Origin of the sequence: Saezia sanguinis (assembly GCF_963921665.1) — a bacterium.
Classification (GTDB): Bacteria; Pseudomonadota; Gammaproteobacteria; order Burkholderiales; family Burkholderiaceae_C; genus Saezia; species Saezia sanguinis.
Genome location: NZ_CAWUGC010000004.1, coordinates 1 through 115,343 on the forward strand (window position 1 = coordinate 1; position 115,343 = coordinate 115,343).

Annotated in this window: 106 protein-coding genes and 1 other RNA gene (1 of these 107 running past the window's edge); 60 read left to right on the plus strand and 47 right to left on the minus strand. The window is 54.6% G+C overall.

The genetic code is table 11. From position 1 onward, the window contains the following. Positions 1-277: 277 nt before the first annotated feature. Positions 278-1,108, minus strand: coding sequence for a posphoenolpyruvate synthetase regulatory kinase/phosphorylase PpsR (ppsR, locus tag AACY98_RS03395; RefSeq protein ID WP_126980966.1), 831 nt, complete (start codon positions 1,106-1,108; stop codon positions 278-280). Positions 1,109-1,312: 204 nt separating this feature from the next. On the opposite strand from ppsR, the gene ppsA reads away from it, so the two are divergent. The 4 genes from ppsA to AACY98_RS03415 all read left to right on the plus strand — a co-directional run bounded on the left by ppsA (position 1,313) and on the right by AACY98_RS03415 (position 7,531). Further along, entirely contained in the window at positions 1,313-3,706 is a 2,394-nt protein-coding gene (ppsA, locus tag AACY98_RS03400) for a phosphoenolpyruvate synthase (RefSeq protein WP_339801619.1), read from the plus strand. Between the two features lie 186 nt (positions 3,707-3,892). Further along, a complete protein-coding gene (locus AACY98_RS03405) occupies positions 3,893-5,242 on the plus strand; it encodes a vWA domain-containing protein (protein ID WP_339801621.1) in 1,350 nt (449 codons plus the stop codon). A gap of 15 nt (positions 5,243-5,257) precedes the next feature. Further along, positions 5,258-6,832 (plus strand): sensor histidine kinase, encoded by a 1,575-nt coding sequence (locus AACY98_RS03410; RefSeq protein WP_339801624.1) that lies wholly within the window; start codon positions 5,258-5,260, stop codon positions 6,830-6,832. Positions 6,833-6,841: 9 nt separating this feature from the next. Next, the gene (locus AACY98_RS03415) at positions 6,842-7,531 is read left to right on the plus strand and encodes a response regulator transcription factor (RefSeq protein WP_339801627.1); all 690 of its coding nucleotides are present in this window, start codon (positions 6,842-6,844) and stop codon (positions 7,529-7,531) included. A gap of 121 nt (positions 7,532-7,652) precedes the next feature. Here the strand turns inward: AACY98_RS03415 and bfr are convergent, their stop codons facing one another. Both bfr and mdtD read right to left on the minus strand, forming a co-directional pair. Then, the gene (gene bfr, locus AACY98_RS03420) at positions 7,653-8,135 is read right to left on the minus strand and encodes a bacterioferritin (RefSeq protein ID WP_339801630.1); all 483 of its coding nucleotides are present in this window, start codon (positions 8,133-8,135) and stop codon (positions 7,653-7,655) included. 202 nt (positions 8,136-8,337) lie between these two features. Beyond that, complete coding sequence (mdtD, locus tag AACY98_RS03425; RefSeq protein WP_339801633.1) at positions 8,338-9,756, minus strand: multidrug transporter subunit MdtD; 1,419 nt, start codon at positions 9,754-9,756, stop codon at positions 8,338-8,340. Positions 9,757-9,948: 192 nt separating this feature from the next. On the opposite strand from mdtD, the gene purN reads away from it, so the two are divergent. After that, positions 9,949-10,518: a phosphoribosylglycinamide formyltransferase gene (gene purN / locus AACY98_RS03430; RefSeq protein WP_339801635.1), complete on the plus strand. Its 570-nt coding sequence runs from the start codon at positions 9,949-9,951 to the stop codon at positions 10,516-10,518. A gap of 85 nt (positions 10,519-10,603) precedes the next feature. After that, positions 10,604-11,866: an RsmB/NOP family class I SAM-dependent RNA methyltransferase gene (locus tag AACY98_RS03435; protein ID WP_339801638.1), complete on the plus strand. Its 1,263-nt coding sequence runs from the start codon at positions 10,604-10,606 to the stop codon at positions 11,864-11,866. A gap of 142 nt (positions 11,867-12,008) precedes the next feature. Here the strand turns inward: AACY98_RS03435 and AACY98_RS03440 are convergent, their stop codons facing one another. Continuing rightward, the gene (locus AACY98_RS03440) at positions 12,009-12,542 is read right to left on the minus strand and encodes a hypothetical protein (protein ID WP_339801641.1); all 534 of its coding nucleotides are present in this window, start codon (positions 12,540-12,542) and stop codon (positions 12,009-12,011) included. A gap of 1,135 nt (positions 12,543-13,677) precedes the next feature. Between AACY98_RS03440 and AACY98_RS03445 the strand changes: the two genes are divergently transcribed. From AACY98_RS03445 to AACY98_RS03455, 3 genes are all read left to right on the plus strand, one after another. Further along, entirely contained in the window at positions 13,678-14,286 is a 609-nt protein-coding gene (locus tag AACY98_RS03445; RefSeq protein WP_339801643.1) for an HdeD family acid-resistance protein, read from the plus strand. A 53-nt stretch (positions 14,287-14,339) separates the two neighbouring features. Then, positions 14,340-15,074, plus strand: a complete 735-nt coding sequence (locus AACY98_RS03450) for a transaldolase family protein (protein WP_339801645.1) — start codon at positions 14,340-14,342, stop codon at positions 15,072-15,074. A gap of 68 nt (positions 15,075-15,142) precedes the next feature. Then, on the plus strand, positions 15,143-15,571 hold the full coding sequence (locus tag AACY98_RS03455; RefSeq protein ID WP_339801648.1) for an STY0301 family protein: 429 nt from the start codon (positions 15,143-15,145) through the stop codon (positions 15,569-15,571). Between the two features lie 80 nt (positions 15,572-15,651). Here AACY98_RS03455 and AACY98_RS03460 read toward each other — a convergent pair whose 3' ends face one another. Continuing rightward, positions 15,652-16,842 carry a M20 aminoacylase family protein gene (locus AACY98_RS03460; RefSeq protein ID WP_339801650.1) on the minus strand — a complete coding sequence of 397 codons (1,191 nt, stop codon included), beginning with the start codon at positions 16,840-16,842 and terminating at the stop codon, positions 15,652-15,654. Between the two features lie 254 nt (positions 16,843-17,096). On the opposite strand from AACY98_RS03460, the gene AACY98_RS03465 reads away from it, so the two are divergent. The 3 genes from AACY98_RS03465 (at position 17,097) to purU (ending at position 19,299) form a co-directional block, all read left to right on the plus strand. Next, on the plus strand, positions 17,097-18,023 hold the full coding sequence (locus AACY98_RS03465; RefSeq protein WP_339801653.1) for a branched-chain amino acid transaminase: 927 nt from the start codon (positions 17,097-17,099) through the stop codon (positions 18,021-18,023). Between the two features lie 14 nt (positions 18,024-18,037). Beyond that, the gene (locus AACY98_RS03470) at positions 18,038-18,250 is read left to right on the plus strand and encodes a zinc-finger domain-containing protein (protein WP_339801657.1); all 213 of its coding nucleotides are present in this window, start codon (positions 18,038-18,040) and stop codon (positions 18,248-18,250) included. A gap of 179 nt (positions 18,251-18,429) precedes the next feature. Beyond that, entirely contained in the window at positions 18,430-19,299 is an 870-nt protein-coding gene (gene purU, locus AACY98_RS03475; protein ID WP_126980951.1) for a formyltetrahydrofolate deformylase, read from the plus strand. A 98-nt stretch (positions 19,300-19,397) separates the two neighbouring features. Here purU and AACY98_RS03480 read toward each other — a convergent pair whose 3' ends face one another. The 5 genes from AACY98_RS03480 to tyrS form a co-directional block, all read right to left on the minus strand. Further along, entirely contained in the window at positions 19,398-19,928 is a 531-nt protein-coding gene (locus tag AACY98_RS03480; protein ID WP_339801661.1) for a hypothetical protein, read from the minus strand. Next, a complete protein-coding gene (locus AACY98_RS03485) occupies positions 19,925-20,620 on the minus strand; it encodes a histidine phosphatase family protein (protein WP_239442528.1) in 696 nt (231 codons plus the stop codon). The genes AACY98_RS03480 and AACY98_RS03485 overlap by 4 nt, the downstream gene beginning before the upstream one ends. 53 nt (positions 20,621-20,673) lie before the next feature. Beyond that, the gene (locus AACY98_RS03490; protein WP_339801665.1) at positions 20,674-21,312 is read right to left on the minus strand and encodes a YbhB/YbcL family Raf kinase inhibitor-like protein; all 639 of its coding nucleotides are present in this window, start codon (positions 21,310-21,312) and stop codon (positions 20,674-20,676) included. Between the two features lie 76 nt (positions 21,313-21,388). Continuing rightward, the gene (dtd, locus tag AACY98_RS03495; protein ID WP_339801667.1) at positions 21,389-21,853 is read right to left on the minus strand and encodes a D-aminoacyl-tRNA deacylase; all 465 of its coding nucleotides are present in this window, start codon (positions 21,851-21,853) and stop codon (positions 21,389-21,391) included. 159 nt (positions 21,854-22,012) lie between these two features. Next, on the minus strand, positions 22,013-23,236 hold the full coding sequence (gene tyrS, locus AACY98_RS03500; RefSeq protein WP_239442526.1) for a tyrosine--tRNA ligase: 1,224 nt from the start codon (positions 23,234-23,236) through the stop codon (positions 22,013-22,015). Positions 23,237-23,542: 306 nt separating this feature from the next. On the opposite strand from tyrS, the gene AACY98_RS03505 reads away from it, so the two are divergent. The 3 genes from AACY98_RS03505 (at position 23,543) to AACY98_RS03515 (ending at position 26,707) form a co-directional block, all read left to right on the plus strand. Further along, positions 23,543-24,934 carry a M23 family metallopeptidase gene (locus tag AACY98_RS03505; protein WP_339801670.1) on the plus strand — a complete coding sequence of 464 codons (1,392 nt, stop codon included), beginning with the start codon at positions 23,543-23,545 and terminating at the stop codon, positions 24,932-24,934. A 130-nt stretch (positions 24,935-25,064) separates the two neighbouring features. Further along, the gene (locus tag AACY98_RS03510; protein ID WP_339801673.1) at positions 25,065-26,189 is read left to right on the plus strand and encodes an anhydro-N-acetylmuramic acid kinase; all 1,125 of its coding nucleotides are present in this window, start codon (positions 25,065-25,067) and stop codon (positions 26,187-26,189) included. A gap of 5 nt (positions 26,190-26,194) precedes the next feature. Then, entirely contained in the window at positions 26,195-26,707 is a 513-nt protein-coding gene (locus tag AACY98_RS03515; protein WP_339801675.1) for an SMI1/KNR4 family protein, read from the plus strand. A gap of 84 nt (positions 26,708-26,791) precedes the next feature. Here the strand turns inward: AACY98_RS03515 and erpA are convergent, their stop codons facing one another. The 4 genes from erpA to rplM form a co-directional block, all read right to left on the minus strand. Further along, on the minus strand, positions 26,792-27,124 hold the full coding sequence (erpA, locus tag AACY98_RS03520; RefSeq protein WP_126980971.1) for an iron-sulfur cluster insertion protein ErpA: 333 nt from the start codon (positions 27,122-27,124) through the stop codon (positions 26,792-26,794). A gap of 195 nt (positions 27,125-27,319) precedes the next feature. Next, positions 27,320-28,354, minus strand: a complete 1,035-nt coding sequence (argC, locus tag AACY98_RS03525) for an N-acetyl-gamma-glutamyl-phosphate reductase (RefSeq protein ID WP_126980943.1) — start codon at positions 28,352-28,354, stop codon at positions 27,320-27,322. A gap of 163 nt (positions 28,355-28,517) precedes the next feature. Next, a complete protein-coding gene (gene rpsI / locus AACY98_RS03530) occupies positions 28,518-28,910 on the minus strand; it encodes a 30S ribosomal protein S9 (protein ID WP_126980942.1) in 393 nt (130 codons plus the stop codon). 12 nt (positions 28,911-28,922) lie between these two features. Next, positions 28,923-29,351 (minus strand): 50S ribosomal protein L13, encoded by a 429-nt coding sequence (gene rplM / locus AACY98_RS03535; protein ID WP_126980941.1) that lies wholly within the window; start codon positions 29,349-29,351, stop codon positions 28,923-28,925. 497 nt (positions 29,352-29,848) lie between these two features. Here rplM and AACY98_RS03540 point away from each other — a divergent pair, with 497 nt between their 5' ends. Then, positions 29,849-30,571, plus strand: coding sequence for a GNAT family N-acetyltransferase (locus AACY98_RS03540; RefSeq protein ID WP_339801679.1), 723 nt, complete (start codon positions 29,849-29,851; stop codon positions 30,569-30,571). Between the two features lie 93 nt (positions 30,572-30,664). Continuing rightward, positions 30,665-31,747 (plus strand): ADP-ribosylglycohydrolase family protein, encoded by a 1,083-nt coding sequence (locus AACY98_RS03545; RefSeq protein ID WP_339801681.1) that lies wholly within the window; start codon positions 30,665-30,667, stop codon positions 31,745-31,747. Between the two features lie 229 nt (positions 31,748-31,976). Here the strand turns inward: AACY98_RS03545 and AACY98_RS03550 are convergent, their stop codons facing one another. Together AACY98_RS03550 and AACY98_RS03555 are read right to left on the minus strand one after the other, a co-directional pair. After that, a complete protein-coding gene (locus AACY98_RS03550; RefSeq protein WP_339801684.1) occupies positions 31,977-33,521 on the minus strand; it encodes a DKNYY domain-containing protein in 1,545 nt (514 codons plus the stop codon). A 176-nt stretch (positions 33,522-33,697) separates the two neighbouring features. Beyond that, positions 33,698-35,014, minus strand: a complete 1,317-nt coding sequence (locus tag AACY98_RS03555; RefSeq protein WP_339801687.1) for an XAC2610-related protein — start codon at positions 35,012-35,014, stop codon at positions 33,698-33,700. Positions 35,015-35,119: 105 nt separating this feature from the next. Here AACY98_RS03555 and AACY98_RS03560 point away from each other — a divergent pair, with 105 nt between their 5' ends. The 10 genes from AACY98_RS03560 to AACY98_RS03605 all read left to right on the plus strand — a co-directional run bounded on the left by AACY98_RS03560 (position 35,120) and on the right by AACY98_RS03605 (position 43,524). Further along, positions 35,120-35,791 carry a dienelactone hydrolase family protein gene (locus AACY98_RS03560; protein ID WP_339801690.1) on the plus strand — a complete coding sequence of 224 codons (672 nt, stop codon included), beginning with the start codon at positions 35,120-35,122 and terminating at the stop codon, positions 35,789-35,791. A gap of 77 nt (positions 35,792-35,868) precedes the next feature. After that, positions 35,869-36,330, plus strand: coding sequence for a MerR family transcriptional regulator (locus AACY98_RS03565; RefSeq protein ID WP_239442517.1), 462 nt, complete (start codon positions 35,869-35,871; stop codon positions 36,328-36,330). A 166-nt stretch (positions 36,331-36,496) separates the two neighbouring features. Then, positions 36,497-37,402, plus strand: a complete 906-nt coding sequence (gene argB / locus AACY98_RS03570; RefSeq protein ID WP_339801694.1) for an acetylglutamate kinase — start codon at positions 36,497-36,499, stop codon at positions 37,400-37,402. A gap of 89 nt (positions 37,403-37,491) precedes the next feature. Continuing rightward, on the plus strand, positions 37,492-38,235 hold the full coding sequence (locus AACY98_RS03575; protein WP_339801697.1) for a pyrimidine 5'-nucleotidase: 744 nt from the start codon (positions 37,492-37,494) through the stop codon (positions 38,233-38,235). Between the two features lie 176 nt (positions 38,236-38,411). After that, on the plus strand, positions 38,412-39,008 hold the full coding sequence (locus tag AACY98_RS03580; protein ID WP_126980933.1) for a YqgE/AlgH family protein: 597 nt from the start codon (positions 38,412-38,414) through the stop codon (positions 39,006-39,008). A gap of 20 nt (positions 39,009-39,028) precedes the next feature. After that, positions 39,029-39,451 (plus strand): Holliday junction resolvase RuvX, encoded by a 423-nt coding sequence (gene ruvX / locus AACY98_RS03585; protein ID WP_126980932.1) that lies wholly within the window; start codon positions 39,029-39,031, stop codon positions 39,449-39,451. Next, a complete protein-coding gene (pyrR, locus tag AACY98_RS03590; RefSeq protein WP_339801703.1) occupies positions 39,448-39,972 on the plus strand; it encodes a bifunctional pyr operon transcriptional regulator/uracil phosphoribosyltransferase PyrR in 525 nt (174 codons plus the stop codon). The genes ruvX and pyrR overlap by 4 nt, the downstream gene beginning before the upstream one ends. After that, positions 39,972-40,931: an aspartate carbamoyltransferase catalytic subunit gene (locus tag AACY98_RS03595; RefSeq protein WP_404948044.1), complete on the plus strand. Its 960-nt coding sequence runs from the start codon at positions 39,972-39,974 to the stop codon at positions 40,929-40,931. Before pyrR ends, AACY98_RS03595 begins: the two co-directional genes overlap by 1 nt. After that, positions 40,928-42,223 carry a dihydroorotase gene (locus tag AACY98_RS03600; protein ID WP_339801706.1) on the plus strand — a complete coding sequence of 432 codons (1,296 nt, stop codon included), beginning with the start codon at positions 40,928-40,930 and terminating at the stop codon, positions 42,221-42,223. Before AACY98_RS03595 ends, AACY98_RS03600 begins: the two co-directional genes overlap by 4 nt. 80 nt (positions 42,224-42,303) lie before the next feature. Beyond that, positions 42,304-43,524, plus strand: coding sequence for a lysophospholipid acyltransferase family protein (locus AACY98_RS03605; RefSeq protein WP_339801709.1), 1,221 nt, complete (start codon positions 42,304-42,306; stop codon positions 43,522-43,524). A 21-nt stretch (positions 43,525-43,545) separates the two neighbouring features. Here AACY98_RS03605 and AACY98_RS03610 read toward each other — a convergent pair whose 3' ends face one another. Together AACY98_RS03610 and AACY98_RS03615 are read right to left on the minus strand one after the other, a co-directional pair. Then, positions 43,546-43,983, minus strand: a complete 438-nt coding sequence (locus tag AACY98_RS03610; RefSeq protein WP_339801712.1) for a hypothetical protein — start codon at positions 43,981-43,983, stop codon at positions 43,546-43,548. Between the two features lie 50 nt (positions 43,984-44,033). Continuing rightward, positions 44,034-44,339 carry a cyclic-phosphate processing receiver domain-containing protein gene (locus AACY98_RS03615; protein WP_339801714.1) on the minus strand — a complete coding sequence of 102 codons (306 nt, stop codon included), beginning with the start codon at positions 44,337-44,339 and terminating at the stop codon, positions 44,034-44,036. Positions 44,340-44,437: 98 nt separating this feature from the next. Between AACY98_RS03615 and AACY98_RS03620 the strand changes: the two genes are divergently transcribed. Next, on the plus strand, positions 44,438-44,866 hold the full coding sequence (locus tag AACY98_RS03620) for a hypothetical protein (protein ID WP_126980925.1): 429 nt from the start codon (positions 44,438-44,440) through the stop codon (positions 44,864-44,866). Positions 44,867-44,957: 91 nt separating this feature from the next. Here AACY98_RS03620 and AACY98_RS03625 read toward each other — a convergent pair whose 3' ends face one another. Next, positions 44,958-46,430: an NAD-dependent succinate-semialdehyde dehydrogenase gene (locus AACY98_RS03625; protein WP_339801718.1), complete on the minus strand. Its 1,473-nt coding sequence runs from the start codon at positions 46,428-46,430 to the stop codon at positions 44,958-44,960. Positions 46,431-46,777: 347 nt separating this feature from the next. Continuing rightward, positions 46,778-47,089: a zf-TFIIB domain-containing protein gene (locus AACY98_RS03630; RefSeq protein ID WP_339801720.1), complete on the minus strand. Its 312-nt coding sequence runs from the start codon at positions 47,087-47,089 to the stop codon at positions 46,778-46,780. A 343-nt stretch (positions 47,090-47,432) separates the two neighbouring features. Here AACY98_RS03630 and alaS point away from each other — a divergent pair, with 343 nt between their 5' ends. After that, positions 47,433-50,048, plus strand: coding sequence for an alanine--tRNA ligase (gene alaS / locus AACY98_RS03635; protein WP_339801723.1), 2,616 nt, complete (start codon positions 47,433-47,435; stop codon positions 50,046-50,048). Between the two features lie 82 nt (positions 50,049-50,130). Beyond that, positions 50,131-50,733 (plus strand): hypothetical protein, encoded by a 603-nt coding sequence (locus AACY98_RS03640; protein ID WP_339801725.1) that lies wholly within the window; start codon positions 50,131-50,133, stop codon positions 50,731-50,733. Between the two features lie 29 nt (positions 50,734-50,762). Here AACY98_RS03640 and AACY98_RS03645 read toward each other — a convergent pair whose 3' ends face one another. Next, entirely contained in the window at positions 50,763-51,188 is a 426-nt protein-coding gene (locus AACY98_RS03645; protein WP_339801728.1) for a hypothetical protein, read from the minus strand. Positions 51,189-51,478: 290 nt separating this feature from the next. On the opposite strand from AACY98_RS03645, the gene coaBC reads away from it, so the two are divergent. The 5 genes from coaBC (at position 51,479) to AACY98_RS03670 (ending at position 55,925) form a co-directional block, all read left to right on the plus strand. Next, on the plus strand, positions 51,479-52,693 hold the full coding sequence (coaBC, locus tag AACY98_RS03650; RefSeq protein WP_339801731.1) for a bifunctional phosphopantothenoylcysteine decarboxylase/phosphopantothenate--cysteine ligase CoaBC: 1,215 nt from the start codon (positions 51,479-51,481) through the stop codon (positions 52,691-52,693). 98 nt (positions 52,694-52,791) lie between these two features. Next, positions 52,792-53,256 (plus strand): dUTP diphosphatase, encoded by a 465-nt coding sequence (gene dut / locus AACY98_RS03655; RefSeq protein ID WP_339801734.1) that lies wholly within the window; start codon positions 52,792-52,794, stop codon positions 53,254-53,256. 8 nt (positions 53,257-53,264) lie between these two features. Further along, complete coding sequence (locus tag AACY98_RS03660) at positions 53,265-53,690, plus strand: hypothetical protein (RefSeq protein WP_339801736.1); 426 nt, start codon at positions 53,265-53,267, stop codon at positions 53,688-53,690. Positions 53,691-53,754: 64 nt separating this feature from the next. Next, positions 53,755-54,591, plus strand: a complete 837-nt coding sequence (locus tag AACY98_RS03665; RefSeq protein ID WP_339801739.1) for a hypothetical protein — start codon at positions 53,755-53,757, stop codon at positions 54,589-54,591. Between the two features lie 242 nt (positions 54,592-54,833). Beyond that, the gene (locus AACY98_RS03670) at positions 54,834-55,925 is read left to right on the plus strand and encodes a tetratricopeptide repeat protein (RefSeq protein WP_339801742.1); all 1,092 of its coding nucleotides are present in this window, start codon (positions 54,834-54,836) and stop codon (positions 55,923-55,925) included. A 194-nt stretch (positions 55,926-56,119) separates the two neighbouring features. Here AACY98_RS03670 and AACY98_RS03675 read toward each other — a convergent pair whose 3' ends face one another. Next, positions 56,120-56,563 carry a CBS domain-containing protein gene (locus AACY98_RS03675; RefSeq protein ID WP_339801745.1) on the minus strand — a complete coding sequence of 148 codons (444 nt, stop codon included), beginning with the start codon at positions 56,561-56,563 and terminating at the stop codon, positions 56,120-56,122. A gap of 230 nt (positions 56,564-56,793) precedes the next feature. On the opposite strand from AACY98_RS03675, the gene AACY98_RS03680 reads away from it, so the two are divergent. The 4 genes from AACY98_RS03680 (at position 56,794) to AACY98_RS03695 (ending at position 60,612) form a co-directional block, all read left to right on the plus strand. After that, a complete protein-coding gene (locus AACY98_RS03680) occupies positions 56,794-58,449 on the plus strand; it encodes a CTP synthase (protein WP_339801748.1) in 1,656 nt (551 codons plus the stop codon). A gap of 125 nt (positions 58,450-58,574) precedes the next feature. Then, entirely contained in the window at positions 58,575-58,901 is a 327-nt protein-coding gene (locus AACY98_RS03685; RefSeq protein WP_339801750.1) for a DUF1330 domain-containing protein, read from the plus strand. 90 nt (positions 58,902-58,991) lie between these two features. Beyond that, a complete protein-coding gene (eno, locus tag AACY98_RS03690) occupies positions 58,992-60,275 on the plus strand; it encodes a phosphopyruvate hydratase (RefSeq protein ID WP_339801753.1) in 1,284 nt (427 codons plus the stop codon). A gap of 64 nt (positions 60,276-60,339) precedes the next feature. Beyond that, positions 60,340-60,612: a septum formation initiator family protein gene (locus AACY98_RS03695; protein ID WP_339801756.1), complete on the plus strand. Its 273-nt coding sequence runs from the start codon at positions 60,340-60,342 to the stop codon at positions 60,610-60,612. 30 nt (positions 60,613-60,642) lie between these two features. Here the strand turns inward: AACY98_RS03695 and AACY98_RS03700 are convergent, their stop codons facing one another. Beyond that, complete coding sequence (locus AACY98_RS03700; protein WP_339801758.1) at positions 60,643-61,278, minus strand: FMN-dependent NADH-azoreductase; 636 nt, start codon at positions 61,276-61,278, stop codon at positions 60,643-60,645. A gap of 139 nt (positions 61,279-61,417) precedes the next feature. On the opposite strand from AACY98_RS03700, the gene AACY98_RS03705 reads away from it, so the two are divergent. Continuing rightward, positions 61,418-62,443, plus strand: coding sequence for a LysR substrate-binding domain-containing protein (locus AACY98_RS03705; RefSeq protein WP_339801760.1), 1,026 nt, complete (start codon positions 61,418-61,420; stop codon positions 62,441-62,443). A 33-nt stretch (positions 62,444-62,476) separates the two neighbouring features. On the opposite strand, the gene AACY98_RS03710 is transcribed toward AACY98_RS03705, so the two are convergent. The 4 genes from AACY98_RS03710 to AACY98_RS03725 form a co-directional block, all read right to left on the minus strand. After that, positions 62,477-62,782, minus strand: a complete 306-nt coding sequence (locus AACY98_RS03710; protein WP_339801763.1) for a hypothetical protein — start codon at positions 62,780-62,782, stop codon at positions 62,477-62,479. A gap of 148 nt (positions 62,783-62,930) precedes the next feature. After that, complete coding sequence (locus AACY98_RS03715) at positions 62,931-66,869, minus strand: DUF3683 domain-containing protein (RefSeq protein ID WP_339801766.1); 3,939 nt, start codon at positions 66,867-66,869, stop codon at positions 62,931-62,933. Between the two features lie 434 nt (positions 66,870-67,303). Then, an RNA gene (gene ffs / locus AACY98_RS03720) (signal recognition particle sRNA small type) lies at positions 67,304-67,399 on the minus strand. A gap of 148 nt (positions 67,400-67,547) precedes the next feature. Further along, positions 67,548-68,312 (minus strand): hypothetical protein, encoded by a 765-nt coding sequence (locus AACY98_RS03725; protein WP_339801768.1) that lies wholly within the window; start codon positions 68,310-68,312, stop codon positions 67,548-67,550. Between the two features lie 110 nt (positions 68,313-68,422). On the opposite strand from AACY98_RS03725, the gene dnaX reads away from it, so the two are divergent. The 5 genes from dnaX (at position 68,423) to AACY98_RS03750 (ending at position 73,320) form a co-directional block, all read left to right on the plus strand. Continuing rightward, positions 68,423-70,621 (plus strand): DNA polymerase III subunit gamma/tau, encoded by a 2,199-nt coding sequence (gene dnaX, locus AACY98_RS03730; protein WP_339801771.1) that lies wholly within the window; start codon positions 68,423-68,425, stop codon positions 70,619-70,621. Positions 70,622-70,776: 155 nt separating this feature from the next. Continuing rightward, positions 70,777-71,106: a YbaB/EbfC family nucleoid-associated protein gene (locus AACY98_RS03735; protein WP_126980902.1), complete on the plus strand. Its 330-nt coding sequence runs from the start codon at positions 70,777-70,779 to the stop codon at positions 71,104-71,106. A gap of 86 nt (positions 71,107-71,192) precedes the next feature. Next, on the plus strand, positions 71,193-71,789 hold the full coding sequence (recR, locus tag AACY98_RS03740; protein ID WP_339801774.1) for a recombination mediator RecR: 597 nt from the start codon (positions 71,193-71,195) through the stop codon (positions 71,787-71,789). 79 nt (positions 71,790-71,868) lie between these two features. After that, a complete protein-coding gene (locus AACY98_RS03745; RefSeq protein WP_339801777.1) occupies positions 71,869-72,750 on the plus strand; it encodes a lysophospholipid acyltransferase family protein in 882 nt (293 codons plus the stop codon). Positions 72,751-72,978: 228 nt separating this feature from the next. Then, positions 72,979-73,320 carry a hypothetical protein gene (locus AACY98_RS03750; protein WP_339801779.1) on the plus strand — a complete coding sequence of 114 codons (342 nt, stop codon included), beginning with the start codon at positions 72,979-72,981 and terminating at the stop codon, positions 73,318-73,320. 91 nt (positions 73,321-73,411) lie between these two features. Here the strand turns inward: AACY98_RS03750 and AACY98_RS03755 are convergent, their stop codons facing one another. From AACY98_RS03755 to AACY98_RS03775, 5 genes are all read right to left on the minus strand, one after another. Then, a complete protein-coding gene (locus AACY98_RS03755) occupies positions 73,412-73,741 on the minus strand; it encodes a DMT family transporter (RefSeq protein WP_339801891.1) in 330 nt (109 codons plus the stop codon). Between the two features lie 11 nt (positions 73,742-73,752). After that, the gene (locus AACY98_RS03760; protein WP_339801782.1) at positions 73,753-74,349 is read right to left on the minus strand and encodes a TetR/AcrR family transcriptional regulator; all 597 of its coding nucleotides are present in this window, start codon (positions 74,347-74,349) and stop codon (positions 73,753-73,755) included. Between the two features lie 144 nt (positions 74,350-74,493). Beyond that, positions 74,494-75,072, minus strand: coding sequence for a hypothetical protein (locus AACY98_RS03765; protein ID WP_339801785.1), 579 nt, complete (start codon positions 75,070-75,072; stop codon positions 74,494-74,496). A 359-nt stretch (positions 75,073-75,431) separates the two neighbouring features. Further along, on the minus strand, positions 75,432-75,644 hold the full coding sequence (locus AACY98_RS03770; protein ID WP_339801788.1) for a hypothetical protein: 213 nt from the start codon (positions 75,642-75,644) through the stop codon (positions 75,432-75,434). Positions 75,645-75,892: 248 nt separating this feature from the next. Continuing rightward, a complete protein-coding gene (locus tag AACY98_RS03775) occupies positions 75,893-79,960 on the minus strand; it encodes an autotransporter domain-containing protein (RefSeq protein WP_339801791.1) in 4,068 nt (1,355 codons plus the stop codon). Positions 79,961-80,574: 614 nt separating this feature from the next. On the opposite strand from AACY98_RS03775, the gene AACY98_RS03780 reads away from it, so the two are divergent. Next, positions 80,575-83,487, plus strand: coding sequence for an autotransporter outer membrane beta-barrel domain-containing protein (locus tag AACY98_RS03780; protein ID WP_339801793.1), 2,913 nt, complete (start codon positions 80,575-80,577; stop codon positions 83,485-83,487). Positions 83,488-83,541: 54 nt separating this feature from the next. On the opposite strand, the gene exaC is transcribed toward AACY98_RS03780, so the two are convergent. Continuing rightward, a complete protein-coding gene (gene exaC / locus AACY98_RS03785) occupies positions 83,542-85,062 on the minus strand; it encodes an acetaldehyde dehydrogenase ExaC (protein ID WP_126980895.1) in 1,521 nt (506 codons plus the stop codon). 312 nt (positions 85,063-85,374) lie between these two features. Between exaC and AACY98_RS03790 the strand changes: the two genes are divergently transcribed. After that, complete coding sequence (locus AACY98_RS03790; protein ID WP_339801797.1) at positions 85,375-85,998, plus strand: hypothetical protein; 624 nt, start codon at positions 85,375-85,377, stop codon at positions 85,996-85,998. 45 nt (positions 85,999-86,043) lie between these two features. Next, entirely contained in the window at positions 86,044-86,379 is a 336-nt protein-coding gene (locus AACY98_RS03795) for a hypothetical protein (RefSeq protein WP_339801800.1), read from the plus strand. 61 nt (positions 86,380-86,440) lie between these two features. On the opposite strand, the gene AACY98_RS03800 is transcribed toward AACY98_RS03795, so the two are convergent. The 7 genes from AACY98_RS03800 to AACY98_RS03830 all read right to left on the minus strand — a co-directional run bounded on the left by AACY98_RS03800 (position 86,441) and on the right by AACY98_RS03830 (position 98,908). Then, positions 86,441-86,764, minus strand: a complete 324-nt coding sequence (locus tag AACY98_RS03800; protein WP_126980893.1) for a hypothetical protein — start codon at positions 86,762-86,764, stop codon at positions 86,441-86,443. A gap of 278 nt (positions 86,765-87,042) precedes the next feature. Beyond that, entirely contained in the window at positions 87,043-89,007 is a 1,965-nt protein-coding gene (locus tag AACY98_RS03805; protein WP_339801803.1) for an acyltransferase family protein, read from the minus strand. Then, complete coding sequence (locus AACY98_RS03810) at positions 88,997-90,940, minus strand: acyltransferase family protein (RefSeq protein WP_339801806.1); 1,944 nt, start codon at positions 90,938-90,940, stop codon at positions 88,997-88,999. Before AACY98_RS03810 ends, AACY98_RS03805 begins: the two co-directional genes overlap by 11 nt. A 90-nt stretch (positions 90,941-91,030) precedes the next feature. Continuing rightward, positions 91,031-92,968: an acyltransferase family protein gene (locus AACY98_RS03815; RefSeq protein ID WP_339801809.1), complete on the minus strand. Its 1,938-nt coding sequence runs from the start codon at positions 92,966-92,968 to the stop codon at positions 91,031-91,033. Positions 92,969-93,117: 149 nt separating this feature from the next. Further along, positions 93,118-95,034, minus strand: a complete 1,917-nt coding sequence (locus AACY98_RS03820) for an acyltransferase family protein (RefSeq protein WP_339801812.1) — start codon at positions 95,032-95,034, stop codon at positions 93,118-93,120. Continuing rightward, positions 95,031-96,965: an acyltransferase family protein gene (locus tag AACY98_RS03825; protein ID WP_339801815.1), complete on the minus strand. Its 1,935-nt coding sequence runs from the start codon at positions 96,963-96,965 to the stop codon at positions 95,031-95,033. The genes AACY98_RS03820 and AACY98_RS03825 overlap by 4 nt, the downstream gene beginning before the upstream one ends. Further along, positions 96,962-98,908: an acyltransferase family protein gene (locus tag AACY98_RS03830; RefSeq protein WP_339801817.1), complete on the minus strand. Its 1,947-nt coding sequence runs from the start codon at positions 98,906-98,908 to the stop codon at positions 96,962-96,964. The genes AACY98_RS03825 and AACY98_RS03830 overlap by 4 nt, the downstream gene beginning before the upstream one ends. Before the next feature lie 223 nt (positions 98,909-99,131). Here AACY98_RS03830 and AACY98_RS03835 point away from each other — a divergent pair, with 223 nt between their 5' ends. Then, a complete protein-coding gene (locus AACY98_RS03835) occupies positions 99,132-100,070 on the plus strand; it encodes a hypothetical protein (RefSeq protein ID WP_339801820.1) in 939 nt (312 codons plus the stop codon). 113 nt (positions 100,071-100,183) lie between these two features. Here AACY98_RS03835 and AACY98_RS03840 read toward each other — a convergent pair whose 3' ends face one another. The 3 genes from AACY98_RS03840 to gpmA form a co-directional block, all read right to left on the minus strand. Beyond that, positions 100,184-100,960 carry a hypothetical protein gene (locus AACY98_RS03840; protein WP_339801822.1) on the minus strand — a complete coding sequence of 259 codons (777 nt, stop codon included), beginning with the start codon at positions 100,958-100,960 and terminating at the stop codon, positions 100,184-100,186. Positions 100,961-101,128: 168 nt separating this feature from the next. Continuing rightward, positions 101,129-102,724: a S41 family peptidase gene (locus tag AACY98_RS03845; RefSeq protein WP_126980884.1), complete on the minus strand. Its 1,596-nt coding sequence runs from the start codon at positions 102,722-102,724 to the stop codon at positions 101,129-101,131. Between the two features lie 323 nt (positions 102,725-103,047). Further along, complete coding sequence (gpmA, locus tag AACY98_RS03850) at positions 103,048-103,791, minus strand: 2,3-diphosphoglycerate-dependent phosphoglycerate mutase (protein WP_126980883.1); 744 nt, start codon at positions 103,789-103,791, stop codon at positions 103,048-103,050. 142 nt (positions 103,792-103,933) lie between these two features. On the opposite strand from gpmA, the gene AACY98_RS03855 reads away from it, so the two are divergent. The 5 genes from AACY98_RS03855 (at position 103,934) to AACY98_RS03875 (ending at position 107,251) form a co-directional block, all read left to right on the plus strand. Beyond that, entirely contained in the window at positions 103,934-104,371 is a 438-nt protein-coding gene (locus AACY98_RS03855; protein ID WP_339801826.1) for a rhodanese-like domain-containing protein, read from the plus strand. A gap of 94 nt (positions 104,372-104,465) precedes the next feature. Next, on the plus strand, positions 104,466-104,732 hold the full coding sequence (gene grxC, locus AACY98_RS03860; RefSeq protein WP_126980881.1) for a glutaredoxin 3: 267 nt from the start codon (positions 104,466-104,468) through the stop codon (positions 104,730-104,732). 182 nt (positions 104,733-104,914) lie between these two features. After that, a complete protein-coding gene (gene secB / locus AACY98_RS03865) occupies positions 104,915-105,445 on the plus strand; it encodes a protein-export chaperone SecB (RefSeq protein ID WP_126980880.1) in 531 nt (176 codons plus the stop codon). Positions 105,446-105,478: 33 nt separating this feature from the next. Then, positions 105,479-106,495: an NAD(P)H-dependent glycerol-3-phosphate dehydrogenase gene (locus AACY98_RS03870; RefSeq protein WP_339801830.1), complete on the plus strand. Its 1,017-nt coding sequence runs from the start codon at positions 105,479-105,481 to the stop codon at positions 106,493-106,495. Positions 106,496-106,738: 243 nt separating this feature from the next. Next, positions 106,739-107,251, plus strand: coding sequence for a nitroreductase family protein (locus tag AACY98_RS03875; protein ID WP_339801833.1), 513 nt, complete (start codon positions 106,739-106,741; stop codon positions 107,249-107,251). A gap of 60 nt (positions 107,252-107,311) precedes the next feature. Here AACY98_RS03875 and AACY98_RS03880 read toward each other — a convergent pair whose 3' ends face one another. Together AACY98_RS03880 and AACY98_RS03885 are read right to left on the minus strand one after the other, a co-directional pair. Then, positions 107,312-108,973 (minus strand): GDYXXLXY domain-containing protein, encoded by a 1,662-nt coding sequence (locus tag AACY98_RS03880; RefSeq protein WP_339801836.1) that lies wholly within the window; start codon positions 108,971-108,973, stop codon positions 107,312-107,314. Then, positions 108,970-109,971: a DUF2157 domain-containing protein gene (locus tag AACY98_RS03885; RefSeq protein ID WP_339801838.1), complete on the minus strand. Its 1,002-nt coding sequence runs from the start codon at positions 109,969-109,971 to the stop codon at positions 108,970-108,972. Before AACY98_RS03885 ends, AACY98_RS03880 begins: the two co-directional genes overlap by 4 nt. A 342-nt stretch (positions 109,972-110,313) precedes the next feature. Between AACY98_RS03885 and AACY98_RS03890 the strand changes: the two genes are divergently transcribed. Together AACY98_RS03890 and AACY98_RS03895 are read left to right on the plus strand one after the other, a co-directional pair. Further along, positions 110,314-110,700, plus strand: coding sequence for a hypothetical protein (locus AACY98_RS03890; protein ID WP_339801841.1), 387 nt, complete (start codon positions 110,314-110,316; stop codon positions 110,698-110,700). 264 nt (positions 110,701-110,964) lie between these two features. Further along, entirely contained in the window at positions 110,965-111,204 is a 240-nt protein-coding gene (locus AACY98_RS03895; RefSeq protein ID WP_339801844.1) for a hypothetical protein, read from the plus strand. Positions 111,205-111,435: 231 nt separating this feature from the next. On the opposite strand, the gene trmL is transcribed toward AACY98_RS03895, so the two are convergent. Together trmL and AACY98_RS03905 are read right to left on the minus strand one after the other, a co-directional pair. Further along, entirely contained in the window at positions 111,436-111,903 is a 468-nt protein-coding gene (gene trmL / locus AACY98_RS03900; protein ID WP_339801846.1) for a tRNA (uridine(34)/cytosine(34)/5-carboxymethylaminomethyluridine(34)-2'-O)-methyltransferase TrmL, read from the minus strand. 37 nt (positions 111,904-111,940) lie between these two features. Then, positions 111,941-112,519: a ComF family protein gene (locus AACY98_RS03905; protein WP_339801849.1), complete on the minus strand. Its 579-nt coding sequence runs from the start codon at positions 112,517-112,519 to the stop codon at positions 111,941-111,943. A 341-nt stretch (positions 112,520-112,860) separates the two neighbouring features. On the opposite strand from AACY98_RS03905, the gene AACY98_RS03910 reads away from it, so the two are divergent. The 4 genes in view from AACY98_RS03910 to AACY98_RS03925 are tightly spaced (at most 34 nt apart) and all read left to right on the plus strand, a layout consistent with a single transcriptional unit that may run on beyond the window. Beyond that, the gene (locus AACY98_RS03910) at positions 112,861-113,763 is read left to right on the plus strand and encodes a methyltransferase domain-containing protein (RefSeq protein WP_339801851.1); all 903 of its coding nucleotides are present in this window, start codon (positions 112,861-112,863) and stop codon (positions 113,761-113,763) included. Between the two features lie 34 nt (positions 113,764-113,797). After that, the gene (locus tag AACY98_RS03915) at positions 113,798-114,883 is read left to right on the plus strand and encodes a tartrate dehydrogenase (RefSeq protein ID WP_339801854.1); all 1,086 of its coding nucleotides are present in this window, start codon (positions 113,798-113,800) and stop codon (positions 114,881-114,883) included. After that, a complete protein-coding gene (locus tag AACY98_RS03920) occupies positions 114,870-115,190 on the plus strand; it encodes a hypothetical protein (protein WP_339801858.1) in 321 nt (106 codons plus the stop codon). Before AACY98_RS03915 ends, AACY98_RS03920 begins: the two co-directional genes overlap by 14 nt. Continuing rightward, a protein-coding gene (locus tag AACY98_RS03925) for an SAM-dependent methyltransferase (protein WP_339801860.1) crosses the window boundary here: on the plus strand, positions 115,168-115,343 show its beginning. The gene runs 571 nt beyond the window's last position; 176 of the gene's 747 nt are visible here — the first part of the coding sequence; the start codon lies at positions 115,168-115,170; its stop codon lies beyond the right edge, outside the window. The genes AACY98_RS03920 and AACY98_RS03925 overlap by 23 nt, the downstream gene beginning before the upstream one ends.

Consider the following 115,343-nt stretch of genomic DNA (forward strand, 5'->3'; position numbering starts at 1 on the left):
TCCGGGGCGTGGAAATGAACCGTGACAGTGCCATCATAGCGGCAGGGGCCACCTTTGAGCTGCAAGACAACATGCACCTGAGCGTGGGGTATGAGGGAGAGTTCGGCAACAGGAGCCGGGACAATGCGCTCAAGGTCCTTTGGAGGCTGAACTTCTGAGCTTTTAAAAATGGCCCTTGGCCACTTGAATAGAAAAGCCCGGCACTGCCGGGCTTTTTGTTGCGTTGTTTGTGTTGATTATGCTGAAAATTGAAAGGGTAGCTTAGCCCTCAGCATTTTCAGGCGCTTTCGGTACCGAGTCGGTCGGGTTTAAGCTCCTGCAAAATGGTGGTGGCAATTTCTTCAATGGATTTGGTCGTGGTTGACAGCCAGCGGATGCCTTCGCGGCGCATCATGGCTTCAGCGGCGGCGACTTCCTCGCGGCAGTTGAGCAGATCGGCATAACGCGAGCCGGGGCGGCGTTCATTGCGGATTTCTGACAGGCGTATCGGGTCGATCGACAGGCCGAACAGCTTGCTGCGGAATTCCTTGAGTGCCGGGGGCAGTGTGTGCCGTTCAAAGTCTTCGGGAATCAGCGGATAGTTGGCGGCCTTGATGCCGTACTGCATGGCCAGATAGATGGATGTTGGCGTTTTGCCGCTGCGGCTCACGCCAACCAGGATGACATCGGCAATTTCCAGGTTGCGGCTGCTCTGGCCGTCGTCATGCTCCAAAGAGTAGTTAATGGCCTCAATGCGCTGTTGGTACGATTTGCTTTGCGCGGTGTCTGAAAAACGGCCGACATAGTGGTTGCTTTCCATGCCGAGCTCTTTTTCCAGCGGGTCGACAATCATCTTGAGCATGTCAAAATGCAGTGCTTTGACATTGTCGTGCAGCACTTTGGCGACTTCGGGGGTGGCCATGGTCGAAAAAACAATGGGTTTGATGCCATCGGTCTCCATGGTCTGGTTGATTTGTTTGATGATCTGGTAAACCTTATCGACCGAGTCAACAAATGGTATCCTGACCTGCCGGATGGGAATTGCAAATTGCTTGAGCATGGCAGCACCAAAGGCTTCAACCGTAATACCAGTACCATCAGAAATGAAAAAAGCCGTACGAACAGACATGCTTAAAACCTTATCAGTCAGAAAATATTAAAATAGCGGCAATTTCGATATTATCCCCTAGGCACATGCCTTTGTGTATGTGTATGGAGCAGATTCCTCATTACTCATGTCCGGAACTCTCATCAGGCCACTACAGAATAAACAACGCACTGTGTGCGTTCCGGTCATGCCTGTCGGTTTTTTTACATCACTTTGGAGTTTTCTATGTCTTCAACACGTTTTGAAACCACCGAACTGGTCATTCCGTTCGAGAAACTGCGCATGTCAGATGTGGATGTTGTCGGTGGTAAAAATGCTTCCCTAGGGGAGATGATCAGCCAGTTGCCCGATGGTGTACGGGTGCCGACTGGTTTTGCGACCACTGCCCACGCGTTTCGCGAGTTTCTCAAGTATGAAGGGCTGGATCAGCGCATCAACGATATTTTGAGTAAGCTGGACGTTGAAAATGTGCGCGAACTGGCTGCCGCAGGTGCCAAAATCCGTGAAATGGTGGAACAACAGCCGTTCCCGGCAGACCTGGAAAAAGCCGTGCGCGAGGCTTTTGCCAAGCTCAGTGAAGGCAATGACAAGGCTTCGTTTGCGGTGCGTTCTTCTGCCACGGCAGAGGATTTGCCCGATGCCTCTTTTGCCGGCCAGCAGGAAACCTTCCTGAACGTGATCGGCATTGAAGAAGTTTTGCAGAAAATGCGTGAGGTATTTGCCTCGCTGTACAACGACCGCGCCATTTCCTACCGCGTGCACAAAGACTTTGAGCATTCCACCGTGGCCCTGTCCGCCGGTATTCAGCGTATGGTGCGCTCTGACCAGGGCGCTTCGGGTGTGATGTTCACCATTGATACCGAATCCGGTTTTGACCAGGTGGTGTTTATCACCGCCAGCTATGGCCTGGGCGAAACCGTGGTGCAGGGCGCAGTGAACCCGGACGAATTCTACGTGCACAAGCCGATGTTGAAGGCTGGCAAGAATGCGCTGATTCGCCGCAACCTGGGCTCCAAGCTGATTCGCATGGTGTTTTCCTCGCCGGAAGAGCGTGCCAAGAGCGGCAAGCTGGTGCATACCGAAGATTTGCCGGTGGAATTGCGCAACCGTTATGCGCTGACCGATGAGGACGTGCATGAACTGGCCAAATATGCGCTGGTGATTGAAGAACATTATGGCCGCCCGATGGATATTGAATGGGGCAAGGATGGCACTGATGGCAAAATCTACATTCTGCAGGCCCGCCCTGAAACGGTGAAGAGTCAGGCCGCCGGCAAGGTGGAGCAGCGTTTTACCCTGAAGGGCAGCTCCAAAGTGCTGGCCGAAGGGCGCGCCATTGGGCAGAAGATTGGCGCCGGGCCGGTGCGCATTGTGCACTCGGTGGCAGAAATTGACCAGGTCAAGGCCGGGGATGTGCTGGTGACCGACATGACCGACCCGAACTGGGAGCCGGTGATGAAGCGCGCAGCGGCGATTGTGACCAACCGCGGTGGGCGTACCTGCCACGCGGCCATTATTGCGCGCGAGCTGGGAATTCCGGCAGTGGTCGGGTGCGGCGATGCGACCGAAACATTGACTGAAGGCGCGCTGGTGACAGTCAGTTGTGCCGAAGGCGATACCGGCCATATCTATGACGGTTTGCTGGAAACGGAAGTGACCGAAGTGCAGCGTGGCGAAATGCCCAACATCAAGACCAAGATCATGATGAACGTGGGCAACCCGCAACTGGCGTTTGACTTTGCCCAGATTCCCAATGGTGGTGTCGGCCTGGCGCGCTTGGAATTCATCATCAACAACAACATCGGTGTGCATCCGCAGGCGATTCTGGACTACCCGAATGTGGATGCCGATCTGAAAAAAGCAGTGGAATCGGTGGCGCGCGGGCATTCATCACCCCGTGCCTTTTATGTGGACAAAATTGCCGAAGGCGTGGCCACCATTGCCGCGGCGTTTTATCCCAAGCCCGTGATTGTGCGCCTGTCGGACTTCAAGTCCAACGAATACCGCAAACTGATTGGCGGCTCACGCTATGAACCGGACGAAGAGAACCCGATGCTGGGCTTCCGTGGTGCAGCGCGCTACATCAGTAAAGAATTCCGCGAAGCTTTTGCCATGGAATGTGTGGCGCTCAAACGCGTGCGCGAAGACATGGGGCTGAGCAATGTGCAGGTGATGGTGCCGTTTGTGCGTACACTGGGCCAGGCCAAGAAAGTGACCGAACTGCTGGCAGAGCACGGGCTCAAGCGTGGCGAGAATGATCTGAAACTGATCATGATGTGCGAGATTCCGAGCAACGCGATTCTGGCCGACCAGTTCCTGGAGTACTTTGACGGCTTCTCCATCGGCTCCAACGACTTGACCCAGTTGACCCTGGGGCTGGACCGCGATTCCGGTATGGAACTGCTGGCGGCTGATTTTGACGAGCGCGACCCGGCCATCAAGGCATTGCTGGAAAAAGTGATTGCCACCTGCCGTGCGCAGAACAAATACATTGGTATTTGCGGCCAAGGGCCCAGCGACCATCCTGATTTTGCCAAATGGCTGATGGATCAGGGTATTTCGTCAATTTCGCTGAACCCCGATACCGTGGTAGCAACCTGGCAGGGGCTGGCGAAGTAACACTTTTTTGTGTGAAGTGATGTCATGAAACGGCTGGTAGCAATACCAGCCGTTTTTTGCTTTAATTGATTATGAAGCGCTGCCTGCCAGTTTTTACAAACTTTTTGCATTTGTATACACAGAACTGACAACTGGATCCTGTAAAAATTCCACAATGGCGTTATACAATTCAATGGGAGTATCGCCATGAGATCGAAACGTTTACTGACACTTTTTGCCGTATTTTGGGTATCGCTTTTAACAGGGGTAATGGCGCACGCGGCACCCCGGGTAACGATCAGGGCCGAATTGGCCTCGCCCATTGTGCTGGAAAACACTCAGGACGCCAATTATCTGAAAGTATCGCTGCAGGGCCTGCCGCTGGAAGCGGGCAAGCGCAGCCCGATCAATCTGGCGCTGGTGATTGACCGTTCGTCATCAATGTCCGGCGACAGAATCGCCAGAGCGCGTGATGCAGCGATCATGGCAGTGAATATGCTGCAAAGCGACGATATTCTGTCCATTGTGGCCTATGACAGTTCGGTTGAAGTGGTGGTGCCTGCGACCCGGGTGCAGGATAAGAGGCAGTTGATTGCACTGATCAACGAAAAAATCACGCCCCGGGGCATGACCGCGTTGTTTGCCGGCTTGAGCAAGGGCGTTGATGAGACCAGCCGGTTTCTGGATAAAGAGAGAATCAACCGTGTGATTCTGCTTTCAGACGGGCAGGCCAATGTCGGGCCGACCTCGATCCGCGAGCTTTCCGAGCTGGCGCGCATTGCTGCGGCCAAAGGCATTACCATTACCACCGTCGGTATTGGGGATGGGTATAACGAAGACCTGATGACGGCGATTGCGGGTTACAGCGACGGCAATCATTTCTTTGTGCAGCATGTGGCCCAGTTGGAAGGGGTGTTTGCCAAGGAGTTTCAGGATGTGATGTCGGTGGTGGCGCAGGATGTGGAGGTGACGATTCATATTGCGCACGGTGTGAAACCGGTGCGCCTGCTTGGGCGTGAAGGGCAGATTGACGGCAATACGGTGACGGTGAGGTTAAACCAGTTGTATGCCGATCAGGAAAAATATGTGCTGCTGGAAGTGCTGCCGGCCAAGGGTGCCGCCGATCAGAAGCTGGATCTTGCACAGGTCGATGTCAAATATAATGACCTGAGCGCCAGACGGTATGAGAACCAGCAGCAGAATGTGCGCATTGCTTACAGCAGTTCGGCCGCAGCGGTGAAGGCTGCGGTGGTGGAGGATGTGATGGTGGAAGCCGCAGTGCAGCAGTCCACCCTTGACAATGAACGAGCCATTCAGTTGATAGACCTGGGACGTGTGGATGAAGCCAAAGCCATTATGTTGATCAATGCAGACAAATTTGATGTCATGTCGCCTCAACTCAACTCTGAGCAGGCCAGAGAGCGGCTCAGATTAACTTATTTAAACAACAGCCGTATGCTGGATATGCTGAGGTCGGGCGATGATATTAACACGCGCAAGGCGCTCAGCGAATCGAACTACCAGCTCAGAAACCAGCAGGGCGGTATTTCCAAATAACTTTATTATGAATCCATGACACCCGGTAACCTGCCAACCAGACATTATGGGTTTTTCATACTGGCCATGCTGATCATGGTCGGGCTGGTGGGTTATCTGGGTTTTCGGGCTATTGAGCATGAGGCGCTGTTAAAGCGTTATCAGAGTGAAGAGCTGGCGCAGGAGCGTATTGGTCAGGCGCAAGAGGTTGTGACGCAGCTTCTGGAAAACAGGGCGTCACGCCTGCAAAGTGCCGCAACACATATGCAACTGGATGACGCCTGGCTGAAAGCCCTGATAGACAATGACGCCGATATTGACGGTATTTTTATCATCGACAGGCACGGGCTGCTGTACCCGGCAGTTTCATACCCTTCGGGCACTGGCACACTGAATGCGCAGGAGCAGCGCCTGGTTGACGATTTGGCCCCAGTGCTGCGTGACCCGTATCTTCTGATGTCACACAACATTGTCAATGAAGCCAGCCAGCCGCGTTCGGGCTGGTATTTCAGCAACACGGCAGATCTTCCCTTGCTGGTGTACTGGATCCGCAAGGACGAGCATCTGGTCATTGGATTCCGCCTTTCGTATGTCATGCTGCTTTCCGATGTGGTTAACCGCGCTGACCTTGCCTATGCTGAAGGTAGCGTACACATCATGGAGAATGACCGCCTGATTTATGCAAGCGCTACCGATCTGTTGCCGGATGATCTGGTCGTGATGGCCAGCCAGAGGCTGCCATACCCGCTGACGAACTGGCAGGTGGTGTATTATGGTCAGGCGGCTGATACGCTGGCTGTTTACCTGTGGGGCAGTGTGCTGGTGGTGTTGTTGCTGGCTGTGATTGCGCTGGTGGTGTATGGCATTTACCGTGAATATACGCGCAGTGCGCGTGAAGCGATGCAGCAGATCAATTTTGTCAGCCAGGTGTCGCATGAGCTTAAGACGCCGCTGACCAATATCACGCTGTATGCGGAGTTGCTCAAGGAGGAGCTGGAAGGGTATGACGATGAAACGAAGGAACATGCCGGCATCATCATTGATGAAAGCCAGCGCTTGTCGCGGCTGATTCAGAATATTCTGACATTCACACGCACGCCCCAGGTGGTTTTGAAACCGGTGCAGGTAAATGTGCTGGTGGAGCAGATTGCCCAGATGTTCATGCCGTCTTTTGCCGCCAAGGGGCTGGCGCTTAGCGTTGAGGTGGGGGCTGATGTGTGTGTGCATACCGATGAGGACCGCGTCAGCCAGATCATCTGCAACTTTTTAAGCAACGCCGAAAAGTATGCGGCCAGTGGCAAACGGGTTGACCTGTCGGTGCAGGTGCATGGCAAGCATGTGGATATCCGGGTGCGTGATTATGGCAGCGGCATTCCCATGAAAGATCACAAGCTGATTTTCAAGCCGTTTTACCGCATTCATTCCTCTATTACCGAAGGTGTTTCGGGCACTGGCATTGGGCTGACGATTGCGGCGCAACTGGCTTACAGCCTGGGCGCAGAGATCAGGGTGGAAAACAGCAACCCCGGAACCTGTTTTACGCTCCGCTTGCAACGGGGCGAGCAGGCCCAGCAGGGGCAGGGTGTGCAGGATATGCAGGCAAACAAGTGATAAAAAGTGATGAAAATACTGATTGCTGAAGATGATGTGAACATTCGCCAGGGGCTCGCCAAAGCGCTGGAGCGCGAAGGCTATACGCTGGTCAGTGCCGGGGACGGCAGGCAGGCGTTGCAGATGTACGCACAGGAAAAGCCTGATTTTGTGATTATGGACATCATGATGCCGGAACTGGATGGTTATTCCGTTTGCCGTGAAATCCGCAGGGTCGATGAACAGATACCGATCATTTTTTTATCGGCCAAGGATGAGGAGATTGACCGCGTGATCGGGCTGGAACTGGGCGCGGACGACTACATCAGCAAACCTTTTGGCGTGCATGAGATACGGGCCCGCATCAAAGCCGTGGCCAAGCGCTGCCTGCGCAGCCAGGCCGGGGATGTGGAGCAGAGTTTTCCGTTTGGTGATCTGCTTGTTTATCCTGAGCGGCTGTGTGCCATGCGGCAGGCGCAAAAGATTGAACTCAGCCTCAGAGACGTGCGCATACTGGAATGCCTGTACCGCCATAAAAACAAGGTGGTGTCGCGCGACATGCTGTTCAACATGGTCTGGGGCTATGAGCATATGCCTAACAGCCGCACGCTGGACCAGCACATTTCACAATTGCGCAAACGCGTTGAGCTCAATGCCAACAGGCCGCAACTGATCTGCACCGTGCATGGCGCCGGTTACCGCTACAGCGACGAGGTGTAGCAAGGCGATCCGAGAGGCTATTTTACAGGTTGAGCATGTGGGGCGTGCCCGCATTGACCATGAAAAAAGGCATGAAACCGGGTGCCGGTTTTCATGCCTTTTTTGAGGGAAGGCAGACGGTTTATGCTTCGTCCAACTTCGGCAGTTGGCTTTGGATGTAGTTCTGAATGCCGACTTTTTCGATCACGCTCAACTGGGTTTCGAGGTAATCGATATGGCCTTCGGTATCAATCAGCAGGTCTTTGAGCAGGTCGCGTGACACATAGTCGTGTACGCTGTCGCAGTAGTCCATGCCTGCTTTGCAGGCTGCCTGTGCAGCGTATTCCAGCTTCAGGTCACATTCCAGTGTTTCTTTGACGTTTTCGCCAATCATCAGCTTGTGCTGGTCTTGCAGGTTGGGCAGGCCGTCGAGCATGAAGATGCGCTTCATCAGCTTGTCCAGGTGCTGCATTTCCTCAATGGATTCTTCGCGTTCTTTTTTTGCCAGGCGGTCCAGCCCCCAGTGTTCATACATGCGGTAGTGTACAAAGTACTGGTTGACGGCGGTCAGTTCGCATTTGACCTGTGCGTTCAGGTGTTCAATGACTTTAGGATCGCTTTGCATTTTTATAGACTCCTGTATCTGTGGGATTATTCTTGCTTTGTCATCTGACAATCTTATTATTGTTGCGTTTTCCGATACTTTGGGCAAATGGGGGGCAAAAGTATCCCTTTGGATTTATCCTGATCACGAATGAGAATAAAGCGTATTCATGATGGGTGGATGGGGGTGGCGATGCAAACCCCGGCTGCCGGATGTGCGGTTTTCAGCCGAGTGATTCCACATGCGCTTTGGGTCGGCGGTCTGCCGGCAGATGCCAGAATATCAGTGAAGCAATGCAGCTCATGACGCCAATCAGCACAAACGACAAGTGAAATGCAGTGAGTGAAGCGTCCTTAACCAGTGAATGCGTGAGCATATCGTTGAATGCCTGCAAAATGGTGGAGGCAATGGAAACCCCCAGGCTCATGGAAAGCATCTGCGTCATGGAGAGCATGGTGTTGCCGCTGCTGGCGGTGGTGCCGTCCAGGTCTTTCAGGGTGACGGTGTTCATTGCCGTGAATTGCAGCGAGTTGGCCGCGCCAAAACATGCCAGCAGCAACAGGCTCAGTATCAGCGGCTGTTCGCGCGACATCAGTGCAAAGCTGGCAATCATGGCGCCCAGCAGCAGGGTATTGCCGGTGAGTACCCAGCGGTAACCGAAGTTTCCGATCAGCGAGGTGGCCATGCGCTTGGCAAATATGGCGGCAAAAGCAACGGGCAGCATCATCATGCCGGCTTGTGCCGGGCTGTAGTCGAGTTGCGTTTGCATGAACAGGGGCAGCATGAACGGCATGCTGCCGGTGCCGATGCGGGCAAAAATATTGCCCAGAATACCAACCTTGAAGCTGTTGACCTTAAACAGGGAACGATTAAACAGCGGGTGGGCCGCGCGTTGCGCGTGTAGCCAGTAGATTGCGCAGGCAGCAAGCCCCAGCACCAGCAGCAATACCACCAGCGCACGCTCCAGCCCCAAGGATGAAAAGCCGTCCAGCGACAGGGAAATGGCCACCATGGCCACAGCCAGGTACAGGTAACCGGTGATGTCGAACGGGTCTACCGCCGGGGCGCGTTTATCGGGCATGGCATGCCAGGTTGCCACAACACCGGCAATGCCGATGGGCAGGTTGATCAGGAATACCCAGTGCCATGACAGCATTTCTGCCAGCCAGCCGCCCAGCGTGGGGCCGATGACCTGGCCAATGAGCCCCGGAATGGTGACAAAACTCATGGCCTTGAGGAACCTGTCTTTCGGGAATGTGCGCAATACCGCAAGCCGTCCCACCGGCATCAGCATGGCGGCACCGCACCCCTGCACCACGCGCCCGCCAACCAGCACCGAAAGATTGGGCGAAAAAGCGCAGATTGCTGAACCGATGATGAACAGCACAATGGCAATTGAGAATATTTTGCGGGTGCCAAAGCGGTCGGCCAGCCAGCCCGAGGCCGGAATGATCATGGCATTGGTCAGCATGTAGGAAACCAGTACCCACTGCATGTGCAGCGGGCTTTCATTCAGGTCTTTGGCGATGCTGGGCAGTGCCGTATTGACAATGGTGCTGTCCAGCGTCTGCATGAAAAAGCCGATTGCGACCAGCCACAGCAGGGTTCTGGGGGATTGTTGGAATTGTGATGCTATTTTCATGAACGCTTAACAGAGGGCTTGCCCCGCAAGTCCAGGGTGCTGCATGAAGTGTGCTACTCAGAGCAGCGCCTTGAGGGTGAACGGTGGCCTAATATACCGAGCTAATACCGGTGAACCAATCCTGAATTTTCGCACGATCTTTTTGTGATGCGATTATCAGGGATAATGAATGCTTATTCCCTCCCTGATCTCATGAAAAATATTGTTGTTCTTATCAGTGGGCGTGGTTCCAATCTGCGCTCGATCGTACAGGCCAGCGTGGCACAGCAGTGGCCTGCACGTGTGGCAGCCGTTGTCAGCAACAATCCTCAGGCAGCAGGGTTGGAATGGGCAGGCCAGCAGGGCATTGCCACCCATGTGGTCAACCACAAGGCCTATGCAGACCGCCCGGCGTTTGACCAGGCGCTGGCCCGGGTGATTGACCCTTATCAGCCTGCACTGGTGGTGCTGGCCGGGTTCATGCGCATTCTGACGCCGGAGTTTGTCGCGCACTATGCAGGGCGTATGGTGAATATCCATCCGTCTTTGCTGCCTTATTTTCCGGGGTTGCACACGCACCGGCGGGCACTGGAGGCTGGGCACCGGGAAGCCGGTGCAACGGTTCACTGGGTAACCCCGGAGCTCGACCATGGCCCGACGCTGGCACAAGCGCGGGTGCCGGTTCTGCCGGGAGATACCGAGGAAACGCTGGCACAGCGTGTGCTGCAAGCTGAGCATGAGCTGTATCCGCGGGCGATTGGTGAACTGCTGGCCCAGTTGTAAAAAGTTATTTTTGTATCAACATCCCTTAAACAGGTGGGCTGTTCAGGGGCTGAATGTAGCGCTTAAAGAGTAAACCGGATTTTGTATGACGCCACAAGACTTATTGCAACATGCACAGCAGCTTGTCAAGCTGGTGCTGCGCTTTGAATATCCTGCCGATTCTGTTGTATCGCGCTATTTTCGGGAAAACCGCCAACTGGGCATGCGCGAGCGTGCAGCACTGGCGGAGACCGTTTACGTACTTATCCGGCAAAAACCGCTGTTGCAGCATCTGGCGCAGTCTGGTTCGGGCCCGATGGAGCGCCGGCTGGCAGTTCTGGCCTGGCAGGCAGACGCGCGTACGTTGTTGCCGATGTTGTCTGAGCAGGAGCGTGCTTGGCTTGACCGCATTCACCGGATTGACATGTATGCAATGCCTGAGCCTTTGCGGCATAACCTGCCTGAGTGGCTGGTGGAGCCGCTGAAGTCGCAGCTGAATGATGAGGAGTTCTGGGAGCTGGCCGAAGCGCTGGACCACAGTGCTCCGCTGGATTTGCGTGTTAATACCCTCAAAATCAAGCGCGAGCAGGCGCAGCAGCAACTGGCGCAATCGGGCATTCAGTCTTCTTTGACGCCTTATTCACCCTGGGGGCTGCGGGTGCAGGGTAAACCGGCATTGAATAAACACCCTCTGTTTCTGGACGGCAGCGTTGAGGTGCAGGATGAAGGCAGCCAGTTGCTGGCGCTGCTGGTGGCACCCAAGCGCGGCGATATGGTGGTGGATTTTTGTGCCGGCGCGGGCGGGAAAACGCTGGCGCTGGGTGCGGCAATGCGCAATACCGGGCGGCTGTACGCGTGGGATGTTTCTGCACACCGGCTGGATGCACTTAAACCCCGTATGGCCCGCAGCGGGTTGTCCAACGTGCATCCGGCAGCCATTGCGCATGAGCGCGATGCACGCGTTAAACGCCTGTACGGCAAGGTTGACCGGGTACTGGTGGATGCGCCGTGTTCGGGCTTGGGAACCTTGCGCCGCAATCCTGACCTGAAGTGGCGCCAGACACCCCAAAGCATACAGGAACTGGCAGAAAAGCAGCAGCACATTCTGGCCTCTGCCTGCCAGTTGCTCAAGCACGGTGGCTCTCTGGTGTATGCCACCTGCAGTTTGCTGCCGGCAGAAAATGAAGTCATTGCACAGCAGTTTGAGCAGGAGCACCCGCTGTTTGAACGGGTGAGTGTTGCGCAGTTGCTGGCTGCACAAGGGGTTGCCGACGCGGATCAACTGGTGCAGGGTGATTATCTGCGTTTGTGGACGCATCGGCATCGGACCGATGGCTTTTTTGCCGCAGTATGGCGGCGTAAAGCCTAAAGCGCAGAACATATAGCGTTGTGCATGATGCGGCACGGCATGTGGCGCGCTACGCTGGTGTTGGGGGATGGGCACACGGCTCTATCTCAGCGGCGTCAGGGGCGGGCCCTAGTGATTGGCTTTGGTGGCTGGCTTTAGGGCTTCAGCGGATGAGGGTCATATCCTGCATGGCCTGTTCATAGGCCGCTGCATCAAATGTAAAGGCAGTATTGGCAATCAGGTGTGGCGGCTCGTAGCCGTTTTCGTATGCAAAATCATTCCAGGTGTAATGGTTGCCGGTTTTTTCAACCCGCACGGTGTACGCGCCGCATCCCAGATCGCCGCATTCGGGGCAGATATAGAGCATGATGCGGCCGGACTCGGTATCCGGCTGGGCAGCCAGCAGCAGTTGATCGCGCTTTTGCTGGTTGTGTTCAGGATAGCCCACAACAAAACTGCCAATCAGGTCACTGGGTTGCCCGTCTTTACTGCCTGAGTTACTGCCTGAGAGTTTGTCCAGCATTTCAAGCAGGGAGTGACCATTCACCAAAAAATCACAGAAATATCTTTCTGTGCTGTTGGTGCTGCCACGCCTGTGCGTGATCTGATGGGTCAGTACCGAAAGTTTCATGACAGATGCCGTGTGTGCGGTAACCAGCAGCGTTTTGCTGGGCGATACTGAAATGATAACGCACATATATGTGTTCGTTCGCCTTTGTACCGTGCAACAGTTGAGGTGCATCAAAAGAGAGGCAAAATTCAGCATTTACCCAGACCAACCACTTTCTTTGCGGGCCATATGCCTGAGTTGTTCTTTGATTGCTGCAAACCTGTGTCGCAACATGCCTGCACCAGCGGAAAATGGCTGATACAGAATGTGTTTGTGTCATCTTTTGAAACATGGATTCGTTTTGCCCAGACACTATACGGCTGGACATGAATCACCAGACCGATATACCAGCAAGGCAGCAGTTATGCGATAAAAGAATAAATAACGGGTGGTGAAAAAAATGAAGCCTGCTTCCAGCATGTTCTGGTTTAAGCAGGCTCTGAATTGAGAGCTAGATCAGCAAAGTTATCGTATGTTTATTCTGACGTGATTACTGACCTTATCTTCTCCCTCTGGGTGCTTCCCCTTCACCCTTATTGTTGTATGACTGAATCATCGGATATTTTCCGTTTTAAGTCAATAGGTTATGTTGTATTTTGAAAAATTAACTTTAAGTATAAATATGTATAAAGCGTGAAATAAGTAGCAAAATTGAATTTGGACCCTTGCTGTGCTTTCCGGGGACAACTTGACCTGGGAAAATGCAGAAAGAATCTGTAAATTGTTGATTTTATGGAGAGAAGCGACTTTTATACAGCATGCGTCGATAGGAAAAATGATGTCGGATGGAAAAGTGCAATGCGATGGTAGAGCGGAGGTATGGGGTTGTTTGAGAAAAGTCCGGATGTCGCTACCACGCAACATCCGGCGGAACACACTTGAGGAAATATGGGAAATGACAATATGTACTTATGATAGTCGATAAATCGCAGTTTTGATCATTGCTGCGTCCATTTATTTGCCCCAGGTGCCACTTATTTCACGAAAACAGCATTTTCTAAAAACCTGTTTAGGATTTTGGCGGAATAAAGGGCTGAAAACGTGTTCCTCCATTTTGCAGACCAGCGGTTAAAGGCAAGCGTGCCATGCATTTTGACGGGTGCATCCGTGGATAAAGCCGGACGCAGTACAATGAACCGAAAGAAAGCCGCAAAGGACAGATCATGCCATATCGGCGCTGTTGATCTGAGCGGCCTTACAAAAACAGAACAAGGAGAACACCATGAGTGATCAGAATACTCAGCCACCATCACCCAAAGAGCAGTTTTTATCCAACAGCCCGATCGGACAGCATTTGCTCAGGTTACGTAAGAGCTGGGGCTGGTTTGTCGTTTTTGGTCTGCTGTTGACCATCTGCGGCGCGTTTGCTGCCGTATACATCATTATCAGTACCGTTGTGGCGATATTTGTGCTGGGGTCGCTGCTGTTTGCCACGGGCGTCATCAATATTATTTCCGCATTGCAGGTCAGAGGGATCAAAAGCCTGTTCTGGTTCTGGCTGCTCAGCGGCATTATCTTGATTCTGGCCGGGCTGGTTTCGTTTGCCGCACCGGTGGAAATGGCTGTGACGCTGACGGTGCTGTTTGCCATGGTGCTGTCTGTGGCGGGGGTGTTGCGTGTGGTGTCGGGGTTTCAGTCCAGAGGCATGGATGGCTGGGGCTGGCTGGTGGCTTCGGGCGTGCTGGCCGTGCTGGCGGCTTTTCTGATCGCCATGACACTGGGGCCTTCATCGCTGGTGCTGCCGGGCTTCTTCCTGGCGTGTGAGCTGCTGTTTGAAGGGCTGATGATGCTGATGTTCGGTTTTTCGCTGAGAAAAGCGCTGAACCGCTGAAAATACGCATAGAATAACCGACACCGATCAAACCACAACAGGAGAGGACCGTGATGGCGCAATTCAGACGCCCTGATATCAAAGTGTTTGTCGATGGTGCTGATTTTGAAACCATTCGTACCGGATTAAGCCTGCCGGTAACCCAGGGGTTTACCACCAACCCGTCGCTGGTGTCGCAGGCTGGGGTGGCTGACTACACCAGTTACGCCAAAGAGGTGTTGGCGCTGGTGCCGCAACTGCCGGTATCGTTTGAGGTGTTCAGCGATACGCCGCAGGGCATGGAGCGCGAGGCACACGTCATCCATGCATGGGGTAACAATGTGTATGTCAAGGTGCCGGTCATCACGCCTGCGGGGGAGTCCTTGGGGCTGCTGATCCGCAAGCTTTCAGCACAGGGCATTGCCTTGAATGTGACCTGTGTGTTTACGGTGGAGCAGGCACAGATTGTGGCCGATGCACTGGACCCGGCCACACCGGCGCTGGTCTCGGTGTTTGCCGGGCGTATTGCCGATGTGGGGGTGGACCCGGTTCCCATTGTCGAAGCCTGTCGCGATATATTAAAGGGGCACCCCAGAGCAGAGCTGCTGTGGGCCTCTACCCGCGAGGTGTATAACATCTGGCAGGCCGAGCAGGCCGGTTGCAGGGTGATTACAGCACCGCTCTCGATGGTGAAAAAATACAATGCCATTGTGAAAACCGGCGGCAAAGATCTGACCGAGCTTTCACGCGACGGTGTGCAGGCATTCATGAACGACATTGCCCAGGCCGGCGTGAAGTTTGGCGCTTAGCGCTTAGCGTCTATTGGCCTGTAAGTGCCTGTATCATGAATTCTGCCAATACAAGAGGAGTCCTGCCGATGACAAACATGTGTGTAACAAGGTTCGCTGCTTTGGCGATGGTGATGTTTTCCGGCCATGCGCTTGCCGAGCAGACCGTGGTGTGCCCGGAACGCGTGCTGCTTGAATCAGCGACCCTGTCTCAGAACAGTGTTCCCGCCGGTTTTGAGCAGATGGTACGCCAGTATCCGTTGCGGTTAAGAGGGGTTTCGATTTACGATGGACATCCGCAAGACAATGCGGATTTAAAGCCCGATGACGAAATGGCGCAACATCCCAGCTGGACGCTGGAGGGGAACTATCCTGAAGGCAAATGGCTGGCATGCAATTACGGTACCGGAGCGACCAAACTGATCATGCGGCTGGATGATGCATCTGCTTATTGCACAGCGGTTTCTGAAAAAGGGCCAATTCATGAGCAGATCAATGTCACGGTTACATGCCGCTGAGCCGCTCGCGCAGTGTTTTAGTCATGGCTGCGTCACAGTAGCAAATAGAAATAGAAATAGGATAGGGCGGCACGACCGCATCAGGCGTCAGACAGGTAGCGTTCTGCCAGCCGCACCCAGTAGGTTGCGCCCAGCGAAATGATGTCATCGTTGAAGTCGTAGCTCGGGTTGTGCAGTTCACATGCGCCCAGGCCGTGTCCGTGCAGGCGGTGTGAACCATTGCCGTTGGCGATAAACGCATAAGCGCCCGGTTTTTGCTGCAGCATATAACCAAAGTCCTCCGAGGCCAGCGACGGCTGCTGCGTCAGCACGTGTGGCTCGCCAAGAATATCGCTCATGACAGCGTGTGCCAGTTCAGCTTCCTGCGCATGGTTGACCGTAGGGACGTAGGTATGCACAAATTCAAACTGGCAACTGGCGCCATAAGCCGCACAGGTGTGCTCGGCCAGTTCGCGCATACGCTGCTCAATCAGCCGGGTGACCTGGTGATCAAATGTGCGCACGGTGCCGCTGAGGCTGCAGTTTTCCGGGATGACATTGCTGGCCTGCCCGGCATTGATGGTGGTGACCGAGAGTGCGGCCACATCAAACGGGTTGCGGTTGCGTGAGACGATGGTCTGCCAGCCCAGCACAACCTGGCAGGCAATGGGCAGCGGGTCAACGCTCAGGTGCGGCATGGCCGCATGGTTGCCTTTGCCCTGAATGTGCAGGTGAAAGTCGCTGCACGAAGCCATGACCGGCCCGGGTGAGACTGCCATGGTGCCTGCGGGCAGTTCCGGCCAGTTGTGCAGCCCGAATACGGCGTCCATCGGAAAGCGCTCAAACAGCCCGTCCTTGATCATCACGCGGCCGCCGGCGCCGTCTTCTTCGGCCGGCTGAAAGATCAGATAAACCGTACCGTCAAAGTGGCGATGGCGGGCCAGGTACTGGGCTGCTGCCAGCAACATGGCGACATGTCCGTCATGTCCGCAACCGTGCATTTTTCCGGGGTGCACGCTGGCGTGAGCAAAGGTGTTCTGCTCCTGAATGGGCAGGGCGTCCATGTCGGCTCTTAAACCTACGGCGCGGGCTGATGTGCCGTTGCGGATGACCCCGACCACGCCGGTGCCGGCCAAGCCGTAATGCACCTCAATGCCCCAGCTTTGCAGGGTCGCGACGATCAGGCTGGCGGTGTGGTGCTCTTCAAAACTCAGTTCCGGCCGCGCATGCAGGCGTTTTCTGAGTTCGGCGATGGCAGGGGCGGCGGCCTCAATGGCCTCAATGAGCTTCATAAATTAGGTTGTCGGGTCTGTCAATCTGTGTACGAAAGCATATAATTATCAGTTAATTTGGTTATAACTGTGCAAGACATAGGCAATGCGCTACAAGCCTGTTGCCAAGGCGTCATTTCAGCAGGGGCCTGGAGTACAACCGGCCTGGTGGTTGCAATATCCAATGTGCAGGTTTGATGGAGACGGCCTGCAAACAGTTTTTGAGCTGCATTTTGAATGCGGCGTTGTCCCGTTTATTAGGTGAGGTTTAAAAAATGACGTCAATGGATGATAGAGATGGCAAGATATGGATGGATGGCGGGCTGGTGGACTGGCGTGATGCCAAGGTCCATGTGCTCACGCATACGCTGCATTATGGCTGCGGTGTGTTCGAAGGCCTGCGCGCTTATGAAACACCGCAGGGCACGGCGATTTTCCGGCTGGAGGATCATACCCGCCGCCTGTTCAACAGTGCCAAGGTATTGCGCCTGAAAGTACCTTTTTCTCTGGAAGAAGTGATTCAGGCACATAAGGATGTGGTTCGCGCCAATAACCTGAAGAGCTGCTACATCCGGCCACTGGTCTGGGTGGGCTCCGAGAGCCTGGGCGTGTCGTCCAAGGGGCAGACCATCCATGTGATGGTGGCGCCATGGAGCTGGGGCACTTATCTGGGTGAAGAGGGGCTAGCCAAGGGCATCAGTGTGATGGTATCCAGCTTTACGCACCACCATGTGAATGCCACCATGACCAAAGCCAAATCGGTGTCAAACTATACCAATTCTATTCTGGCCAACCGCGAGGCCACCGACAATGGCTTTGATGAAGCCATCATGCTCGATCCGACCGGGTATGTGAGCGAAGGCTCCGGCGAAAACCTGTTTGTGGTGTCCAAGGGCGTGGTGTATACGCCTGACCTGTCATCCGGTGCGCTGGACGGCATTACGCGCAATACCGTCATTACGCTGTGTGGTGACCTGGGCCTGAAAGTGGTGGAAAAGCGCATGACACGCGATGAGCTGTATGTGGCTGATGAAGTGTTTTTCACCGGTACGGCCGCCGAAGTGACGCCGATCCGGGCTATTGACCGCATTGAGATCGGTGCGGGCAGCCGTGGCCCGATCACAGAAAAAATTCAGAAAGCATTTTTTGATGTGGTACATGGCCGCAATGCCAAATATGCACCCTGGTTAAGCCTGATTTAATAGGAGACGAAAGAATGAGTCAAGTAACAACCGTTGTGGAGCTGTCGGTAACCGATCTGACTGAACAGGGAGAAACATACTGCCCCAACCCCAAGGCGGGAATGCAGTTATGGAGTACACACCCCAGGGTATTTCTGGACGTGGGTAAAACCGGTTTGGCCAAATGCCCGTATTGCGGTCAGGTGTACCGCCTGAAAGCCGGAGAGGTTTTCCAGCACTCGCACTGATGCGCGTTGCTTGACGGTTTGTTCGGGCTGCACAAGGGGAGAATTCCTTCCGTATTTTGCAGCCGGACCATCCTGAATACGACAAAAGCTGTCATGATTTTTCATGGCGCAGGTGAATTCAGGTAAAGTCGGGAGCTTGCTCCCGATTTATTTTTTTACAGATTATTGTTGAGGTTTGCATGTCGGCCAGTACCGAATTTGTTTTGACGTTATCGTGTCAGGACCGCAAAGGCATTGTTTATGCGGTTTCCGGCCTGCTTTACCAGGCAGGTTGCAACATCATTGATTCGCACCAGTTTGGCGATGAGGATACCGGCCTTTTTTTCATGCGTGTGCATTTTCAGGCGCCCGGTCATCTGTGCGATGTGCCGATACTGGACAAACTGTTTGCCAACATCCGCAGCGAATTCGGCATGCAGGCGCACTTTCACTCGCTGGCACGCAAGCCGCGTGTGCTGATCATGGTCAGCAAGTTCGGCCACTGTCTGAATGACCTGCTGTTTCGCCGCCAGGCCGGGCAACTGGATATTGAAGTGCCGGTGGTGGTATCGAACCATCCTGATTTTGCCGAGCTGTGCGCAAGCTATGGCGTGCCGTTTAGGCACCTGTCATTGCCCACCGGCGCCAGTGCTGAAGCCAAGCGCGCGCAGGAGCAGCAGATTGAGCAGATTTGCAGTGAAGAACAGATTGACCTGGTGGTGCTGGCGCGTTATATGCAGATATTGTCACCGGAGTTCTGCGACTTTCTGCGTGGCTGTGCCATCAATATCCACCACAGTTTTCTGCCCAGTTTCAAGGGCGCCAAGCCTTACTACCAGGCGCATGCACGCGGCGTGAAGCTGATCGGCGCCACAGCGCATTATGTGACGCCTGATCTGGACGAGGGCCCGATCATTGAGCAGGATGTTTCGCGCGTGACGCATGAGATGAGTGCCGAAGACCTGACCGCCGTGGGCCGTGATGTGGAGTGTATTGTGCTGGCCCGCGCGGTGAAATGGCATTGTGAACACCGTGTGCTGCTCAATGGCTCGCGCACGGTTGTTTTTTGATGCGTGTGTGGGGCGTGTTGAAGGCGTCTTTATAAGACAAATTTAACGCCCAGGCCCTTGGCTTTTGCTTTGTAAAAATAAAAACGTTATATCTGCGATTACTTCAGCAGATTGACTTTGTTTTGCCCGGCTTTCCAATAGGTGCGGATCAGTGCAGAAGTTTCATCAAATTTTTGCTGGGAATGAAAGTTTTTGCGATCAATCGCAATCACCATGTTGGGAGCGACAAGTATGGAGACATACTTTTTGTTTTTGAACACCCAGCTCACCTTGCTCCAGTCATAACGCCGTTCACTATGGGGGGACGTTTCCCGGATAAATTCGGGCGTGATGGTGATGGTCTGCGCTCCTAAAATGCCTTTTTTAAAATAACTGTATGCACAGCAAAGTGACGTTGTGGTGGCAAACAGCACTACCAGCCAGGCCAGGCTGCTCAGGATGGACCAGGTTCCCGTCATGCTGTAAACCAGCACAATTATCAAGATAAAATAAAGGCCCGCAAAAAGCGGGGATGGCATACCAAGGGTATTGAAATAGACCACATCACGCATGGTGGTGTGTGTCTGTATGGTGATGGTTGTGCCTGGTTCGGCAGGGGGCATGTTGAGCGGGCCAGCAGCGTGACTCATGCGTTTTTTGCTCCCTGGTCGCAAGGCTCCACATCCGTGGGTTCGCCATGCGGTGCCAGTGAGTCATCGTCCAGATGGCTGGCGTCAGCCCAGCGCACCATGCTCAGCCCCTCGGGGCTCCACAGCAGGCGGCTGATGCTGGCGTTGCCCAGTTGCCATGTCCGGGGGGCCCGGATGTCCTGATGCGTGGCGTTGCGGTACAGCGTGTCCAGCACACCACCATGGGTGATGATGGCAATGGTCTGGCCCTCGTGTTTCTGGACAATATCAGACAGGGTTTGCAGGATGCGCGCCTGGAAAACATGCAGCGATTCGCCGCTTTCGCCCGGCACAAAATCCGGGTCACGCTGCTGCCAGCGCTGCGCGTCATCCGGCGCCATGGCCTGCACCTGCAAAAATGTTTTGCCCTGGTAATAGCCAAAATGGCGTTCACGCAGCCCGGCCAGCGTTTGTACCGGGCGTTGCAGTGCGTGTGCAATCGGCTGCGCGGTTTGCATGGCGCGCATCAGGTCGCTGCTGTAAATCGCGTCCAGCGGGTGGTCTTTCAGCGCGTTGGCAAGCTGTTGGGCCTGACGCAGGCCGCGTTCATTGAGTTCAATGTCCAACTGGCCCTGCAGGCGGCCATCAACGTTCCAGCGGGTTTCACCATGGCGTATGGCCAGAATATGGGTAATGTTTTGCAGCATGCTCATCAAAATACCGATGGTTTTCCGTTACGGGTGACTGTACTGTATACGGTGCCTGATCAGGGTTGCAGCCTGGGGTTGGTGGAGTAGGTGCCCCTGAATGACGACAATGCCAGCACGCTTCCCTGGGATTGCAGTTCGGCCAGTGCCACCATGAGCTGCGGGCCGTTAAACGGGTTGGCGGCCATATCGAGTTTGGGCACAGCCAGTGCGTACAGTGAAAAAATGTAGCGGTGCAGGATTGAATCGTTGCCCGGTGGGTAGGGGCCATCATAACCGAAGTATTTGCCCTCCATTTTGGCGTCTCCTGCAAACCAGTTGGTGTAATCGTTGAGTCCCTGGCGGCTGCCATGAGCGGCTTCAGGCCCGGCTTTGCCCTGAACGGTAAAGCCATTGCAGAACTCGCCTTCCTTGATCTGGCGCAGTGTGGCGGGCAGGTCGATGAGCAGCCAGTGATAGAAGTTGGCACGCGGCGTGGCGGCGGGCACTTCACGGTCGGGCTTGTTCACGTCTTCCATGGTGCTGGGGGCATCGGGATCATGGCAGATCAGCACAAATGACTGGACGCCTTCAGGGACCTCGCTCCATGCCAGCGGCGGGTTGAGGTTGGGCGCAAACCCTTTGAGGTTGGCTGCACCTGCCGCATATTTGGTCGGGATGTAGGCGCCGTCTTTGATTTCATCACTCCAGAATTTCATGTTCTGATCTCCTTTGTATTTGAAAGTAAGCAAGGCACAAAAAGTGCAACCTTGATGATAATCGTTTTAGCCCGCTTTATGAAGCCGGCTCAATTCTGATCGGAATGGTGACAGGGCCATTGTTGATCAGGTGAATCTGCATGTCTGCACCGAATTCGCCGGTGGCCACATGTGCCAGTGCGGTACACGCCTTGTCGACAAAAAAGCGGTACAACGCTTCTCCCCGGGCTACCGGTGCAGCGGCGGAAAAGCTGGGCCGGTTCCCTCCGGTAACATCTGCGGCCAGCGTGAACTGGCTCACGATCAGCATCTGGCCGGCCTGGCCGTTGCCATCCATGTTCAGCAGGCTGTGGTTCATTTTGCCGTTCTGGTCGGTAAAAATGCGCAGCTTGAGTATTTTGTCGAGCATTTTGCCGGCTTCGAGCTCGGTGTCGTTTTGCTCGGCACATAACAGCACCAGCAGGCCGGCTCCAATTTTGCCAATGGTTTGCCCGGCGACTTCCACATGGGCCTGGCTGACGCGTTGTACGATGCTGATCATGGGTGTTTATCTTAATGCGGATAAGCGTTTGTTGCAGTAAAAACTGGGGTATAGGCGCGGTTATGGCGCCATACATGGGAAAAGGGGTACCAGACAAAATCGGCCCCATGTATTTTCAACACAAGGGGCCGGTTATGTGCTGCAACTTGCGCCTGTGTGTTAGCTCAGGTGCACGCGGGCGAATTTGCGTTTGCCGACCTGGACCACATAAGTGCCTGCGGGTAGTTTCAGGTCGCGGTCAGTTACAACGGCGCTGTCAATGCGTACGCCACGCCCGTCAATCAGACGGCCTGCTTCGCCATTGGATGCAGCCAGCCCGGCCTGTTTGACCAGGTAAGTGATGCCCAGCGGTGCGCCCTGCAACTGCACTTCGGGGATGTCGTCGGGAATACCGCCTTTGGCCCGCAGGTTGAAGTCTTCTTCGGCGGCATCGGCTGCCTGGGCCGAGTGAAAACGGGCCACGATTTCTTTGGCCAACATGACTTTGGCCTCTTTCGGGTTGCGGCCTGCGTCAATTTCGGATTTGAGTTTGGCAATTTCGTCTTCCGAGCGAAAGCTCAGCAGGGTGAAATAAGGCCACATCAGATCATCAGAAATAGAGAGCAGCTTGCTGAACATGGTGTTGGCATCTTCGGTAATGCCAATGTAGTTGTTCTTGGATTTGCTCATTTTTTCCACACCATCAAGCCCCACAAGCAGCGGCATGGTCAGAATGCACTGCGCCTCCTGGCCGTATTCGGCCTGCAGGTGGCGGCCCATGAGCACATTGAATTTTTGGTCGGTGCCGCCCATTTCCAGGTCGGACTTGAGCGCCACCGAGTCATAGCCCTGCAGCAGCGGGTACATGAATTCGTGGATGGAAATCGGCGTGTTGGCGGCATAGCGTTTGGTAAAGTCGTCACGTTCCATCATACGCGCCACGGTGTATTTGGCAGCCAACTGGATCATGCCGCGCGCGCCCAGTTCGTCGCACCATTCGGAGTTGTAGCGGATTTCGGTGTGCTGCGGATCCAGAATCAGGCTGGCCTGGCGGTAGTAGGTGTGGGCGTTGACCTTGATCTGCTCGGCGGTGAGCGGCGGGCGTGTGCTGTTGCGCCCGGAAGGGTCGCCAATCAGGGTGGTGAAGTCGCCAATCAGGAAGATGATGGTGTGCCCCAGATCCTGCAACTGGCGCATCTTGTTGAGTACCACGGTATGCCCCAGGTGAATGTCGGGCGCGGTCGGGTCCAGCCCCAGTTTAATGCGCAGGGGTTTGCCGGTTGCCGCGCTGCGGGCCAGCTTGTTGAGCCATTCGTTTTCAGGCAGGAGTTCGTCAACGCCGCGCTTGGTGATCCGCAGCGCTTCTTGCACTTCGTCTGTAATTGGGTAAGTTGTTGAAGTCATTGAAGAAGTGTCAGTCATTGGAATTGAAATTTATACAGTAAATATGTGAAAAAATTACGGCGAAAAACAAATTATCTTGGTATACTTGGCGGGTATTACAATTTTCTATCACTGCGATAGCCGAAATTGTAGTCGAATTTAAACTGGATATGAGCCATTTGACAACACAGCCTTTGTATGTGCTTTCCATTGTGCATAAGTGGTGGTAAGAGGTTTTGTTGCCAAATGAATTTACGCAAGGAAATGTCTATTATGCCTGAGCGCGCTCATATTTTTCTATGGTCTGGTTTATCAGGATAAGACATAGTGGCTGATTGGTTGTCGCTGCCCAGGGCAGTAAAAAATCTGGTGTTAGACGGTGTGGTAGGGTCGTTTAAAAGACATCCACGGGTGACATTACTGGGGGCAAGTCTGTTGGTCTGCGGAAGCGCAATGGCTGCTTTGAGCGTGTCGCCGGCGACCGATGAGGCCGCTTCGGTTCATGTAACCGCCATTGAGCGGGTTCTGCCGGTAGAGTCCGAACTGGCCCAGCAGGCTGATTTGCTGGGAGAACACCAGTATTCCTTGTACCGTGACGGCTATACCCGCAGTTCAGATACCATTCAGGCATTGTTTGGCCGTTTGGGCATTGACGATGCGCAGGCGCTTGAATTCATGCGCAAAGACCCGCTGGCACGCCTGATCATGTCTTCCAACCGGGATGTGCGTGTGATGGCCGAGGTCGGCCAGCAGGGCGAACTGGTCCGCTTGCAGGCCGGGTTGCGTTCACAGACGGCCCGCCATTTCAACCGCATTACCATTCAGCGCAATGAAGAAGGCAACCTGACATCGGTTTCGGAAACCGTGCCGGTGGAAGTGCGTGAACGCGTTGCCATGGGTACCATCAAGTATTCGCTGTATGGCGCCACCGACGCCATTGGCCTGCCGGACAACATCGCAATTCAGATGGTGGATATTTTTGGCAGCCGGATCGACTTTACCCGCCATTTGCGGCGCGGCGATACGTTCCAGCTGGTATATGAGTCTTACGAGGCCGATGGCGTGCCGATGGGTACCGGGCGTATCCTGGGGGCACAGTTCATTAACGGCGGGCGTAATTACAATGCAGTGTGGTTCCAGCCGGACGAAAGCGTGCGTGGGACCTATTACACGTTTGACGGCAAGAGCCTGAGAACCACGTTCCTGGCGTATCCGCTGGAGTATACGCGGGTCAGCTCGGCATTTGGCCGCCGTTTGCACCCGATTCAAAATACCTGGCGTGACCATAAAGGCATTGACTATGCAGCCCCCACGGGTACAACCGTACGTACCGTAGGCGATGGCCGCATTGAATTTGCCGGCGTGCAGCGCGGTTATGGCAATGTGGTTATTGTCAGCCATGATAAAACACGCTCAACGCTTTACGCGCACATGAGCCGTATTGACGTGACCAAAGGCCAGTTGGTGCAGCAGGGTGACCCGATTGGGGCCGTGGGGCAGACCGGCTGGGCTACCGGACCGCATTTGCATTTTGAATTCAAGGAAAACGGCGTACAGCGTGACCCGGCAATTTTGGCCGCTCAGACTGAGGCACAGCCTATTCCTGAAAACCTGCAGGCTGAATTTGACCGTACCGCGCAGATCCACGCAGACCTGCTGGGTCGCGTCGCGGAGCTGATGGTTGTCAGATCAACAGATACAGAGGTTGCGAGCAGATAACGACTTGACTGATTACAGTCATGCATTGACAGGGGTGTGAAGGATTTCACATCCCTTTCTTTTTGGCTGTGTGGCATACTCTGACCATGCGGCAAACCTGCACCATATCAAAATCATTGCGAGAGTTCGGATGAAAGAAAAAAATCAGTTGTATATCGGCCTGATGTCGGGAACATCGCTGGATGGTGTGGATGCGGTGCTGGCGGATCTGCCATCGCCCCATGAGGTTGCGATCAAAGGCCATGTCCATCTGCCTATGCCTGCTGCGTTGCGGGCCGAACTGCTGACGCTGAATGCATCAGGAAAAGACGAGCTGCACCGGGCGGCGCTGGCGGCCAATCAACTGGCCACCTTGCTCTACGTGCCGGCAGTGCAGCAACTGTTGCAACAGTGCCAGGTAACGGCCAGCGATGTGCAGGCCATTGGCGCCCATGGGCAGACTGTACGGCACCAGCCGCAGGCCCATGACGGCACCGGTTACACCTGGCAACTCAATGCGCCGGCACTGCTGGCAGAACTGACCGGTATTTCTGTGGTGGCTGATTTTCGCAGCCGCGATATTGCGGCTGGCGGGCAAGGGGCACCGCTGGTGCCAGCATTTCATGCGGATATGTTTACCCAACCCGGAAAAACCGTGGTGGTATTGAATTTAGGCGGTATTGCCAACCTGACGGTACTGTATGCCGACGGGCATGTGCTGGGTTTTGACTGCGGGCCGGCCAATATTCTGATGGATGCCTGGTGCGAGCAGCAGACCGGCGCGCTGTTTGATGAAGATGGCCGCTGGGCTGAAAGCGGCCAGGTCATATCCGACCTGCTGGACAGGATGGTGCAGGAGCCTTATTTTAAGCAGCCGGCACCTAAAAGCACAGGGCGCGATCTGTTCAACATGGCTTGGTTGAAACGCCAGCTTGCCGGAATGAAGGGGCTGCGGCCACAGGATGTTCAGGCCACCTTGCTGAGGCTGACCGTCAGCATCTGCGTGCAGGCCGTGCACCAGTATGCACCTGGGGCTGCCGAAGTGGTGGTCTGTGGCGGGGGGGCTTTAAACGCCTGCCTGATGCGCCAGTTGCAGGTGTATCTGGCGGGTGCATCGGTGAAAAGCTCCGCAGAGCATGGCTTGCCTGCGCTGCAGGTGGAAGCGGCTGCATTTGCCTGGCTGGCCCGACAGTGTATAGAAAAAGTGCCGGCCAATCTGCCCGAAGTCACCGGGGCGCGCGGGCCGCGTATTCTGGGAGCGGTGTATCCGGCCTGATGAATATGGCGATCAGCTCAATTTGCTCAGCATTAAAAACACACCTGGAGGCCCAGGACAATCCGGTGGATATCGTCGGTAAGCCTTTGCGGGCATTGCCTGTGGCATCACCAGACGTGATTGACCAGTGCGAACACGCGCTCGGATTTGCCTTGCCGCCGCTTCTGAAAGCGATTTATCTGAATGTTGCCAATGGCGGCTTCGGGCCGGGTTATGGCATTGGCAGTGCGATGGGGCTGGTCGACTTGTACCGCTTTTGCATGGAGCCGGACCCGGCAGAACCACGTGACGAATGGTGCCCGACATGGCTGGCGTTTTGTGACTGGGGCTGCAATGTCCACTCGGTTATTGCATGCGCGCAGGCAGATTATCCGGTGTTTTTTTATGATCCGCTCTTGCTGCTGGATAATGAGGAAGCGTCACTGGCCTCCATTTATGAGTCAAGCCCAAAGCGTCCGCTTGCCCAGTGGTTTGAGGCGTGGATGGCAGGTACCGATTTCTGGCAGGTGGGTTATTGACCAGGCCGTAGCCGCTGGGCCCTTAACAAAAATGCCTGCCCTGCGTCAGCAGAACAGGCATTCGCTTGGTTGTTTATTCAGGGTTTAAACTGAAAAACTCGAGCCGCAGCCGCAGGTGGTGGTGGCGTTGGGGTTTTTGATGACAAACTGTGCGCCTTCCAGGCCTTCCTTGTAATCGATTTCAGCGCCGACCAAGTACTGAAAGCTCATCGCGTCAATCAGCAACTGGACACCGCCTTTGGTCAAAACGGTATCATCCTCGTTGGTGTCTTCGTCAAACGTAAAACCGTACTGAAAACCTGAGCAGCCGCCGCCTTGCACGAAAACGCGCAGCTTCAGGTTCGGGTTGCCTTCTTCGGCAATCAGTTCAGCCACTTTGGCGACTGCGCTGTCGGTAAATACCAGCGGGTCGGGCATTTGGCCAGCCGCAGGTGTCGGATCCAGTGTTTGTGCAGATGTATTCATTGAGTATTCCTTTCGTAGCCTGCAGGGGGTTACAGTACAACGCTACATGTACAGCAAGCTCTGCGGCAATGCCGCAGAATGCTTTAAAAGATGTAAATATATTACCAGTTATTAAGGTTAATTGCTTGATCGGCTGCCATTTACATATTACGGAAGAATGGGCACTTGCGTGAGCCCCATGGTTTCAGGCAGGCCGAACATCAGGTTCATACACTGAACCGCCTGGCCGGCAGCACCCTTGACCAGGTTGTCCTCTACCACCAGCACCACAACCGTGTCGGGCTGCGGCTTGTGCACGGCGATGCGTACAAAGTTGGAGGCACGCACCGAGCGTGTTTCAGGCGCTGAGCCGGCGGGCATCACGTCGACAAACGGTTCGTTGACATAGGCCGCTTCAAAAATGCTTTGCAGGTCGGCGGCTTGTCCGGCTTCGTTCAGGCGGGCATACAGCGTGGAGTGGATGCCGCGGATGGACGGAATCAGGTGCGGCAGGAACAGCACGTTGGCCTGCGGGTCAATACGGCGCAGTTGCTCATTGATCTCAGGGCCGTGGCGGTGCCCTTTGACGGCGTAGGCCTTGAAACTGTCGCTGACCTCGGAAAACAGGTTGCCGGTGCTGGCTTTTTTGCCCGCGCCCGAAACGCCTGAGGCACTGTTGGCAATCATATGCGCCGGGTCGATCAGCCTGCTGCGCAGCAGCGGGGCAAAACCCAGTTGTACCGACGTGGGGTAACAGCCGGGGTTGCCAATGACCCTGGCTTTGCGGACGTCTTCACGGTTCAGCTCGGGCAGGCCGTAAACGGCATCGGCCAGAATGTCCGGACAACTGTGGTCAATTTCGTACCATTTTTTGAATACATCAATGTCCTTGAGCCGGAAGTCTGCCGCCAGGTCAATCACCCGTACATCATTGGCGAGCAGCTCGCGCGCCTGCGCCATGGCCACGCCATGCGGGGTGGCAAAAAATACCACATCGCAGGCTTTCAGTGCCGGGCTGTCAGGCAGTTCAAACTTCAGATCCACATGCCCGCGCAGGTTGGGAAACATCTGCGCCACAGCCACACCCTGTTCGCTGCGCGACGTGATCACCTGCAACTTTGCCTGCGGGTGTTGGCTGAGCAGCCGCAAGAGTTCAACGCCGGTGTAACCGGTTCCACCTACGATACCAATGTTGACGGTCATGACTGTTACCTATGTTGCTTATTGTGACGTGCCCTATAAAGGGCAATCCATTTTTCATGGAGAGAAGTCTCCAATTGTCAGGCAATCAAAAAGCCACCGCAATGGGTGGCTTTTTTGTTGTGTATGCTGCAGCAGTATTTGTTGCAGTATACAAACAGCAGTATCAGCGTTTGCTGAACTGTTTGGCGCGACGTGCTTTGCGCAGACCGACCTTTTTACGCTCAACTTCACGGGCGTCACGGGTAACGTAACCGGCACGTGAGAGTTCAGACTTCAGGCCTGCATCATAGTCGATCAGGGCACGGGTAATGCCGTGGCGCACAGCGCCAGCCTGACCGGATTCGCCACCGCCGTTGACGTTGACCTGAATGTCAAACGCGCTTTCGTTGCCGGTAAGCACCAAAGGCTGTTTCACAATCATGATCGAGGTCTGGCGACCAAAATACTGTTCAATGGCTTTGCCGTTGACAACAATGTTGCCGCTGCCTTTTTTCAGGAACACGCGAGCGACACTGGATTTGCGACGGCCTGTGCCGTTATTCCATTCACCAATCATCTCTTAGGCTCCTTAAATTTCCAGCGGTTTGGGTTGCTGAGCGCTGTGGGGATGCTCTGCGCCAGCGTAGATCTTGAGTTTTTTGATCATCGCATAGCCAAGAGGACCCTTGGGCAGCATGCCTTTAACGGCTTTTTCCAAAGCGCGGCCAGGATGTTTGGCCTGCATGTCTTTGAACTTGGTGGCATAAATGCCGCCAGGATAGCCGGTATGGCGATAGTAAACCTTGTCTTCGGCTTTATTGCCGGTAACACGGAGTTTGGAGGCGTTCACAATGATGATGAAGTCACCGGTGTCAACGTGAGGCGTATAGATGGCCTTGTGCTTGCCGCGCAGTCGGTGTGCCACTTCGCTGGCGACACGTCCGAGTACTTTATCTGTTGCGTCAATCACAAACCAGTCATGTACCACCTCAGCGGGTTTAGCGCTGATAGTTTTCATGAATATCACTTTCAAAAGTGCGGTTTGGAAAAGCCCTTTTCCACGTTCGGTGTTCCTCTTAGTAAAGGCGGGAACCTCTTAGGTGGTGTTTCGCATCTAAACAAATTAAGCCGGCTTAAAACCGGGTCATTGCCTTGATGTTTATCCCCGCGGGACTTGGTTACGCTGGGAAAGCTTGGTATTTTAGCTGATTTTTGTAAATTTTGCCAGGCAAAAGAAACACCTGCTTTCACTGGCCGGGTCGCGGGGAAAGCCCGCCCGATTCGCCCGGCAAAAAGAAGGGGGCAAAACGGCCGGTTGGTCGTGACTGAGCTACCACAAAAAAGTATCAGGGAAAACCAGAGGATAGCTATTGGCGGTAGAATAAACCATTCCTGATTCGGGTAGGGCAACTAGGTAGTAAAGTGAAAGAAGTAAATTGGTACGGGGCCGATTGGTGGCGGCTTTTTGCAGGTGCGAAATGGACGGATGGTTTAACGCATTTTGAAAGGATGTTTATGACTGCCCCTGATGAAAAACATGATATGCCAGGGACGGCGGCGCAGGCGTTTGAGCCCAAACCCAGACAGGCGGCGACCATTCATGCGTTAACACCGTCGTATTTGGAAGACATTCGCAAGCATGTGCATGCACTCAATGAGCGCGACCGTTATATGCGCTTTGGTTTCCAGGCCACAGATGATCAGATTGACGATTATCTGGACAAAATCGACTTCAACCGGGATGATGTGTTTGGCGTGCTGGACAATGACCTGAATGTGGTCGGGGTGGCGCACCTGGCGTATGGTGCGGAAAACTCCTCTCCGCGCATGGCTGAGTTTGGTGTTTCGGTGAGTGCTGAAGCACGCGGGCAGGGCCTGGGCGGGCAGTTGTTTGCTTATGCTGCGCAGCGTGCACGACGCCGTGGCATTGATCAAATGTTTATTCACACACTGAGCAAAAACGTGGCGATGATCAAGATTGTCAAAAAAGCCGGGGCTGAAATTTTCCGTGATGGCGGTGAAATTGACGCATACCTGAACCTGCTCACAGAACCACAGGTGCATATGTGGATGGATATGCAGGCTGCGGCACAGGACCATGCCGCCCGGATGGACTACGGTATCAAGGTGGGATTGAAATTCCTCAAGGATATGTCTGCCATTGGTGGCAAAGACAAGGCGATAGCCATGTCCAAATCTAATCCCAATCCCGATGAGGGAAAGTCATCTGACCAGTAGATCCGTAACGGATGCTATTTTTAAAAACATCTGCGGCCTTGTTGTCTGATATGGATGCAAGGTCGTTTTTCATGGGGACGCATGAATTAACCGATGGATGCACAGGAGCGTTTTTTCGGCCTGCTGTCAGGCACCGCAGTTGCTGACAGCATAGGTTTACCCCGGGAAGGGCTGACCCCGCGCCGGGCCCAGCGGCTGTTGGGTGCTGCACCCTTGCGGCACAGTCTAATTGTTTTACCCGGACTGCGTATCGGCCTGTGCAGCGACGATACCGAGCACGCCTGGCTGACGGCTCAAGCTTTGGTCAGTTTGTCCGCCATGAATGAAAGCGAGTTTTCCGCAGGTTTGGCAAAGCGCCTCAAACGCTGGCTGCTCTCTTTACCGGCAGGGTGCGGCATGGCAACGTTAAAAGCCTGTTTACGGCTGTGTGTCGGGGTGGCGCCTGACAAGTCGGGGGTACGATCCGCTGGCAATGGTGCAGTTATGCGTGCACCGGTCATCGGTGCTTTTTTTGCTGATGACTGGGATATGCTGGCGTGTATGGTCAGATGTTCTACGGCAATGACCCATCGTGACGAACGCGCGCAAGAAGGCGCACTGGTAGTTGCACTGGCTGCAGCAATGGCTTATACGGCAAATGGCCTGCCTGTAACGGCGACGTCTTTTTTTGAGCGGGTACTGCCTTATGTGCAGGGAGCTGAACTGAAAGACAGGCTGCTGCAGGCGAAAGCCTATGTACAGGCACAACGTTCCTTATCTGATTTTGTCCAGTATCTGGGGTTGCAGAAAAAAGGCATTACCGGCTATGTCAACCATACGGTTCCGGCAGTGATTTTTACCTGGCTGCGGTATGGTGATGATTATGAGCAGGCCGTCACCCGGATTGTTGAGGCCGGTGGTGATACCGACAGCAATGCAGCGCTGGTGGGCGCGCTGATTGGCGTGAATCAGGGGGCTCAGTGTAGTATTCCGGCCTCCTGGCTGCAGGGCATGAAAGAGTGGCCTGCCGACACGGCTTTTTTACACCGCATGGCGCAGGCGCTGGCAACCAGACAGGCGTCTGCTGCATCCCGTGTCACTGTGCCCGAACTGCCCTGGCTGTTGTTGTGGCTGCGCAATCTGGTGTTTCTGGTTGTAGTGCTGGTACATGGTTTTCGGCGGTTGCTGCCTTTTTGAGTCTGCCAGCTTTGGCGGGGCCATAAGATGGCACTCATTCGCCAGGGCGTGTTAACACCGGTTCTAAAAATAGAGAATTGCTGCGAAGTAACTACATGTTTGTGAGCAAAAGCAAGAAAGGTTAGATGCTGGAACATCTAACCTTTTATCTGGTGGTTTTACCTGAACTTGATCGATGGTCTATTTTCGATAGGCATTAGATCCAATTGCGTTTTCATCATACAGACCCCTATGCAGCGACCCATCTCGTAAAAGCACCGTCTTCTGGCTTTTCTTCTATCAACAGTGGTTTACGCCAAACCTGTACTTTATTGAGCGATTCGCGTCGTTTTTCCTCCAAATCTGTGGCATTCAGCGCATAAGGTAATGCTTCCTTATACCCGCCGGAGTGCATGGGCTTACGTTCGCTCCGGTTATAAAAATAACTGCGGTCAAAACACATGCCTGCACTCTCAATCAATGAGGTGGGCAACACTGCATCTTCTGGAATGCATTGCAAACTTTCTGCATCCACCTGAACCTGTTCCACAGTGCCATCATCAAATACGTAATAAAGTGTATCTTCTGTCAGCAGGCATAAATGTTCTGTTTCTAAACATACCAGCCTTGCCTGGCCATTGACCACTTTACTCAAAGCAGGGCCAAAGTAACGACCAGGGAGGTAAAATCCTGTTTTATCGCGAAAAACAACCCTCCGATTTAATGCTGCATAGGTATCAAATGTTGGCGTATCGCCTCCGAACAGGGTCTCAAGGTTGCCGCTGCCTTGTGCAACATTTTTAAAGAAGTAGATGGAGTGGCCATCTTTATAAAATGACATTCTTCCACTTTGGGAGCGAACGTGTTCTTGATAGGCATAAGCCGTTGGCGAATTTGAATCAGTTGCCTCTGCATCATTGAGCCGCGTTAACTCCCCAGTGACATGCAATGCATAATTACCATGGCGGTCCATGACAAAACTTCCGGCGTAAGTCGTTGCCCCGCAACCGCTGATAGGAATACCATTAATATATTTCAATACCTGAAAAGTGTCTGCATCCAATGCCAACTGTTTGGCACGATAATAAATATGCCCGTTTGAAATAACAAAAACCCCTTGGATTACAAATGCGTCAGGCAGGGCATCTTGCAGGATTTCTCCCCGAAAATAAATATGCTTCGCATCGGAGTAATACCCATAGCCTATTTCATGAGCTGTTTTCGCATCCCCGGCTACTTTCTGTCCATACAGATAAATATGCTGGTCATCCCGTGCATAGTCATGATCGCTATGGCGAACACTCTGATAAAAAGGAAGCCATTCAAAATCCGCGCCGTTTGCGCCTTCCAGTAGTCGCCCATAGTAATAAACACGCTCTGCATCTTTCAAGTAGCCATCCCGTTTATTCATGTCCTCACGAGAAACATATTGATCGAGTCCATCAATCAAAGCAATCTGGCCAAAACGTTGATTCAGGAAGGCCGCCTGGGCCGGGTTTATGCCTGCCAGAACGCGCCCTTGATAATACACATGGTTTTTATCTAAAACATAGTCGCTAAAATACCACTTATTGGTAGAAGGAGGTTTTCCATCAAGGTGTGCTATTGATGCAGCGTCCGCACCTTCCACAAGTACAAAATCGCTTTGATCATGTGGTTTGCCAGCGGGCCTGTAAAAAACCTGTCCATCCCGGGCTTGATAACTTCCTTGAACGGGACCATCTTCTATACAAGAAGCCCATGCAGACACAAAGTACCCTAAAAAACAGCAAACAAATATCAGTATCTTTTTCATACTTTCCCGTTCCCCTACACACAAATGTTTGGCATATCTTCTTTCAATCCTGAATTTTCATTCTATTTGAAATTTCATGTTTAAATTTTTATCTATACAAAAAATTATGAGCAAGACAATACGATCAAGGCTATTTACTGACGTATCAATGCAGGAATGAAGCTGAGCTTTGGTTTTCACTCCCCGTCATGAGCTGCAAGCGGGTTGGCGTCCAGTTCAGCGGAGTGATCAATGTACCAGCCGATCCGGTGTGCATCTGTATCGTAATAGGGAATTTTGGGATACCAGTAGGATCTGCCATCACGCATTTCCTGCACCCATTCGTATGGGTAAGCTTTCTGGATTTGCCAGCCCTGGGGCGTCTGCTGCCAGATGACAATTTCAGGGGCGGGGGAGGAAATGAATTCGTCCTCACAGTCCTGCATGTCCTGTGGCTGGCCCGTGTATGTCAGGGTGCCGTCAGGGCGCTCAACGACCATGCGGGAAAATGCCAGCGTGCCTGTGTCGTGATCGTATTGTGGCGTGGTGTAACAGTAGCTGATCTGCCCATTACTGCGTACCGGCATAAAGTAGCTGCTTGCCTGATCAAACAGTTCAAGTTCAGGTTGGCCGTTGCGGGTCTGCCAGCGGTAAACATCAACACCATGTGATGTTGCACCGGCGCGCCAGAAAGAATAGATCTGCTGGTGCGTGCTGTCTATTCCGGGGCTGGTGACCATTTGCAGGCTCTGCGGCGCGTCTTCAAACAGGCCGGTCTGCGGGTTGTATAGCCAGTACTGGTAGGGAATGTTGGGACTGATGGGCAAGGAGGTTATGATCATCAGGTCGTCGTAGCCGTCAAAATTCAGGTCAGCCGTTTGTGGTGTATAGCCCGCGCAGGTGCCGTCTGATTCTGTTGCCAGTTCCTGTACAAACTCCTGCTCACGGTACAGGCGGATTGCGGTGATTGTGGGCGGATCATCATCGCATGCACGCGGGTCGGAGATACTGCCTGTCATCACGATGGCCATGCGGTAAGGCAGTCGGGGTGCGCCGGATGCAGGCTTTATCTCCTGAAAAAGCAGGGAGGAAGGCGTATTCGCTGCCTGCAATGAAATCAGGCGGCCGCCTTCTTGTGTTTGTGCGACAAGCCGCCATGTGGCAGACTGTATCTCGGTATCTTGCATGGTTTCAATGGTCAGGAGAATGTGGCCCGCAGAATCCCAGGTGCCCCTTACCAGGCCCAGGCCTTGCAAGAGGTTGACCGGTGCTGTCTGGGTTTCACATGACGTCTGGCGAGGCCAGAGCTGGCCCAGCACGTTCGGGCCAATCCGCTCCAGAAACAGGCATAATGGCTGCCCGTCTTTCTGCCCTTCAAACAGATGCCGACTGATGTTGTATTCAAAATCTCTTTGGTTGTTATCGCTTTCCTGGGCAGCGCTGTTGAAGGCGCTGGTCATGAGCAGTGCCACGCACACGAAAAGACACGGTAAAGAATGCAAATTGATTTTCATAGTATGCTTTCTCTTTTGACTTTAGCTTGATGGGTTTGATCATGCCGGCAATATGAGAAAATTCTGTGAAGTTTAGGTGAATTGTTAATGAAAAGGAATATTCATATGGGGGCTCAGATTCAGTTAACCGCAGCAGATGGTCATACATTTTCTGCCTATGTGGCCCAACCTCAGTCCGGCCAGGCAAAGGCCAGTGTGGTGGTGTTGCAGGAAATATTCGGGGTGAACAGCCATATCCGCTCGGTGGCAGACCGCTTTGCGGCAGCCGGCTATCAGGCCATTGCACCGGCGCTGTTTGACCGTATCCGGCCCGGCATTGAGCTGACTTATGAAGGCCCCGATCTGGAAAAAGGCCGTGCCTATAAAGCCGCCACCGATCCGGCAAAAGCGCTGCTTGATGTGGCTGCCGCGGTTGAGCAGGGGCGTGCGGTGGGCAAGGTTGGTGCCGTCGGTTTTTGCTGGGGCGGCCTGCTGGCCTGGATGGGTGCCAGCGAACTGGCTGGCCTGAGTGCTGCGGTGGTGTATTATGGCGGCGGTGTGCCCAATAATGCAGACTTGCAGCCCAAATGCCCGGTGCTGGCGCATTTTGGCGAACATGACAAACACATACCGGTAGATGCGGTAAAGCAGTTCGCACAGTTGCAGCCCGCGGTTGAGGTGCATATTTATGATGCCGACCACGGCTTTAATTGTGACCAGCGCGGTTCTTTTGATGCTGCTGCGTCGGCTTTGGCGTGGGAGCGTACGACAGCATTTTTGGCGGCACACCTGAAATAAAGGAATAGTTGTGTGGTTGACAGGCTCAGTTCACTCCATAGACGACGCGGGGTGCACTTGAGCAGGTAAGGAGCATCATGATGCGTATTAAGGAACTGGCACAGGCGGTTGGCACACCGGTGGAGACCATCCGTTATTACGAGCGCTCCGGCCTGTTGCCGCAGGCCCAGCGTTCGGAAAATAATTACCGCGTGTATTCCAAGGCAGACGAAGACCGCCTGCGTTTTATCCGTAACTGCCGTGCGCTGGATATGAATCTGGATGAGATCCGCGAGCTGATTACATTCATTGACCATGCCGAGCAGCATGGCGGAGAGCATGAAGACTGCAGCGGTATCAGGGCCATTGTGGCAGACCATCTCAACCACGTGCGTGAGCGCCTGCTTCATCTCAAAATGCTGAAGCGGCAGATGGAACATCTGTTGGCCGCATGTGACCAGCCGGAGCCAGCCGTGGCATGCAACATGGTGCGCCAGTTGTTTTCCGAGATGGGGGAGCTGACCCAGTCGGGGGCCGGGCACGGTGTGCATACCAGTTGAGCCATCCGGGCATGGCGTTTCGCAGATGTCACACTGGCAGCTTCGAATATAGACAACAACGTGCACAAGTGGGCAGTTTGTTCTTAAAATGTGAGCCATCATCGTTCGGGCCGCTGTATGGCTGACCTGTTGACGCCCCCTTAAGTTTTGTAAAGATGATACCCATATGACTGAAGAGCAATCTGTCGATCTTTCCGGCATTTCCCCACGGCACAAGGCTGAAATTCTGTCTGAGGCGCTGCCTTATATCCGCAAGTTTCATGGTAAAACCATTGTGGTGAAGTATGGCGGCAACGCCATGACCGATCCGGCGCTGCAGGCCGATTTTGCCGAAGACGTCGTGCTGCTCAAGCTGGTGGGCATGAACCCGATCGTGGTGCACGGTGGTGGCCCCCAGATTGAAGGTGCGCTGAACCGCGTGGGTAAAAAAGGCACATTTGTGCAGGGTATGCGGGTGACCGATGAAGAAACCATGGAAGTGGTTGAATGGGTGCTGGTCGGGCAGGTGCAGCAGGACATTGTCGGCCTGATCACCCATGCCGGGGGCAAGGCCATCGGGCTGACCGGGCGTGATGGCGGCCTGATCCGGGCCCGCAAGCTCAAGATGAAAGATCCCAGTGACGCCAATGCCGAGCTGGATATCGGGTTTGTCGGCGATATTGTTTCGATTGACCCGTCGCTGGTCAAGGCGCTGCAGGACGAAGCGTTCATTCCGGTGATCTCACCGATCGGTTTTGGCGAGCAGAACGAAAGCTATAACATCAACGCCGATGTGGTGGCGGGCAAGCTGGCCGAAGTGCTGCATGCCGAAAAGCTGATGCTGCTGACCAACACGCCCGGCGTGCTGGATAAGGACGGCAACCTGCTGACCGACCTGACCACCGGCAAGATTGATGAAATGTTTGCCGACGGCACGCTGTCCGGCGGTATGCTGCCCAAAATCAGTTCAGCGCTGGATGCCGCGCGCAATGGGGTGAAATCGGTGCACATCATTGACGGGCGTATCCCGCACGCGGTGTTGCTGGAGATTCTGACCGAACAGGCGTTCGGCACCATGATCCATTCTCGCTGATCTGGCGCAGGAACCGGCACCATCATTTCCATGCTGCTCTATACCGGATGCCTGGCGCTTGCCGTTTCTGTGGCGCGCGGAGCTGTGCAATGAGTGGCTGCTGCACCCGCTATCAGGCGGCAGCGTCCTGCAAAAATCAGCCGCCTGCGGCATTAAAGCGCAGGGTCTGGCTGTTTGACCTGGATGATACGCTGCACGATGCCAAGGATGCTGCCTTTGCCTACATCGACAAGGCGATGACGGCCTACATTGCGCAACATCTGAGTGTTTCCATACAACAGGCCGATGACCTGCGCCTGCGTTACTGGCAGCGCTATGGTGCCACGCTGACCGGGCTGGTGCGTCACCATGGTATTGACGGGGACCATTTCCTGTATGAAACCCACCTGCTGCCAGGGCTGGAGCAGCGTTTGCGCGTCGACCGGCGCCAGTTGGGGGTAATTCCCCGGCTGAAAGGGGAAAAATGGGTTTATACCAACGGCCCGCGTGCCTATGCGCTGCGTATCCTGAAGGCCGCAGGCATCAGCCACTGGTTTACCGGTGTCTGGGGCATGGAGCAGTCGCTATGGCTGGCACAATACCATCCCAAGCCCAGCCAGCAGGCGCTGCGCCGGTTTGTCGCGCATCTGAATATTTCCCCGGCACAATGTGTGCTGGTTGACGATTCTCCGGGCAATCTGGCGGCGGCCAGCCAAATCGGGTTAAAAACCGTGTGGATGTGCGGTTACCATGCCCCGGCTGAGCAAAGGGTGTTGCGGCGCAGGTTGAAAAACGTCAGTGCCGTCATCCGCGGGCTGGATGAGCTGCAAAAACAGGATTTCCACTGGCGTTAAATAGCTATTTCCGATGAGGAAAGTCGGATAGGTGGTATGCTGAGCCTGTTGTCAATCAACGCGCTGCGCCCATATTCCTGCCTGGTGGATTTTTTCCATGTACGCGAAGGCATCTGCTGTTAAAATTCCTCCCGTGGCATGCGCAAAAAGTGCCAGCGCTTTTTTGAGGAGTTCTCATGGGGGAATCCAGCCCTCTCGATCTGACCAACCATTTTCTGATTGCCATGCCCGGCATGCTGGACGATTCTTTTTCTCAAGGTATCATTTACCTGTGCGAGCACAATGCACAGGGCGCCCTGGGGCTGGTGATCAACAAGCCGGTGGATATTTCGCTGCAGCAACTGTTTGACAAGGTGGATCTGCCTTTGGCCGACATTTTGCTGCAGGACAACCCGGTGTATTACGGCGGCCCGGTGCAGACAGAACGCGGGTTTGTGCTGCACGACCCGATGATGCCGATCACCGACGACCGTACGCTGTCCTATTACAACGCCACCCTGCATGTGCCAGACGGTCTGGATATGACATCCTCCAAAGACGTGCTGGAAGACATTGCCACAGGCAAGGGGCCGCAGCGTTTTCTGGTGACGCTGGGTTATGCCGGCTGGGGTGCCGGCCAGCTGGAAGAAGAACTGGCGCGCAACAGCTGGCTGACGGTGCGTGCCAGCCCGGAAATTATTTTTGACACCCCGGCGCCAGACCGTTATGTGCGCACATTGGCTTTGCTGGGCATACAGCCTGAAGCACTGGTGGGGATTGCAGGACATGCCTGAAGCGTTAGGACCTGTATAAGATGGCGGAAAACCTTTTTTCAGCAACCCGTTTAACGCCACAGACCTTATTGGGATTTGACTATGGCGAAAAACGGGTTGGCGTTGCTGTGGGCAATACGCTGACGCAAAGCGCCAGGCCGCTGCAAACCATTGCCGCCACAGGAGACGCCCGCTGGCAGCAGATTGCCGGCGTTATCGCCGAGTGGCAGCCGCAACTGCTGGTGGTGGGGGTGCCGTTTCATCCTGACGGGGCCGAGCATGAAAATACGCTGCGTGCCCGCCGGTTTTCAAGGCAGTTGCATGGCCGCTTTCATTTACCTGTTTTCGAAGCCGACGAGCGCTACACCACGACCAGCGCCCATGAAATGGGCGCAACCGGGTTGCAGGCAGACGCGCAGGCGGCTGCACTTATCTTAGAACAATACTTAAGGAATCTGACATGAGCACATTGACGCTGGATGCGGAAGCACTCTATGCTGATTTGCTGCAGGCTGTGCGTGCACAGCTACAGCAAAAGCCGCAGACCTATCTGGTAGGCATTTATTCAGGCGGGGTCTGGCTGGCTGAGCGCCTATACCACGACCTGAATCTGAAAAATCCGCTCGGGGAGCTTTCCTCGGCGCTGCACCGCGATGACTTCAACCGCCGGGGGCTCGCTGCCATCAGCCACCCGACCACGTTGCCGTTTGAGGTGCAGGACGCGCACATCATCCTGATTGACGATGTGCTCTATACCGGCCGCACCATCCGTGCGGCATTGAACGAACTGTTTGACTATGGGCGGCCCCAGCAGGTATCGCTGGTGGTGCTGGTGGACCGGGGCGGACGCGAACTGCCGATTGAGGCCGAGTTCGCCGCTGCCAAAGTACGCCTGCCGGATGAGAAAACGCTGGCGCTGGCATGCAACGACGATGGGACCTTTGCCTTTGAAATTCAGAGTACCGCGCAAGGAGAAGCATCTTGATGAACAGAAGGGATATTCAATTCAATAAAAACGGGGAGCTGGTACACCTGCTGACCACAGATGGCCTGCCGCGTGAAACCATGACCCAGATTCTGGACACCGCAGCGGGGTTTGTCAGCGTGAATGACCGCGAAGTAAAAAAGCTGCCGCTGCTGCGCGGCAGAAGTGTGTTCAACATCTTTTTTGAAAACTCCACGCGCACGCGCACCACGTTTGAAATTGCCGCCAAACGGCTCTCGGCAGACGTGTTCAACCTGGATATTGCGCGCTCCTCCACCGCCAAGGGCGAAACGCTGCTCGATACGGTGGACAACCTGTGTGCGATGCATGCCGACATGTTTGTGGTGCGCCATTATGACAGCGGCGCACCCTGGCTGATTGCGCAGCATGTGGCGCCGCATGTGCATGTGGTCAACGCCGGTGACGGGCGCAACGCACACCCGACGCAGGGCTTGCTGGATATGTACACCATCCGGCACTACAAAAAAGACTTTACCAACCTGTCGGTCGCCATTGTGGGTGACGTGCTGCACTCGCGCGTGGCGCGCTCCGACATTCATGCGCTGCGCACGCTGGGCGTGCCCGATATCCGGCTGGTGGGACCCAAAACGCTGGTGCCGGCCGACATGGCGGCCATGGGTACGCGCATCTGCCATTCGCTGGAAGAGGGCATACGCGATGCCGATGTGGTGATTGCACTGCGGCTGCAAAACGAGCGCATGAGCGGCGCGCTGCTGCCATCCACCGGTGAATACTTCAAGACGTATGGACTGACGCCCGAACGCGTGGCGATGGCCAAACCGGACGCCATTGTGATGCACCCCGGGCCGATCAACCGCGGAGTGGAAATACACTCCAGCGTGGTCGATGGCCCGCAGGCGGTGATTTTGTCACAGGTAACGTTTGGTATTGCAGTACGTATGGCGGTGATGTCTATCATAGCGGGGAACGAGGCATGAATATCCTGATTCAAAATGGCCGGGTGGTGGATCCGGCGTCTGGCCTGGATGTGCAGCAGGATGTTGCAATTGCATCCGGAAGAATTATCCACATGGGGCGTGTATCGCCCGAGTTCAAGCCCAACCGGGTGATTGACGCCACCGGCCTGGTGGTGGCTCCCGGCCTGGTTGACCTGTGCGCCCGCCTGGGAGAGCCCGGTCATGAACACGAAGGCATGCTGGAAAGCGAGCTGAAAGCGGCTGCTGCCGGTGGCATCACCAGTGTGGTGTGCTCACCGGATACCGACCCGGTGCTCGATGAGCCGGGGCTGGTTGAAATGCTCAAGCGGCGCGCACGCAAACTGAGCTATTGCCGCCTGTTTGCGCAGGGTGCGCTGACCAAAGGCTTGCAGGGCGAGGCGCTCACAGAAATGTCGGAGCTGACTGACGCCGGCTGTATTGCATTTGGTCAGGCCGATACCCCGATTGTCAGCCTGGAGGTGCTGCTGCGTGCAATGCGTTACGCCGCCACTTTCAACTACACAGTCTGGCTGCAGCCCACACATGCCCAGCTTGGCGGCGGCGTGGCGGCCAGCGGTGCCCTGGCAACGCGGCTGGGGCTTTCCGGCGTGCCCTCAATTGCCGAGACCATTGCGCTGTACAGCATATTTGAGCTGGCCAAAGCCAGCGGCGTGCGGCTGCACATCAGCCGTGTATCCAGCGCGGCCGGGGTGGAACTGGTGCGGCAGGCCAAAGCGCAGGGGCTGCCGGTCACGGCCGATGTCAGCATCAACTCGCTGCATCTGACCGATGCCGATATCAAAGACTTTGATGCCGCCTACCGTGTTTATCCACCACTGCGTCAGGCGGCGGACCGCCAGGCTTTGCGTGATGCGCTGGCCGAAGGTGTGATTGACGTGCTGGTGAGCGACCATACGCCGGTGGATGCAGACCTGAAAGTGCTGCCTTTTGCCCAGGCCCAGCCTGGTGCGGTGGGGATGGAGCTGTTGCTGGGGCTGGCGCTGCGCTGGGCCAAAGAGGAAAAACTCAGCATGGCTGATGCGCTGGCACGCATCACCTGCATTCCGGTCAAGGTGCTTGGAAAATCGCTGGGCTCTCTGGCGGCTAGTGCCGGGCAACTGACGGAAGGGGGCGTGGCCGACCTGTGCCTGTTTGACCCGGACAAGGAATGGAAAGTGGACATGGCCGGCATGGCAACACAGGGCAAGAGCACGCCGTTTGCCGGGCAGACGCTTACCGGCCAGGTGCAGATGACCATTGTGGCCGGCCATATTGCCTATGAGCGCGGTTAACGGTGCATAAGGGGGTGGCATTTGCAATTATTCTTCCGTGCGCTTAATATGCAGCCTGTCGTTGAAAATGAGTGGACAGAGTGAATTATAAAAAGCGCCCGGTGCTAACCTCTTTGTGGAAAATCCTGCTGGTTCTGGGGTCGATGTTCAAAGTGGTCTGGAGGATCCTGTTTCATTTTGAAAAAATGGATATCCCGGCCCGCCAGGAGTACATGCGCCGCTGGGCGCTCAATATTCTGGGCATTCTGGGCGTGACGCTGGAGCGGCAGGGCGTACCGCTGGCAGATCAGCGTTGCCTGCGGGTTTCCAATCATGTGTCGTGGCTGGATATTCTGGTGTTGTATGCCTGTTCGCCGTGCCGTTTCATTGCCAAGTCGGAAGTGGAAGGGTACCCGCTGATCGGGCGCATGGCCAGAAATGCCGGCACCTTGTTCCTTAAAAGAAGCAGCATCAAAGATGCCATCCGCATGTCGCGGGAAATCAGCGAGGCATTGCTGCAAGGCGACTGCGTGGCTTTTTTCCCGGAAGGCACCACGGACAATGGTGCCGGGCTGCTGCCTTTGCATGCGAGCCTGTTTGAAGGCGCCATCGCGGCCCAGTGCCCGGTGCAGGCGGTGGCGCTGCGCTACCATACCTCGCAAAGCCTGCGGCCGTCGCGCGACGCCGTGTATGCCGGGCCCGACAGCATGCTGGGAACCTTGTGGCGCATTATCCGCAATGGTGACATCAAGGCGCTGGTGGTGGGGCTGGAGCCGATGCCGGTGACGCAGCAGGATGAGCGGCGCAGCCTGACCGCACGCGTGCAGCAGCAACTGGAAGGTGTGCTGTTTGAACTGACCTACCAGGCCCGACTGCCCGATTTTGCCGTGCCGGAACAGCCGGTCAAATTGTATGCGACGCAGGTGTTTACGCCTGTAGTAAGCGAGTCTGAGCAGCAACAGCGGTTCTGGCAGGATATGCATTTACTCGTCACCACAGGGCGCGATAGCGCGCAAAAACTGCAGGCCAATGGTGCCAACCGCGATGCATTGCTGGACTTAAGGCAATCGTTTAATGTATTCAAAGGCGCCTGTCAGGTTATGGGCCATGCGCCGCAGGCACAGGCGGCACAGGTGTGCGAGCGCAGCATGGACGAGTGGCTCAGCAACAAAAAAGCGGCAGTACCCACTGCATTGCCCCAGTTTGCCCTGTGGGCGCTGGAGCAGTTTGAAAACTGGCTGCAATGTGCTGAGCAGGGGTTGCCTGATGACTGGCAGGGCGATGCGTTTGAGCCGGCGGCACAGGCCGCCAAAGCCGTTTAAAGAACTACCTTACCGGATCGGTTACGCTTTTTGAGCGGCTTTCCAGCCCCGGTGAGCCTGTGAGATGTAAGGCTCAATCCGGTCGTAATTCTCCCAGTTGTCTTCCACATGGTAGACCGAAGGCAGAATGCGTGAGAGCGCCTTTTCATAATCGGCGATATAGCCTTCATTCGGGCTGTTGTTGTCATAATAAAAGCGGGTAAAGGCCAGCCCCTCATCACTGAGGTCTTCCTCGATGAATTTTTCGTCGCAGACTTGCATGAGAAAGTCGCGCCCGGTCATCTGCCGGCTGCGTACGGCGTCAAGCTCTGCAGCAGCTTCTTCCTGCAAAAAAGTGCTTTCAAGGTGGTGATGGATGAGCCACGCCAGAAACATGCCAATGTGTGTGCCGCCATTTTCATCCGGCAGGTCTTCAGGATAATCGCCGCCGTAATGCCAGTCCATGCGGTCAATTGACATGATGCTTTCCTTTTTGCTGTATGGGTTATGGGTAAAAGTGCCTGATTTTATCAGGGCTGCTCTAGTTGGCGTTTGATGTTCAGAATGCTCTGCACGGCTGCTTCCATTTTGGAGCGGGCCGAATAATTGGCTGAATGAATGGTGATGCTGGGGGGCTGAAACCCGTGCAGCGCCACAGCCTCCTCAATCCACAGCAGCACATCATAACCGGTGCCGCGCTCGTCATCGCCCAGGTCATGGTCCAGGCTGATGTCGGTGACCTGCCCGGTTTTAAGCAGCGCAATGGCCTCTTCAGGCCAGGCTACCAGAATCCAGTCCGGTGGCGGAGTGCGCAAATCATCAAGAAAAACTTTCATATCAGGGAATTAATACATGTTTTCAAAAGGGAGGTATGAATATGGAAGGTTCATGCAAGTACAATACCTTTTTCTGTGTATCAAGGCAAGAGGTTTTCATGAGTTACAGCGTGCACATTACGCGCAGGGGTCAATGGTCAGAGCAGGGCGGGCCGGACATTACGCTGGATGAATGGGTGACGCTGGTACAGAGCGATCCGGACATGCGCCTGGGCGGAAGCCGGCAGTGGAAAGACGACCACGGGAAAAAAATGTCGGATGCGCCGCAGGGGCTGGCGTCATGGCAGGCGTACTCACGCAACCAGTCGGGCGGCCAGCCGGTATGGTTTGAGTATGTGAGCGGCAATGTGCAGGTGATCAACCCGGACCAGGAAGTGATGGGCAAAATGTGGCAACTGGCGCAAAAGCTGGGGGCGCGGATTCAGGGTGATGATGGCGCCTGTTTTGACGCACAGGGTAACGAAATACCGCCGGACAGCACAACACCGACAAAACCATGGTGGAAGTTCTGGCAGTTTGATGATTGAGTGCACGCCAGGCCTGGCCGGCCATCACATAAGGCCATGAACAGCAAAAAGGGCGCATGATGCGCCCTTTGCCATTGCTGCTAAGGCAGCATCACGACTGGATATCGCCCATGCACAGGTATTTGGTTTCCACATAGTCGTCAATGCCCTGACGGCCGCCTTCACGCCCGAGCCCGGACTGCTTGACGCCACCGAACGGAACTTCTGCGGTGGAAATCAAACCGGTGTTAATGCCCACCATACCGTATTCCAGCGCTTCGGCTACACGCCAGATGCGGCCGATATCACGGCTGTAAAAATATGAAGCCAGGCCGTAAATGGTGGCGTTGGCCTGGCGTATCACGTCGGCCTCATCGGTGAATTTGACCACAGCGGCGACCGGGCCGAATGTTTCTTCCTGCGTGAGGATCATGTTTGGTGTGATGTCGGCCAGAACCGTCGGTGCAAAAAACTGGCCTTCAATGACTTGGCCGCCCGCCAGCACGCGCGCGCCTTTCTGGGTGGCATCTGCAATGTGCTCGCTGACTTTTTTGACGGCTTTGGCGTCGATCAGCGGACCAACCTGCACACCGGCTTCAAAGCCGTTGCCAACCTTGACCTCTTTGGTTTTCTCCGCCAGCAGTTTGACAAACTTGTCGTAAATACCGGCCTGGGCATAAAAGCGGTTGGGTGATACACACACCTGCCCGGCGTTGCGGTATTTGGCTGCCAGTGCGCCGGCTACGGCCGATTCCAGATCAGCATCATCAAACACAATGAAAGGCGCGTTGCCGCCCAGTTCCAGCGAAAGCCCTTTGATGGTGGAGGCGCATTGTTTCATCAGGATGCGCCCGACCTCGGTGGAGCCGGTAAAGCTCAGGTGGCGCACGGTGGGCGATTCGCACAGCACGGCACCCACTTCGGATGAATGTCGGGTGGGCAGAATATTGATGACACCGGCCGGAATGCCTGCACGTGCAGCCAGTTCCACCGCAGCCAGCGCGGTCAGCGGTGTTTCGCCAGCGGGTTTGATGATGACGGTGCAACCGGCAGCCAGCGCCGGAGCCACTTTGCGCGTGATCATCGCAAGCGGAAAATTCCATGGCGTGATGGCAGCGCACACCCCGACCGGCTGGCGGATAGCGAGCAGCCGTTTGTTGCTGTCGTGGGTGGGAATGGTTTCCCCATAAACACGGCGGCCTTCTTCGGCAAACCACTGTACAAAAGAGGAGCCGTAGCTGATTTCGCCTTTGGCCTCGGCAAAAGGTTTGCCCTGCTCAGCCGTCATGATGCGGGCCAGGTCATCGGTATTTTCAACCAGCAGGGCATACCATTTGTGCAGTAACTGGCCGCGTTCACTGGCGGTGAGCTTGCTCCATTGGGTAAATGCCTTGTCCGCCACTTCAATCACGTGTGCAGTGGTTTTGGCGTCAACCGATGTGACATCCGTCAGCTTGAGCCCGGTTGCCGGGTCCATGACCGGGAAAGTTTCATTGCCACTAACCCATTTGCCATCAATAAAAGCCTGGGTTTTGAGTAAAGAGCCGTCTTTCAGCGAAGCGAGCGGCGATACATGGGTGTTCATAATGACTCCTTGATTGAATGCAGTACGCCATATTTTTCAAAACCGGATGGGCTGTCTGGCTGTGCCTGCTGCAAGGTGATCATGCCGTACGCTTGAAGGCAGTGGTTTGATGCACAGCAAACCGCCGTGAAAGTCTGTGCGGCAACGGGGGCGCTCCATCCATGGGCGCATGACCGCACGATACACAATGGTTTTGAATATGGTTGACTTCAACCTTGATCGTACGCCGATCGCAGAATCTTGACCACCGCAGGCTTAAAAGGCAGTGATTACAGAGCTGTTAATCTGCCGGAATTTGCTGGAAATTTGCCGGACGGAATGCATGCTCTGCTGCCGCTGGGTTCGGGTTACAGATCGGCCAGGCTGCCTAAAAAATCCCAGATATCACCGCCTGCTGCCTCACCAATGTCTGCAATGGCTGATCCGTCAAGGTCTGTTGGCAACGTGTCGGCTTCATCGGATGCGTAGTCTGTGCCCAGATCAGTTTCATAACTGTCGCCATCACCATCACTGTTGCGGTCAGCGGTTTCCCTTTCGATGATTTTCTGCAACTCATTTTTATCCAGCCAGATACCATGACATTGCTCGCAGTGGTCAATTTCAATATCCTGGTAGTGGGCAACGGCAAGTTGAACGCTATGGCAACGGGGGCAAAACATCGCAGCTCCTGTGTCGTATGGTGGGTGTGCTTGCACCCGATGTAATTGCTGCCCATGAACCCATGGCCTGGGCTGAAAGTGCCGGGAAATGCAGCACAAAGTTAATTATGAAAAATTGTATGTGTACAAAGCTTGCTTTAGCCGTTTATTCACCTGTTTTTCTACGGAATTCCGAAATATGGCGTTACAGCAGGCGTGCAGATGCGTTTCCCTACTCTGGAATATAATTAAAAGTTCGCGCAAATATCAGGCTACGCATAATTGAATGCCGGTCAAAACCGGCTTTTGATGCCAGAAAAGTTTGCGCCATAAAAACGATGTGAAAGTTAGCCAAAGGTTTTTCATGAAAGTCGCTGAGATTCGTTCCAAATTTTTGGAGTTTTTTGCCAAACGCGGGCATACCATTGTGCCGACATCATCGCTGGTGCCTGCCAATGACCCGACCCTGATGTTCACCAACTCGGGCATGGTGCAGTTCAAGGATGTGTTCCTGGGCACCGACGTGCGCCCTTACAAGCGGGCGGTTTCGGTGCAGGCGTGCCTGCGTGCCGGCGGCAAACACAACGATCTGGAAAATGTGGGCTATACCGCGCGCCACCATACTTTTTTTGAAATGCTGGGCAACTGGAGTTTTGGCGACTATTTCAAAAAAGAAGCGCTGCAATGGGCCTGGGAACTGCTGACGCAGGAATTCAAACTGCCGGCAGACCGCCTGTGGGCTACCGTCTATGCCGAAGATGACGAAGCCTATGACATCTGGACCAAAGACATTGGCCTGCCGCCTGAGCGTGTGATCCGCATTGGTGACAACAAGGGGTCGCGTTATGCGTCGGACAACTTCTGGATGATGGCCGATACCGGCCCATGCGGCCCGTGTTCAGAGATTTTCTATGACCACGGCCCGGAAGTGGCTGGCGGTCCGCCGGGAAGCCCCGACGAGGATGGCGACCGCTATATCGAAATCTGGAACAACGTGTTCATGCAGTTTGACATGAAGGCTGACGGCTCGCTGACCAAGTTGCCACACCCATGTGTGGATACCGGCATGGGGCTGGAGCGCATTGCCGCCATCATGCAGCACGTGCACAGCAATTATGAGATTGACCTGTTCCAGGCTCTGATCAAGGCGGCTGCCCAGGCCACCCATACAACGGATTTGAGCAACCCGTCTTTGAAAGTGATTGCCGACCATATCCGTGCAGCCGCGTTTTTGATTGCCGATGGCGTGATTCCCGGCAATGAAGGGCGCGGGCATACACAGCGCCGCATCATTCGCCGTGCCATTCGCCACGGTTACAAGCTGGGCTGTACAACACCTTTCTTTTACAAACTGGTGCCAGCACTGGTGGAGCAGATGGGTGCAGCGTATCCGAAACTGGTGGAACACAGCAACCGCATTACCGAAGTGATTGCCGCCGAGGAAAACCGTTTTTATGAAACGCTGGTGGACGGCATGGGCATTCTGGAAGCAGAACTGGCCTCAGGCGTGAAAGAGCTTTCAGGCGATGTGGCGTTCAAGCTGCACGATACCTATGGTTTCCCGCTGGACCTGACCGCCGACGTTTGCCGTGAGCGCGGTGTGAAAGTGGATGAGGCCGGCTTTAACATTGCGATGAACCATCAGAAAGAGCAGGCCAGGGCGGCCAGCAAATTCAAAATGGACAAGATACTGGAATACAGCGGTGTGCCCACAACATTTGAAGGCTACGAGCGCACCACGGTTCAGGGCGCCAAAGTCACGGCGCTGTATGTGGAAGGCTCACCGGTTGACAAAGTCGTTGCTGGGCAGCATGCCGTGGTGGTACTGGACCATACGCCGTTTTATGCCGAAAGTGGCGGCCAGGTGGGCGATCAGGGCATGTTGCGAGGCGGGCAGGATGCGGTTTTTGCCGTGCTGGATGTGCAGAAAATTCATGCCAATGTGTTTGGGCACCATGGGGTGCTGGAAAAAGGCGCGCTGCATATCGGTGATGCGCTGAATGCGCAGGTGAACGAAATTCTGCGCGGCGCAACCATGCGCAACCACAGTGCCACCCATCTGCTGCATAAGGCCTTGCGCGAGGTGCTGGGCAGCCACGTGCAGCAAAAAGGCTCACTGGTTGATTCAGACAAAACACGATTCGACTTTTCGCACGATGTGCCGGTAACGCGTGAACAGATGATTGACATTGAAAACCGCGTCAACATCGAGGTGCTGACCAATCAGGAAACGCATGCCCGCCTGATGGGGATAGAAGAAGCCCAAGAGAGCGGCGCCATGATGCTGTTTGGCGAAAAATACGGCGACGAAGTGCGTGTGCTTGACATTGGCTCCTCACGCGAATTGTGCGGTGGCACGCATGTGGAACGTACCGGTGATATTGGCCTGTTTAAGATTGTGTCCGAATCCGGTGTGGCCGCAGGCGTGCGCCGTATTGAGGCGGTTACGGGTTTGAACGCATTGCACTATCTGCAAAGCATGGAAGAAACCGTGCAGCAGTCGGCGGCCACCTTGCGTGCGGCCCCTGCCGAGCTGCAGCAGCGTATCGGGCAGACACTGGATGACATGCGTGCGCTGGAAAAGGAAATTGCGGCACTTAAGAGCAAGCTGGCAGCCAGCCAGGGCGATGAACTGGCCGAGCAGGCCAGTGATGTCAAGGGCGTGAAAGTGCTGGTGACCACGCTCGATGGGGCGGACGCCAAGATTCTGCGTGAAACCATGGACAAGCTCAAAGCCCGGCTTGGCAGCGCTGTGGTCCTGCTGGCGAGCACCGAGGGCAGCAAGATTCAACTGGCGGCCGGGGTGACCAAAGACCTTATCGGCAAGGTCAAGGCTGGTGAACTGGTGAACATGGTGGCGCAGCAGGTTGGCGGCAAAGGCGGCGGCAAGCCCGATATGGCCATGGCCGGCGGCACTGAGCCGGCACACCTGGGCTCTGCGCTGCAAAGCGTGACGCCGTGGTTGAGTGAACGGTTATAAACGTCGGTTGAGTCAGGACGTTATAAGATAAGGGGAAGGCGTGAAATCCTTCCCCTTTTTCATGAGCGTATGAAGGCAGGCAATGAAGCAGCAGCATGAGACTGTTTTTAGGCAGAATGTAACCACTATCCATGAAGTGCAAACCGGGCTTTACGAGCTGCACGGAAAGCATGATTTTGAACCTGGCTGGCAGCAGGGAGACCTTCTGTGGGTGGTGAGCTCAGAGGGCAGAAAGTTCATTGCCACTGTACAAAAGGTTCAGGGCCGGTTGGCACAGCTTTATATGTCCCGCGGCTATGAAGACGAAATGCAGGGCGATATTGCATTTGAATTGCTATTTTCTTTTCTTGCCTCTGTAGACGGTGCAGACAAGGTGATGAAAGTGACCCGAATATTTCCTGCCTGCCATTATGAAAAGATTGTGGCGTTTTCAGCGGATGCGCATCAGGTGGTGCTGGATATTCATCTGAGCATGTTTGAGCAGATTTTGCGCATCAACATGACAGAAATAGGCTCAGGCGGGTTTGAACCGTGGGAGGCGGAAAATGAGTTGCTCCAACTCGATTTTCGCAACTACCCCGATGGCATTCAGGTTCATCTGAGCTCAAATTATGGGCTGCAAGGAACGCTGACATGCAAAAAAGTACATGCCAGCCTGTTGCCGGTTTCTGCGCTCAAGTGTTAAAAATACTTTATTGATTCCATGAGCTGCGATCAGCCGGCGCCTGGGCAGGTGAGCGAGTTGGTGATGAGTTCCTGTTTATCATTCAGGTCAAACTCCACGCCATAGGTGTAAAACACTTCATTGTCGGGCTCGTTGTGCTGAAACATCAGGCTGCAATGCCAGATGCCGCTTTCGCCGTTTTCAGCCTGCAGGCACTCTTTTCTGATCAGGTTGTTGCCCGGCTCTTCAAACAGGCCAAGCAGCCCATAGAGGTATTCGCCCAATGTGCTTTGCCCTTCAGACATGAATACGCTCTTGCAGGACGGGTGGCCTGTAATGACCAGCGTATCATGTTGCAGCAGGGTGCGCAAAAGCTGCGGAGTGTCCGGCTCATTTGGCGTATTGCCGTTTGCCTGGGCCATGGCTGTCAGCGGCATCAGTAAACAAAGGCAAATGGAGCAAAACAGTTTTTTCATAGGTGGTACCGTATATAAAAAGACAAAGATCATCAACTGCCACACCCGTGTGCCAGGGTGTAACGGGCGCTATGATCAGGCATAAAATTCATTCTACATGATGTATGAAATTCAGCTTCTGTGACTGCCACCGGGTGTTTGCCATGATGCGTTGAGGGAACAGCATGTGTTCAAAAGCACTTTTTATTTGCAGAATGCCTGTATTTGAATTGCCAGTCTTTGCGGCCAATGGACGTAAACCATGGCATACTGCGGGGTTGAGAGCATGACCAAAAGGATGGGCGAAGAAGATGCGTGACCTTCAAGGCAAACATATTGTTCTGGGTCTTACAGGCGGTGTGGCTGTTTACAAGGCGGCTGAATTATGCCGCCTGCTGCAAGCCAATGGGGCCACCGTACAGGTGGTGATGACCGACGCGGCGTGCCAGTTCATCACACCGATGACCATGCAGGCGCTGTCGGGCAGGCCGGTGTATACCTCGCAATGGGACCTGCGGCAGAATAACGCCATGGCGCATATCAACCTGACGCGCCAGGCCGATGCCATTGTAGTGGCGCCGGCTTCGGCTGATTTTATGGCGCAGCTGGTCGCTGGGCGTGCCTCAGAGTTGCTGGCTTTACTGTGCCTGGCCCGCCCTGCGGAACGCTGCCCGCTGTTGCTGGCACCCGCGATGAACCGTGAAATGTGGGTGCACCCGGCAACCCAGCGCAATGTGCAGCAAGTGGTGCAGGATGGTGCCATCATCATGGGGCCTGCTTCCGGTGCGCAGGCATGTGGCGAAGTCGGTCAGGGCCGGATGCTGGAAGCACAGGAAATGCTGGATGTCCTGGTGGCCTATTTTCAGCCCAAAGTGCTGTCCGGGCGGCGTGTACTGGTTACGGCCGGGCCGACGTTTGAGCCGATTGACCCGGTACGTGGCATTACCAACCATTCCAGCGGCAAAATGGGGTTTGCCATTGCACGCGCAGCCAGCGAAGCCGGTGCCGATGTAACGCTGGTGGCAGGCCCGGTGGTGCTTGACACCCCGGCGGGGGTGCAGCGTATGGATGTGCAGACCGCTCAGCAGATGTTTGACGCGGTGATGGATTGTGTGCGTGCGCATGATATTTTTATTGCGACTGCGGCAGTGGCCGACTGGCGACCGGCCAAAACCTCCGATTACAAAATCAAAAAGAATGGCAGCCGTGTTGCGCCTCAGTTTGAGCTGGAAGAAAACCCCGATATTCTGGCAAGCGTTGCAGCGTTGCCCGAGCGTCCTTACTGCGTGGGTTTTGCCGCTGAAAGCCATGACCTGCTGCACCATGCCAGGGAGAAACGCCAGCGGAAAAATATTCCGCTGATTGTCGGCAACCTGGGGCCGGCCACTTTCGGGCAGGACGACAATGTGCTGCTGCTGGTGGATGATGACGGCGTGAAAGAACTGGTACGGGCCGATAAACTGACGCTGGCGCGGCAACTGGTGGCTGAAATAGCGCAGCGGGTCAACGCACAGAAAACCGCTTAATACCCGTTTTACCCGCTTGTCACAGACCGAATTTTAAAAATTGATCAGCAGCAACAATGGCTGTTGCTGCTACAGAATATAGATTGGAAGTTATGAACATGAATGCATCCCCGGCCCCCATTGAACTCAAACTGCTTGACCCGCGCATGAAAGACTATCTGCCGCGTTATGCCACAACCGGCAGCGCCGGGCTGGATCTGCATGCCTGCATAGATGCGCCTGTTACACTGGAGCCCGGCGCCACGCAGATGATCGGCACGGGGTTGGCCATTCACATCGGCAACCCCGGGCTGGCCGCAGTGATTCTGCCGCGCTCTGGCCTGGGTTCCAAACACGGTATTGTGCTGGGCAATCTGGTGGGGCTGATCGACAGCGATTACCAGGGGCAGTTGCTGATTGCGGCCTGGAACCGCGGCCAGACTGCCTACACGTTGCAGCCGTTTGAGCGCCTGGCGCAACTGGTGATTGTGCCGGTGGTACAGGCTCAGTTTCAGGTGGTGGATGAGTTCGGGCAGGAGACTGCACGTGGCACCGGCGGGTATGGTTCTACCGGGAAAAGCTGATTTTGAAGATGAGTGCTATGGATTATGATATTTGTATTCAGGTACATCAGTCATTAAATGCTGATGTACTCGAAGCGTTGGACCGGCTGGCCCAAAGTCATGAGTTAAAGTTTGAGGCCAGTGAATATGACGCGAAAGATGAGTTCCTTAACCTCTTTTTTAAAGGCCAGCAGTTTGACAATGTTCGCATGTTCTGGAACGAGCTGCAGGCTCAGGTGGAGGAGGGAAATTCTCCGCTAAGCATCTTAAAGCCGTATTGGATTGTGGTTCTGGTGCTTGACCAAAACTGGGATCGTTACATTCTTTTGGCACATGCAGATGAAAGTCAGCAAGGACAGATAGATCCATGTCCGCAGGATGACAACTGGGATGCTTATTGGGCACAGTATGATCAAAGACATGATGCGGATTTTGAAGATAGCGGCACATCGTGATGGATTTCGACCAGGCTGGGGGCGCATGGCACTGCCGGGAATAATGCTTGCCAACAGGTGATTTATGCGGCCGTTTTTTGGAGCGATTGATTTTGTGGTGTGCCAGGCGGCCAATGAGGCGGAGCTGGTCGGTGCTCTGAGCCGTTTTTTCAGCCATATACTGTCTGCGCCAACGCAAGGTGTTTTTAACCGACTCAATACCCGGCAGGTCATCGTGAACCCCTGGGCCAGGCATAAAGTGGTGTCGCTGGACATTGCACGCTGGTACAAAGAAGATGCCCTCCATGAAACGGATACGCACTTGCTGGATCTGCTTGCGGGCGAGGCCATATATCTGCTGGAGCAGGATGCCGACCGGGAGCACATAGAACAGGCCACGCAGCGTTTCTGGTTGCGACTCAAGGCGGCAGAGGCTGAAGTTGCAGAGCGCCTGCGATCAGCGGAGGCTCAAGGCACAACAAGCACAGGAACGAGCACAAGTATTGGCACAAAGAGCGCTGAGCCTTTGGCCACAGGCACGCTGAGCAGGCTGAAACGCTGGTACCGGCGCCATCGCGATCCGTCCGTGGTATTAAACGATTTTTATGAAAAAACCATCACGGGTCTGGAAAAGCAGCAGGGCAAAGTGAAAATCACGTTGCTTGAACTTCAGGATGAGGCGTTGCAAGACATGCCGGATGAGATGCGGGTTGTGGTCAAGGATCTCTCTGGCGATCTGCACGGTGAACTGTATGTGGATATGCACCGCCTGAGCGTCAGGGGGCACTGGCGCTGGCCGATGGAAACCGAAGCCGACCGGAGCGTGAATTACCATGATGAACTGGCTGCCCTGCTTGGGCAATGGGGGTATCCGATTGGCGGCGCTGACATGCCTGGCTCGTGCAATGCGGCAGGGCAATGAAATTTTTGACAGAGGCTATGGCCGCTGTAAAAACGACTGATAAAGTTTGGGTTGCATGAGGGTTTTGATCACCCGGTTGCCAGATTCCAAATGAATTTTGCGTATGCAGTTTTTCTGATTTGGTACGCGATATATAAACCCTTTAATTTCAGAAAATGGTATGTTTAGCCATGCTATTTTGCAGAGACTGAAAATATCTCGCTATTGAAAGAGTCTAAAGAATCAGGGAGGACAAGATAACAGTGGTTACACATACCGATACCCATAATGAGGGAGCAAAGAGGCAGGCCCATCAGGCGTTTGAACAAGGCGCTGTTTTTTACCAGCAGGGTTTGTCAACGGATGATAAAAAGGAACTCAATCAAAAGTTCAACGAAGCGGCCACACTCTTTACTGTGGCAGCAGAGCATGGACATGCTGATGCGCAGTATACGTTGGCCCAGATTTATGCTTCAGATTTTATTTCAGGGTTGGATGAGCATGGCCATGACCAGATTGACCATGAAAAAGCGGTGTATTGGTTAAAACGCCTGATACGGCAATGCGAGCTTCCTACCGACGAATCTGAGAGGTTCAAATACACGCAAGAGGCCCTTGAATTATTAGGAAGAATGACATGGTGGGGAATCGGTTGTGTGCCTGACAAGGCCCAGGCCGTGGCGTATTTTCAGGCCGCAGCCGCCCAGGGTGATGAAGAGGCTAAGCTGGCTTTATTTATTATCTATTTCACCTCTGATTATGGTACGCAGGATGAGCGTTTACAGTCATTGCAATGGCTCACCGATGAATTGGACGATGAGGATGACGGCCCTGATGGACATAAAGTTGTTCTGGCTTGCTACTATCTGGGAGATGGAGAAAAAAGGCCTGCAGATTATGCTCAAGCGGCCTGCTGGTTTTCAGGTGCAGTGCAAGAGTATGTGTCATGTTTCTTTGAATTTGAACGAGATGAGCCGTTGCCGGTTTATACGCAGCCTTTACATAAAGACAGCGCTATGCCTGATATTGAGCGCTTAGCCAATGCGGGAGACGTTGATGCCATGTATTTAGCAGGGTGGCGGTGCATGAAAGGAATGGGTGTTTCAAAAGATGTACGCCAGGCCCTTTTATGGTGGGAAAAAGCCGCAGCCTGTGGTTATTTGCCGGCCCTGTTTCAGATTGGACGGCATTATGCGCAGGGGCTTGTCGGGGTGACCCAAGATGAGAAAAAAGCGGCAGAAGCTTATTTTGAGGCTTGCAAATCTTTTTCTGTACAAAACGGGTTTGACGCCGAAAAAGTTGAAGAGAATGAGCCGCCATTGGCACAGTGTTTAAGAATGTTAGGCTATTTGTAAGACGCAAATATACGGGTGTGTAACCCAGGGGCTTTTAGACAAAGCGCGCCTGTTTTTCTTTCATCCGGATGCATACCCCGGTCAAACGCGCTGCAGTATTTGCCTTTGGCTATTTGAAAACGGGCGGCGGGTGCATGTTGTGTAATGAATGTTGTGTGATATCGCCTGGGGGCTGGGGCTTGGCTGCCGAAGATTCAGCCTTCTTCCGGCCAGGTTTTGATATAGGCCTTGAGCAGGCTGTTTTCAAAGTCCTTGGCTTCCAGCACGGCTTTGGCCACGTCATACAGGCTGATCAGCCCGACCAGCTGGTCTTTTTCCATGACGGGCATGTAGCGGGCATAGTTGCCGCTGATGATGACGCGCTCAATCTCGTCCATGCTGGTTTGTGGCGTGCAGGTCAGCGGGGCATCGTCCATGACGGTGCGCACCTGCATGTGTGACCACTGTTCAGGGTGTTCGGTCAGGGCTTTGATCAGTTCGCGGAAGGTCAGCAGGCCGACAACGGCCCCATGCGATACAACAACCAGCGAGCCGATCTGGTTTTGAGCCATGACGGCAGCAGCGTGTTGCAGCGGGTCATCAGGTGTGACGGTAAACAGTCCCTGGCCTTTGATGCGTAAGATATCGCTGACATTCATGGCGGAAAACCCTGTAAAAAATGGAAATCATAGCATGATGGCGCATTACACCAGCATCTGAGGTGAAAGATACCTTAATTGCACCGATCATGTATACCGCAATGTTGCCTTGTAGACAGCAATACCATGACTTAGTGCGCTATCCGTAGCCAAGTTTTGCCAGATCGTTATAATCACGTTTTACCTGCTTTGCGAAAAGCTCAAATAAGCTGTATCGCCTCAACTGCACAATGACTAAATTCGTTTTCGTCACCGGCGGTGTCGTGTCCTCCTTAGGTAAGGGCGTGGCTGCTGCTTCCTTGGCTGCGATCCTTGAATCGCGCGGCCTCAAAGTCACCCTCATAAAAATGGACCCGTATCTGAACGTGGACCCGGGTACGATGTCTCCGTTTCAGCATGGCGAGGTTTTTGTCACCGATGACGGTGCTGAAACCGACCTGGATCTGGGGCATTATGAGCGTTTTATCAGTACGCGCATGCGCAAGGCCAACAACTTTACCAGCGGCCAGATTTACAAGAGCGTGCTGGAAAAAGAGCGCCATGGCGATTACCTGGGCAAAACGGTGCAGGTGATTCCGCATGTGACCAATGAAATCCAGGCCTACATTAAAAAAGGCGCCGGGCTGGATACGCCCGATGCGGTGGATGTGGCGATTGTGGAAATTGGCGGTACGGTGGGTGATATTGAGTCGCAGCCGTTCCTGGAGGCAGTGCGCCAGATGAGCCTGCGCCTGGGGCCTGATCAGACCGCATTTGTGCACCTGACCTATGTGCCGTGGATTCCATCGGCTGGCGAGCTGAAAACCAAACCGACCCAGCATACGGTGCAAAAGCTGCGTGAAATCGGTATTCAGCCTGATGCGCTGTTGTGCCGGGCTGACCGTTATATTCCCGATGAAGAGCGGGACAAGATTTCGCTGTTCACCAACGTGGTGACCAATGGCGTGATTTCGGTGCCTGACGCCGATACCATCTATAAAGTACCCCGTATTCTGCATGAACAGGGGCTGGATGACCTGATCTGCAAAAAACTGCATCTGAACTGCCAGCCGGCCAATCTGCAACGCTGGGATGCGCTGGTGTATGAGGTGGAGCATCCCAAGGATGAGATCAAGGTGGCGATGGTGGGCAAGTATGTGGACTTGTCGGACTCCTACAAGTCGCTCAATGAGGCGCTGCGCCATGCCGGCATTCATAACCACGCCAAAGTGAACATCAGCTATATCGACTCGGAAACCATCTGCGCTGATAACGTCAACCAGTTGGGCCGTTATGATGCCATTCTGGTGCCGGGCGGGTTTGGCATTCGCGGCGTCGAAGGCAAGATTGCCACGGCACGTTATGCGCGTGAGCATCGCATTCCCTACCTGGGCATTTGTCTGGGTATGCAGGTTGCAACCATTGAATACGCGCGTAACATGGCCGGTTTGCAAAATGCCAACAGTACCGAATTTAATCCGGATACGCCCGAGCCGGTGATTGCCCTGATTACCGAATGGCGCGACCGTGAAGGCAATCTGCAGCAGCGCAGTGCCCAGTCGGACATGGGCGGCACCATGCGGCTGGGGGCGCAAAGCTCCGACGTGCAGCCTGGTACATTGGCACACCAGATTTATGGTGATGTGGTGACCGAGCGGCACCGGCATCGATATGAAGCCAACGTGAACTACCTGGACCAACTGCGTGCAGCCGGGCTGGTGATTTCCGCACTGACGCAGCAGGAGCACCTGACTGAGATTGTCGAGCTGCCGCAGACGGTGCACCCCTGGTTCATGGGGGTGCAGTTCCACCCGGAATTCAAGTCCACACCGTGGAACGGGCATCCGCTGTTCAATTCTTTTATTCATGCTGCGCTGGAGCACAAGACGCAACAGGACAAAAACTAGAGTCTGTTAGCACGTCCTGAATCAGGCTACAATCGCGCCAGGCAGCCTGCGGGCTGCTCTGGTGACGTGATCAGGGGTGTTGTGATTGTGTCATACTGCGTTTTAATTTACAGGAGCAATATCTCATGAGTGCATACATCATTGCCTATGTGGATGTGACCAATCCCCAGCAGTATGAAGAATATAAAAAACTTTCCACCATTGCCATGAACACCTATCACGCGCAGATTTGCGTGCGTGGCGGGGCGGTGGAGGTGCTGGAAGGCGACTGGAGTCCGGCGCGTATGGTGGTGCTGAAGTTTCCCAACATGCAGGGCGCCAGGCAGTTTTACAATTCACCCGAATACCGTGCGGCGCGTGATGCCCGTGCCGGGGCTGCTGTGATGCGCATGATTGCGGTGGATGGTTTTGATAATGACGACAACGACGACAGCGACTTGATGGATACGTGAGATTGCAGCGTTCAGCAGGCAGGCGCAGATTGGCGCTGTCAGAGCTTGTCCCCCCATTTTTATAACTTAGATGCGTTTGAGAGGTTTTTCATGAGTGCTATTGTTGATATCATCGGCCGCGAAATCATGGACAGTCGCGGTAACCCAACCGTGGAATGCGATGTGTTGCTGGAGTCGGGCGCCATGGGGCGTGCCGCCGTTCCCAGTGGTGCATCCACCGGCAGCCGTGAAGCCATAGAGCTGCGCGACGGCGATAAAAGCCGTTTTAACGGAAAAGGCGTTCTGAATGCGGTGGAGCATATCAATACCGAAATTTCTGAAGCCATTCTGGGGCTGGATGCATCTGAACAATCGTTTCTGGACCAGACGCTGATTGAGCTTGATGGTACTGACAATAAAAGCCGCCTGGGTGCCAATGCGATGCTGGCCGTATCGATGGCGGTGGCGCGCGCTGCGGCCGAAGAATCCGGCCTGCCGCTGTACCGTTATTTTGGCGGCATGGGCAGTGTGCAACTGCCGGTGCCGATGATGAACGTGATCAACGGCGGCGCACATGCCAATAACAACCTGGACGTGCAGGAGTTCATGATTTTGCCGGTGGGCGCGCCGACATTCCGCGAAGCCATTCGCTATGGCGCTGAAATTTTCCATACACTCAAATCCATCATCAATGACAAAGGCATGAGCACTGCCGTGGGTGATGAAGGTGGTTTTGCGCCCAGCGTCAACGGACAGGAAGCCGCTATCGAGCTGATTTTGCAGGCAATCGAAAAGGCCGGCTATACCGCCGGAGAGCAGGTGGTTCTGGGGCTGGACTGCGCATCCAGCGAATTTTACAAAGACGGCAAATATGTGCTGGGCGGCGAAGGCCTGACACTCAATTCTGAAGAGTGGATTGACATGCTGGCCAACTGGTGCAGCAAATACCCGATCATCAGCATTGAAGACGGCATGGCCGAAAACGACTGGGACGGCTGGGAGAAACTGACGCTGCGCCTGGGTGACAAGGTGCAGCTGGTGGGTGACGATCTGTTTGTGACCAACACCAAAATCCTCAAAGAAGGTATTGAGCGCGACGTTGCCAACTCCATTCTGATCAAAATCAACCAGATCGGCACCCTGAGCGAAACGTTTGCCGCCATTGAAATGGCCAAGCGCGCCAACTATACGTCAGTGATCAGCCACCGTTCGGGTGAAACCGAAGACTCCACCATTGCCGATATTGCCGTGGGGACCAATGCCGGACAGATCAAAACCGGTTCGATGAGCCGCTCTGACCGCATGGCGAAATACAACCAACTGCTGCGCATTGAGGAAGACCTGGGCGATGTTGCGGTTTACCCGGGACGTTCGGCCTTTTATAATTTGCGGTAAGATAGGAATATTTGCTGTATATTTCAGGCAGTTTAGAGGTTAATTCCCCTTTGATGACATTGTCATGCGTTTTTTAATTGCCGCTGTGCTTACCGCGCTGCTCGCGCTGATCCAGTATGAACTCTGGTGGGGCGAGGGCAGCAGCATTGCCCACATGAAAACGCTGCAAACACAACTGACTGATGCGCAAAAAAGCAATGCGCAGTTGCGCCTGCGTAACGCCCAGTTACGCGCCGAAGTGCAGGATCTGGGCGAAGGCAGCGAAATTCTGGAAGAGCAGGCCCGCAGAGAGCTGGGCATGCTCAAACCCAACGAAGTTCTGATTCAGTTGCGCTGACTTTTTTTCTGCTGTTGATTTGATGCCTGTTCAGGCTGCCAGCAGGTATTTCTCTGCCCTGACCAACTCGGTAATCTGCTGCTCGGCTTGTTCTATGGCCTGGGCCCGGTGCTGCTCTGACAGGCCGATGCCTTCGGCTCTGATCACAGTGACGTTTTTAAGCCCCATCAGCCCAAGTATGGATACCAGAAATGGTTCCTGAAAATCATGCTCGCGTAGCGCTTCGGTGCTGTAAAGATTACCGCGCGATGAAATGATGAACACAGGCTTGTCATCAACCAGTCCCACGGGGCCGTGAGGCCCGTATTTGAAGGTCCGCCTGGCTTGGCACACCTGGTCAATCCAGGCTTTCAGGTGGCTCGGTATGCTGTGGTTGTACATCGGCGCGCCGATCACCAGCATGTCGCAGGTCATTAACTCCTGGATAGCCCAGTCGATTTCAGCGATTTCTGCCGTGACCGATTCGGGCAGATCGTTATTTTGCCCACTGCGCATGGCCTGCATGGCCGCAGCCGATAAATGGTTCGGCGGGTTAAGCCCGACATCCCGATGGATCACCTGTACATCAGCATACTTTTGCCGTAAAGCGGCAATGAATTTGGCGCCCAGCATGCGTGAGGTGGAAGTTGATGCGAAGGGGCTGGAGTCAATGTGCAGAATGTTCATGGCAGTATTCCTTTCCGTTGTTCAATAGCTGCAAAGGCTGTATCAATGAATAAAGTGTAATTGTTTTATTTTTGAAATAAAATACCGAAAAATATGATTTTATGTTCTAAAAATAGAACGATTAAGCAGGTGACTGACGATGAAGCAACACGACATTTGCGATGAACTCGGCGATATGGCCTGTTTTGCGGCGGTGGCTCAGTATCAGGGGTACACCCAGGCGGCGCGTATGCTGGGGCTGTCCAAATCATTCATGAGCCGTCGTGTTGCACGGCTGGAGGAGCACCTGGGGGTGCAGTTGATCAAGCGCACATCGCGCCACTTTTCGCTGACAGAGACCGGACTGCAATATGCACAGCAATGCAACCGCATGCTGGAGCAGGCCGAGATGGCCAGGCAGGTGATCAGCAACGTGCAAAACAGGCCCCAGGGGTGGCTGAAAGTCAGCGCCCCAGTGATGATGACGCAATTGCTGCTGGCGCCGATGCTGCCAGGATTTTTGCAACGCTACCCCGATGTGCACCTGGAACTGCTGGCTGCAAGCCATGAAGTGAATATTTTGAATGAAGGCATTGATCTGGCGATCTGTGCCAGGGCGCTGCCTTTGGCTGATTCCGGTTTACGCATGAGAACACTGGGGCTGCAGCAGGATATTGTGGTGGCAAGCCCTGCCTGGATCGAAAAGCACAAAAGCCAACTGACCGGCTTAGACAGTTTGAGTCATTTGCCTACACTGGTGCAGGCGGCTGCCGGGGCACAGGCCGAGGGCAGTCTGACATGGGCGTTGCAGCACAAAGCGGCGCTTCAGCGTCAAGCTGGCCGCAAAGGCAAGGCCGATAAGGATCACCTGCTGCCGGCAGCGCCAGAGCAGCACCGTATCAGGCTTGCGCCTTATCTGGTTTCCAACAACCTAGCGGTCTTGATTCAGGCCGTGCTTGCCGGGGCCGGTGTTGCATTGTTGCCGCAGGCGTTCTGCCAGCCCGAATTTGAGAAGGGCTCGTTGCAGCAGTTATTTCCTGAATGGTCTTCGCCTGAAACCATTTATGCGGTATTTGCCTCGCGGCTGGACACATCGCTGGCGTTAAAGGTTTTTCTTGAATATCTGGTGGAACGCCTGGACGCCAGGCCGCATGGCTTATTTGAAAAATTTTATTTTGCACCCTGACATGCATGGCATGCACGGTGTTTTCACTTCGCTTTAATCGTCACCATCGTCAACGGTGGTGTCATCTTCCAGTAGCGTGCCATCGCTGAGCATTTCAAAACCAGTTCTGAATCCGGTCGTGAAAATAAGCAGGAATCTTTGATAACCATCCACTTCGATTCTGACGCCGCCGTTTTCCCCTGCTTTTCTGAGCAGGTAGGTTTTCCAGCGGCCAAGGTTGTCGGGTGACTGGATATGGGTTTTGGGCGGCAAGGCGGACAGTTCGCTGAAGGATTTTGTTTTGAGCTGCGCGAGGTATTTTTCCTGAAAAGTCAAAAATGCGTCTGCGGATTGGCTCATGCTTGTTTCCTTTGGCCTGCGCCGGTATGGCCGGCCCTTGGCTGGATGTCAGACCAACAACAATAACAACAGGTCCGCCACAGCGCTCAGGCTGTGGCGAAAGTGTGTTGGTGTTGAAATGCTGCTGGCTGCAAAGCAGCCATGCACATTACAACAATACCCGTTCAATCCCGTCGGTGCTGGCATGGCGGATGTAATCGGCCATCCAGTGCTCGCCCAGGATGGTGCGCGCCATTTCCACCACCACATAATCGGCTTCGAGCAGGCCGCTGTTGAGGTCATGGTTGTAGCGCGACAGGCCTTGCAGGCAGCTTGGGCATGAGGTGAGGATTTTCAGGTTACGCTGCGGCTGCACACCGTTTTCGGGCGTGGCGACCTGTTCGCGCATGGTTTTTTCGTCCTTGCGCAGTTCTTCCACTTTGCGAAAGCGGACCTGGGTGGCCACGTCAGGGCGCACCACACCGAACGCACCGGACTCACCGCAGCAACGGTCATTTTTCATGACGTGCGGGCCGACCAGCCCTTTGACGGTTTTCATCGGGTCCTGCAGTTTCATCGGCGAGTGACACGGGTCATGGTACAGGTAGGCATTGTCCTGTGTTGGCAGGGTGATGCCTTTTTCCAGCAGATACTCGTGAATGTCGATGATGCGCGAGCCGGGGAAAATTTTGTCAAACTCGTAACCGATGATCTGGTCGTAGCAGGTGCCGCAACTGACCACCACGGTTTTGATGTCCAGGTAATTCAGCGTATTGGCCACGCGGTGGAACAGTACCCGGTTGTCGGTGATGATCTGGTTGGCTTTCTCAAACTGGCCGGCGCCGCGCTGCGGGTAACCGCAGCACAGGTAGCCCGGCGGCAGTACGGTCTGTACGCCCGCATGCCACAACATGGCCTGCGTGGCCAGCCCGACCTGCGAGAACAGGCGCTCAGAACCACAGCCGGGGAAGTAAAACACGGCTTCAGCATCGGGCGTTGTGGTTTTGGGGTTGCGGATCACCGGCACGTATTCGCGGTCTTCAATGTTGAGCAGCGCGCGTGCGGTGCGCTTGGGCAGCCCGTCGGGTAGTTTTTTGTTGACAAAGTGCACAATCTGCTCGCGCAGCGGCGCTTTGCCCACTGTAGCCGGCGGGTGCTTGACCTGCAGGCTGGCAAAGCCGCGCAGCACGTCATTGCCCAGCCGCTGGGCCTTGTAACCCAGGCTCATGGCGGTGCGGGTGGCCTTGATGGTTTCGGGCTTGGTCGAGTTCAGGAAGAACATCGCCATTTTGCCGGCCATGTTGGTACGGCCTTCGCCCAGTTGGTGCAGCAGGTTGCGCATGTTCATGCTGACGTCGCCATAGTCAATGTTGACCGGGCAGGGCGCCAAGCAGCGGTGGCAGACGGTGCAGTGTTCTGCAATGTCGGCAAATTCGTCCCAGTGGCGGATGGAGATGCCGCGCCGGGTCTGCTCTTCATACAGGAAGGCTTCAATCAGCAAAGAGGTGCCCAGGATTTTATTGCGCGGCGAATACAGCAGGTTGGCCCGCGGCACATGGGTTGAGCATACCGGCTTGCATTTACCGCAGCGCAGGCAGTCTTTAACCGAATTGGCGATATTGCCGATGTCTGAGCGCTGCATCAGCAGCGACTCATACCCAAGCAGGCCAAAGCTGGGTGTATAGGCGTTGGTCAGGTCGGCCTTGACCGGCCCGTGCCGCAGCAGCTTGCCGTAGTTAAAGCGTCCTTCCGGGTCGACTTTTTGTTTGTAGGCTTCAAAGTCGCCGATTTCGGCATCCGAGAGGAATTCCAGCTTGGTGATGCCAATGCCGTGTTCACCGGAGATGACGCCATCGAGCGAGCGCGCCAGCGCCATGATGCGCTTGACCGCCGCATGCGCGGTGCGCAGCATTTCGTAGTCGTCAGAGTTGACCGGAATGTTGGTGTGCACGTTGCCGTCGCCCGCGTGCATGTGCAGCGCAACAAACACGCGTGAACGCAGCACACGTTTGTGAATGGCCTGGCATTCATCGAGTACCGGCTTGAAAATAGGGCTGCTGAACATTTCGCGCAGCGGCTGGCGGATCTGTGTTTTCCACGAGGCGCGCAGGCTGTGGTCCTGCAACTGCTCAAAAATGGTGGCGCTGCCGTCTGCCGGAGCGTTGTCCATGGTGTTGAGCCAGGTTTGCCATTGCTCACGGACTTTGTTCAACAGTTTCAGCGCCAGGGCAATGCGCTCCTGCACCACATCTTCTGAGGGCACGGCGTCATCCGAATCGCTTTTGCCCAGCGGGATATGGCCGCGCTGGAAAAACTGTATCAGCTCATCTGCCAGCCTGAGTTTGTTTTGCAGCGAGAGTTCGATGTTGATGTGCTCAATGCCGTTGGTGTATTCGCCCATGTGCGGCAGCGGTATCACCACGTCTTCATTGATTTTGAACGCGTTGGTATGGCGGCTGATAGCGGCGGTGCGCTTGCGGTCGGCCCAGAATTTTTTGCGTGCTTCGGGGGTGATGGCGATAAAGCCTTCGCCGCTGCGGCTGCCGGCCAGCCGGACCACTTCGTTGGTGACCAGTTCCACCGCTTCAGGGTTGTCGCCCACAATGTCGCCAAACAGCGCCATTTTGGGCAGGTCGGCATTATGCTGGGTGGACTTGGTCACGTAGCCTACAGCGCGCAGATAGCGCTCATCCAGGTGTTCAAGACCTGCCAGCAGCACCGGTACGCGGCCCAGCTCGGGTTTGCCGGGGATTTCGACGCCGCCGTCTTTGACCAGCGAGAACATGTAGTCTTTGATTTCAACAATGCTGGGCACCACGTCTTTGGCGTTGCCGAAAAACTCCAGGCAAACCGTGCGGGTATGCTCGGGCATGCGGTGCACCACCCAGCGCGCGCTGGTGATGATGCCGTCGCACCCTTCCTTTTGCACGCCGGGCAGGCCGCTGAGGAATTTGTCGGTGACGTCTTTGCCCAGGCCTTCTTTGCGGAAGCGCTGCCCCGGAATATCGAGCCGTTCGGTGCGGATGGGTGTTTTGCCATCCATTTCGAAGTATTGCAGTTCAAAGCTGGCCACTTCAGCGTCGTGAATTTTGCCCAGGTTGTGGTTGATGCGGGTGACTTCGAGCCACTGCATGTCAGGGGTGACCATGCGCCAGGAGACCAGATTGTCCAGCGCCGTACCCCACAGCACGGCTTTTTTGCCGCCGGCGTTCATGGCGATGTTGCCGCCCACGCACGAGGCTTCGGCCGAGGTGGGGTCTACTGCGAATACAAAACCGGCCGCTTCGGCTGTTTCGGAGACGCGTTGTGTCACCACACCGGCTTCGGTATGGATGGTGGGCACCGGATGATCGACGCCGGGAATGTCAATTTGCTCTACAGCCGAAATGGTGTCGAGCTTTTCGGTATTGATGACTGCGGTTTGCCAGATCAGCGGAATGGCGCCGCCCGTATAGCAGGTGCCGCCGCCACGCGCAATGATGGTCAGCCCCAGATCAATACAGTCTTTCACCAGTTTGGCGATTTCCTGTTCGCTGTCGGGGGTGAGCACGACAAACGGGTATTCCACGCGCCAGTCGGTGGCGTCGGTCACATGGGAAACGCGCGACAGGCCATCAAAGCAGATGTTGTCGTTGCGGGTGTGTTTGCCAAACACATGGCGGGCCCGCTGGCGCAGTTCCTGCGTGGCATGCAGCGAGTCGGCAAAGTCGTCAATGGATTTGCGGGTGAGCCCGATCAGCTCGCCGACCATTTCGTCGCGTTGCAGGTCTTGCTGCGGCTGGCGGCGTTTCTGGCATTCGCGAATGCGGTGCTGCAGGGCGTCAATCAACTGGCCGCGGCGTTTGGGATTATCAAGCAGGTCGTCCTGCAGGTAGGGGTTGCGGCGTGCAACCCAGATGTCACCCAGAATCTCATAGATCATGCGCGCAGAACGGCCCGTCTGGCGTTCGCTGCGCAAGGCCTGCATCAGCTCCCAGCCACGATCGCCAAGCAGGCGCCGGATGATTTCCTGGTCGGAGAAGGAGGTGTAGTTATAGGGTATCTCCCGCAGCCGAGGTGCGTTCTCATGGGTAGCCAGCAAATTCTCAATTGTCGTGGGTGCGTTCATGGATTCTGTCAATGTATGTATAAATCATTTGCGCTGAAGTACAAATTTGCACACAGCCGAACCATGACGGTCATTTTCCGCCATCGTGGGCGTGTTAACACGCTCTTGCATTTTACCGGGTTTTGCCGGTCTATTTAGCAGTATGGAGATCGCCAGAGGCAGAGGCCGAAAAGCAAATGATTTGACAAAGCTGAAATGATTGTTTTATGGACACGTGCTTTGGCTACATCAAGGGTCCCGTCAGCGCTGGCATGATCCGGCCAAAATTTTGGTAAAGGTCCCGAGCAACCCAATGAAAGGGAAACAGGAGAGTGCGGAGGGGAACAGTGTCATTAAAAAGCCACATTCTGCAGTGTAGAACGGCTTCGGTTTGTGCGGTATTGCACAAGATCGGGTGAACGGCTTTTGCGACAGTGTTCACCCGGAAAAAATAAGGAGGTGAGCCTGTACCCGGCACTGGCTACACAGTTAGGGCTGCTTGGTTCCCCACCTGACCCGGTTGGCTGTTTTACCATGCGGGGAGGCCCACCAGCGAGCAATTGTATGCGAGTTTGGCTTTCAGGGAAAGGTGCAGGGACATCTCTGCCCCTTTGCTGCCTTTTGCTGTCCTTTGCCCTTTCCCGCTGTTTTATCACGCCAGCCCTTAAGTTATGGCTTAGGTGGCTGAGGGGTTAAGCGCTAAGGTGTTTGTGCTTGCTGGCTTTGTATCAGCTCGCCCAGCGTTTTGGCCGGCGTGTCCAAAAGCGTGGAGCCATAGTCGTAAATGGTTGAGCTCCCATCTCGGAAGGTACGTGGCCCCAGTGTATACACCTGCCAGCCCTGCAGGGGCATATCGGCATCCAGCGCCGGTGGGGTTGAGCGTTGTTCCCAAAGGCCGCTGATCCGCATTTGCCGATTGTTGATGTGCAGCAGCAGGTGGTAGCGAAATGCAGGATGATCAGCGGCGGGCTCGGGCTGTGGCTGTATCTCTGCGCTCAGTTGCCAGGGCGGCGGTATGTTGGCTGATGCACTTCTTGTGCCTGCGATAAGGCTTCTGTTTTGGTCTTTCACTTCTGCGGTTACGGGTTCTTTGAGTTGTGCCGGGCCTTTTTCATAAGCGGCCTGCAGCAGGTTCATTACCAGTGCGGTGTTCAGGGCAACGCCATCCAGCGCATCAATCATGTGGTTTTCGTCGAAATCGATGCCCTGGGTCAGCAGCAGTTTGCCGTCGATCAGTTTCAGCCTGCCGCTTTGCTCGCCGCTCATTTCAATGCTGATGTTTTCTTCATCGTGAAACCACGCTTCAAGGGCCAGATGAACTTGCGGCTCATCCACCTGAAAGTCAATGGTCAGGTGGTTGGGGTTATTCCACAGCGAATTGCTGGCGCAAAGTGCCTGAGGCGGGCACGACTGGGCCCAGACCGTGGTCCACAGGAAAAATATCAAGGGCAGCAGTTTTTTCATGGTGTTGTTTTTGGCTGTATTTCAAAAGGTCAGTGTATATGCTTTTGTTTCTATAAGGAAGTAAAAACCTGCCAAACAAAAAATAACCAGAACACGTAGAATTCAAGGCTATGAGTTATCTTGTTCTGGCCCGAAAATACCGCCCTAAAACCTTCTCTGAGATGGTGGGGCAGGACCATGTCGTCCAGGCGCTGACCAATGCGCTGCAGACGCAGCGCCTGCACCATGCGTATTTGTTTACCGGTACGCGCGGGGTGGGAAAGACAACGGTTTCCCGCATTCTGGCCAAGTCGCTCAACTGTTTGGGGCAGGATGGGCAGGGCGGCATTACGTCGCACCCCTGTGGCGTCTGTCAGGCCTGCCTGGATATTGATGCCGGCCGTTTTGTCGATTATGTGGAGCTGGATGCGGCATCCAACCGCGGTGTGGACGAGATTTCACAACTGCTGGAGCAGGCGGTTTATAAGCCGGTGGTCGGGCGCTTTAAAGTGTTCATGATCGACGAAGTGCACATGCTTTCCAATACAGCGTTCAACGCGATGCTTAAAACGCTGGAAGAGCCGCCGGAATACCTGAAATTTGTGCTGGCAACGACCGATCCGCAGAAAGTGCCGGTCACCGTGCTGTCACGCTGCCTGCAGTTTAACTTGCGGCCAATGGCGCCGGAAACCGTGTTTGAGCATTTGCAGCAGGTGCTGTCTGCCGAGCAGATTCCGTTTGACGCGGGCAGCCTGCGTTTGCTTTCACGTGCTGCGCATGGCTCCATGCGTGATGCGCTGTCGCTGACGGATCAGGCCATTGCTTACGGCAACGGCACCATGGAAGAAAATGGCGTGCGGCAGATGCTGGGCTCGATTGACCGCAGCCATGTTTACCAGTTGATAGAGGCCCTTGCGGCAGGCAACGGCAAGGCGGTGATCGAACTGGTGGATTTCATGCGCACCCAGGGGCTGGCCGCTACGGCTGCGCTGGATGAAATGGCGACTGTATTGCAGCGTATGGCTGTATTGCAGGTGGTGCCCGATGCACTGCAGGCGGGCGACCCGGATGACGCTGCGATTGCCGCGCTGGCGTCTTTGATGGCTCCCGATGAAATACAGTTGCTTTACAGCATTTTGTTGCGCGGACAGGACGAGCTGGGGCTTGCCAGCGACGAGTATGCGGCGCTGGTGATGGTGCTGCTGCGCCTGCTGGCATTTCAACCTGCCGGGCAGGTAGCGATTCCGGCAACGGGAGCCGGGACGGCAGAAAAAAAAACACCACAATTGACACCCCGGCCGGTTCCGCCGGTTTCGGGCGCTGAGCAAAAGGCGGCTTCTCAGCCGGTTGTTTCTGCTCCTACTCCTATCCCTCCCCCTGTTTCCACTCCTGCTCCCGCTTCCATTGTCGGGCAGGCTGGTGCTGAAAGCGCCCCAAATGCGCAGCAGACAGCCGCACAGCCTGTGCAGGCAAGTCCGCAGCAGGAAGCTCCGGCGCCTGTAACCACGCAGGTCAGGCCTGTTTCGCAGATGTCAAGGTCGTCTGATACTGGAGATGGAAACTTGCCGGAATGTGCTGCGTCACAACCGGGAAAAATGGATTCTCCGCCGCCCCAGGCAGTGGCGGCGACCGTTGAGGATGATCTGCCGCCCTGGGTGGATGAGGTGCCGCACGAGGAAGGGTCTTATACACCTTCTGCACCTTATACAGCCCCTGCTGCCGGGCAGAGCGTTACGGATCAAGGCGACAGAGAGTCCAAGGACAGATTGCCCAAGGATAAACAGTCCCAGAACGGGGCTGCCAGTTATGCCGGTACAAACAGTGCCGCACAACAGCCTGCATATTCTGAAACGGCCGGAGGTATGGCAGCACCCGCAGCGCGTGATGCAGATTCTGCTGTACCTGTACAGCCCATACAACTGCCGGAAAGTACACCGCAGGCACAACGCTGGACCGAAGTGGTCAACGCACTGGTGGATACTGGCGCCATCAACGCACTGGCGCGGGAACTGGCGCTGAATGCCCAGGCGGTGCAGATCAGTTCTGACGAGCAGCAATGGGAACTGGTATGCGCCCGTAAGACACTGATGCAGGATAACAACCGCCAGAAGCTGGCAGATGCGCTGCAGGCGTATCTGGCTCATCCGGTTGCTGTGGCCGTGACGTATGGAGAGGTGAGCGATACGCCGGCATTGCGTATACAGGCCTTTCTGGCGCAGCGGCAGGCACAGGCACAGGCAGCGGTTGAAGCTGACCAGGATGTGCAGAAATGGCTGCAGGAGTTTCCGGGGGCCAGGGTGGTTCCAGGCACCGTGCGGCCGCTCGAATGATTTTGGCCTCAGGTAGCTGGGGACCCGTTTGTGCCTGGGGAACCATCAGCAGACTGTGGTTTTCCGCAAACAGGCACACTTATTTCGCATGCACAATGTGTAGTTAACGCAGTTTGCATACAATTACTCTTTTTGATGGAAGAAAGAAGCGTCACATGTTCAATAAAGGACAACTCGCCAATATGATGAAGCAGGCCCAGGCCATGCAGGATAATTTGAAAAAAGCGCATGATGAGCTGGCTACTGTGGAGGTTGAAGGGCAATCCGGTGCCGGGCTGGTGAAAATCACCATGACCTGCAAGCACGATGTCAAACGTGTGGAAATTGATCCCAGCCTGTTGCAGGAAGACAAGGAAATGGTCGAAGACCTGCTGGCCGCTGCCATGAATGATGCCATGCGCCGCGCTGCGGAAACCGAAAAAGAACGCCTGAGCAGCATTACAGCCGGTATGGCATTGCCGCCCGGCATGAAACTGCCGTTCTGACCAGGTTCCCTGTTTCTGCCAATGGGTATGGTCTGAAGGCTGTGCCTGTTGTCGTTCCATGATTTTGCCGGGTGGCAGAGGGGACAATGGCTGAAAACTCCACACTGGAAGCACTGGTACAGGCTTTGCGCTGCCTGCCGGGCGTAGGCGTCAAATCGGCGCAGCGCATGGCGTTCCATTTGCTGCAATACGATCACAAGGGTGCTTTAGAACTGGCACAGGCATTGCGTCATGCGGTTGAGCACACGCACCATTGCAAGCTGTGCCATACCTTTACCGAAGGCGACATCTGCGATGTGTGCGCTGACGCCACGCGTGATGTCACGCAGTTGTGCGTGGTGGAAAACCCGGCCGACCAGGCCGCCATGGAGAGAACGCGCACCTATAACGGCCTGTACTATGTGCTGATGGGGCATTTAAGCCCGCTGGATAGCGTCGGGCCTGATGAAATCGGGTTGCAGCACCTGTATACCAGAGCGCTGGATGGCAAGGTGCGCGAGGTGATTCTGGCCACTAACTTTACCGCTGAAGGAGAGGCCACCGCCTATGTAATCAGCCAGTACCTGAAACCGCATGGCATCAAGGTAACCCGGCTGGCGCGCGGCGTGCCTGCGGGGGCAGAACTGGAATATGTGGACCTGGGTACGATTGCCCATGCGCTGGCGGACCGGCGCAGTTCGTAAACATGTATATACTGGCTGGTATCCTGCATTTGCCAATGCGCTCTGTTTTGTTGTTTAACCATTTTCTCTGCTGCCTGTTATGACACAGTTTTTGCTTCGTTTAGCCGGCTGGTTGCCATTGCCTGTTTTGCACAGCATTGGCTGGCTGGCGGGCTGGATCATGTGGTTTATTCCTAACTCACAAAAACGCACAGCCACGCAGCAGATCGCCTGGTGTTTGCCTGACTGGAGCCCGCGGGCACAAAAACGCCTGATTCGCCGCAGCCTGATCGAAACCGCAAAAGCCATTGTTGAAGCCCCTGCATTCTGGTATGGCCCGGCTTTCCGGCTTAAAAGATGGCTGAACGATGAAAAAATGCTGGCCGATTTACGGGCACGCACAGAACGCAGCGGGGGAGCCGCCATTTTCCTCACGCCGCATCTGGGTGCGTGGGAGCTGAGCAGTTTTGTCGGCGCGATGATTGGCCCGCTGACGGTGTTGTATAAACCGCAGACGCGGGCTGACGGCAAGGCCAATGAGATGATGAACCCGGGGCGTTCCCGGATGAAAAATATCAAGCTGGCGTCCACCGATTCTGGTGGTGTGCGTGCCTTGCTGGCCGCGCTGAAACGCCGCGAAATGATCGGTATTCTGCCCGACCACGATCCTCCCGAAGGCTCAGGCCAGTATGCGCCGTTTTTTGGGCATCCGGCGCATACCATGGACCTGGTCAGCAAGCTGGCCGGTAAATCCGGGGCGCCAGTGATTTTCTTTGTGGCTAAACGGCTTTCCTGGGGACGGGGTTTCCGTTTTTACTGCATGGATGCACCTGCGGAAATATCCGATCCGCAGCAGGGTACGGCTGCCATGAACCGCGGGCTGGAGGAGGTCATCATGCGCTGGCCGGATCAGTACTGGTGGGGTTATAAGCGCTTTCGCCGTCTGCCACCCGGGGTGGAAAACCCCTATAAGAAAAAATAAATCATCTTTGCTTAATCCATCTGTTGCTTGATCAGCGTTAATCCTGATCAAAGGTGGCGTCTCCTGGACGGTCCGACCCTGACGAAGTCAGGGGTTCGGTTGGTGCTGCTCTGGGGCGTAGTACTATAACGACTGGCACAGCACATTGTGTGCATTGTTCCCCTTTAATACGCACGAATGATGTTTTGCCGTTTGAACATTCCCTCACAAAATATAAGGAGACTCAACATGCAAGGCAATCAACGACGTCGTCTGGCTGGTATATTTGTGGCATTTGGATTCATGGCTGCCGGTATTGGTGCATCAGCCCAAAGTATTATCACCCAGGGTGAATCCCTGAACGCGCTTGGCTATGATGGGACACAGCATGCACGGGCACAACTGGTTGGCGTTTGTAAAGAGGCCTATGATGCTTACGTTCTGGGCGTGGAAAGCAAGCTCAATACACTGCCGGGCTATCCGCAGGAAGAACTGGTGCAGATGAATAACGATACGCACTCCATTCTGGCCAATGCCAGTGAGCAAACCTGCCGCGATTACCGTGATGATATGCTCGTGGGCTTGAAATAAAAGGCAATATATTTTTTAACGGCTGTGATGCTGCTGGGTGTTCATTTGGGGATTTTGCAAAAGTGCCTAGACGTGCATTCAGCCGTGTGCATCAGTGCACGCCGGATTTGGAAAACACATTGACAACCACGACACCGGCAATGATCAATGTCAGGCCTATCCATGCAGCCAGATCCAGGTGCTGTTGAAAGAACACGATGCCTATCAGCGAGATCAGCACAATACCGACGCCGCTCCAGATGGCGTAGGCAATGCCTACCGGGATAAAACGCAGCGTGATGGATAGAAAGAAAAAGGCCGCGATGTAGCCGGCAATGCAAATCACGGACGGTATCCATTGTGTGAATTGTTCGGTTTGTTTGAGTGCTGTGGTGCCGATGATTTCACAGACGATGGCCGCAGCCAGTGAACCGTATGTCATGAGTGATGTATTCATGTCTGTTCTGTTTCCTGTGCGGGTAGAGTCATTGCAAGCAGTTGCCGGATGATGGTTTTACGCTGTCTGGCACCTGGCTGAGCCGTGTGCATCAAATCGTTGAGCCATAAGCCATCGGCGGCATACCGGGCCAGCATCAGGCGGACAGAGCGTTCTTCCGGCCCGCTTTTGTGAAGCCGCTGTTCAAGCCAAGTGTCCCAGCGCTGGCGCATTTTTTCTTGCGAAAGAGATTCCAGCATCATGACTTCAATGAGCCGAGCCTGTTTTTTTTGTGATGAGGCCGTGGTATTGACAGTGATGTAGGCGCGTGAAAAGCTGCCAAAGGTTAGGGGGTCTTTTTTCATGGCGTTGCTGATCTGGGCATCCATTTGCTCCAGCAGTTCGTTGTACAGTGCATCCAGCAAGGCCTGCTTGCTGGCAAAGTGATGCAGCAGTCCCCCTTTGCTGACACCTGCCATTTGGGCGACAGCATCCAGGGTCAGACCGGCAACACCCTGAGCAAGGATCATATGTGCGCTGGCCTCCAGCAATTGAGCACGTACCCGTTCGGGCTGCTTTTTTCGTTGATAAGCGTTTTCTGTATGTTGCTTCATGTTATAAAGATACCATCCAGACGGTTTGTTTTCAAGTTGACAAAAGAAACACCGGCGCACCATATGGTTATCGGCTGCGGTAAAAACAGGAAAACAAGGGGCTTATCTGCGGTTTTAGCGTATCAGGCGTAATGAGTCCTGACCCTAGGGGGCGTCTTCATCCAGACCATGCGATAGTGGCTCATCATCGGTTTCAGGCGGCGGCAGGTGTATGGACGGATCAAAAGTGAAGGATGCATAGCCATTGTTTCTGAGCAAAACATAAAGCTCAAATGGCTGTTCCGACTGAATGCGCTCCATCAGTTGTGCCGGTTGTTGCAGCCGCAGTGAAGAACCATTGTGGCTGAGCGTGGTGGCAATGCCTGTTTCGTCGGGCGGGTTGCCGTATGTAACGGGTACAAACACAGCGTGCAGACAATAGGCATCGTGTGTAATGTTGTTGGTGCAGTCAATCAGATCACCGTCGACTTCCAGCATCACATGGGCCTCTTGCTGGTCTTCTTCGGTGATGATCAGGCGTGCACTCAGCCTGTCGGTTGTCAGCAGGTCGTCGTAAAAACGGGTTTCTGTGGAATGCAGCGTCTGCGCAGCAGGTGCGGGTTCTGTGTCCGGTGTTTGGGCATATACGGCAGGTATCAGCATGGCAGCCGCCAGCAACAGTGAGAGAAGCTGTCTGATGCTCCAAAACAGAAAGCGCATGGCCCGAAAAGCAGGTGAAAACATGTCAACCATGGTAAGAGAGGTGTGTGCTTGCTTAGTGTGCCTGAAAGTGTAGCAAGAAACGGCGCATGACAGGCCAGGGGGCTGCATTGCCGTATGTTTTTGTTTTATTGGGATGGGAGAGCAGACGGGTATGGGCCGCTAACATATGGACCGCTGATATACGGACCGTTAATATACGAGCCGCATTGGCAATAGCTGTATTGAAATTGATGTTTGGGTATAAAGGAAACTGCCACAGAACCGGAATGCTGCTGCACACATATGTCATTGGGTGCGATGGTAACACCCGGATATGCATGGCAACATGACAGAAGCTGCGCAGGCGCAGGGCAAAGCAGATACGGCCTGCAGCGCTGCTTTCAGGCGTGTGCCTTGGGCATGCGTTTAAGGCGGGAAATGCACTTGTCCACCCAATAAGTAGCCGCTTTCAGATCTGAGCCGTCAATGTCCATACGGTGCTGGCAGTGTGGGCAGATAACGGTCGGGCTGTTTTTGATCTTCCCTACGCAGAGTTTGAATTTTTCTCTGCAAACAGAACAGGGCACGGGTACTTCAATGTGGTCAAAGTACATGATAAAGCCTTTCATACTTAGACAATTCTGCTTATAGTTATACATTCTTGTGCGTGCTTGTGCATCAGTATGTTGATTTTTATTAACTTATCGCCGGTGATACCAGATTAAATCTGGTCTGACCAGATGCAGGGGGCTGGCTGCAACGGTTTTGAATGGACAGGCAGCGGGAGCTGGCCTTTTACAGGCGCAGGAGGCCGCAGTACCCTGCGCGGGTGGCCTCCTGACCGTGATTTAACATGGTCCGTTTAGAACTTCCACTCAAACTGCAGTTTCAGCGCATTGTCTTTGACTTGTGAGCCGTATTCGCCTTCATACCCGATGTTCAGGTTCATGTCGGGGCGCAATTGCAGATGGGCTCCCACACCGATGATGGCGCTGTCGCGACCAAGTTCCGGCCCCAGAATGGTAAAGGGTGTGCCGCCGATGAAGTTCAGTTTAGCCTCAGTTGTCTGGCTGCCAAAATGGTGCTGCCAGCCCAGGTCGGCATATATGGCGTGCTGCTGCTGTTCTCCCAGTTTCCAGTTGCCCCGCACGCCCAGCGTGGTGGTGGTCCGGTGGTCGGCCTGGCCGCTGCTGTGCAGTGCCGTGATGTTGCCGGTTTCATTAAAGCTGTTGGTTTTGACCCGGGTGAACGCCAGGTTGGCATATGGCGTGAGGCTGGCGTTGTCATTCAGCGCGAAGGTATGGCTGCCCTCGGCAAAGGCCTGTACCTGAGAGCCTTTGTAGTCGGCTTTGTTGGCAGATTGCAGGTTGGCAACCCAGATGTTGCGGGTTGTATCCACATCGAGCCGGGCATAACCGATGCCGCCACGCAGATCGACCACACCAACCTGCGTGCTGCCGTAGGTCATGACATGATAGGCGTCCACCGTGGCACTGCTGTTGCGGATGCCACCCACATCGACCTTGGTCTGCTCGTAACCGGCCGCAATACCCAGCGTGCTGTATTCGCCTATTGGCCTGTCATAGCCGATCAGGAAACCGCCGCCCCGGTTGTCTGCACGCGCAGCATTGCCGTCGCTTTTGATGTGGCCGTCGTGCGCCCAGGCGCTGGCCCACAGGTTGCTGGCCGGCTCAGGCTGCGGTTGCAGCAGGCCATTGCTCCGGCTGTCCAGGTGCTGATTGACCGCAGCACGCACATAGCGGCTGTTGGTCAGCAGTGCGCCTTTGAGGCTGGCGTGTATTTCGCCACTGAGGTTGTCATAGGCATTGAGCGCGGAATTGCGGTCCAGGCTGACAATGGTGTCGTAAATGGTGTTGCCTTCACCCAGGCTCTCAATGCCTTTACCGATATCCCTCTGATTAAAGGTCAGGCCGATGTCGTCCAGCCCGGTTTCATTGCGCTTGAAGGTCAGGTAAACATTGTCTGCATCATAGGTGAGTGTCGGGTCGAGAAAGGCCAGGTTGCTGGTTACGCCTTCATACGTGCCGGCTACGCCGTTGCTGGTTGCCAGAATGTTGTATATATCGGTTGTTTTCCAGATATTGCCGTTGGCCAGCACGCTGACGGTGCCGCCATTGATGGTGGCTGCGCCGGTTGCGATGATTTTGTCGGCTGAGCCGTCCTCATGCGCTTCAAACGCATAGATGGAGCCAGGTTCAAAAGTGATGTTGCCGACAGTGAGTGTGCCAATAGAGTTGCCCGGTGCAATGGTGGCGCCGCCAAGCAGGCGCACATGGCCCAGAATCTGACCATGCCCGCCCAGCGTGGCGCCTGACTGCACGTCCACATCGCCGGCAACCGTGGCGCTGCCCAGTGTTGAGCTGCTGCCAACAACCAGTGTGCCGGCCTGCACATCGGTCAGGCCGGTATAGGTGTTGACACCGTCGAGCTGCAGAGTACCGGTGCCGGTTTTGGTGAGCGTGGTGCCGTCCCAGCCGAATCCGAGAGCCGCGCCGCTTTTGTCTTCCAGATTCACACCCAGATTAAAAGAGTTGTTGCCAGCGATATTGAAGGTGCCGTGCGCGCCGCCGGCCACGGTGTTGTTCCACACCAGGGTCAGGTCGGCGACCAGGTCATTGCCGTCCATAAAGGCTGAGCCGATCAGGTATTTGTCCAGATCGACAAAGTTGGAAAGGTGAACGCCCCCGACTGTTGGAGAAAACGCGCCTGTGATGCCGCCACTGGTCTGTACCAGTGTATAGCGGCCAGTGTCGTTGACGGGGTCGTAACCGATGATGTCGATACTGGGGATATTGGTCAGCGTCGCCGTATTGGCAATAATGGCCGGCGCGTTGCTGGCGGTCACGCCCAGTACTGTGCTGCTGCCGTCCACGTTGGCAGCACCTGCCACGGTGACGGTTTTGTTGGCGGTGATGTTCAGCGTGCCTGCCGAATGGTTGAGCGCACCGATCTGAGAGTTGTTATCCAGTGTGAGCGCTCCCCCGCCAGTTTTATTGACCACATTGGTACTGGTAATAGTGCCGGAAAAGGTGGAGTTCTGCCCGCTGGCATTGTTCAGTGTCAGTATGCCGCTGCCTGCGGTAACCGTTGTGCCGGTATCGCCGCTGAGGGTATTGAGCGTTTGTGTGGTGTTCAGCGTGTCAATGATGCTGGAGCCGTTCAGGGTGGTTGAGGCGGTGTTGGCAAAGGTGTTGGCTGTGCTCAGTGCCAGCGTGCCCTGATCAACGATGACAGCACCCTGGTAGCCGCTGTTGTTGCTGTTGACGGTGAGTGTACCTGCACCTGCTTTGGTGATACTGGCGTTGCTGGCGCCGGTCATGCTGCTGTTCAGACCGATGTTGAAACCGTTGGAATCAATGGTGCCGCCGTTGGTGCCAATCGTTAATGATGTCAGATTCTGGATGAATGTGCCGTTGGACGCAAGGGCCTTGAGCGTGCCACCGTTGAATGTGACATAAGACGAGCCGTTAAAGCCGCTGAACTGGCTGGTTTCGAATGTGCCGCCGTTCAGGTTGACAAACCCTTGCGAGCCGGCATACGTGCCGATCCATGTCGCATTGGTGTGGATGAAACGCCCGCCGGTCATGGTGAGCGTGCCCTGGCCATTGCCACCAATATACATGGTGGAGCTGCCTGCATTCATGGTACCGTCATTGATGGTGACGATGCCCTGTGCCGTGCTGTTGGCACCTATCACCACAGTACCAGAAATGGTGCTGACCAGGCCCCCGTTGATGGTGAGTGTGCCTTTGGCAGCCGCACCAACCTGTATGCCATTGATGTTCTGTACCTGGAGCGTTCCGTCATTGATGGTGACCTGTCCCTCGCTGCCGCTCAATGTTCCCAGATACAGCCCGCTTGCAACGGTGGTTGTTCCGCCGTTCATTTCCAGTGTGCCCAAGCCTCCGTAGCCGATGTAAAGATTGCTGGAGCCTGTTGTGAGCAGGGAGGCATTGTCATTGACGGTGATGTGTCCCGGGCTGTTGAGCCCGCCCACGACAATGCCTGAATCCGATGTGAGCACAGCGTTGTCATTGAGCCTGACAATGCCGGTACCGCCTTGCGCAGCCAGGTTGCCGTTGCGGTATTCGCCGCCGATAAATATCCAGGTGGCTGTGGCCCGCCCATCGTTGTTGATTTCAAGCGTGCCCTGGCCGGAGCGGCCAATGACAAAGTTATCGGCACCATAGCTGCCGCGCAACAATCCGCCGTTCACGATGACTTCGCCGACAGAGCCGGACTGCTCTCCAATGCGGATGGAGTAACCGGTTCCGGTTTGCACCGTACCGCTGTTCAGTATCAGTGTGCCGGTGCCGGTGGAGCCGATGTTAAGGTATTGCCCGCCGGTAATCGTACCGCCATTATTGACAATGATGGTGCCGTTGCTGCCGCTGCTTTGGCCAACATTCAGGAAAGTGCTTGTCACACTGCCGCCATCAACGGTCAGTATGCCGGTGCCGCCAGAACCCACCGTGATGGTGCTGCTGCTCAGGCTGCCCTGAACCGTCAATGACCCGTTGCCAGCTGATGTGCCGGTAGTGACAGCGTTGGCGCCGACAGACTGGCCGGTGCCGATCACGGCGGTGCCGCCATTGTTGATGACCACTGCATCGCCGCTGCCGGGTGTTGTCGCGGTATCCCAGTTGGAGCCGGTCATCCAGTCGTCTTCGCCGGTGTTGACCCATGTAACCGTTGCCGCCTGGGAGAGTGCCGTGAACAGGCATGTGGCCAAGGCTACTGCCGTTAAACGCAGTCCCGACCATCTGGATGGTGTGACAGCAAGCGCATTGCCGCGTACGGCTGTCGCGGTTGCACCAGTGCCTTTACCATGGGAGCGGGCAATTTCCGATGCCGCAACCCATGTGCCCAATGAAGAGTTCCAGATAGATCGAAAAGCATTTTTATTCATATCAATAAGTGCCCGGTAATAAATAAACAAGGTGCAGTGATGCAAAAATCGGAAGATCAAAATTCACATGATTGGTGGTTTTTCCGGCGTATCCGCAAGCGAATCAACCTTGTTGCCATCATGGTGATGGGGTGATAAATCCCTTTGATTCTTTTAAAGTAAATGCATGTGCCTTACGTAATATAAAGAGTCTGTTGCCGTATTTTTATAACCCTGCTCCAAAAAGGAACTGTGTTTGTGCAATAGTGCATAAAAAATAAGTATGCGTTGGCTGAAAAGTGGCTTAGATTGTTGTTTTATCGAGATAAATAATCAAAAAAACAGGTGCATTTTTACCTGTTGAGGACATGTTGGGTAGGGTCAAAATGCCTTAAAACTCACATCAAATTTGGGTGGAAATTGGAGTAAGACATGACAGCAGGACTGCCTTTGATAGAAACCATTTCATAAGGAAAGGCTTACATAAGGTGTTATCTTTCGCGCCATGAGTTTTTGACGGCCCTGATGTGCAGCGGTGCTGTACTCAGATGTTCTGCAAACGCTTTTCATGATAAAACAAACGGATGCATAAGCACCGTTGCAAACACGCATTTCAAAATTAAAAAGGGGCGCATATGGCAGCAAAGCCTTTGCATCTTAATACACGATCCCACTTTGGTAAAACGCCTGTCACGCTGGCCATCGCGGTGCTTGGCACTTTGTCCTTGCAGGCATATGCGCAGGTGAGTATTGGTGACAGCACCACAACGGTAGACCTTGATTCTTACAGCGGCAATTCGGCCACTGTGAACCCTGGCATTACAGTGAATGTGTCCAATGGGCCTGCGATTCGTGCGCAAAACACAAGCTGGACGCTGGAAAACGCCGGTACTCTGAGCAGCACGGACAGTAATGCGTTTGCCGTACATCTGCAAAATGGTTCTGCATTCAATAATGCGGGCACGGTCTCCGGCGCGGGGGGCGGCATTACCAGCATCAATTCGGCCGCCTCTGTTGTGAACTTCGGGGTGATTGAGTCCTCATCTGGTTATGCTGTCAATCTGCGCGCAGGGGGAGACATTCAGAATAAGACAGGCGCGCGCATTACCGGCAGTATCGCGGGGATTTATCTGATCAACAGTTCGGATACGATCATCAACAATGGAACGATTGAAGGCACTAACGGTGCGGGGGTCATCCTTGAAGGGGGAACCGTCAGGCTGCGCAACGAAGCCAGTGGGCTGATCACGGGTACGACGTATGGTGTCCGGCTTGTGAACGGCTCACAAACCGTGATCAACGTCGGGCTGATCAGCGCCAGTAACGGTAACGGGGTGGATCTTTCTGCCGGTGGTACCGTGACCAATGCGCAAGGGGCGGTGATCAGCGGGCAAAACGTTGGTGTATATACCATGAACGGCTCCGCACAGGTAACCACAGCAGGTGTTATTTCAGGCGGAAACAACTCAGTTGTTTTTGCTACAGGCGGTGGTACGCTGACGATGCAAACCGGTGCCTTGTTGTATGGCGCTGCGCTGGGCGGCAATACCAGTAACATCATTTTGCAGGGCACGGGCACTGCCAGCAATGATTTTCTGAGCTTTGGATCGCTGAATATGACCGGCAGCGAATGGTCACTGGTCGGCAGAACCGAAGCCCGCGCAACCACGGTATCGAGCGGAACGCTGTTTATCGGCCTGCCCGGGTATACGGCAGGTGCCACGCTGGTGGCAGATACCGTCCAGATTCAGCCAGGCACCCGGATGGCCGGCTACAACAGCACGGTTGAAGGCGCGGTGACCAACAGCGGCACTTTATATGTGGGCAGCGGTTACCCTTATGCGGCAGGCGCGGCCACGGCTTCGCTGAATATTGCCGGCACGCTCAACAATGCCGGGCAAACCATTCTGAGTTCAGGTGCACCGTATGGCAACACGCTGAATATTCAGGGCAACTATAACGGTACCGGCGGTTCTCTGACGCTGGGGGCACTTCTGGATGATGACCATGTCGGCGCCCTTGCCAATCAGCAGGCAGACCGTATGCTGGTACGGGGCAACGTGACCGGTACCACGCCGGTGAATGTGCTGACCGTTGCAGAAACACGGGCAGCAACTTCTGCCACAACCCTGGTGGCCAACCCGAGTAACCTGCCTGCAGGCGCATATGTCAGGGCAGGCGGGGAAGTGGTGTCGCCCACCAGCGGCGTTTCCATTATTCAGGTTTCCGGCACCTCGACGGAAGGCGCTTTCACGATGAGCAAGCCTTATGTAACGGGCGGCACACCTTATCAGTACAAGATATATGCATTTGGCCCTGGCTCATCGAACGGTTCGGCCAGTGCCTCGCAGAACCTGGTCGGCAACTCCGGGACGTACTGGGATTACCGTTTGACGCATGCCTATCTCACCGCCATTCCGTTGCCTCCCGGTGAAGTCATTTCATTCCCTGGGATTGATGGGGGCGATGGTGATGGCAGTGGCGGTAGCGGCGGCAGTGGTGGTGGAAGCGGAGGCAGTGGCGGCAGCGGTGGTGGCTTTGTTGTGATGCCCGATGATATCCGCTGGAAGGTTGCGCCGCAGGTGCCCAGCTACATCAGTTTGCCGGGGGCTTTGTTCAGTGCCGGTATTCAGGATGTGGATAACCTGCATCGCCGCTTGGGCGAGGTTCGCAGTTCTCAGGCCGTGGGTGTTCCTGATACCGATGGCGAGGTTTTTGCCCGTGTCTACGGCAGCCAAACCGATTACCGGACCAATGTGGGCTTTAGCGATTACGGGTTCGATGCCAAGCAGGATTATTCCGCTTTGCAATTCGGCAGCAGTGCGACTCTGCATGAAGACAAGTATGGCGGTGTTTTCAGGCTGGGCGGCGCGGTGACTTTAGGACACTCCCGCTTGACGCCGGACGCGGATGACGGGAACAGCGTTACCAAGACAGATACCCAGAGTTTTTCTGCCATAGGCACTTATTTGCATCCGGATGGCTGGTATGTTGACGTGGTTCTTTCGATGGGGCGCCTTAAAGCCAATACACGCACAGAGACTTACGGCAATCTGCAGGTTGCATCCATCAAGGGCCATAGCTATACCGCTTCGGTAGAAACCGGATATCCGTTTGCGCTGGGCGATAGCGGGTTCAACCTGGAACCCCAGCTCCAGTACATCTGGCAGAACCTGCAGTTCAAGGACTTTGTCGATATCGATAACATCCGAACCAAGCTGGGCCATCAATCGCAAAGCGTGTTGCGTGCAGGCCTGCGTTTGACGCGTCCCATTGATACGCATGATGGCGCCCAGCTCACGCCTTATGTCCGCCTCAATTATTTGTATGGGTTGAACAACAGCAACTCGGTGAATGTTGGGCTGACCGATTTTGACCTGGGCAAGTATGGCCAGGCGTATCAGGTGGGGGCAGGGGTTTCCGGCATGATCAACAAACGCCTGTCACTGTATGGCGAGTTCTCCTGGCAGGACAAGGTGGGCAGCGCAGGCTGGAGCGGCTGGCAGTTTACCGGCGGGCTGCGCTACATGTTTGGTGGTGGCAAATAAAAACCACCCCGGCTTTTGTCCGGGGTGGCTGCATGCAAAGGCTTCTGTCAACGATCAGAAGAAGCCTACTGGTTTTTCACTGTAACTGACCAGCAGGTTTTTGGTCTGCTGGTAGTGTTCCAGGACCATCTTGTGCGTTTCGCGTCCGATGCCTGACATCTTGTAGCCGCCAAATGCGGCGTGTGCCGGGTACATGTGGTAGCAGTTGGTCCACACCCGGCCAGCCTGAATGCCGCGTCCCATGCGGTAAGCCGTATTGATGTTGCGGGTCCACACGCCTGAGCCCAGCCCGTAGATGGTGTCGTTGGCAATACGCAGCGCATCATCCATGTCCTTAAAGGTGGCAACAGCCAGTACCGGTCCAAAAATTTCTTCCTGGAAAATGCACATGTCGTTGGTACCGGCAAACACGGTCGGGTCTATGTAAAAGCCGCCGGCCAGTTCACCGGGCAGCTTGGCCTGTTTGCCACCGGTGAGCAGTTTGGCACCTTCTTTTTTACCAATCTTGATGTAATTGGTGATGGTGTCTATCTGCTGCTGTGCAACCTGTGCGCCAACCATGGTGCTTTTATCCAGCGGGTTGCCCTGCTTGATGGCTTTCACACGCTTGATGGCTTTTTTAATGAATTTTTCGTAAATCGATTCCTGGATCAATACACGCGAAGGGCAGGTGCAGATTTCGCCCTGGTTGAGCGCAAACATGGCAAACCCTTCCAGCGCTTTGTCCAGAAAGTCATCGTCCCGGTCCATCACATCTTCAAAAAAGACATTGGGCGATTTGCCGCCAAGTTCCAGCGTGACCGGGGTAACGTTCTGAGATGCGCTGCGCATGATGTCGATACCCACTTCGGTGGAGCCGGTGAAGCCGACTTTGGCAATGCGTTTGGATTTAGCCAGGTAGTCACCGATTTTGCCGCCAGGGCCGTTGACAATGTTGAGCACGCCGGGAGGCAGAATATCCTGAATCAGTTCAGCGACGATCAGAATGGACAGGGGCGTGAATTTGGCCGGTTTTAACACAATGCAGTTACCCGCAGCCAGTGCCGGGGCCAGTTTCCAGGTGGCCATCAGAATCGGGAAGTTCCATGGAATGATCTGCCCGACAACGCCCAGAGGTTCATGAAAATGGTAGGCCACGGTGTCATGGTCGATTTCACCCAGCGTACCTTCCTGGGCGCGAATGCAGCCGGCAAAATAGCGGAAGTGATCAATCGCCAGCGGAATGTCGGCGGCCATCGTTTCACGGATGGGCTTGCCGTTGTCCCATGTTTCCACTGTGGCAATCAGTTCCAGATTTTCCTGCATGCGGTCGGCAATGCGGTTAAGGATCAACGCACGTTCTGCAACTGTTGTATTGCCCCAGGCATCTTTGGCTTTGTGCGCTGCATCAAGTGCCATGTCAATGTCTTCAGTAGTGGAATTAGCCACCTGGCAGATCGGTTGCCCTGTCACAGGGGTGATGTTGTCGAAGTATTCTCCCTTGACCGGGGGAACCCACTTGCCACCGATAAAGTTGCCATAACGCTTTTTGAGCTTAACGGGAAAACCGTAAGAACCGGGTTTAATTGCGGGCATAGTGCCGATCTCCTGTTGATTTAATTGGAGTAGTCATAAATTCCATGAAAAGCGGTTTGGTCATGGAATCACCAGGCTGGCTGCATAGGGTTGGTAAAGCGTTATGCAGCATTACCATGGTCGAATATTTTATTTCACAATCAAATCATATATTTTTCAGTCATCATTTTCTAACGCGTCTGAATAGGGGCAATGCGTGTAAATAATGCATAGCAAAAAATCCGAAAAAACCGGTATCAGCAGTGCTATACGTTATACTGCCCGGCAGCATGGCCGTTGGGGCCAAGACATGACGAAAGGCAGGAGATGGCGGTGAAAGTGGTGTTGAAATATGTGTCTAAAACGGTGGCTGGTGTTGTACTGCTGACAGGTCTATGGATAGCGTATGCGCACCCGGTAGAAACCGCTGCACAACCTGGTACGGGCTGTGAGGCTATGGACGAAATGGCCGGGCACATTATGGCGTCACTGGCACAAGGCGAATCGGCCGACGAGGTGATGCAAGGCATTGCAACCAGGGCGGCGCCGGTGTCGCAAAAACTGCTGCAAGCCTTTGTGGCTGCAGAAATGCTCTTGCACCGCCAGCAAGCGCCAGAGGCCGGCACTGAACAGTTCAGTTCGGCATGTGCCATGTATCAGCCTCAATTCATGCATACCATGAACAATACCTGTGAGCGTGTCAACCAGGTGATCGCGGCCAGTGTGAGACTACGCGATGCAGGCAGTATTCCGGCGCAGCAGGTGCAGGCGATGGTACTCAAAGGCATGCAGGAGGGTGTGGCGCAAAGTGCTGATGAACGTCAGCGTTTGTTGCTGCCGGTGGTGCAGGCCGTTACGTTCGATGCGATTGATGAAGTGTATGCGCACCCGGATCAGACAGAAGATCAACTGACCGCAGCATTTGACCGGCAATGCCGTCTTGCAGCGGCGGATTGATGGGCATTGAAGTGGTGGTCTCAGAACAGGTTAAAGGAGGCTGACGTGAAAAAGGCCGCGTTTTTATCTGGTGCCATGCTTTTGTTAAGTATCTGGGCAATGCCTGTTGCGCAGGCCAGGCAGGGTATTGATAAAGCCAATTGCACATACAACGGCGTGCCATTATATGGCAACGTCAAGGTGGTGACAAGCTTTGCTGATTTTGATGTGCAGGTTGTTTCCAGTTTTGCCGATCTGCATGTGCGGCCCGACAGTGCATTTGCCTCAGCCTGTGGTGAGTGGAAGTTTGTTGAAAATTTTCCAGACTTTACCGTGAGGTATGTCAATTCGTTCCCTGACTTCACGATCAAATTTGTGACGTCTTTTCCAGGGATGAATTAAAGCAGCCCAGGTGCATCTGCACTTACGGCTGCCATGTTGCTGCAATGCTGAGCCGGGCGGTTTACTGAATATCCAGCGTCTTTGCGATGTGTTGTGAAAATTCCTGCATCAGCGCCATCCCCTGATCGTGGGTGTAGAAGCCGAAAATATCCTGAATGATCATGCCCAGTACGTTGGCGATGCCCAGGTTGGCAAAACGTGCATGGTCGCCAGCGTTGTAGGCCTGCTGGATAAACCGCAGGTAATCCGGAATCACATGTTGCAAAGTATCCCGGTCATGAGAAAGCATGGGCGCAATACGCTCGTCAATCCAGCGTATCAGCATGCTGATCTTCTCCGGGCTGAGATCAAACTCCGCATGTTTGCTGTTTCTGTTTGCGCTCATGATGCATCTCCATCAGGTCACCTGCAATCACAGGTATTCAGTTGGTGGGCCTTGTTGATTTCAATGTAGCATAACCAGTATTCACTGTAGACAGGCAGCATCAGAACTGTGGCACAAATTTGGTTCTCTGTGTATTAATTCACGTATAGATGTTGGTATTTGAGCAAAAAAACAGCATAAAGCCGGTGCTGGCCCGCAGTTTGGGCCTGTAAACCTTACTGAGATATCAACCACTGAATCAGGCGGCAGGCCGCCGCCAGAGCCGCAGGGCGCGTGTTTTACCGGTCTGCCTGTGCTGGCACAGCCGCAGCCGTTGCAGCCTGGTGGCTGATGATCTGATCCAGCGCCTGGATGACGTCAGCCGCCGCCAGCCGTGAGCCATAGCGTGAGAAATGACGCCCGTCGTTATAGATCTTGATGTCGTCTTCTAGGTGGCAGATGCCGTCCGGGCAGACTGTGGGGGTAACATCAATGAAATAGGCGTTTTCATGCGTGTCGGCATAGGCTTTCAACTGCGCGTTGATACGTCCTGACAACGCATCTTTGGCTGCATAGGGGGCATAGGCCTGCTGGTCGCAAACCTGCGGCAGCCAGGGCGGGCGCGTCAGGCATTCGGCAATGTTGAAATGGTAACGGTAATAGTTGGGCAGCGACAAAATGACCAGCGGATTATCGCCAATGTCATTCTGAATGCTTTGCAGGTGCATATCCAGGAAATCGTAAAATGCCGCTTCGTTGGCAAAGCGGTTGGATTCGCGGTGGTCAATCGGTTCATGACTGTAGTAAAGCAGCCAGTCCTGTGCCAGTATCAAAGGCAGATGCTGTGTGTTCACTTCGCTGACGGCCTTGTGATATAAATCCACACAGGTTTGCCGCAATGCAGAAGGTGTGCCCAGCATGGGATAGGCGTCTGACATGAAACAGCCGAAATTGAAAATGGCTTCAATGTATTCGTTGCGCGGGCTCAGGGTGGTGTTAAACCCCACATAGTAGTGTGCCGAGAAACTGTCACCGAGCAGGTAGGCAATGCGCCGGCCTTGCGGGTCGCCAAAATGCGTCACACTGAAATTGCCTGGCGTACCGCCTTCCACATAGTCTTCTGAATACAGGTTCTGCTGCGCACCTAAACGCCAGGGCAGGCCATCGCTTTTGCTGGTGTACTGAAAACCCGCAACGATGGCACACACCACGGCAAGCATGGCGATGCAGCCATGCAGTTTGTTTTTCAGGCCTTTCCAGTTGATTTTCTGTTCGATCAGGTGATAGATCAACGCGCCAAGCAGCAATGAAGCCAGCAGCAGAATGATTTTTTCAATGGTGTTGATCTCACGAAAAACATAGTAGCGGTAGAACAGCAGCAACGGCCAGTGCACCAGGTAAACGGAATAGGAAATTTTGCCGATGTAAACCACAGGCGCCCAGCGCAATACGTTGCCGGTGGCAAAACCTTTGCCCGCGTACATACAGGCGGCTGCTCCCAGGCAGGGCAGTAATGCAGCCAGTCCGGGGAAGGGCGTTGCAGGCGTATAAACACAGGCCGAATAAACAATGGCTGCAATGCCTGCAATCATCAGCGCAACGCTGGCTGCGGGCTTGATCTGGCGGTCATATACAAATACCAGCAGCGCGCCAATGCCCAGCTCAAATGCGCGGTAGGGCATCAGGTAATAGGCGTTGACCGCATGTGTGCTGATCATGACCTGTGAGGCCGCCAGCGATGCCAGTGTGATCAGCGCCAGCAGTGTAATCAGAGCAATGCGGGTGAATTTTGCCGGCAGTTTGAATACGGCCCAGACCAGAACCGGCCAGATCAGGTAAAACTGCCATTCCACCCCCAGCGACCAGGTATGCAAGAACAGTTGCTTGTCGGCGCCAAAGTCAAAATAGCCCTGGTGCTTGCTGAAAAATATATTGGATGCCGAGGCCAGTGCATATTTGCCGGTGCGCGCCATATTGGCCAGCGTAACCGGGTCGGCCAGCACAAAGGCAACCAGAAAGGTCAGCAGTGTGACGGTGATCAGTGCCGGATACAGGCGCACGAAACGGCGGCCATAGAAGTTCCAGAATGAAAACCGGCCATTGCTCAGGCTGCCGACCACAATGGAGGTGATCAAAAAGCCGGAAATGACAAAAAAGACATCGACCCCGACAAAGCCGCCGCTCATGCCCAGTTGCATGTGGCACAGCAGCACCAGCAATACGGCAACGGCGCGCAGGCCGTCAAGTTCGGGTTTATACGTCATTGCTTGGCTGTGCCGAGGGTTCGGGCGTTGCGGGGGTATTCAGAATGCGCCGGATTTCCTGCACAATATAAGCGCCCGCTTCCACCGAGCCATAGGCAGACAGGTGGAAACCGTCGTTATACAGCATGGCATTGCGCATGGCGTTGCACATGCCGCCCGGGCAGAGTGCCGGTGCCGGGTCGATGTAATAGACCTGCTCGTGGCTATCGGCATAGTTTTTCAGAAAATCATTGAATTCGGCCACCGGTGTCTGGCGGGGAGGATAGGGCTCAAGCTGTTGCAGGCAATTGCGCGTGGCCAGCGCGGGCCGCATCAGGCATTCCTTTTCGTCTTCACCCCAGCGCCGGTAAGGCACGCTGGCAACCAGAATCAACGGCTGGTGGCCGATTTTGGCACGAATGTCGTTAAGGTTGTTTTCGATGAACTGGGTATAGCTTTCGCGCGTGCGATAGTCCGACAGGATGGCGACATTGCGCTCATCCAGCGTCACGGATGTGCCCCACGCCTGCACCAAAATCAGGGGCAGGCCCTGGGTTCTGGCGCGGTCAATGGCCTGTGCCGAAGTAACACGGCACTCCTGGGTGACCTGCGTGCTGGCGTCGATTTCTGAAATGACACAGCCAGGGTAGGTGATCTGCTGGATCATCTGGTCGCTGTCCTGCAAGGCCGCATTCACGCCAATGGACAGGCTGCCGGCAAAGCTGTCTCCGGCAATAATGCCCAGTTCATGTCCTTGCGGGTTACCCAATGGGGTGGTAAATGCAAACCCCTTGCCACCCCAGGTCAGGTAGGATGCATTTTGCAGTTCCGGGGTGGCGGCACGCCAGGGCAGGCCTTCGCCGTATTTACCGGTGTAAAGCATGGCACCCGTGCTGGCCACCACCAGGGCCATCATGACGGCACATCCTGTTTTTTTATTGGCCAGGCGTTTCCAGTTAATGCGCTGCTCGACCAACCGGTAAACCAATGCACCAAGCAGCAGCGAAACGAGCACCAGCATTATTTTTTCTGTGATACGGATGTCGCGATAGACGTAATACGTATACAGCACCAGTAGCGGCCAGTGCACCAGGTAAACCGAATAGGATATTTTGCCGATGTAGACCACAGGCGCGCAGCGCAAGATGTTACCGGCGACAAACCCTTTGCCACCATAAATACACGCAGCCGCTCCCAGGCACGGCAACAGCGCGGCTACCCCCGGAAAAGGGGTGGCAGGCGAATAAAAGAAGGCTGAGCAGATGATGGCGGCCATGCCGGCAATCATCAGGCTGACCGATGTGAGCATGCTGGCCTGTTTTTCATATATAAAAACCAGCAGCGCGCCGATACCGAGTTCAAAAGCCCGAAAGTGCATCAGGTAATACGCCCCTTTGGGGTCGTGTGAAATAGCCCACTGGCTGGCTGCAATTGAACCGATGGTGATCAATGCCAGAACGGCGACCAGCCATGCCATTTTTTTGGAGAACTTCAGCACCAGCCAGATGATGACCGGCCAGACCAGGTAGAACTGCCACTCCACCCCCAGCGACCAGGTATGCAGGAACGGCTGCTTCTGGGCGGCAATGGCGAAATAACCCAGATGGTCTCTAAAGAAAATGTTGGAGGTGGATGTGATGGCGTAACGGCCTGAGCGGCTCAGGTTTTCGAGTGTGACCGGATCGGTCAGCAAAATACCTGCGAGCAGCGTCAGCAGTGTGACGACGATCAGCGCCGGATACAGGCGCACAAAGCGGCGGCCATAGAAGTTCCAAAATGAGAATTTGCCCTGCGTCATGCCACCGACCACAATGGAGGTGATCAGAAAACCGGAGATGACAAAAAAGACGTCCACACCAATAAAACCGCCGGGGGCGCCCAGTTGCATATGGCACAGCAAAACAAGGAGTACGGCGACAGCGCGCAGACCGTCAATCTCTGGCTTATAGGTCATGAAGTATTCTGATAATGAAAACAGTGAATCTCAAAAAGAAGTTATTTTAGCGGGATTTGGCGTATGGTTGTGTGGGTAACCGCCTGCTGTTTATGACTGGGGGGATAAGGCGCCCTGGGACGGGGCTTGCTGCAGTTGCTGAACAATCCCCTTGATTTGCTCGAGTACATGGGGCGCGACCAGTTTGGCGCCATAGTAAGACAGGTGAATGCCGTCGGCATAGAGTTTGGCATTTTGCCTGGCAGAGCAAATGCCATTGGGGCACAGGATGGGTTCAATGTCGATAAAGTAGACATTTTCCCGTGCGTGGGTCTGCGCATATGCTTTTAGGGTCAGGTTGGTTTTGTGGATGAAGATGTCTTCCACACGGTAGTCGCTGAGCTCTGCCTCACACGCCTGCGGCAGGTAGTTCGGGCGCAGCAGGCATTCCTGTTCACCGCCGTTCATGCGTTTGAGCGGTACGCCGCCTACCAGCACCATGGCCTGCCCGTTCAGGCGTTTGCGAATGTCGTCCAAGTTGGCCAGCAGAAAATCATGCGTGCCGGCAGCAACACCTTTCTGCGCGTCTTCTTTGGTGAGCGGTGTATTGTTAACGAACCACCAGGCCTGTACCAGCACCAGCGGCAGGTTGTCCTGGCTGACGTTGTCAAATGTTGCCTGCGTCAAAGCGCGGCATTGGGGGGTTGCTTGCGGCCGGTAGTCAATTTCAGAGATCAGGCATCCTGGCGAAAAAATCAAATCCAGTGAACCCGGGGTTTGTCGGGTGGCATAATCCAGCCCGCTGGCCAGGCTGCCTGCCAGGCTGTCGCCCGCGACGATGGCCGATGGCGGCGTATCCACGGCACCCAAAAACAGCTCATGCTCGTAGTTTTCCCCGCCCCACATGGTGTACTGCGGGTCGTTCAGCTCATTGTTGCCCAGCCGCCAGGGTAAGCCTTCACCCTGGTTGCTGACATACTGAAACGCGCCGACCATGACAACCACAAGAGCGATCATGGCGGAACAGTCCACCAGCTTGTTGCCCATGCGTTTCCAGTTGATGCGTGTTTCAATCAGGGCATACAGCAGTGCGCCTAGCACCAGCGAGGCTGTGAACAGCGCGATTTTTTCCAGCGTGCTGATATTGCGAAACACGTAATAGCTGTAAAGAACCAGCAGCGGCCAGTGCACCAGATACACAGAATAAGAGATTTTGCCGATATAAACCACCGGCGACCAGCGCAGCACGTTTCCAACATTGAAACCCTTGCCGCCATAAATGCATGCGGCAGTTCCTAGGCACGGCAGCAGCGCGGCTACGCCCGGAAAGGGTGTGCTTGACGTATAAACCAGCGCGGAATATAAAATTGCGGCGATACCTGCCAAAACCAGCAGGATGGACGTGGGGCGACTTGCCGGTTTTTCATAAACCAGCGCCAGCAGTGCGCCAATGCCCAGTTCAAACGCGCGGTACGGCATCAGGTAGTAGGCGGCATTGGCGTTGGTGTCGAGCATGGTCTGCGAGGCGACGAGCGAAGCTATGGTGATAGCCAGCAGCATGGCCCATAACACATATCTGGAGAGCTTCAGGGCCATCCAGACCAGCAAAGGCCAGGCCAGGTAGAACTGCCACTCCACCCCCAGCGACCAGGTATGCAGAAATACCTGCCCCTGTGCGGCAACATCAAAATAGCCCAGGTGCCGGTTGAAAAAAACATTTGATGCAGAAGCCAGCGCGTATTTGCCTGAGCGGGTGATGGCTTCCAGGAAGGTCGGGCTCACCAGCAAAAAGCCGGCAATGAATGTCAGCAGGACGACCACAATCAACGCGGGATACAGGCGCACAAAGCGCCGGGCGTAAAAGCTCAAAAATGAGAAGCGGCCCTGCTCGATGCCGTTGACAACAATGGTGGTGATCAGAAAGCCTGAAATGACGAAGAACACGTCCACGCCAATAAACCCGCCCATGAAGCCAAGCTGCATGTGGCACAGCAATACCAGGAGTACAGCTACCGCGCGCAGTCCGTCGATTTCTGGTTTATAGGTCATGGGATAGATTCAGTCAAACAGCCCGTCAATGCAGCGTATCCTGCATGATCATTTAAACCAATTATTTTAACGAGAATCCCGCAGAAAAGGGCCAGAATCAGTGCAACTATGCACCATGTTGTTGCATTTTTGAGGGTGAATGGCGGGTTTTAATGGTGGTTGTCCGCCTGGCGGTACTGTTCAAGAATATTTGTTATTTGCTGCATGACATAAGGCCCGACAATGTCTGAGCCATAAACAGAAAGGTGAAAGCCATCGTAGTACATCATGGCGCTGCGCTGTGTTGTGCATACACCTTCCGGGCAAACCGCATTGTCGATATCAATGTAATAAACGTTGTCGCGGGTTTGCGCATACTGGCTCAGTGCCTGATTGGTCTGGTAGGTCGGGAGGTCATTCACACGGTAGTCCCCGATCTGCTGTTCGCAGGCGCGGTACACATATTGCGGTCGCAGCAGACACTCCTGTGCCCCCATTCCCCAGCGCTTGTAGGGAACGTTGCCAACCAGAATCAGTGGAGAGTCGCCAATCAACTGCCGGATCTGGTCAAGCTGCTCATACAGTTCCTGGTGATACTGTGCCTGTGTTTCCTGGGGAATACCGTGGGAGAGCAGAAAATGCTCGCTGTATGGCACGCCCCATGACATCACCAGCACCAGCGGCAGATGCGCCTCCCGCGCCTGATGGAAGGCACGCAGAGAGACCGTTTTGCAGTGTTCGTTGCTGGATGTCGGAGAAATCACACAGGCTGGAGAGAACATGAGTTCCGCAGACTGGTGGCGGGCTTTCAGATCATTGTCGATGCCATGCGCCAGGCTGGCTGCAAAACTGTCGCCGGCAATCACCGCGACCTGAGGGCTATCTGCCTGGCCTTGAATCGGCTGTTTGAATATATTGAAACCGCCCCAGCGGGTGTATAACGGGGTGTTCAACTCGCCGGATGACAGGCGCCATGGCAGCCCGGAATCGATTCTGCTGGCATATTGAAACAAACCCAGGCACACGACAACCACGGCAAGTGTGGCCAGCGACCCGGCCAGTTTGCTGGACAGGCGTTTCCAGTTGATCCGGGTCTCAATACAACTGTACAGCAACGCACCCAGCACCAGCGAGGCGATAAACAGGCCGGCTTTTTCAGCGGTGTTGATCTCGCGGAAAATATACAAACGGTACAGTACCAGCAGCGGCCAGTGCACCAGGTAAACCGAATAAGAAATTTTGCCGATGTACACGACCCATGGCCATTTCAGTACATTGCTCGCGGTAAACCCCTGTGCGCCATAAATACAGGCGGCTGCACCCAGGCAGGGCAGCAAAGCGGCCAGCCCCGGAAACGGCGTGGCGGGTGTATACACGAACGCTGCATAAAGAATGGCCGCCATGCCTGCCAGTGTCAGCCCGGCTGAAACGGCGGGGTTGCTGCGTTTCGGGTATACAAACACCAGTAACGCCCCGATGCCCAGTTCAAATGCACGAAACGGCATCTGGTAGTAGGCGGTATTGGCGTTTTTGCCGATCATCCATTGCGAGGCAATGACCGAAGCCAGGGTGATCAGCGCCAGCGCGGCAACCAGCCATTTGCGGGGTGCCTGTACCGGCAGTTTGTAAATGCTCCACACCAGCAGCGGCCAGATCAGGTAAAACTGCCATTCAACGCCCAGTGACCAGGTGTGCAAAAAAGGCTGTGCCTGCGCCGATGCGTCAAAATACCCCTGAAACTTGCTGAAAAAAACGTTGGATGTGGCGGTGATGGCGTATTTTGCCGTGCGGGCAATCAGCTCCATGTAAGAAGGGCTCAGCAGTAAAAATGCGGCCGCAAATACCAGCACGGTAACGGCAATCAACGCAGGGTACAGGCGGATAAAGCGCCGCCCGTAAAAATTCCAGAATGAAAAGCGGCCTTCGCCGATACCACCAACCAGAATGGAAGTGATCAGAAAACCGGAGATGACAAAAAACACATCCACACCGATGAAGCCGCCTGACGCGCTCAACTGCATATGGCATAACAACACCAGCAATACAGCAACCGCTCTCAGTCCGTCTATCTCGGGCTTGTAAGTCATGGCTGCGCACCATGCTCCTGGGCTAAGGCGGCATTGACCTGGCGCATGATATCCTGCACCACCAGGCGCGCGCCGTATTGGGATGTGTGAAACCCGTCAAAATACAGCATCGAGTTACGTTCCGATGTACAGGTGCCCCCCGGACAGGCTACCGCTGCGGTATCAATGTAATAAACGCCGTCGTGTTGTTGCGCGTAGGCTTGCAGCGCGGTGTTGGTGTTGCTCACGGGCGATGCCTGTACCGGATAGGCCGGAATCTGCTGCTCACAAGCCAGCGGTAGATAAGCCGGGCGGGTCAGGCAGGCTTTTTCACCGGTGCCCCAGCGCCGGTAAGGCGGGCTGCCCACTAGGAACAGCGGGCGCTCGCCAATGCGTGTGCGCAAGTCGTCTAGGTTATGGGTAATGACGCTGTTATAACGCTCCTGCAGGGCCATATCCGGCGGCGTGCCTTCAGCGTCGGCCTGTACCAGCGGGCCACCCCACGACTGGATCAGAATCAGCGGCAGACCGGGGTTTTGCGCCACGTCCTGCAAAGTCAGGGCGGACAAATGCTGGCAGGCGGGTGGAATGTTGATGATTTCCAGCTCGGTCGCTGCCGTGATCAGGCAACCAGGCTCGTAAAAACGGTTCACGTTTTGGCCCAGCGGTTTGAGGTATTCATCAAACCCGGTCGACATGTTGGCCGCAAAGCTGTCTCCGCCAATGATTGCGACACGTTGCCCGTCAGGCTGCCCTAACACAGCAACCGCTGGAAAGCGGGCAATGCCCCACTCGTAATAATCAGGGTTTTGCAGCGTGTTGTTGTCGGCCATGCGCCATGGCAGGCCGTCGCCGGGTTTGCCGGCGTAATAGAACAGGGCGAGCATGACAACCGACAGGCCGATCATGCTCAGGCAGCCTGCCAGTTTGTTGGACAGGCGCTTCCAGTTGATGCGCTTTTCCACCAGCAGATAAACCACGGAACCCAGCGCAACAGAGGCCAGCAGCAGTGTGACTTTTTCCGTGGTGTTGATGTGACGGTATACATAGTACTGGTACAGCACCAGCAACGGCCAGTGCACCAGGTAAATGGAATAGGATGCCTTGCCGATAAAGACCACCGGCGACCATTTGAGCACATTGCCCGCGGTAAATGCCTTGCCGCCGTACATGCAGGCAACCGCACCCAGGCAAGGCAGCAGTGCGGCAACACCGGGAAATGGCGTTTTAGGCGTATAGATGAGGGCCGAGGCAATGATTGCCAGCATGCCGGCGATGACCAGCAGGATGCCGGTTGCCGGTTTGACGGCTCGCTCATAGCCGAATACCAGCAGACCGCCCAGCCCCAGTTCAAAAGCGCGGTACGGCATGAGGTAGTAGGCCGCTTTGGCATCATGCCCGATCATCCATTGCGAAGCAGCAACCGAAGCAATGGTGATCAGCGCAATCAGGCATACCAGTGCTGGGCGTACGGATTTGGCCGAGAGCTTGAAAACGCCCCACATCAGCAGCGGCCAGATCAGGTAAAACTGCCATTCAACGCCCAGTGACCAGGTGTGCAGAAAAATCTGTTGCTGGGCCGCCTGGTCAAAATAATTCAGGTTGTTATTAAAAAAGATGTTGGAGGCTGAAACAATGGCGTAGCGTCCGGCTCGATTCAGGTGTTTGAAGGTTTCCGCATCCATCAGCAGAAAGCCGGCGATGAAGGTCAGCAGAACAACGGTCAGAAGTGCAGGGTACAGGCGCACAAAACGGCGGCCGTAAAAATTCCAGAATGAAAATTTGTTCTGATCCAGTCCATTATAAACAATGGATGTAATCAGAAAGCCGGAGATGACAAAAAACACGTCCACCCCGACAAACCCCCCGGCCATGCCCAGCCGCATATGGCATAGCAGAACAAGGAAAACAGCAATAGCCCGCAGGCCATCAATTTCGGGTTTGTACGTCATGGTGTTTCACCGGGGTGAATGATGCGCTCGACTGCCCCAAGCACCGTTGGGGTCAGCAGCCGTGAGCCGTATTTGGACAAATGCGAGCCATCGTCGTAAATCATGGCATTGTGTTGTGCCGTGCAAATCCCTTGCGGGCAGGCCTGCAGCGACGGGTCTACATAGTAGACGTTCGGGTGCTGCTGGGCAAACTCCTGCAGCAAGGTGTTGATATGGTGTGCAATGGCTTCTTCAATGGGATACTGGAGCAGGATCTGCTGCGTGCAGACCTGGTTGGGAACATAAGGCGGGCGGGCCAGACATTCTTTTTCGCTGGTATCTATTTTGAAGTAAGGCACTGTAGCCACCAGAATCAGTGGGCGTCCGTTCATCTGGCTCAGGGTATAGGTCAGGTTTTGCCGGATGAAATCATCGTATACCGCCTGCCGGTCAAAATGAAGTTGGCCGCTTTCGTCCAGCCGGGTGAATTCATGGATTTTGTAATTATCCCAGGACTGAACCAGCACCAGCGGCACATTGTATTGTGCCGATTTTTCAATGGCTTTCTGGTAAACGTCAATGCAGTCGGCCTTATCGGCTGCCGACAGGTCCGAGCGGTAATACAGGCCCGATACCATACAGCCCGGGCTGGTGACCAGGTCAACCGCCTGCATCCGTGGGCTCAGGTATTCATCAAACCCCGTGGCATAGCTGTGGGCAAAGCTGTCACCCGCCACCACGGCGATGAACGGGCCGGCCTCGTTGCCCAGTGTGCTTCGGTCATGGTAGCCGGCACGCGCCGGCTCAAAATAATCGTTGTTGTTCAGTTCGGTGGCATTCAGGCGCCAGGGCAGGCCACCCCCCCCTTTGCTGATGTAATAGAACACCGGTGCAACCACCAGCACCACAGCGGCCATGGCCAGGCAGCCAACCAGCTTGTTGGGCAGGCGTTTCCAGTTAATGCGTTTTTCCACCAGCAGGTAGATCACAATGCCCAGCACCAGGGAAACCAGCAGCAGCACCAGTTTTTCTACGGTGTTGATGTCTCTGAACACATAGTATTTGTACAGCACCAGCAAGGGCCAGTGCACCAGGTAGATCGAGTACGACGCCTTGCCGATGAAAACCACGCTGTTCCACTTGAGCACATTGCTCTGAACAAAGGTTTTGCCGCCCAGCATGCAGGCCGCAGCGCCCAGGCAGGGCAGCAGCGCGTAATAACCGGGGAAGGGTGTGCTGGGGGTGTAAAAAACAGAGGCAAACAGAATGGCTGCCAGCCCTGCAATGACCAGCGCTACACCGGCGGCAGGTTTGATATGCAGATGGTAAATGAACACCAGCAGGCCGCCCAGCCCCAGTTCAAAAGCGCGGTACGGCATCAGGTAATAGGCGGCGCTGTCCCGGCCATGCGTCAGTGCCCATTGCGAAGCCACCACCGAAGCAACGGTAATGACCAGCAGCAAAGCAACCAGCAGCGCTTTGGTGCATTTCAGCGGCAGCTTGAAGACCAGCCACACCAGCAGCGGCCAGATCAGATAAAACTGCCACTCAACCCCCAGCGACCAGGTGTGCAGGAAAGGTTGTTTCTGTGCCGCAATGGCAAAGTAGCCTTGGTGTTTGTAGTAAAAGAAATTGGACGCTGACGTGATGGCGTATTTGCCGGTTCGGGCCAGGTTTTCCAGCGTGGCGGGATCGGTCAGCAGAAAGCCGGCGATGAAGGTCAGGATGACAACAACAATCAGTGCCGGATACAGGCGCACGAAGCGTCTGCCATAAAAGTTCCAGAATGAAAACTTGCCCTGGCTGAGGCTGTCCACCACAATGGTGGTGATCAGAAAACCGGAGATGACAAAAAACACATCGACCCCGATAAAGCCGCCTGCCATGCCCAATTGCATGTGGCAAAGCAGTACCAGCAAAACGGCCACTGCCCGCAGGCCATCGATTTCCGGTTTATACGTCATGAAACGGGTTACAGAATGAGTGGGTGTAAAAAACTTTATATTTTAGCGTGATTCATGGCACACGCGCCAATATATGCGGCAATGAACGCGTGTTTGTGCACGGTAAAATGTCTTTGGGTGCCGGGGTATGCCGTACGGTAACGCCTTATTGTAAACAGATCGTAAAATGGCATGTTTGATGATGTGGACACAAAGAGAGTTAAGGTAAGCGATGGAAGCGCATATGACAGGTCAGCCCGAACGCTTGCGGCAGGTACTGGCACGCACATTGACGGAGGCGGGATTCTGGAGTTTTCCGCACATGGACTTTTGTGTGCGCACCCGCCAGAATATCCGTGATGTCATTGGCTGGCGGCACCATGAAGATGGCGGCCCTCACTACGCGCTGTATTTTGGAATCTGGGTGCCGGAGCTGGAGCACACGTTGCCACAGCACAAGGTGGACGAAGCGACCGATATCCACAATACCGAGCTGATGCACGACCTCTCCCCGGCGTTGTCCGACCAGTTGACTTACTGGTGGCGGGAAGATTGCAGCACCGTTCAGCAGGAGGTCTGGCTGGAGCAGCAGTTGCGCAGTGTGGCTCTGCCTTATTTTGATACCTTTGCCTCGGTGGGTGATGTGGCAGAAATGGTCTTTTATGACCCGCGCTACCACAACACGGCGCTGGAGCACCGCCTGCTCAGCAACCCGCATGCCGCGCTGTTCAATTATGATATCGGGCAGGTTTGCGAGCAGGTGGATACAGCACTCAAGCCACTGCAAAAGCTGGCGCCGGCATTTCATTATTCCTCAGGTTATTTCTGGCGCCGGCGCGGTGAGGTGTTTGATGTGATTGTGCCCCGCTATCTGGCCGACTGGCGTTTTGTGCAGGTCAGGACAATGGTGTGGCACCCGGCGCTGGACGGGGTGGAGCATGTGCCGGATGCATTGCCGGAAGGCTTTTCACAGGTGGCATGGCGCAGTTTTTCAGACAAAGGCACCGAGTCGTCGCAGGCTTTGCCGGCATTTCTGGGCAGCAGCCGTTATGAGCATTTGTCGCTGGAGTCGCTGCTGGAAGGGCTGCGTTCCTACGGGCTGGCCTGGCTGGAGGGCATCAACACCCGGCAGGATGTGCTGGCAGCGGTCAGGCCGGAATTTAAAAAGTTCTATCCCGGCTGATTGGCGGCCTATACGGCCTATACACGGGTGCAGTTGTTAGTTATCAGGTTGCTCAAACAGCGGCTGAAAACTCAGCCGCTGTTTGGGGTTAAGTGCACCGCAAGGGCGGGCTGTTAATGGCGGTAGTTGGGCGGGGGTGCGTAGGAACCACCGGAGCTGTCACCTGGAAATGCCTGTGGCGTTTGTTGAGTGCCGCGTACGGGCGAAGACGTGGTGGGCCGCGGGTTGTTCAGCTCAAACACAGCGGTGCCGATGACGCCAACATTGCGAATTGAACCTGCATCGGTATTGGCCGCATAAGCGTCCCCAGGGGCCGAAAAGCGGAATGCTGCAACTTCATTCTGGTTTTTGCGGAAACCTTCAATCAGCAGCGTGCTGTTGGGGTACAGCACATAACCCCGGTTCGACAGCGAGCCGGCAGAACCTTTGAGAACATCCAGCCCATCCACTGTAGCGACGATTTCGTAGGTGTTTTGCGAATAGTTCTGATAGAACAACTGGTAACGCTCGCCTTCACGCCCCTTCAGGTACAGGCGTTGTCCGTCTTGCGTGAGTTCCCACTTGCGGTTGTTTTCGTTCAGGATGGACATGCCAACGCGGCCATTGGCAATCATTGCTTCCTGAATGGCGTTGCCGGAATAGCGGGCGGCGGAGTAATTGATTTGAACCACATCCACCGGCTGGCTGGAGGTGCGGCGCAGGTCAACGGTGGTGACATTGGAGGATATGCCTTCACCCCACTGGGTTCCCAGCCGCTCTGACGAACGGGCCTGCTGAGGTGCCGCTGGTAGCGGGGCGTCTGCCATCACGGCTGTCTGCTGCTGTTGTGCACAACCGGCGATAAAAGCCAATGTTGCCACGGTAAAGCCTAACTGGGTATAAAAGCGCATGTAAATATTCCTTTACTCAATGAGGTTGCCTGATGCTGACGAGTGTAGCATCGTTCAGTTTTTATACGTGCGAAAACACCCTGCGGGGTTAAATGGCCGTGAAATCAGTGCGCATAAAAAAGCCCCCGCTGTGTGAGCGGGGGCCTTGCAGACAGGAAATCGTCTGAATTACTGTGCCGGAGCCGGTTCCGGTGTGACCGGTTCGAGCGGCAGCACTCTTTCAGTGATGCCTGGCGCAGCTTCCGGTTTTTCGGCATCCGAAGAAGATGCGGCTGGCTTATCTGTCTCGCTGTCAGCCTTGCTTTCATCGGCCTGAGCGATGATCACCGGTTTGCCCTGCAAGAAGTTCAGTGCCTGGCGCAAACGGAAATCTTCGTCACTGCCGTATTCGGGCGGGCGTGGCAACGCTGTTTTGTCGTCGCTGCCGTTTTGCAGCCGGTTGATGGCCGCATCACGGTTGGCACGGCGCTCGGCGGCAGCTTTGGCATCTTCTTCGTTGACCGTCAGATGGCGCAGCAGGTCGGCTTCGCGTGTATAAAGCGCTGCCAGCGGGCTGCTGCCGTCTTCGTTTTCAGCCAGCAGGATATCGGGCACAATGCCTTTGGCCTGGATGGACGAGCCCGAAGGGGTGTAGTAAAGCGCAGTCGTGAGCTTGATGCCGGTATTTTCACTCAATGGGCGAATGGTCTGTACCGACCCTTTGCCGAAAGTCTGGGCGCCCATGACGGTGGCGCGCTTGTTATCCTGCAGCGCACCGGCCACAATTTCAGAAGCGGAAGCCGAGCCTTCGTTCACCAGAATCACCAGCGGAACGGTTTTAATGCCTTCCGGCAGGGCCCGCAGCGGGTCTCTTTGTGCCATCAGTTGCAGTGTCTGGTTTCTGCTTCTGCCTGCCATTTCAAGCGGGCTCAGGCGCACATAGTACTGCGGGTCTGATTTGAAGGTGTATTTGGATTCTTCCAACTGCCCGTTGGTGGATACCACCACCGTGTTTTCCGGCAGGAAGGCTGAAGAGATGGCTACAGCGGCATCCAGCAGGCCGCCCGGATCGTTGCGCAGATCGAGCACCAGCCCCTTGAGGTTGGGGTCCTGTTGATACAGCTCGTTGATTTTGGTGACAAATGCCGCAACGGTATTATCCTGGAACTGGGATACGCGGATCCAGCCGTAACCAGGCTCAATGATGCGTGCCTTGACCGACTGGGTCTGAATTTCCGCGCGGATGATCGGCACGGTGAAAGTACGGTTTTCTGATTTGCGGAAAATCGTCAGCACCACTTTGGTATTGGGTTCGCCACGCATGCGCTGTACCGCCTGCTGCAATGTCAGGCCGCGCACTTCGGTGTCGTCAATGCGGGTAATCAGGTCACCGGACTGAATGCCGGCCCGGTAAGCGGGGGAGCCTTCAATCGGGGAAACAATTTTCACCAGCCCGTCTTCCTGGGTAATTTCAATACCGACCCCGACAAATTTGCCCGAGGTGCTTTCACGGAATTCTTTGAAGTCTTCCGGGCCCAGGTATTGCGAGTGCGGGTCCAGCCCGGCAACCATGCCGGAAATGGCATCCTGCATCAGTTTGTGCTCATCGGTCGGCTCAACGTAAGAGGTTTTGATGATGCCAAAGACGGCGGCAAATTCCTGAATCTGCTCCAGTGGCAAAGGAGAGATGGTGCCTCGGGCAATAGCCTGAAGCTGAATGGTTGCCAATGCCCCGGTCAGAGCGCCAATGGTGATCCACCCGGCGATTTTAAATTTAGGATTCATATTCAATTTTCCACAGAACATACGGGTATCAGGCCAGTCTGACTGGTTGCCAATACCTGAAATAAAGCTGCCGCACGAGCGTCATGCAGCTTGGGATTATATGCCTGATTCTCTTCAGAGATATACCTATCTTATTGAAAAATTACTCATTTTTTACATTTACGTCATCTGTGGCGGTGCCTCAATGCAGGCCGATGCCAAGGTTTTGTAACCCCGTATCGTATAGAAAATTGATTCCACAGATGGCAGTAGGGCATCAACTTACCACAAAAAAGGTAGAAAAATCAAGCATAAAGGCAAAATCATGCCTTTATGCCGATGTGTTATACCTTGCCTTGCTTGGCCACGGCGGCTGCCGCAGCGGCAGCGGCTTTTTCATCGCCCAGGTAATAGTGCCGGATGGGCTTGAGGTTCTGGTCCAGCTCATACACCAGTGGAATACCATTGGGAATGTTCAGGCCGACGATGTCTTTTTCAGAAATATCATCCAGATATTTGATCAGCGCGCGGATGCTGTTGCCATGGGCGGCAATCAGCACACGTTTTCCGGCCTGAATGCTGGGCGCAATTTCCTCCTGCCAGTAAGGCAGCACGCGGGCCACGGTATCTTTTAAGCACTCTGTCAGCGGGATCTGCTGAGCATCCAGTGCCGCATAGCGGACGTCATGGCGCTGCCCGCGCGGGTCATCTGCGGTCAGTGGCGGGGGCGGGCAGTCGTAGCTGCGGCGCCAGATCAGCACCTGCTCATCGCCGTATTGTTTGGCCATATCTCCCTTATTAAGCCCTTGCAGCGCACCGTAATGGCGCTCGTTGAGTCGCCATGAATTGCGCACCGGCAGCCAGGTGCGTTCCATCTGGTCCAGCGTATGCCACAGTGTCCAGATGGCACGTTTGAGCACAGAGGTGTATGCCAGATCAAAATCGTAACCGGCCTCCTTGAGCAGCCGCCCGGCCTGCTGAGCCTGTTGTACGCCTGTGTCCGTCAGGCCGACGTCTGTCCATCCGGTAAAACGGTTTTCCAGATTCCAGGTCGATTCCCCATGGCGAAGTAAGACCAATTTGTACATGATGAGACATGCTCCGTGAAAAGGTAAAGAATCAATTTTATAATGATGTTTGAATAGGCGATAAAAAAAGGGTGTCATCTGGTGTTTGACCGATGGCACATTGTTTTGTTAACGCGGTTTTTTACGGTACCAAGGAGATTTTGTGGGCTTTATTCTTCAGAACTGGTTATTGATCCTGGTGGCAGTGATTGCAGGGATTGGTTTGTTTCTTCCCAGCGCACGCAGAAGCGGCGGGGGCGGTCTTTCACCGGCGCAGGCAGTCAGGATCATCAACCATGAAAAAGGGGTTGTGGTCGATGTTCGTCCACAAGACCAGTTCGAGGCTGGACATATTGTGAACGCCCGCAGTCTTCCGCTGGAATCGCTGGCCTCAGAAGGCGTCAGCGGCCTGCCGACCAATAAAACGCTGCCGCTGATTGTGGTGTGCGCGACCGGCCAGAGTGCCAAAAAAGCGCTGCCTGCACTTAAAAAAGCGGGTTATGAAAGCGTGCAATTGCTGACCGGCGGGCTCAGGGAATGGGCCAAAGCCGAGTTTCCGCTCGAAACCGGCCCGGCCAAACCGAATAAAGCCAAAAAGTAACCATTTTGTGGGTTAAGTACAGGGCGGTATCTGGAAAAATACGATACTGCCCCTATATAAAAGCAATGTCATTCAAATAACGGAGCAACCAGTCATGCAAGCAGTCAAAATGTATACCACCGCAGTGTGCCCCTATTGCCAGCGGGCCAAAATGCTGCTCAAGCAGCGCGGCGTTGAGCACATTGAAGAAGTGCGTGTGGATACCGACCCTGCGCAGCGTGATGAAATGATGAAGTTAACCGGCCAGCGCACCGTGCCGCAGATTTTCATCGGCACGACCCATGTTGGCGGGTGTGATGACCTGATGGCGCTGGACGGCCGCGGCGGACTCGTGCCTTTGCTCGAAGGGCAGCCGCAATAACCGGCAGCAGTAGTTCAGATGTACAGATTGTGAGGGTGGCAGGTAAGCGCGCGCGCCTTTGAGGTTTTGTCGACAACACTAGGCGCAGATGCCTACTTGGGTGATAATGCCCTTTGTGTTCTTTTCAGTGCTTTTCATTGCGAAAAGCGTTATTCTTTTATTTTGATAAGCAAGATTTTATTATGGCAACAACAAACGGTAACACCAATCCTAACACCGGAGCACAGGCACCGCAGGCCGCAAACGATCAGCCGGTGTTCAATATTCAGCGCCTTTACATGAAGGAAATGTCGCTGGAGCAGCCCAACTCTCCTAAAATTCTGCTCGAACAGGTGCAGCCGACTGTTGATATCCAGTTGCAGTTGGGTAACGAAAAAATTGCTGATAACAGCTACGAAGTTACCGTAACCGCTACCGTGCACACCAAGGTGAATGACCGTACGTTGTTCCTGGCCGAAGTGAAAGAGGCCGGTATTTTTGAACTGCGCAATATTCCGGCAGACCAGGTTGGCCCGGTGCTGGGGATTGCCTGCCCGCAGATCATTTATCCGTATTTGCGCGCCAATGTGGCTGATGTGATTAGCCGTGGCGGCTTCCCGCCGGTGCATTTGGTCGAAATCAACTTCCAGGCCATGTATGAAGCCCAGTTGCAGCAACAGCAACAACAGCAGCAAAAAGGCGATACCGGTACCACCACCATTGCAAGTGCATAAGCCTTTGGTGAAAGAATCCATAAAGGCGAAACAATGAAAATTGCCATGCTCGGTGCAGGGGCCTGGGGAACAGCCATGGCGCAAAGCGCTGCGGCCAGGCATCAGGTCGTCCTTTGGTCAAAAGACCCCGAGCATGCGCATGCGGTACAGCAGGAACGCGAAAACAAGCGTTTCCTGCCTGGTATCGAACTGAATAAACGCCTTGAAATTACCTCCGATCTCGATGCAGCATTGGCCAATGCTGACCTGATTGTGCTTGCCACACCGATGGCTGCATTGCGTGAAATGCTGCTTACGCTGACAGCCAGACAGGTGCACTGTCCGGTTATCTGTCTGAGCAAAGGCATTGAAGAGCCGCAGCCAGGGGCCACTGTGGGCCTGCTGGGGCATCAGGTGGCACAGCAGGTGGCGCCTGACTTTGTTCGCCAGAACGGTTTTGGTGTGCTTTCCGGCCCAAGCTTTGCCAAAGAGGTGGCCCTGGGCTTGCCTACCGCCGTGGTGGTTGCCAGCGAACAGGAACGCGTATGCGAGCAGGCTTTGGCGGCTTTTCACAGTGAGCGCCTGCGTGTTTACCGCAGCGATGACCCGGTTGGCGTTGAAGTCGGCGGGGCCGTGAAGAACGTGCTGGCCATTGCCACCGGCCTGGTGGATGGCTTGAAGCTGGGCATGAATGCCCGTGCCGGGCTGATTACCCGGGGCCTGGCGGAAATGGCGCGTTTTGGTGTGGCGCTGGGCGCGCAGGCACAGACATTCATGGGCTTGAGCGGGCTGGGCGACCTGGTTTTAACCGCAACCGGCGATCTGTCGCGCAATCGCCGTGTCGGCCTGCAACTGGCCGAAGGCAAAACATTGGAACATATTCTACAAACCCTTGGGCATGTGGCCGAAGGCGTGTACAGCGCACGCTCCATTGTGATGGCAGCGCGCCATCTGGGTGTGGAAATGCCTATTTCCGAAGGGGTGCTGGCGCTGCTGGACGGCAAGATGACCCCTGACGCAGCCTTGCAGGCGCTGATGCAGCGTGAAGCCAAGGCGGAGTGGGACCTTTAACCTCCGGTTGACATTTTCTGTACCTGGCTATTCCGGGAACAGCCACGGTATTTCAGACATACACTATTTTGAATGTGGTATAAAAGGGAAGGCTTGGCCTGAAGGTCTTGGTATTCCACAATTCCAACGAGAGGGTTCCCTATGATATCTACATCTTTTATTCGCCGGTCAGTCCATTTTTCTGCATCTGCGTTGTGTGCAGTCGTTTTATCTTGGTCGGGTGCGGTTTTGGCACAGGGGGTGATGAATTTGCCGGCACCGGAAAAAACCGGCGGTAAACCCCTGATGGAAGCGTTGGCAGAACGCCATGCTGCACGCGATTTCAGTGACAAAGTGATTTCAGAGCAAACGTTAAGCGACCTGTTGTGGGCAACCTGGGGCATTAACCGCCCGGACGGCCACCGTACAGCGCCGACAGCACGCAATAAGCAGGAAGTGGAGGTGTATGTGGTCATGGCCAGTGGTGTGTGGCGTTATGACGCAAAGGATAATACGCTGGTTAAAGAGCTGGATGAAGACTACCGCGCCCAGTTTGACAATGCGCCGCTGTCTTTTGTTTATGCCGCGCCTGATGGCCGGTATGACCCGCTGCATGTGGGTGCCCTGTTCCAAAATGCCGGGCTTTACAGTGCCTCGGTGGGTTTAAACAATGTGGTGCGCGGCGATAACTATATTCCCGTTTTGCAAGGCAAACTGGCTTTGCCTGAAGGCTATAAGATTTACATCACACAGTCTTTTGGCTGGCCGCCACAATAAGTGTGCTCTGATCTTCAAAGGTGGAAGTTTTAAATGCACTGCTTACGCAGTGCATTTTGTTTACTGAATGGGTTGCAGATCAGACGTTGCCATATTGACCAGTGCGGATTGCCCATCTGGCGTTACCGTGAATATGCCATAGCGGGCAGCTTCCCACCGCTTGCCATCACCCTCCTGGAAAAACCAGGCATCAGCCGGCAGCGTCCAGCGGCCGCTGCGGTAAACCAGCTCAATACGGGGTTCTCCTTCATGTGCTTCACGGTGCAGGCGGGCAACATGGTCAGGCCCTATATCCAGATAGGCGTACCGTCTGGCCTGCTCAGGGGCGTTGGCAAGGGCAGAGCCAATCTCAAAATTCACCACCATATAGTCTCCCTGCATCAGGGAGCGGGGGTCTACCGGCGCCAGCGGGATCAGTACCTGAAAATCGGCCGAGCGGATCTGCTCCTGCTTCCAGATGCTGCTGTTGACACCCCCAAAAGCAACGACAGCGGCCAGTGCCAGCAGGGCCAGACTGACTACAGGTTTGGTGGCAAAAGGCATTGTTTTTGACTGAGCTGCAGGTGAGGGTGTTTGTGCCGCCGGCTGCTTCAATGGCCTGCCGGCAAATGCCAGCACCAGCAGGACAAGCCCTGTGATGGCCAGCCACGCAGCTTTATGGGCCAAGGTCATGTGCAGGTTGTAATACAGCGCTCCAATGATCCACAGCGCGGCAATCCCTGCGAGAATGGCAATGCGGTAACGCTGCGTTGCCAGTGCCATGGTTCCCAGTGCCAGGCTGATGGCCAGCAGGGGGCTGATGCACGAAAAGACAGTAACCACCAACAGCAAAGCAATGACACGCCCGTGTTGCAGAACTTTCCAATGCATGCCCGACCACCACCACGCAATGGGCAATGTTGCCAGCGATATCCAGGTCAGCGGGTAACGCATGTATTCAACCAACAGGCTGCCAAAGGCTGTTTTGCCTGAGGTTGCTCCGAAACTGGTAGGCAGAAAACCCCCGACAAACATGGCCTGCCCGGCGCTGATGGCGACTGCGATCAGGGTGGCAGCTACCCAGCCGCAGAGTATGGGCTCCAGATGCAAAGCCAGTTTCCAGCGGCCTTGCCGGACAATGGATTGCTGTGCTGCGATAAAGACCATGGCGACCAGTGGCAGGGTCAGCACAGCAACGTACGATTGTGGGAAGCCGATAGCGCTGGGAAATACCTGAAAATAAAGATACAGCCACATGGCAGTGGCAAAGCCGCCAATGGCACGCCCCCAGTTGATGGGCAAGGCAAACGTGCAGATGCCGCACAGTATGCTGATAAGCAGCGGAACCTGTTTTTCCCTGATAGGGCTGTCAACCAGAAAGCCTACGGTGATCAGTCCGATACCGACAACCAGCAAAATAAACAGCAGATACTCTGCAAAAAGACGCCGTTGCGATTTGCTGTGCAATGTAACCAGCGCGCTTACCGTGCCCAAAAAACCGCAGATAAAGAAAAAGACTGAACTGTCGATGAGATCTAGCTCGTAGGCGATCAGGCCGAAACAGGCGATAAATAACAACGATGAAATGAATGCGCCAATGAACGTCAGCACCATGGTGGACCAGGGTGTGTGTTCCTCAAGCGAATATGAAGGGCCAATGATGCCTTGCTCTATAGCCTGTTGCAGGCCGGTTACCCAGCGGGAAGGTGCGGGCGATGTTTTGGGGGCCGTGGTATTCATCATGCGTTACTCCCTGAGACAGAGGGGGTTTTTTGCACAGTATCTGGTGATAAAGCCTGCCGTATCTTTTTCAACAAGATGACGCCGTAAGTCAGCAAGGCAACAGACATGATGCCAAGCAGCAGTGTGATGAAAATCCATCCGATAACTTCGAGATCCATTTCTATAAAGAGACGGATAGCGGATGCCACAAGCAGTACATCAATGCAAAGCATGCACAGGGCGTATATGCTAATATCCAGGTACCGTGCTGTATATAGCGCACCTGCGATGGCTGCCAGAACCAGCAACCCAAACAAAGCCATCCATTGCGTATGGTCGAACAGATGCGCCAATGCGGTGTAGCCTATGAAAATAACCCCCAGGCAGGCAACCCAGCGGAACGCCAGATGCGATGCGCCGCCCAGCCATGCCTTGAGTATGCCGCGCGGGTACATGGCGGCGGCCAGAACCAGGATGACACCCCATGACCCCCATGTGACAGAGGGCGGCATTGACCATCTTCCGCTTTGAGACAGCCACAGGCTGTTGGCAATCAGCACAATGAAAGTCCATGGTATCCATACTGCCTGATGCCGGGCTGCCAGTGCAATTGGCAGTGCCATGGCGGCCCAGATGGCAAACAGCCGCCAGCTGTCAGCACTGGTGCTGTACACCTGTGCATACAGAGCCAGCAGGCCGCCCAAGGCCAATAGTGCGAGCAGCAGAGCCGCCGGGCGCAGGCGGGTTGAAAAGCACCCGGCCAGCAGACTGATACCCAGTGTTGTTTGCACAATGGCAAAGCGCTGGAAGTTGGAAAAATCCTGCCAGTTGGCCGCAATCCAGAAAATCAGCGCCAGGCCCAGACACAAGGCGGCCAGAATCAGCAGCCCTTTGCGCAGCCAGTGGTCGCTGGTGTTCAGCTCTGGCTGGGGAGATGCCAGCGCCTGAAGCTGCTGAAAGCGCTGTGGGTCCAGCGATTGCTGCTGGGCAATGCGCAGCAGTTCTGTGGTGTGCTCCATAAACAGTCCGCCAGGTTATGGGTGATGGATAAAGCTTTGCCAGCAGTTTAGCTTGAAACAAGTTGTAGCGATACAGCGGTTTTCAAAGTGTATTTTGGTGATACGCGGGGTTGATCAAAACGATACTTTATTGGGCACCTGATTGTTGCAGCCATGTATGAAAAGCCGTAATTTCATTTTAAATCTGGGTATATGCAAGGCACACGTTCTAAAATTATTAACGGGATATTCCTGTTCATCTGAAGTGAGCACCTGAAAGCGCCAGCTTGTGAATATAAGATCTGGTTGGATAGAGGTATCTCTATATAATAATGGTTAAGCTATTAATGGGTAAATTATGAGATGAAAATAAGTAAAGGTTATATGTCTGTTTTTTGGAGCTCATTAGGTGAGGGTAGAGAGCTTTCGAAAGAAATAAAAGGAGTAAGTTTAAATAATAATTTTAGCATCGAAAAAATGGTAAATAACTATTTAAAAATTGAACATAAGTTATTGTCCGACTCTATGCAGTTAAAAGTGAAAGAAAGTTTTCGATATGGAATTAATTATTGGTCTGATCAGGAGTTATTGAATCTATACAACGAAGTGCTGCCTCAAATAATATTGCCAACAAATGTTTCTATAAGGGGATTTTATTTGAATGTATGGAATTTAATGTTTGATAATGAAAATATTGAATTGCTTTCTTTTGAGTATATAGAAATACCTGAGTTGGATATTTATAGTTAATTTATAAATAGATATTGCTTTAAAATTAATAAATCAACTCAGCGGCTAAGAGTTTGGGCATAGCGAAAGGTTGGAAACGGTGTTCATTGATAGCAAGAGTGCTGCGTTGGTACGCGTTACATTACATCTGTACCGACATGATCAGGGCACTGCTGGAACTAACCTTGACGGGGCTACCACAGACACAATAAAACTTTTTATAGATTCGAAATTGTGGGTTAGAACCGTTTTCCCTCTATAATATGTATTGATGTAGGAATCCATATGAAAGAAAACACATTAGATGCATTAATAGATTCTATTTCCAATAGCAATAAAATAAAAAATTTTATCATTGGTAATTGCTTTTCAGAAGAGAAAAAAGAAATCAGATTAAATTTGGTTTATTTAACATACAATTTTACTGATTTTGAAATATTGATTCGATACTATGTAGCAGATGAAAGTTACCCAGATTTTGAAATAAGTTTTGATGATTTTATAACTATTTTAAAGAATAATTAAAATTGCATTTAGAGAATTATGGGTAGGCTATAATTTTGTGATAAAATTTATTAAAATAGTGTGAGATTATCGGAGATATCTATAAGCAAATAGATATATGGTTTTCTGATATGCAAAGTGTCATAACACCAGTTGCATTGTGATGCTCTATTTTTACAGGTGCATCATGCTGATACAGCAAGGGGCAGGAGGTGATACCCGATCAGAAAGGCGATGAAAAAAGCTGCCGTTTCAAACGCCGCCGATATAGCCGTTTTGGCGCCAGGCCTCGTAGACGACAACGGCCACTGTATTGGAAAGGTTCAAGCTGCGCTGGGTTGGCAGCATGGGCAGGCGTACTCGCTGGTTGGCAGGGAAAGCGTTAAACACATCGGCAGGCAGCCCCTTGGTTTCGCAGCCGAATACCAGCCAGTCGTCCATTTGCCAGTGGTTGTCGGCAAACGGGCTGCTGCCTTTGGTGGTGAGTGCAAACATGCGTTGCTGTACGGGCTGTGCACGTTGCAGAAAGTCCTGCCAGTTGGCATAGCGCTGCACATCGGCGTATTCGTGATAGTCCAGTCCGGCACGGCGCATGTAGCGGTCTTCCATGGAAAATCCCAGCGGTTCGATCAGGTGCAGGTCGCAGCCGGTATTGGCGGCCAGGCGGATGATGTTACCTGTGTTGGGTGGAATTTCCGGGTGGACAAGGACGATGTGCATACAGCAGCAGAGTGCGTGATGAAAACAGTTGTGCATTTTAGCGCTGATTGCGCTGCTCCGGGGTGCGTGCAAAAACCCAGGCGCTGACTTGGCTTGCACCAGCCGCTTTGAGTGCCCGGGCCGCGGCGTCCAGGGTGGCGCCAGTGGTCATGACATCATCGACCAGGGCAATGTGTTTTTTTGCCAGGTGGCCCTGCCATCGGGGAGAAGCCGTGAAAGCATGGCGCAGTGCCTTGAAACGTTCTTTTCGCTTCCGGTGTGTCTGGCTGTCATGTTCGTGTGTGCGTATCAGTACATTGGCGGCGCATGGCAATTGCAGCAGTTTGGCCAGAGGGCGGGCAATCTCCCAGGCCTGGTTATAGCCGCGCTCGCGCATCCGGCTGGGCGCTGTTGCAATGGGAACGATGAGGTCTGGCCGGTTGTCGTTGAGGTGTTGTGCAATGGTCATCTGCATTAACTGTGCAATGACTCTGGCGTATTCTGTTCCCTGATGAAACTTGAAGCGTTGCACCAGTTGCCGCCAGGGGTCTGTGTAAGGCACAGCGGCGATGGTGGCATCAAAAGCGAAGGGGTGGGTAAGGCACTGCCCGCAGATCTGTTGCGCTGTGGCCGGCATGGGAATGGCACAGCGGATACAGCACGATGTGCGCCGAAGGAACAATGCATAGCAGTTTGCACATAGGCCATGTGAGGGCCAGTGCCGGCAGGCGGCACAACGGCTGGGCAACCATGAAAACAGGCCATGGGCAGGGTAGCGGGCAGGAAAGGCCGCAGAAAATGGTTGAGGCTGGGAATGAGGCAAAATCGCAGTCTGGCATGCATCCACCCCGTCTGTGCAGGAAGGCGTTTCGCAGGTGGGCGGCATGTTTTCTGGCTGCTTCATGGTTATCACAGTATACCGGCAGCATGGCCGTTGGCTTAAGGTAGACTAAGTGTTGTTTGGTTTAATGGTATTTCATGACAGAAAAGACGTATAGGCCGATTGATTCCTGGGCCGTGAACCGCTGGCGCAACATGCAAACCACACCACCCTGGCTGCATCAGGAGGTTGGACGGCGCATGGCCGAACAGTTGCAACTGATCAAGTACGAGCCACAGGTGTGGCTGGACTGGCCTGCACTGGCCGATGGCAGTCATGAGCAGATCATGCAGCGCTATCCGCAGGCGAAAGGCATTCTGGCCGATGATGCGGCGCAACCTTTGCAGCAGTTATTGCAGCAGTTTCAAAACCCTGGTTCGTGGTGGAAGCCGGGCCGTTGGAAGAAAGCGGCTATCACCGGGTGTGCGCCTGCTGAGTTGCAGGCGGGCTGTGCCGATTTGCTGTGGTCTAACATGGCGCTGCATTTCTGCCCGGACCCTCTGCAACAGATGCAGCAATGGCAGCAGTTACTGCAGCAGGGCGGGTTTGTGATGTTTTCATGCTTTGGGCCCGATACGCTCAAAGAGCTGCAGACTGTGTATGCCCGCAACGGGTGGGGCAGGCCTGCAGTTGATTTTGTTGATATGCACGATCTGGGCGACATGATGATGCAGGCCGGTTTCACCGACCCGGTGATGGATATGGAGTTCATTGAGCTCAGTTGGGCCAGCCCTGAGGCGCTGCTGCGTGAATTACGGACGATGGGGATCAATGCGCATCCGCAGCGTTATGCGGGGCTGCGTACCCCGCGCTGGCTGAATCAGTTGCATCAGGCTTTTGCATTGCTGTCTTCCCAGGACCCGGATGGTAAAACGATTTATTCGCTGACGTTTGAAATTATCTACGGGCATGCTTTTAAGCTCGGCAGCGGTATCCGGGCAGAAGAGGAAACCGCTGTGGGGCTGGAGGACATGCGGGCCATGTTGCGCCAGCGCAGATAGGTTCAATGGTTGGTTTTGTTTCAAGGGAGTGGTGATGAGTCAGACATATCATATTGCGGTGATTCCCGGGGATGGCATTGGCAAGGAAGTGATGCCCGAAGGGCTGCGGGTGGTGCAGGCGGCTGCCGGTAAGTTTGGCCTGTCGCTGGAGCTTCACATGGTTGATTGGGCCAGTTGTGATTACTATGCACAAACCGGGCAGATGATGCCGGATGACTGGAAGGCGCAATTGCAGGGGATGGATGCACTGTATTTTGGCGCTGCCGGCTGGCCGGCCACGGTACCGGACCATGTGTCGCTGTGGGGTTCTTTGCTGAAATTCCGCCGTGAGTTTGACCAGTACATCAACCTGCGCCCGGTCCGTCTGTTCGAAGGGGTGCCGTGTCCGCTCAGCGGCCGCAAACCGGGCGATATTGATTATGTGGTGGTGCGTGAAAATACCGAGGGCGAGTATTCGTCAGTGGGTGGCGTGATGTATGCCGGGACTGAGCGTGAGGTGGTCATGCAGCAGTCGATTTTTTCGCGCTTTGGTACTGACCGTGTGTTGCGGTTTGCTTTTGAGCTGGCCCAGTCCAGGGCGCGCAAGCACCTGACGGTTGCGACCAAAAGCAATGGCATTGCCATCAGCATGCCCTGGTGGGACGCCCGCGCGCAGGCTGTGGGGGCCGAGTATCCGCAGGTAAAGGTTGACAAGCAGCATATCGATATTCTGAGTGCCCGCTTTGTGTTGCAGCCCAATCGTTTTGATGTGGTGGTGGCTTCCAACCTGTTCGGTGATATTTTGTCTGATCTGGGGCCGGCGACCACGGGCACCATCGGGCTGGCGCCTTCGGCCAATCTGAACCCTGAGCGGCAGTTTCCGTCGCTGTTTGAGCCGGTACATGGTTCTGCACCTGATATTTATGGCAAGGGCATTGCCAATCCGGTCGCCATGATCTGGTCTGGCGCACTGATGCTGGACTTTCTCACTCACAGCCTGGGGGCGGGGCGTGCGGCACACGATGCGATCATGAAGGCCATTGAGCAGGTGCTGGCCGCGGGGCCGCGTACGCCGGACTTGGGCGGCTCGGCCACGACGGCAGATGTTGGGCAGGCGATTGCCAAAATTGTGGCCGCCTGATAAAAATCAGGCAAATGCTCATCTTTTATCCGGCGCTGTAGGCCTGTGCGGTTTTGACGGCTGTATTGAACCGGATGTGGATTGTTGTGGCGGTGTGCACAAAAAACGACAAGATGATGCGGCAGGGGCAATGGAAAGCGGTGTGCCGGGAATGCTGTGCGATGAGGTTTCTGACAGTGAGGTGAGAGCGTTTATACTGTCGTGGTGTTTAAAACCCTTAACTGTTTACAGTCTCAAAGGGTACATTCCGGTTATTTCATCAGCTAGTCAAAGGAATTTCAGCATTGGATATCCCGCGTATTTTTAATATTTCTGAAAGCGCCCACCGCATTCATAACCCGTTCACACCAGAAAAGTATGCCACTCTTGGCGCGGTGTTGCGCCTGGAGCCAGAGACCCGAGTGCTTGACCTTGGCAGTGGTTCGGGCGAGATGCTGTGCACCTGGGCGCGCGATTACGG

Bases quoted from the DNA above. Each gene is read 5' to 3' on its own strand.
- AACY98_RS03540 (WP_339801679.1), top strand. From the start codon at position 29,849: ATGACTGCCCCTGATGAAAAACATGATATGCCAGGGACGGCGGCGCAG.
- argC (WP_126980943.1), bottom strand. From the start codon at position 28,354: ATGACCGTCAACATTGGTATCGTAGGTGGAACCGGTTACACCGGCGTT.
- dut (WP_339801734.1), top strand. From the start codon at position 52,792: ATGAATGCATCCCCGGCCCCCATTGAACTCAAACTGCTTGACCCGCGC.
- purU (WP_126980951.1), top strand. From the start codon at position 18,430: ATGTCGGCCAGTACCGAATTTGTTTTGACGTTATCGTGTCAGGACCGC.
- AACY98_RS03660 (WP_339801736.1), top strand. From the start codon at position 53,265: ATGAGTGCTATGGATTATGATATTTGTATTCAGGTACATCAGTCATTA.
- AACY98_RS03640 (WP_339801725.1), top strand. From the start codon at position 50,131: ATGAAGCAGCAGCATGAGACTGTTTTTAGGCAGAATGTAACCACTATC.
- AACY98_RS03885 (WP_339801838.1), bottom strand. From the start codon at position 109,971: ATGGAGCACACCACAGAACTGCTGCGCATTGCCCAGCAGCAATCGCTG.
- AACY98_RS03880 (WP_339801836.1), bottom strand. From the start codon at position 108,973: ATGATGAATACCACGGCCCCCAAAACATCGCCCGCACCTTCCCGCTGG.
- tyrS (WP_239442526.1), bottom strand. From the start codon at position 23,236: ATGACTTCAACAACTTACCCAATTACAGACGAAGTGCAAGAAGCGCTG.
- dtd (WP_339801667.1), bottom strand. From the start codon at position 21,853: ATGATCAGCATCGTACAACGCGTCAGCCAGGCCCATGTGGAAGTCGCC.
- AACY98_RS03410 (WP_339801624.1), top strand. From the start codon at position 5,258: ATGACACCCGGTAACCTGCCAACCAGACATTATGGGTTTTTCATACTG.
- AACY98_RS03735 (WP_126980902.1), top strand. From the start codon at position 70,777: ATGTTCAATAAAGGACAACTCGCCAATATGATGAAGCAGGCCCAGGCC.
- ppsR (WP_126980966.1), bottom strand. From the start codon at position 1,108: ATGTCTGTTCGTACGGCTTTTTTCATTTCTGATGGTACTGGTATTACG.
- AACY98_RS03695 (WP_339801756.1), top strand. From the start codon at position 60,340: ATGCGTTTTTTAATTGCCGCTGTGCTTACCGCGCTGCTCGCGCTGATC.
- AACY98_RS03800 (WP_126980893.1), bottom strand. From the start codon at position 86,764: ATGAGCGCAAACAGAAACAGCAAACATGCGGAGTTTGATCTCAGCCCG.
- coaBC (WP_339801731.1), top strand. From the start codon at position 51,479: ATGCGTGACCTTCAAGGCAAACATATTGTTCTGGGTCTTACAGGCGGT.
- AACY98_RS03815 (WP_339801809.1), bottom strand. From the start codon at position 92,968: ATGACCTATAAACCAGAAATCGACGGACTGCGCGCGGTAGCTGTACTC.
- AACY98_RS03615 (WP_339801714.1), bottom strand. From the start codon at position 44,339: ATGAAAGTTTTTCTTGATGATTTGCGCACTCCGCCACCGGACTGGATT.
- AACY98_RS03470 (WP_339801657.1), top strand. From the start codon at position 18,038: ATGAGTCAAGTAACAACCGTTGTGGAGCTGTCGGTAACCGATCTGACT.
- AACY98_RS03595 (WP_404948044.1), top strand. From the start codon at position 39,972: ATGAACAGAAGGGATATTCAATTCAATAAAAACGGGGAGCTGGTACAC.
- ruvX (WP_126980932.1), top strand. From the start codon at position 39,029: ATGGCGGAAAACCTTTTTTCAGCAACCCGTTTAACGCCACAGACCTTA.
- ppsA (WP_339801619.1), top strand. From the start codon at position 1,313: ATGTCTTCAACACGTTTTGAAACCACCGAACTGGTCATTCCGTTCGAG.
- AACY98_RS03490 (WP_339801665.1), bottom strand. From the start codon at position 21,312: ATGAAATTCTGGAGTGATGAAATCAAAGACGGCGCCTACATCCCGACC.
- AACY98_RS03550 (WP_339801684.1), bottom strand. From the start codon at position 33,521: ATGAAAAAGATACTGATATTTGTTTGCTGTTTTTTAGGGTACTTTGTG.
- AACY98_RS03875 (WP_339801833.1), top strand. From the start codon at position 106,739: ATGAATTTGCCGGCACCGGAAAAAACCGGCGGTAAACCCCTGATGGAA.
- AACY98_RS03450 (WP_339801645.1), top strand. From the start codon at position 14,340: ATGGCGCAATTCAGACGCCCTGATATCAAAGTGTTTGTCGATGGTGCT.
- AACY98_RS03405 (WP_339801621.1), top strand. From the start codon at position 3,893: ATGAGATCGAAACGTTTACTGACACTTTTTGCCGTATTTTGGGTATCG.
- AACY98_RS03725 (WP_339801768.1), bottom strand. From the start codon at position 68,312: ATGAAAAAACTGCTGCCCTTGATATTTTTCCTGTGGACCACGGTCTGG.
- AACY98_RS03665 (WP_339801739.1), top strand. From the start codon at position 53,755: ATGCGGCCGTTTTTTGGAGCGATTGATTTTGTGGTGTGCCAGGCGGCC.
- AACY98_RS03775 (WP_339801791.1), bottom strand. From the start codon at position 79,960: ATGAATAAAAATGCTTTTCGATCTATCTGGAACTCTTCATTGGGCACA.
- AACY98_RS03760 (WP_339801782.1), bottom strand. From the start codon at position 74,349: ATGAAGCAACATACAGAAAACGCTTATCAACGAAAAAAGCAGCCCGAA.
- AACY98_RS03630 (WP_339801720.1), bottom strand. From the start codon at position 47,089: ATGTTTTGCCCCCGTTGCCATAGCGTTCAACTTGCCGTTGCCCACTAC.
- AACY98_RS03745 (WP_339801777.1), top strand. From the start codon at position 71,869: ATGACACAGTTTTTGCTTCGTTTAGCCGGCTGGTTGCCATTGCCTGTT.
- grxC (WP_126980881.1), top strand. From the start codon at position 104,466: ATGCAAGCAGTCAAAATGTATACCACCGCAGTGTGCCCCTATTGCCAG.
- AACY98_RS03580 (WP_126980933.1), top strand. From the start codon at position 38,412: ATGGGGGAATCCAGCCCTCTCGATCTGACCAACCATTTTCTGATTGCC.
- AACY98_RS03765 (WP_339801785.1), bottom strand. From the start codon at position 75,072: ATGTTTTCACCTGCTTTTCGGGCCATGCGCTTTCTGTTTTGGAGCATC.
- eno (WP_339801753.1), top strand. From the start codon at position 58,992: ATGAGTGCTATTGTTGATATCATCGGCCGCGAAATCATGGACAGTCGC.
- AACY98_RS03645 (WP_339801728.1), bottom strand. From the start codon at position 51,188: ATGAAAAAACTGTTTTGCTCCATTTGCCTTTGTTTACTGATGCCGCTG.
- AACY98_RS03710 (WP_339801763.1), bottom strand. From the start codon at position 62,782: ATGAGCCAATCCGCAGACGCATTTTTGACTTTTCAGGAAAAATACCTC.
- AACY98_RS03680 (WP_339801748.1), top strand. From the start codon at position 56,794: ATGACTAAATTCGTTTTCGTCACCGGCGGTGTCGTGTCCTCCTTAGGT.
- AACY98_RS03755 (WP_339801891.1), bottom strand. From the start codon at position 73,741: ATGACATACGGTTCACTGGCTGCGGCCATCGTCTGTGAAATCATCGGC.
- AACY98_RS03890 (WP_339801841.1), top strand. From the start codon at position 110,314: ATGAAAATAAGTAAAGGTTATATGTCTGTTTTTTGGAGCTCATTAGGT.
- AACY98_RS03545 (WP_339801681.1), top strand. From the start codon at position 30,665: ATGGATGCACAGGAGCGTTTTTTCGGCCTGCTGTCAGGCACCGCAGTT.
- gpmA (WP_126980883.1), bottom strand. From the start codon at position 103,791: ATGTACAAATTGGTCTTACTTCGCCATGGGGAATCGACCTGGAATCTG.
- AACY98_RS03700 (WP_339801758.1), bottom strand. From the start codon at position 61,278: ATGAACATTCTGCACATTGACTCCAGCCCCTTCGCATCAACTTCCACC.
- argB (WP_339801694.1), top strand. From the start codon at position 36,497: ATGACTGAAGAGCAATCTGTCGATCTTTCCGGCATTTCCCCACGGCAC.
- AACY98_RS03810 (WP_339801806.1), bottom strand. From the start codon at position 90,940: ATGACCTATAAGCCAGAGATTGACGGTCTGCGCGCTGTCGCCGTACTC.
- AACY98_RS03620 (WP_126980925.1), top strand. From the start codon at position 44,438: ATGAGTTACAGCGTGCACATTACGCGCAGGGGTCAATGGTCAGAGCAG.
- dnaX (WP_339801771.1), top strand. From the start codon at position 68,423: ATGAGTTATCTTGTTCTGGCCCGAAAATACCGCCCTAAAACCTTCTCT.
- alaS (WP_339801723.1), top strand. From the start codon at position 47,433: ATGAAAGTCGCTGAGATTCGTTCCAAATTTTTGGAGTTTTTTGCCAAA.
- AACY98_RS03915 (WP_339801854.1), top strand. From the start codon at position 113,798: ATGAGTCAGACATATCATATTGCGGTGATTCCCGGGGATGGCATTGGC.
- AACY98_RS03485 (WP_239442528.1), bottom strand. From the start codon at position 20,620: ATGAGCATGCTGCAAAACATTACCCATATTCTGGCCATACGCCATGGT.
- AACY98_RS03455 (WP_339801648.1), top strand. From the start codon at position 15,143: ATGACAAACATGTGTGTAACAAGGTTCGCTGCTTTGGCGATGGTGATG.
- AACY98_RS03560 (WP_339801690.1), top strand. From the start codon at position 35,120: ATGGGGGCTCAGATTCAGTTAACCGCAGCAGATGGTCATACATTTTCT.
- AACY98_RS03460 (WP_339801650.1), bottom strand. From the start codon at position 16,842: ATGAAGCTCATTGAGGCCATTGAGGCCGCCGCCCCTGCCATCGCCGAA.
- AACY98_RS03840 (WP_339801822.1), bottom strand. From the start codon at position 100,960: ATGCGCTTTTATACCCAGTTAGGCTTTACCGTGGCAACATTGGCTTTT.
- purN (WP_339801635.1), top strand. From the start codon at position 9,949: ATGAAAAATATTGTTGTTCTTATCAGTGGGCGTGGTTCCAATCTGCGC.
- AACY98_RS03685 (WP_339801750.1), top strand. From the start codon at position 58,575: ATGAGTGCATACATCATTGCCTATGTGGATGTGACCAATCCCCAGCAG.
- AACY98_RS03905 (WP_339801849.1), bottom strand. From the start codon at position 112,519: ATGCCGGCCACAGCGCAACAGATCTGCGGGCAGTGCCTTACCCACCCC.
- rpsI (WP_126980942.1), bottom strand. From the start codon at position 28,910: ATGATTGGTGAATGGAATAACGGCACAGGCCGTCGCAAATCCAGTGTC.
- erpA (WP_126980971.1), bottom strand. From the start codon at position 27,124: ATGCCCGACCCGCTGGTATTTACCGACAGCGCAGTCGCCAAAGTGGCT.
- rplM (WP_126980941.1), bottom strand. From the start codon at position 29,351: ATGAAAACTATCAGCGCTAAACCCGCTGAGGTGGTACATGACTGGTTT.
- AACY98_RS03515 (WP_339801675.1), top strand. From the start codon at position 26,195: ATGGCGATCAGCTCAATTTGCTCAGCATTAAAAACACACCTGGAGGCC.
- AACY98_RS03780 (WP_339801793.1), top strand. From the start codon at position 80,575: ATGGCAGCAAAGCCTTTGCATCTTAATACACGATCCCACTTTGGTAAA.
- AACY98_RS03575 (WP_339801697.1), top strand. From the start codon at position 37,492: ATGAGTGGCTGCTGCACCCGCTATCAGGCGGCAGCGTCCTGCAAAAAT.
- bfr (WP_339801630.1), bottom strand. From the start codon at position 8,135: ATGCAAAGCGATCCTAAAGTCATTGAACACCTGAACGCACAGGTCAAA.
- trmL (WP_339801846.1), bottom strand. From the start codon at position 111,903: ATGCACATCGTCCTTGTCCACCCGGAAATTCCACCCAACACAGGTAAC.
- AACY98_RS03770 (WP_339801788.1), bottom strand. From the start codon at position 75,644: ATGTACTTTGACCACATTGAAGTACCCGTGCCCTGTTCTGTTTGCAGA.
- secB (WP_126980880.1), top strand. From the start codon at position 104,915: ATGGCAACAACAAACGGTAACACCAATCCTAACACCGGAGCACAGGCA.
- AACY98_RS03465 (WP_339801653.1), top strand. From the start codon at position 17,097: ATGACGTCAATGGATGATAGAGATGGCAAGATATGGATGGATGGCGGG.
- AACY98_RS03870 (WP_339801830.1), top strand. From the start codon at position 105,479: ATGAAAATTGCCATGCTCGGTGCAGGGGCCTGGGGAACAGCCATGGCG.
- AACY98_RS03830 (WP_339801817.1), bottom strand. From the start codon at position 98,908: ATGACGTATAAACCGGAAATCGATGGCCTGCGGGCAGTGGCCGTTTTG.
- AACY98_RS03555 (WP_339801687.1), bottom strand. From the start codon at position 35,014: ATGAAAATCAATTTGCATTCTTTACCGTGTCTTTTCGTGTGCGTGGCA.
- AACY98_RS03845 (WP_126980884.1), bottom strand. From the start codon at position 102,724: ATGAATCCTAAATTTAAAATCGCCGGGTGGATCACCATTGGCGCTCTG.
- AACY98_RS03910 (WP_339801851.1), top strand. From the start codon at position 112,861: ATGACAGAAAAGACGTATAGGCCGATTGATTCCTGGGCCGTGAACCGC.
- AACY98_RS03895 (WP_339801844.1), top strand. From the start codon at position 110,965: ATGAAAGAAAACACATTAGATGCATTAATAGATTCTATTTCCAATAGC.
- AACY98_RS03440 (WP_339801641.1), bottom strand. From the start codon at position 12,542: ATGTGCGTTATCATTTCAGTATCGCCCAGCAAAACGCTGCTGGTTACC.
- AACY98_RS03820 (WP_339801812.1), bottom strand. From the start codon at position 95,034: ATGACTTACAAGCCCGAGATAGACGGACTGAGAGCGGTTGCTGTATTG.
- AACY98_RS03625 (WP_339801718.1), bottom strand. From the start codon at position 46,430: ATGAACACCCATGTATCGCCGCTCGCTTCGCTGAAAGACGGCTCTTTA.
- AACY98_RS03675 (WP_339801745.1), bottom strand. From the start codon at position 56,563: ATGAATGTCAGCGATATCTTACGCATCAAAGGCCAGGGACTGTTTACC.
- AACY98_RS03415 (WP_339801627.1), top strand. From the start codon at position 6,842: ATGAAAATACTGATTGCTGAAGATGATGTGAACATTCGCCAGGGGCTC.
- recR (WP_339801774.1), top strand. From the start codon at position 71,193: ATGGCTGAAAACTCCACACTGGAAGCACTGGTACAGGCTTTGCGCTGC.
- AACY98_RS03805 (WP_339801803.1), bottom strand. From the start codon at position 89,007: ATGACGTATAAACCCGAACTTGACGGCCTGCGCGCCGTTGCCGTATTG.
- mdtD (WP_339801633.1), bottom strand. From the start codon at position 9,756: ATGAAAATAGCATCACAATTCCAACAATCCCCCAGAACCCTGCTGTGG.
- AACY98_RS03715 (WP_339801766.1), bottom strand. From the start codon at position 66,869: ATGAACGCACCCACGACAATTGAGAATTTGCTGGCTACCCATGAGAAC.
- AACY98_RS03610 (WP_339801712.1), bottom strand. From the start codon at position 43,983: ATGTCAATTGACCGCATGGACTGGCATTACGGCGGCGATTATCCTGAA.
- AACY98_RS03750 (WP_339801779.1), top strand. From the start codon at position 72,979: ATGCAAGGCAATCAACGACGTCGTCTGGCTGGTATATTTGTGGCATTT.
- exaC (WP_126980895.1), bottom strand. From the start codon at position 85,062: ATGCCCGCAATTAAACCCGGTTCTTACGGTTTTCCCGTTAAGCTCAAA.
- AACY98_RS03705 (WP_339801760.1), top strand. From the start codon at position 61,418: ATGAAGCAACACGACATTTGCGATGAACTCGGCGATATGGCCTGTTTT.
- AACY98_RS03510 (WP_339801673.1), top strand. From the start codon at position 25,065: ATGAAAGAAAAAAATCAGTTGTATATCGGCCTGATGTCGGGAACATCG.
- AACY98_RS03435 (WP_339801638.1), top strand. From the start codon at position 10,604: ATGACGCCACAAGACTTATTGCAACATGCACAGCAGCTTGTCAAGCTG.
- AACY98_RS03835 (WP_339801820.1), top strand. From the start codon at position 99,132: ATGACAGGTCAGCCCGAACGCTTGCGGCAGGTACTGGCACGCACATTG.
- AACY98_RS03565 (WP_239442517.1), top strand. From the start codon at position 35,869: ATGATGCGTATTAAGGAACTGGCACAGGCGGTTGGCACACCGGTGGAG.
- AACY98_RS03445 (WP_339801643.1), top strand. From the start codon at position 13,678: ATGAGTGATCAGAATACTCAGCCACCATCACCCAAAGAGCAGTTTTTA.
- AACY98_RS03825 (WP_339801815.1), bottom strand. From the start codon at position 96,965: ATGACGTACAAACCCGAAATTGATGGCCTGCGGGCTATTGCTGTTTTC.
- AACY98_RS03480 (WP_339801661.1), bottom strand. From the start codon at position 19,928: ATGAGTCACGCTGCTGGCCCGCTCAACATGCCCCCTGCCGAACCAGGC.
- pyrR (WP_339801703.1), top strand. From the start codon at position 39,448: ATGAGCACATTGACGCTGGATGCGGAAGCACTCTATGCTGATTTGCTG.
- AACY98_RS03600 (WP_339801706.1), top strand. From the start codon at position 40,928: ATGAATATCCTGATTCAAAATGGCCGGGTGGTGGATCCGGCGTCTGGC.